Genomic DNA, 115,343 nt, shown 5'->3' with positions numbered 1-115,343 from the left:
GCGCCGACCAGTCGGCCGCTGCCTTTGAGGGTGTGGAACACGCGCCGGATCGGACGCAGGCTTTCCATGTGATTCGGCGACGCGCGCCATGCCGGCAGCAGGGTGCCGAGGTTGACCAGTTCCTCGTCGAACTCCTCGAGGAACACCTCGCGGATGTCGGCGTCGATCTCGCCACCGTCGTCCACGAAGCCGCCATCGATGGCGACCGGCGCGGGCGCCTCGGGCGGCGCGACCGCATCGGTCGGCGCTGGCGCGTGGTCGGCGGCGGTCTCGGTCGCGCCGGCGGACTCGCTAGCGGCGGGCGCGGCGACATCGAACTGTGCGGCAGCGGCGTCGAGTTCGGCGAGGAATGCGGCCGACGCGGCGTCCAGTTCGATCGGCTGGATGCTGGCCTTGTGCACGCCGGGCGCCGGCGCTTCCGGCTCCGGGGTCGGCTCCGGCCACGCCAGGTCGACGAACGGACTCTGTTCGGCGCCTGCATCGGCGTCGGTATGCTCGGTCTCGCCGGCATCCGCGTGCGGGGCTGTGTCGCTCTCGGCCTCGGCCACGAACACGGTATCGCTCGACGAAAGGTCGATAGTCGGCGTGGCGGGCTCGGCGACAGCGTCGCTGTCGTCGTCGGCCAGGGTCGCCGGCGTCTCGTTCCACGCGATGCTGTGGACCTCGTCGGACGCGGCGTCGGCGAAGGCCGGCGCATCCTCCAGTTCGATCACCAGCACATCGTCGTGGACGTTGTCGGTGGGCGCGGCCACCGGGGCATCGACGACGACCAGGGCCGGATCGTCGTGCTCGGCAGCGGCTTCGAGTTCGGCGTATTCGGCGGCCACCGGGTCGAAACCGTAGTTGGCCGGCGCTTCGTCGGTCGCGGGCGTGCCCTCGCCAGGCGCGACGGCCTGCTCGGCCGACGCCTCGGCGCTTTCCCAACGCAAGGCATCGCCTTCCAACGCCAGCGTGTCGGTGCTGATCTGCAGCGGCTCGACGGCGGCCGACCATTCTTCCTGTTCGGCGGCGACCGGATCGAAGCTGATCGGCGACGAGGCGACGACGGACGCATCTTCGTTGCCTGCAGCGTCGGCCGCCGCGACGGACGGCTCGGCATCGATGCGCTCGGCAGCCTCGGCGTTCGCAACGGCGTCGGTATCTTCGTGCAGCGTCCACTGCGGCGCCTGCGGCGTCTCGCCCGGCAGCGGCGGCGGCACGCTCGCGGCCATCGGCACGTCAGCGACCGGCGCCAGATCCCAGGACGGCACCGGCGGCGGCGCGGACACCGTCCTCGGCACATCGGCCACGTCGTCGGCCGACGCGATATCCAGCTCCGCCAAGGGCGCGAGCGACGGCGCATCGGCCGCCTGCGGCACCACGCCCTGCGGCGCCGGCACCTCGCTGGGCAACGGCCAGTAGCGCAGCGTTTCCAGGCTGGTGCGGGTGATATCGAGGATTTCCTCGCGGCCCGGGCGGCGCTCGCGCAGCGCTTCCAGGTAGTACTCCAGGCTGGCCATCGCATCGGCCAGCGTGTCCAGCTGGCGCCCGCTGGGCACGCGGCGCTTGCCGATCAGTTCGGTGGCCACGTAGCGGCGCACGCCTTCCAGGTAATCGGCCGGTTGCGGCAGTTCCAGCATGCGCAGCGCACCGGCGACCTCGCCGAGCAGGCGCGGCACTTCGGTCAGGCGCTCGTGTTCCCAGTTGGTCTCGATGAAGGCGACGAAATGCTCGCGCGCGGCGGCGAAATTGGCGATCGCCTCGTGCGCCAGCACTTCCACCGTGCGCCGCGCCTCGGCGGCGCTGGCATCGTCGTGGATGCCGGCGCTGGCGCCGAGATAGGCGACCTGGTCGTCGAGCGAGGCATCCACGTACAGCAGCGCGCCGGCGATATCCAGCAACAGGCCTTCGTCGGCCTGGCGCTCGCCTTCGACGATGCTGCGCAGCGCATCGCGCTGCTGCACCACCACGCCGCGGGCCACGCCCAGGCCCATCACCCCGAGGGTGTCGGCGACGCTGCCCAGTTCGTCCACCTGGGTCTGCAGCGCGGCGACGTCGCCGCCGGTGCGCAGGTGCAGGTCGAGTGCGTCCTTGACCCGCAGCAGTTCTTCCTTGATCGCGGTACCGACGGTGTCCAGCAGTTCGCGGTTGCGGCCGCTGAGGCTGCCGCGGGCATGGTCCAGCTCGGCCTCGGTGGCGGCGCTGGCGTCGGGCGACAGCGCGAACAGCGCGCCTTCGCTGAGCCCGGGCTCGCCGCGCGAGGCGCGGATCTCGTTGAGCAGCGGCAGCAGCACGATCGGGATGTCGCGATGGCCGTCCTGCAGACGCTCCAGATAATCGGGCAGCAGCACGGTGCCGCGCATCAGCGTGGCGCAGGCCTCGTCGCGGTCGGGCACCTGGCCGTTCTGCACGGCGATGGCCAGCAGTTCCAGTTCCTCGGCGACCATCGCCGGCGCGTACAGCTCGACCATGCGCAAGGTGCCCTGCACCTGGTGCAGGTAGCCGGCGCAGAAGCGCATGCGGCTGGTGTCGGCCGGGTCTTCGACGAAGTATTCGATCTCCCCGCGCACCTGGCGCAGGGTCTCGTCCAGCTCCGGCTTGACCCAGCCCAGGGCGGCATGGCTCATCGCATCGCGCAGCGCGCTCATCGCGGCGCTCCCGCGGACGGCCACGCGCCGCGCGTCGCCAGCGCGGCGGCGGTGAGCAGGGAGTGTTCACGGTACGTCATGTGCGCTTTCCTTCCACCCTGTTCCGATCCGCTCACGCCGGCAGCTTGAAGTCGGCGACCGAGCGCCGCAGATCCGCCGCCAGCTGCGCCAGCCGTCCGATCGATTCGGCGGTCTGGCCGGCACCTTGCGAGGTCTGTCCGGTGATGCGGCGGATCACGTCCATCGTCTGGGTGATGTCGGTCGCCGCGGCGGACTGCTGGTGCGCGGCGATGGAGATGTTCTTGATCAGGTTGTTGAGCGCGTTGGAGACGCGCTCGATCTCGGTCAGCGCGGTGCCGGCGTCTTCGGCCAGGCGCGCGCCGGACACCACTTCGGAGGTGGTCTGCTCCATCGAGCTGACCGCTTCGTTGGTATCGGCCTGAATCGTCTGCACCAGGCCTTCGATCCGGCGCGTGGCGCCGGAGGTGCGTTCGGCCAGGCGCTGCACTTCGTCGGCGACCAGCGCGAAGCCGCGACCGGCCTCGCCTGCCGAGGCGGCCTGCACCGCGGCGTTGAGCGCCAGGATGTTGGTCTGCTCGGAAATGTCGTTGATCAGTTCGACGATCGAGCCGATTTCCTGGGTCGATTCGCCCAGGCGCTTGATGCGCTTGGAGGTTTCCTGGATCTGGTCGCGGATCTGGTCCATGCCCTGGATGGTCTCGCGGACCACGCCGGCGCCCTCGGCGGCGATCACCACCGAACGCTGCGCCACTTCGGCCGACTCGCTGGAGTTGCGCGAGACCTGTTCGATGCTGGCGGCGATTTCGTTGATGCGCTCGGACGCCGAACCGATCTGCTCGGCCTGGTGGCCGGCGGCCTCGGCCAGCTGCAGCGCGGTGGCCTGGGTTTCCTCGGTGGAGATGGCGACCTTGGCCGAGGTGTCGTTGATCGTGGTGACCAGGTGGCGCAGCTCGTCGACCGCGTAGTTGATCGCGTCGGCGATGGCGCCGGTCATGTCCTCGGTGACCGAGGCCTTGACGGTCAGGTCGCCTTCGCCGAGCGAACTGATTTCGTCGAGCAGGCGCATGATCGCCTGCTGGTTGCGGCTGTTGTATTCGACCTGGGTCTGGTAGCGGATTTCCTGGTCGCGGGTGCGGCTGCGCACCGAGGTCCAGACGAAGCCGATGATCGACAGCAGCGCCAGCAGGCCGGATACCACGCCCAACCAGAAGTTCGGGAACAGGCGGGTGTCGCGGGTGGAGCCGAACGCGGAGAATGCGTCGAACAGCTTCTTGCTGTCGTCGAGCATCTTGTCCGAGCCGGCGGTCAACGCCGCGGCCGAGGACTGCGCGGCGAACAGGCTGCGCGAACTGGCCAGCAACGCGTCCAGGTCCTTCTTCATTTCCGCCCACTGCGCCTGCGACTGCTCCAGCGCGGCCAGCGCGGCGGCGTTGCGCACCGGCGCGATGCCCAGTTCCTCGTTGCCGTTGCGCAGGCCCTCGAGCATCTGCCCGAACACCACCGAGTCGCGCGCCAGCGCATCGCCGGCGCTGGCCGCGCCACTGCCGCCCGCCCGCATCTCGGTGACGCGGCGGGCCATGGTGCCGGCCACCACCACCTGTTGCAGGGTGTTGTAGATCTGCGCGGCGGGCGCGCCACCGACGGTCATCGCGCGCACCACCTCGTTCAACTGCGCCTGCAGCTGCGGCACGCCGCCGACGAAGCGCTCGGCGTTGCCGGCCAGCGCCAGCACCGCCGGCTCGCTGTCCACCACCTGCTGCGCGTTCTTGCCCAGCGGGGTCCAGGTGCGGTTGAGTTCCTCCAGCGGGCCGGCGATGCCGGTCTCGTTGGCATAGCGCGCGTTGAGCGCGGCGACGGTGCTCTCCACCCGCGCCTTGGTCTGCTTGAATTGCTTGTAGGTGGCCGCGTTGCCGGAGACCGCATCGCGGCCCTGGTTGGCCAGCTGCTGCGACAGCACCTGCAGGTCGGCCGCGCCGGTGCTGGCGCCGGCCAGGCGGTTGCCCTGCCAGGTGGCCACGCCGGTATTGGCGCCGAACACGATCAGCGACAGCGCCAACAGGCCCAGCCAGAAACTCGTCCCCATGCTGCCAAGCTTGCTGGCCTTGGGGGCGTCCGGTGCAGTACTCATGATTCGACCTCGATCTTCGATGCGAAGGCAGGCCGCGCGCTCAGGCGGCGGCTTGACGGAATTCGGGTGTACGCGACAGCAGCGACAGCGAGAACACGCCCCAGTCGTGGGTGTCGCCGCGGAACGCGCGGTCGACGAAGTGCGCGTAGCGGCCCTGCGCCAGCTCGCCGGGTTCCACCGCCTGCGATTCGGCGAAGCTGCGCTGGCCGAACAGCTCGTCGATGGTCAGCGCCACGTCGCCGCCGCTCTGGCGCATGATCAGCACGCGCTGGCCTTCCAGCAGCGAAGTGCGCTGGCCTTCCATGAACTGCTTCAAATCGACTACCGGAAACAGGTTGCCGCGCAGGTTGCCCACGCCCAGCAGCCACGGCTGCGCGCCCGGCACCGGGATGATCGGCGGCATGCGCACGATTTCCACCACCTCGCGGAAGTCGGACACCAGATGGCGGTTGCCGACGCGGAAGCCGACCCCGCGCCAGATGTCCTCGTCGAATTCGCGCTCGGGCATCTGCACCGCGTGCGCCAGGCTGCGCTGCTCGTAGGCCTCGAGGATGTCGAAGGGCGAACGCACGTCAGCCGACCAGCTGGTTGATGCGGGCGATCAGCTCGTCTTCGCGCGGCGGCTTGACGATGTAGTCGGTGGCGCCCTGGCGCATGCCCCAGACCTTGTCGGTCTCCATGCTCTTGGTGCTGATGATCAGCACCGGGATGTGCCGGGTGGCTTCGTCGCGCGACAGCGCGCGGGTGGCCTGGAAGCCGCTCATCCCCGGCAGCACCACGTCCATCAGCACCAGGCTCGGCGCCTGCTCGCGGACGATTTTCAGCCCGTCCTCGGCGTTGTCGGTGGCGAGCACCTCGTGCCCGGCTTTTTCCAGCCACTGCGTAAACACCGCCCGGTCGGTCGGTGAGTCCTCGATCAACAAGATTCGAGCCATGGTGCCTTTCCCCCTGGTCAGGCGTTGACGTATGTACGGATCGCGCCCAGCAGTTCTTCGCGTGTGAAGGGTTTGGTGAGGTACTGCTCGGAACCGACGATGCGCCCGCGCGCCTTGTCGAACAGGCCGTCCTTGGAGGACAGCATGATCACCGGCGTCGCCTTGAACAGCTGGTTGCCCTTGATCAGCGCGCAGGTCTGATAGCCGTCCAGCCGCGGCATCATGATGTCCACGAAGATGATCTGCGGTTGCTGATCGGCGATCTTGGCCAGGGCCTCGAAGCCGTCGGTGGCGGTGACCACCTCGCATCCCTCGCGCTTCAACAGCGTTTCGGCAGTACGGCGGATCGTCTTCGAGTCATCGATCACCATGACCCTCAGTCCTGCGAGTTCCCCACCCGCAGTCGTGTTTTCACTCATTTACTTGCCCCCAGGCGCGCGACGCTTCATCGGTTCCGACGTCGCTGCGAAACGACATGTATCCCAAGACCCACTCGGACTGTCAAGGCCGCCGCCACGGCTCTGCTTTGTGTCACTTTCCAGCGCTAACTATGTCACAGTTTGATTGCCGCCGCAGGTCACCGCACGGCCCCGTGCCGCAGCCCTTGCGCACCCCCGCCGCCGACCCGCTACCATCCTCCGCTCAGTCCCCCGGGTAACGCCATGTCGTTCGATGTCATCGTGGTGATGGATCCCATCGCCAGCATCAAGATTGCCAAAGACACTACCTTCGCGATGTTGCTGGAAGCGCAGCGCCGCGGGCACCGCTTGCACTACGTGCGCCCCGGCGGGCTGTCGCTGCGCGAAGGCCGCGCACTGGCCCAGGCCGCGCCGCTGCAGGTGCGCGACGACAAGAGCGGCTGGTTCGAACTGGGCGCGTTCGCCGAGCTGGCGTTCGGTACCGGGCAGGTGGTGCTGATGCGCAAGGACCCGCCGTTCGATTCGGAATTCCTGTACGACACCCACGTGCTGAGCGTGGCCCAGCGCGCCGGCGCGCAGGTGGTCAACGACCCGCAGGGCCTGCGCGACTTCAACGAGAAGCTGGCTGCGCAGCTGTTCCCGCAATGCTGCCCGCCGACCCTGGTCAGCCGCGACGCGGCCGCGCTGAAGGCGTTCGTGCTCGAACACGGCCAGGCGGTGCTGAAGCCGCTGGACGGCATGGGCGGGCGTTCGATCTTCCGCAGCGGCACCGGCGACCCCAACCTCAACGTGATCCTGGAGACGCTGACCGACGGCGGCCGCACGCTGGCCCTGGCGCAGCGCTTCATTCCCGACATCAGCGCCGGCGACAAGCGCATCCTGCTGGTGGATGGGGTGCCGGTGGACTACTGCCTGGCGCGGATCCCGCAGGGCGACGAATTCCGCGGCAACCTGGCCGCCGGCGGCCGCGGCGAAGGCCGCCCGCTGAGCGAGCGCGACCGCTGGATCGCCGCCCAGGTCGGCCCGGAGATGAAACGGCGCGGCATGCGCTTCGTCGGCCTGGACGTGATCGGCGATTTCCTGACCGAGGTCAACGTCACCAGCCCGACCTGCGTGCGCGAACTGGACGCGCAGTTCGGGCTGAACATCGCCGGGCTGCTGTTCGACGCGATCGAGGCCTACCCGGCGCGATGAGCGCGGCCGCCGCGACGCCCGCGCCGCGCATCGGCGAGCGCGACAGGCTCAGCGCCACCCTGGTGCTGTCGCTGATCGTGCACGGCCTGCTGATCCTGGGGGTGGGCTTCGCGATCGACGACGACGCGCCGCTGGTGCCGACCCTGGACGTGATCTTCAGCCAGACCAGCACCCCGCTGACGCCGAAGCAGGCCGATTTCCTGGCCCAGGCCAACCAGCAGGGCGGCGGCGACCACGACAAGGCGCAGCGCCCGCGCGACAGCCAGCCCGGCATCGTGCCGCAGCAGCACGACGGCCTGGCGCCGCAGGCGCTGCGCGCGCAGACCGCGGCGGCGGCGCCGGAGCCGACCCCGCGCGTGGTCAGCAGCGCGCGCGGCGAGCAGCCGCAGCCGGCTCCGCAGACCCAGCCGCGCACCGACGCCCCGACCCAGCCGGTGGATGCGCAGCGCGAGCAGCGCGATGCGGAGATGGCGCGCCTGGCCGCCGAAGTGCACCTGCGGTCGGAGCAGTACGCCAAGCGCCCGAACCGCAAGTTCGTCTCCGCCAGCACCCGCGAATACGCCTACGCCAATTATTTGCGCGCCTGGGTGGACCGCGCCGAACGCGTCGGCAACCTCAACTATCCCGACGAGGCGCGCCGGCAGCGGCTGGGCGGCCAGGTGGTGATCAGCGTCGGCGTGCGCCGCGACGGCAGCGTCGAGAGCAGCCGCATCCTGCGCTCCAGCGGGGTGCCGATGCTCGACGCCGCGGCGATGCGGGTGGTGCAACTGGCGCAACCGTTCCCGCCGCTGCCGCATACCGAAGACAACATCGACATCCTGCAGGTGACCCGCACCTGGGTGTTCCTGCCCGGCGGCACGCTGCGCGACGACCGCTGAGCGCGCGCAGCGACAAGCCCCTCTCCCATCGGGAGAGGGGTTGGGGTGAGGGTACGGCCGCCACGGATCGCCTGAGGGCGCCGAACATTTCGAGGCTTCGCCCGTACCCTCATCCGCCCCTTCGGGGCACCTTCTCCCGACGGGAGAAGGAACAAATCGAGCCCCTCTCCCACCGGCGACCGAAGGGAGTCCCCGTGGGAGAGAGGGGTTGGGGTGAGGGTACGGCCGCCATGGATCGCCTGGCGGCACTGAACATTTCGAGGCTTCGCCCATACCCTCATCCGCCCCTACGGGGCACCTTCTCCCGACGGGAGAAGGGAGTTGCCTCACGTGGCGCCGCATGCGCGCCCACGGCAACGATCGAGATAACCATTCGTGCCACTGACATAACGACGCGGCATTTCTGAATAGGCGTCACATTAAGGTTAATGGTGGCGGGGAACGTTACCGCGCACACCGTATCGCCAAGGACGAGTGACTCGGAAGCCGGCGCGACGCATCTCCGCCCCCACCACCCGAGCCGCCTCCTCCATGAAAAAGCACCCCCTCCTTCGCAGGCCCGCCCTGCTCGCGCTGGCGCTGAGCGTCGCCCTCGCTGCGCCGGCCGCCATGGCCCAGTCCACCACCGGCACCGTCGCCGGCCAGGCGCCGGCCAACGCGCAACGCGTGCAGGTGCGCAGCGACAGCGGCCTCAGCCGCGAAGTCGCGGTCGATGCGCGCGGCCGCTACAGCATCGGCCAGCTGCCGCTGGGCACCTACAGCGTCGTCGCCAAGGGCGCCGACGACGCCGTGCTCGGCAGCCGCGAGGGCGTGGGCCTGACCGTCGGCGCGGTCACCGACGTCTCCTTCGCCGCGGTCACCAGCCTGACCGGGGTCACCGTCAGCGCCGACCGCGCCGCCGCCGCGATCGACGTCAGCAGCGTCGACTCGCGCACGGTGATCAACGCCGAACAGTTGCAGCGGCTGCCGCTTGGACGCTCGGCCGAGGCGATCGCGCAGCTGGCGCCCGGCGTGGCCGGCAACAGCGGCAGCGGCACCTATACCGGTCCGACCGGCGCGCAACTGCTCAGCTTCGGCGGCTCCTCGGCCGCGGAGAACGCCTATTACATCAACGGCTTCAACACCACCGACCCGCTGCGCGGACTGGGCGGGCTGACCCTGCCCTACGGCAGCATCGACCAGTTGGAGGTCTACACCGGCGGCTACAGCGCCAAGTACGGGCGTTCCGACGGCGGCGTGATCAACGCGGTCGGCAAGCGCGGCAGCAACGAATGGCATTTCGGCGGCCAGGCCACCTGGGAACCGGACGGCCTGCGCTCCTCGCAGCAGGACGTCTACGCGCCCGGCGACGGCAGCCTGTACCGGCCGGACAGCAAGAGCAGTTCCACGCTCAGCACGCAGAGCCTGTACGCGGGCGGCCCGCTGATCCAGGACAAGCTGTTCTTCTTCGGCTCCTACGAGTTGCAGCGCCAGGACGGCGACAGGTTCTACGGGACGCGCGAGACCAACACGGGCTACTACGATTACCACTACCGCCGGCCGAGCTGGTACGCCAAGCTCGACTGGAACATCAGCGACAACCAGTTGCTGGAAATCACCGGCGCCTCCAGCCGCTACATCACCCGCGGCAGCTACTACGACTACAGCGGTTATGACATCGGCGCGCGCCGCGGCAGCGCCGACACCACCAAGACCGGCGGCGACCTGTGGACCGCCAAGTACACCGGCTACCTCACCGACCGCCTAACCTTCAGCGCCCAGTACGGCAAGCAGCGCACCGACGACTACACCGGCAACCCCAACTACAACGGCGCGCTGACCTACGTCGACGACGCCTCGTTCCAGAACCCGGCCTACACCGGCGGCACCCCGATCACCAACGCCCAGACCACCGCGCTGCTGGTCGACCCCGACCGCGGCAACCGCACCGACAACCTGCGGCTGGACCTGAACTACGTCATCGGCGAGCACAGCATCACCGTCGGCATCGACAACCAGAACGCGCGCGCTCAACCGCGGCTCGGTGGCCTCGGGCGATGGCTACCAGTGGATCTACGGCCAGTCCAATCCGGGCATACCGATCAATACCGGACTCGGCGTGCCGGCCACCGGCGGCTACGCCAACGGCGAGGACGGCTACTACGTGCGCCAATACGTCTATAGCGCCCTGGCCTCGGTGCGCGCGGTGCAGCGCGCGCAATACATCGAGGACAACTGGCAGGTCAGCGATCGCTTGCTGCTCAGCCTCGGCCTGCGCCTGGACCAGTTCACCAACTACAACCGCGACGGCGACGCCTACATCAAGCAGACCAGCGGGCAGTGGGCGCCGCGCCTGGGCTTCAGCTGGGACGTCGACGGCGACGCGCGCTTCAAGGTCTACGGCAACGCCGGCCGCTACTACCTGGCGCTGCCGCTGAATCCGGCATTCAATGCCGCCGGCGCGACCCTGGCGACCTCGACCTACTACACCTACGGCGGCATCGACGGCAACGGCTACCCCACCGACCTGACCCAGATCTCCGGCGCGGTCTCCTCCAACAACAACTACGGCATCCTGCCCGATGCCAAGACCGTGGCCACGCAGGGCATCAAGCCCTCGTTCCAGGACGAGTTCATTCTCGGCTTCACCAAGGCCTGGGGCGACAGCTGGGTCTACGGCGCCAAGGGCACCTACCGCGTGTTGCGCAGCGGCGTGGACGACTACTGCGACAGCGACACGGTGTTCGCCGCGGCGGCCGCGCAAGGGCATTCGGTGACCCTGGACAGCAATCCGGTCAGCTGCTGGCTGATCAATCCGGGCAAGTCCAACACCTTCACCCTGGTGGATACCTCGGGCAACTACGTCAGTGTGCCGCTGAGCAATGCCGAACTCGGCTTTCCCAAGTTCAAGCGCAACTACTACGGGCTCAACCTGTCGCTGGAACACCCGTTCGACCAGCGCTGGTACGGGCGCTTCGACTACACCTGGTCGCGCAGCTACGGCACCACCGAAGGCCAGCTGCTGTCGGGCATCGGTCAGACCGCGGTGTCCACCACCCAGGCCTGGGACTACGCGCAGTTGATGGAACACACCAACGGCCCGCAGAGCAACGACCACACCCATCAGTTCAAGTTCTACGGCTATTACCAGTTCACTCCGGAATGGCTGGTATCGGCCAATCTCAAGCTGGTGTCCGGCACGCCGTTCAGTGCGCTGGGTTCGTACGGGGCCGACCAGAGCGACCCGTCCGGCTACGGCATCGCCTACCACTACTACCAGGGCCAAGCGGCGCCCCCGGGCAGCCAGGGCCGCCTGCCGTGGCTGAAGCAGCTCGATCTCGGGGTGTCGTGGCGGCCGGCCTACGCCGACCACAAGCTGGCCTTCAACCTGGACGTGTTCAACGCCTTCAACGGTCAGGCCACGCTGTGGAAGTATCCGTATTCGGAAACGGATCCGGGCAACAGCGATCCGGTGTACGGCGCGGCGCTGCTGCGCCAGGCACCGCGCTCGCTGCGGTTGAGCGTCAGCTACGACTACTGACCGCGACTGCGCGGTCGCAACGCGGGGAGGCCGGCGCGCCATCGCCGGCCTCCCCGCATGCGTTCATCCCGCCACGCTGGCCTGGTGCAGGCGATCGGCCAGCGCCACGATCTCCGCCGCGTCCTGCACGCGCGCGCGCCAGGCGGCGGGGATGCCGTCGATGCCGTAGAAGGCGCCGGCCAGCTGGCCGCAGATCGCCGCGGTGGTGTCGGCGTCGTCGCCGAGGTTGGCCGCGCGCAATACCGCATCGGCGAAGCAATCGGTCGTTGCGAAACACCACAGCGCCGCCGACAGCGCATCGACCACGTAGCCGGTACCGCGGATCTGCGTTGCCGGCACCGCGGCATGATCGCGCATGGCCAGCGCACGCAGCGCCGGCGTGTCCAGCGCCACATCCGGCGCCTGCAGCACCTGCGCGCGCTCGCCGCCGAGCATGGCCGCGCGCAACTGCAACGCGAACAGCCGGCAGGCATCCAGCGCCTCGGCGGCGGCGTGGGTGGTGCGCGAACTGTCCGCCGCGCGGTCGGCCAGCACGGCGGGGCGATGCGCGTAGTACATCGCCACCGGCGCCAGCCGCATCAGCGAGCCGTTGCCGGCCGCGCGCGGGTCGTCGCTGCCGCTGAACGCCGGGCCGCCGTCCAGGTAACGCTCCAGCGCTTGGCGCACGGTGTTGCCGATGTCGAAACACGCGCCGGTACTGCTCAGGTAGCCATGGCGGTACCAGTTGCAATAGCGGTTCATCTGGTCGGCGGCGTCGAAGCCTTCGCGGTACAGCAGGCTGTGCGCCAGGCACAGCGCCATCGAGGTGTCGTCGGTCCACTGCCCGGGCTGCAGCTCGAACGGACCACCGCCCACCATGTCGTCGATCGGCGCGAAGCTGCCGGGCGCCTTGAATTCCAGCGTGGTCCCCACTGCATCGCCGACCGCCAGGCCCAGCAGGCAGCCGCGAAACCGCGTGCGCTCGCTCTCGGCCGCGCTCATCGTGCGGCCCGCTGCGCCTGCTGTTCGGCCAGGGTCAGCGCGACGTTGTCGCGCAGATAGGCCGGCTCGGCGCGCTCCGGCGCGATCGCTTCGCCGCGCGCATGGGCGGCCAGCGCCAGGGTCAGCACGTCGGCGGCATGCGGCAAGGCCTGCGCATCGACGCTGCGCAACTGCGCGTGCAGGCGCCGCTGCAGCGTCGCGTCGATGGCGGCGAAACCGGTGCCGACGCCGTGCCAGGGCGCGTCCGTCTGCGGCAGCACGAACGCGTCCGGGATCAGCACCTGCTCGGGCGTCAGCGCGCGCAGGCCATCGGCATCGCGCACGAACGCCGCCGCATAGATCTCGCCCATGCGCGCGTCGATCGCGGCCAGCACCTGCGGCGCGTCGGCCGGCGCGCGCAAGGCCAGCGCATGCAAGGTGGACACCGGCAACACTGGCAGGTCCAGCGCCAGCGCGATGCCCTGCGCCAGCGCGATCGCCAGGCGCACGCCGGTGAACGCGCCGGGGCCGCGGCCGAAGGCGATCGCATCGAGCTGGCTGCGGGCGATGCCGGCCTCGGCCAGCAACTGCTCGGCCCACGGCAGCGCCAGTTCGGCATGCCGGCGCGGCGCGAGTTCGAAGCGCTCCAGGACCGTGCCATCGACATGTACGGCGACGGAGAGGGCTTCTGTGGCGGTTTCGAAGGCGAGGATTTTCATTGGAGGCCGGGATTGGGGATTCGGGATTGGGGATTCGAAAAGCGAAGCGAGGGCGAAAAAGCGGATGCCGTGCGCTGGCTAGTCGAACGGCGGCGACGCGACGTGTTCGTGATTATCCACCGGCGCCGCGGCGCCGGCGCCGAAGAACTGGCGCACGTCCTCGACATCGCGGGTGCGCGCGAACGGCGGCAGCGATTCCAGGAAAGTGCGGCCGTAGGATTTGGACAGCAGGCGCGGATCGCACAGCACCAGCACGCCGCGGTCGGTCTCGCTGCGGATCAGCCGGCCCACGCCCTGCTTCAGCGCGATCACCGCCTGCGGCAGCTGTTCGTCGCGGAACGGGTTGCCGCCGTCGCGGCGGATCGCGTCCAGCCGCGCCTCGAACACCGGATCGTCCGGCGCGGCGAACGGCAGCTTGTCGATCACCACCACGCTCAGCGCATCGCCGACCACGTCCACGCCTTCGCGGAAGCTGGCCGAGCCGAGCAGCACGCCGTTGCCGGACTCGCGAAAACGCTGCAGCAGGCTCGCGCGCGGCGCCTCGCCCTGCACGAACAGCGGCCATGGCCCGTCGCGCAATGCCTCGGCGGCTTCGCGCAAGGCGCGGTGCGAGGCGAACAGCAGGAAGGCGCGGCCCTGCGAGGCCTGCAGCACCGGATGCAGCGCGGCGATCAAGGCGGTGCCGAAACCGCGCGCGTTCGGATCCGGCAGCGCCGGCAGATAGCACAGCGCCTGCCGCGCCCAATCGAACGGGCTGGGCTGCAGCAGGGTCATCGGATCGCTCAGGCCCAGGCGGGTGGCGATGTGCTCGAAATCGCCCTTCACCGCCAGCGTCGCCGAGGTGAACACCCACGCCGCGTGCGACTTCTCGCGATGCAGGCGCAACGGGCCGGACACGTCCAGCGGCGTGCGCTGGCAGCGGAAGCCGCGCGCGCTGAGTTCGTACCACAGCACATCGTTGGACGGCGGTTCCGGCTCGGCGTCGAAATCGGCGATCGGCGCGTCGTCGCCGAGCCAATGGCCCAGGCGCGCGCGCATCTCCTGCGCACGCGCAGCGCAGGCGTCGAAACCAGGCGAGGCCTCGCGCAGCGCCGCCAGGCTCTCCTGCAGCCGCGCCAGTTCCGCCAGCAGCGCATCGAAACCGTCGCGCACCTGCGGCTTGGCCAGCAGCCGCCATTGCGTGCCGCGGGTGGGCAAGCCTTCCATCGCCGCGCGCAGTTCGCGCAAGGCCTGCTCCAGCGCCTGCACCGGCGCCTGCAGGCTGGCCAGCGCGCCGGCGACGTGGCGGCTCTCGGCCAGGCAGTCGCGCGCCAGCTCCTGCAGCGGGCGCATGCCGAAGCTTTCGCCGAAGAAGTTCGCCGCCAGTTCCGGCAATTGATGCGCCTCGTCGATGACGAAGACCTGCGCGCCGGGCAGAATCTCGCCGAAGCCTTCCTGCTTCAGCGCCAGGTCGGCCAGCAGCAGGTGATGGTTGACCACCACCACGTCGGCGGCCTGCGCGCGCTGCCGCGCCTGCACCACGAAGCACTCGCCCCAGAACGGGCATTCGGTGCCCAGGCAGTTGTCCATGGTCGAAGTGACCATCGGCAGCAGCGGCGAATCGTCGGGCAGCGCCTCCAGCTCGGCGATGTCGCCGAAGCGAGTGCGCCCGCCCCAGGCGACGATGCGCTGGAACTGCGCGATCTGCTCGCGCGAGGTGAAGCGCGGCTCGCCCTTGGCCTGCTCCAGCCGGTACTTGCACAGATAGTTGGCGCGGCCCTTCAGCAACGCACTGTTCAAGCCCACGCCCAGCGCCGCGCGCACCCGCGGCAGATCGCGGTGGTAGAGCTGGTCCTGCAGCGCGCGGGTGCCGGTGGAGACGATGGTCTTCAGCCCCGACAGCAGCGCCGGCACCAGGTACGCATAGGTCTTGCCGGTGCCGGTGCCGGCCTCGGCGAGCAGCACATCGCGCTGCTCGAACGCCTCGGCGATCGCCGCGGTCAGCCGCAGCTGCGCCGCACGCGGCACGAACGCATCCAGCTGGCGGGCGAGCGCACCGCCTTCGCTGAGCGCTTCGGTGCTGGCATGGCTGAGGGACATTGGGGGCCGGGATTGGGGATTCGGGATTGGGGATTCGTTAGAGCGGCACGTCGGTTTCGCTATTTAGTGCGCCCACCGAAGTGGCGATATCTGCCTGCCACAAACAACCGAACCGCCGTCGCTTCTACCAATCCCGAATCCCCAATCCCCAATCCCAGCTCTCAATCAATACCGCTTGATCCCCGCCACCGTGCAGCCCTCGATATGCGCATGCGCGGACGCCGCGTTCTCCTTCTGCCCGCGGGCCAGGCGCGACTGCTCGATGGTGGCCCAGTGGCGCCGGCACAGCGGACCGGTCTGCGAGCCCAGGTCCACGGCGCGCTTGGCGAAGACCTCGGCGCCCGCGTCGTCCTTCAGCAGCAAGGCCAGTTCGGCGCGGTCCTGCAGCAGCGCCGGATCTTCCGGCACCAGTTGCAGGGCCTGGTCCAGCGCCGCCGCCGCGCCGGCCAGGTCGCCGGCCGCGCGCTTGCGCTTGGCGCTGTCGCGCAGGTCCTCGACCTGCGGATCGCGCAACGGCTGCACGCTCAGTTCGGTGTCGTCGGCACCGCCGCTGGCGTCGATCACGGCCACGCGCTGCGCCGGGGTAGTGGTGTCCACCGGCGGCGGGGGCGGCGGCGGCGGCGCGCTGACGCAGGAGGCCAGCAGCAGGCTGAGCGCGGCGATGGCGACGGTAGGGGCGTATCGGGTCATGGCAGGCATCCGTGGATCATTGCGCCGGAGGGGTGGACGCCGCGTCGGCGGGCGGCGTTTCTTTCTTCTTGTCCAGGCCGAACCAGCTGCGCCAGCCGCCGCCACGGCTCTGCTCGCCCTCGGCGGCGGGCTGGCCTTCTTCGGGCAGCGCCTGCGGCGGCGCGCATGGCGCAAACGCCGGGGCGAAGCCGACCACGAACGGGAACTGGCGCGCGCCGGGGCAGCTGGGATCGGTGCTGTTGCTGCCGGCCGGGTCCATCCATTGCCAGTCGATGCCCTTGCCCTGCACCTTCAACGGCGAACTCGGCAGCCGCGCGAAGATGCCCGACCATACCCGCATCGCGCCGGTGGCGCCGTACAGGCCGGTCTGCTTGTTCTGGTCGTTGCCGATCCAGATCACCGCCAGATGATCGCCGGTGTAGCCGGCGTACCAGCTGTCCACGCCATCGTTGCTGGTGCCGGTCTTGCCGGCCGGGGTCAGCTTGCCCAGGCCGTCGCCGAGCAGCTGCCGCGCGGTGCCGTTGCTGACCACCTGCTGCAGCGCCAGCCCGACCAGGTTGGCGGCGACCGAATCGCCTTCCTGCGCCGGCGCCGGAGCCTTGTCGTAGCGCTTGAGCAGCTTGCCCTGCGGATCGAGCACGCCGCGCACCGCGTGCAGCGGCTGGATCTCGCCGCCGGAGGCGAGGAACTGGTACAGCTGGGTCATCGCGTACGGGCTCTGGTCGGTCGCGCCCAGGATCAGCGACGGATTGTTCTCGGCCTCGAGCCCGGCCAGCACCTTGATCAGCTGCGCCACCCGCTCCGGCCCGACCTGCATGCCGATCCGCACCGTGGCCTGGTTGTACGAATGCGCCAGCGCATCGACCACCCGCACCGTGCCGTGGCTGCGGTTGTCGGAATTGCCCGGGGTCCAGCGCTTGCCGCGGCTGAGCTGCACCGTCACCGGCGAATCGTCGACCCAACTGGCCAGCGAGTAGTGGTCCGGCTGCGCCAGCGCCAGCAGATACACGAACGGCTTGAGCAGCGAGCCGACCTGACGCTGCGCCTCGATCGCGCGGTTGAAGCCAGGCTGCGACACGTCGCGGCTGCCGACCACCGCCAGCACGTCGCCGTTGTGGGTGTCGGTCAGCACCAGCCCGGCCTGCAGCGGCGGGCGCTTCTTGTTGGTTTCCAGCGCGGTGAGGGTGCGGGTCACCGCGCCTTCGGCATAGGCCTGCGCCGACGGCGACATGCCGGTCAGCACGCTCAGCCCGGCGCCCTGCAGCGCGCTTTCCGGGTAGTCGCGCGCCAGCTGGCGGCGCACCAGGTCCACGTAGGCCGGGAAGCGGTTGGCCGCGACCAGTCCCGGATTGGCCGGCACGCCCAACGGCGCGGCCAGCGCCTTGCGGTAGGTGGGTTCGTCGATCAGCTCGCTCTCGCGCAGCTTGCCGAGCACGAAATTGCGCCGGTCCATCGCGCGCTCGGGGAAGCGCCGCGGGTCGTAGTACGACGGCCCCTTGACCAGGCCGATCAGCAACGCCACCTGCTCCGGCGGCAGCGAATCCAGTTCGCGCCCGAACCAGAATTCCGCGCCCGAAGCCACGCCGTGGATCGCCTGGCTGCCGCGCTGGCCCAGGTAGACCTGGTTCAGATAGGCCTCGAGGATGGTGCGCTTGTCGTAGCGCGCTTCCATGATCAGCGCGTACAGGATCTCGTTGAACTTGCGGGTGAGCGTCTGCTCCTTGCCGATGCCGAGCAGGCCGCTGCGCGCCAGCTGCTGGGTCAAGGTGCTGGCACCCTGCCGGCTCTTGCCGCCGGAGCGCACCATCACCCACGCCGCGCGCACCATGCCGCTGAGGTCGATGCCGTGGTGGTAGTTGAAGTCGCGGTCTTCCACCGCCTGCAGGCCGGTGACCAGCAGCTCGGGCACTTCGTCCACCCGCACCAGCCGCCGCTCTTCCTGTTTCTGCCCGTACAAGGTGGCGATGCGCGCCGGATCCAGCCGCGCGGCGGTCAGCGACTTGCGCGTCTGCGCATCGCGCAGCGCCGCCACGCGGCCGCCGGACAGGCTCACTTCCACGCGCCTGGGCGCGACCCGGCCGTCCACGTCGATATAGCCGCGGCTGGCGATGACGAAGCGGCTGCCGTCCTGCTGGTAGGTGCCGGGACGCTGCGCGCCGGCGTCCTCGCGGTAGCTGGCCGCGTCCAGTTCGGTCTTCAGCGTCTGCGCATCCATCGCCGTGTCCGGCGCCAGCCCCAGCGGGCGGGCGTAGACCCGGGTCGGAATCTGCCAGCGCAGTTCGCCGAAGCGCTGCGTCACCTGCTTGTTCAGATAGACCGTGTACGGGATCAGGAAGCCCAGGCCCAGCGCGGTGGCCGCCAGGCCCCAGGTGAGCAGGCGCCGGCGCCAGGGCGAGGCGCCGCTGTCGAGATCGTCGGTGTCCTGATCGTCGGTGTCGTTGTCGTCGTAGCGTCGTGGCACGGGGATGCGAGAATGTAAATTCCGGCGAGTCTAGCGCAGGCCAGCAGGCAGCGCGGCGCGGGGTCCCATTTGTTTAAGCTGGAGTTGCAACGGATGTCGATGTCCTGGGCGAACCTGCGCTACGCCCTGAACCGTTTTGCCGGCCTGTTGCGGCGCGGCCTGGCCAGCCTGCGCGCGCGCGGCTGGCGCAGCACCTGGCAGCGGCTGCGGGTGCATGCGCAGCCGTTGCCGCCGCCGCGGCGCACGCTGTTCGCGGTCGCGCCGCAGCCGTTCGCCGCCTTCGCGGTGCCGGCCAGCGACGCGCCGCTGGTCAGCATCGTGATCCCGGTCTACAACCACGTCGCGCATACCCTCGCCTGCCTGCGCGCGCTGGCCGCGCACCCGCCGGCGGCGGCCTGCGAGATCCTGGTGATCGACGACGGCAGCAGCGACGAGACCATTCACTGGCTGCCGCAACTCCAGGGCCTGCACTACCACGTACGCAGCCAGAACGGCGGCTTCATCGCCACCTGCAACGACGGCGCGGCGCGCGCGCGCGGACGCTACTTGGTGTTCCTCAACAACGACACGGTGCCGCAGCCGGGCTGGCTGGACGCGCTGCTGGACACCTTCGCGCAGGTGCCGCAGGCCGGCCTGGTCACCGCGCAGCTGCTGTACCCGGACGGACGCCTGCAGGAAGCCGGCGGCGTGGTCTTCGCCGACGGCAGCGCCTGGAGCTACGGCCGCTTCGAATCGCCGGACGATCCGCGCTACGCCTACCTGCGCGACATCGATTACGGCGCTGGCGCGGCGCTGGCGATCGAGCGCCAACGCTTCCTGGCGCTGGGCGGCTTCGACACGCGCTACATGCCGGCCTACTACGAAGACACCGACCTCGCCTTCGCCGTGCGCAAGGCCGGACTGCGCACCCTGCTGCAGCCAGCGAGCCAAGTGGTGCACGACGAGGGCACCAGCAACGGCACCGATACCGGCAGCGGCATCAAGGCCTATCAGGTGCGCAACCGCGGCGTGTTCGCGGCCAAATGGGTCGATGTGCTGGCGCAGCAGCTGCTGCCAGGCACCACGCCAACCCCGGCGCAACTGCACCGGCAGCAGCGCCAGGTGCTGATCCTCGACGAGGCGGTGCCGCAGCCGGACCGCGACTCGGCCTCGCTGCGCCAGCTCAACCTGATCCGCCTGCTGCTGCAGGAAGGCGCGCACGTGGTGTTCGTGCCCAGCGGCCGCGAGTACGCCAGCCGCCACAGCGAGGCGCTGCAGCGGCTCGGCGTGGAGGTGTGGTACGCGCCGTACCTGAAGAGCGTGAGCGGGTTCCTGCAGCAGCACGGCGCGCGCTTCCATGCGGTACTGCTGGTACGCCACCATGTCGCCCACGCCTGCCTGCCGCTGCTGCGCCGCTTCGCGCCGCAGGCGCGGCGACTGTTCGATACCGTCGACCTGCACTACCTGCGCGAGCGCCGCGGCGCCGAGCTGGCCGGCGACGCACGGCTGCTGCGCGAGGCCGAACGCACCCGCACGCGCGAGCTGGAGGTGATGGCCCAGGTCGATGTCACCGTGCTGGTCAGCGGGGTCGAGCGCGAACAGCTGCAACGCGAGGCGCCGCAGGTGCGCACCGCGCTGATCTCCAACCTGCACGAGGTGGCCGGACCGGGCCTGCCGTGGGCGCAGCGCCGCGATCTGGTGTTCGTCGGCGGCTTCCGCCATGCGCCCAACGTGGATGCGGTGCGCTGGTTCCTGCACGAGGTATTCCCGCCGCTGCGCGCGCTGCTGCCGGAGCTGCACTTCCACTGCATCGGCGCCGACATGCCCGACGACATCCGCCGTCTCGGCGCGGCCACACCCGGGGTGGAATTGCACGGCTACGTACCGGACATCGCCGCCTACATGGACGAGATCCGCATCGCGGTGGCGCCGCTGCGCTTCGGCGCCGGGGTCAAGGGCAAGGTCAACCTGAGCATGGCGCACGGGCAACCGGTGGTGGCCACGCCCTGCGCGGTGGAAGGCATGCACCTGCGCCACGGCGAGGACGTGCTGATCGCCGACAGCGCGCCGCAGTTCGTCGCCGCACTGGCGCAGCTGTACACCGACGAGGCGCTGTGGAACACGCTCGCCGGCAACGGCCTGCGCAACATCGCCACTCACTTCTCGCTGGACGCGGCGCGCGCCACGGTGCGGCAGGTGTTTCTGGACTAGGAGTGCTGCGATTCGTTGACGCCCGACAGAACCGGACAGAAGCGGCGCTGGCTGGAGTCGGGCCATCGACCGGATGCGCTACCGGTAAGGCGTCGCGGCTGAAGCCGCTCCTACAGAAGCTTGCAGCGAACTTGCTGGGTGCACTGTAGGAGCGGCTTCAGCCGCGACAAACGAAGCGGTGGATCCAACGGTTTCGGATTGCGTCCGAAGAAGCGCAAGCAGTATGCCGGCCAGCTTCTGCAGGAGCGGTTGCGGCGTCCTCGGGTAATCAACCGCGACAGAAACAGCAAGCTTTGGCGTCGCTGGCACTGGAGCCTCCTGCAAGGTCGGGCGCGACACAAAACCGCTCAACCCCCAGGCGACAAACTCCGCAAGCGGCGCTCGAACGCGGCGAGTTCCGGTGTGCCCGGATCGATCGCGCGGGCGCGGCGCAGGGCTTCGCGCGCGAAGTCGGCATCGCCGGCGCTCAGGCGCTCGTCGCCGACCGCGAGCCAGCGCTGCGCCAGGCGCCGGCGTGCCGCGGCTACGCCGTTGCCGCCCGGCGCCAGCGCACGCCAGGCGTCGTAGCACGCGCTCGCCGCCAGCACCCGATTGCCCCGCAACTCGTCGTCGAAGCAGCGCCGCAGCGCCGCCAGCACACGCTGCTCGGCACTGCGCACGCGCACATCGCGCGGCGCCAGCACCTGCGCCGCCTGCAGCGCGTCGTAGGCGCTGCTGCCTGGCGGGGTCAGCCAGTCGCCGCGCGCCTCGGCCGCCTGCAGCTGCGTCAGCACTGTCTGCAGCCGGCGCGCGCGCGCGGCGGGCGACAGCGGCGAATGCAGCGTGGCCTGGCTTTGCCGCGCACGCGTCAGCGCCTGCCGCGCGTCGGCCAGCGCACGGTTGTCGGGCGCTATCGCCTGCCCCTTCTGCAGCGCGCGCTCGGCCTCGGCGAAACGGAAATCGGCCGCGGCGCGCGTGGCCTGCGCCGCATACGCCGCGGCCACGCGTTCCTCGCCATCGCGCACGCCGGCCGCATCGGGGGCCGCGGCACGCAGCTTGGCCAGGGCGCGCGCCGCGGCGTCCGGCCGCTGCCGGCGCAGCGCGGCATCGGCTTCGCGCTGCAAGGCTTCCAGCGCGCGATTCAGCGCCGCCTGCGCCGCCGGCAGGTCGACGTGTCCGGGATCGTAGTCGCGGGCGCTGTCCACCAGCGCCGCGGCCGCCGCCACGTCGCCGCGCGCCAGCGCCGCCTGCGCGCGCTGCAGCAATTCCGACAAGGCATCCTCGCGACCTTCCAGTGCCTCGGTCCGTTCCGGTGCGAACTCCAGCACCTGCCGGTACAGCGGCAGCGCCGCGTCGGGCGTGCCGTCCAGGCGGCCCTCGCGCTGGGCCTGCGCCGCCTTTTGCAGCAGTTGGTCGAGCCCGGCATGCGCCGCCTCGCGCTGGCGCAAGGCGGCGTCGATGCGATCGGCGTCGGCGCGCGGCACCTGCAGCGCGCGCGCCAGCGCCAACGCCGAGCGCACCTGCGCATAGCGCCCGGCGGCCAGCGCCGCACGCGCCTGGCCGAGCGCGGCGCGGCCGGTCGCGGCCAGCCCGGCCCGCGCCTGCGAGCGGTCGCCGTCCAGCGCCAGCGCCGCCTCGTAGCGCTCGCGCGCGCCGCTGCCGTCGGCCGCGCTGAGGCGGCCGGCGCGCAATGCGGCGTTGCCCTGATCGAGCAGTTGCTGGATACGCGTTTCCGGCCACAGCAGATCGGCCAGCGGGCGGCGGAACACCACCAGGGTCATCGCCACCAGCAGCAAGGCCGCCAGCACGCAACGCCAGACACGGCGATCGCGCCACAGCGGCACCGACCGTTGCGGGCGCCGGCGTTCGTCCTTGATCTGATCTGGCGGCTTGCTCACCGCGCAAGCTTAGCGTGCGTGCATGGCAAGACCATGCATGCGCACGCAGCGCGCGGCCCGGGTCAGCCCAGACGCCGCGCCTCGTCCACCCCGGGCAGCGCGTCGAGCTTGCCGAGCAAGGTGGACAGCTGACCGTAGTCGCCGACCTTCAGCCGCAGCCGCAGCTGGGTACGGCCGCTGTCGCGCACGTTGTCGCTGTTGATCTCCAGCACGTGCGCGTCCTCCTGTGCGATCAGGTTGGTGATGTCCTTGAGCAGCCAGCGCCGGTCCATCGCCCGCACCAGCACGTCCACCTCGTAGCCGCCGCCGGCCTGGCCCCACTCCACCGGCAGCACCCGTTGCGGGTTGCTGGCGGCGAGCCGGGCGAAGGACGCGCAATCGACGCGGTGCACGGTGACGCCGCGGGTGCGGGTCAGGTAGCCGGCGATCGGCTCGCCGGCCACCGGCTGGCAGCAGCGCGCCAGTTGCACCAGCAGGTTGCCCACGCCCTGCACGGTGAACTTGGACTTGGCCAAGCCGCTGCGGCGCGCGGTCGGCCGCGGCAGCGCCGGCGCGGCTGGCTGCGCCGCAGCGCGTTCGGCCTCGTGCAAGGCGCGGCCGACCTGGCTGGGGCCGACGTCGCCCAGCGCGACCTGGATGTACAGCTCCTCGATGCCGTCGGCATGGAACTTCTTCGCCGCCGGCAGCAGATCGGCATGCTGCAGGCCCAGGCGCTTGAGTTCGCGCTCGAGCAGGTCCTTGCCGGCCTGCACGTTGCGCGCGCGATCGAGCTTGTGGAACCAGGCGCGCACCTTGTCGCGCGAACGACCGCTGGCCAGGTAGCCGTTGGCCGGCAGCAGCCAGTCGCGGCGCGGCTCGGCCTCCTTGCCGGTCAGGATCTCGACGCGGTCGCCGCTGCGCAGCTTGTGGGTCAGCGGCACGATGCGGTTGTTGACCTTGGCGCCGCGGCAGCGATGCCCGACCATGGTGTGCACGTGGTAGGCGAAATCCAGCGGTGTGGCGCCCTGCGGCAAGTCGATCACCTCGCCCATCGGGGTCAGCGCATACACCCGGTCCTCGACCAGTTCGGCATCCAGCGCGCCGGCCAGCCCGCCCTGCTCGCCGTCCTGCGACTGCTCCAGCAGTTGCCGCATCCAGGTGATCTTGCGGTCGAACGCCTTCTCCGCGCCCTTGCCGCCTTCCTTGTACTTCCAGTGCGCGGCCACGCCCAGCTCGGCCTGCGCGTGCATCTCGTGGGTACGGATCTGCACCTCGATCGTGCGCCCTTCCGGGCCGACCACGGCGGTGTGCAGCGAGCGGTAGTCGTTGGCCTTGGGCCGGGCGATGTAATCGTCGAACTCGCTGGGCACCGGCGCCCACAGCGCGTGCACCACGCCCAGCGCGGCGTAGCAGGCGGCGACATCGTCGACCATCACCCGCACCGCGCGCAGGTCGTACAGCTGGTCGAAGGCCAGCCGCTTCTTCTGCATCTTCCGCCAGATGCTGTAGATGTGCTTGGGCCGGCCGCTGATCTCCGCCTGCAGGCCCTGCTCGCCCAGCGCCTTGGACAGCAGCTTCTTGACCGCTTCGATGTAGCGCTCGCGCGCCACCCGGCTCTCGTCCACTTCGCGCGCGATGCGCCGGTAGGTGTCCGGCTCCAGGTGGCGGAACGCCAGATCCTCCAGTTCCCATTTCAGCTGCCAGATGCCCAGCCGGTTCGCCAGCGGCGCGTGGATGTCGCGGGTCAGCTGCGCCAGCGCGCGACGCTGCGCCTCGGGCAGCTTGTCGGCCACGCGCATCTTCGCCAGCTGCCGCGCCAGCAGGATCGGCACCACACGCAGGTCCTGCACGATCGACAGCAGCAGCCGGCGCAGGCCCTCGCTGTTGCGCCCGGCCTCGCGCCCGGCGTGCAGCGCCCAGACCTGGTCGGCCGCGTCCTGGCCGTCGAGCAGGCCGACCACCGCCTGCGCCCGCGCCGGCGGCGCGACCGGCAACTGCGCCAGCTGCGCACGCAAGCCGGGCAGGTCGAACAGCAGTGCGGCCAGCAGCGCCGCTTCGTCGGCGGACAGCAGCGCCAGCGCGTCCAGCGTATCGGCCAGCACCGGCCATGGCGCGCGCGCGGTCTGTTCCGGCTGCGCCTGCCAGGTCTGCAGCAGTGCCTCGCGCAGCGCGGGCGCCAGCGCAGCGGCGGCCGGACGCTGCAGCAGCGCCTCCAGGCCGGGATGGGGAGAGTGATTCAAGGACGGATGGTCGTGACGAAGCGGTGCTGCCTACACTAGCGCGCTTGCGCGCCTGGCCACAATTGCGCGCCGCGCGGACCGCCGCGACCGCATACGCACCGGAAGCTCATTGTGACCGGCTTGCGACTTGGCCGGCCTTACCGGAAATTTCACACCACCCGTAAGGGGCAAGCCTATTCTCGAAACCGACGCCGCGCTCCGCTGAAACCGATGTCGTCGTCGTCGCCCTGTGATCCCACCCGAAGAGGAACGCCCATGAAGAAGTGGAACAAGCCTGTGATCCGCGAAATCTGCGTCGGTGCGGAAATCAACTGTTACGCCTCCGGCGAGCTTTGATCGCGTGACAGCCCCGTTCCCGAGACGATGCGTGACCGGCCAGGCGCCGTAGACGGAGGCCGGATGCACCTCATCGTATTGGGATCGGCGGCCGGCGGCGGGCACCCGCAATGGAACTGCCACACACCCGCGAGCCTGCGGGCATGGCAACAGCTTGCGGGTGCCCAACGTCGTACTCAGGCCAGCATCGCGGTCAGCGCCGACAACCAGCGCTGGCTGTTGATCAACGCCTCGCCCGATTTCCGCCAGCAACTGCTGGCGACCCCGGCGCTGTGGCCGCAACGCGACCTGCGCCATTCCCCGATCGAAGCCGTGCTGCTGACCAGCGGCGAGATCGACCATATCGCCGGCCTGCTGTCGATGCGCGAAAGCCAGCGCTTCGACCTGCATGCCAGCGGCCGCGTGCTGGACCTGCTGGCGCAGAATCCGATCTTCGACGCGCTGCACCCGGCCTACGTGCAGCGCCATGCCTTCGCCCTGGACACGCCGCTGTCGCTGCTCGGCCTGCAGGTGACCCCGTTCGCGGTGCCGGGCAAGGTGCCGCTGTTCATGGAAAGCCGCCACAGCGGCGACCTGGCCGGCTCCGACGAGGAGACCTTGGGGCTGACCATCGACGATGGCCACCATCGCTTCCACTACATTCCGGGCTGCGCGGCCATGACCGACGCGCTGCGGGCACGCCTGCGCGGCGCCGAACTGGTGTTCTTCGACGGCACCCTGTGGCGCGACGACGAACTGGTGCAGCTCGGGGTCAGCGCCAAGACCGGCCAGCGCATGGGCCATCTCAGCATCGATGGCGAGGCCGGCACCCTGAGTACGTTCGCCGACCTGGACGTGGCACGCAAGGTCTTCATCCACATCAACACCACCAACCCGATCCTCGACGCCGGCTCGGCCGAGCGCGCGGCAGTGGCCGCGCACGGCTGGGACGTCGCCCACGACGGCATGGCCATCACCCTGTGAACACTCCCCCTGCGAGCATCCGCCCGTGAACGCATTGCTGAGCCCCGAGCAGTTGGAAGCGGAACTGCGCGCGATCGGCGCGCGCCTGTACCACGACCAGCATCCGTTCCACGCGCTGCTGCACAGCGGCCGGCTCGAACGCGGCCAGGTCCAGGCCTGGGCGCTGAACCGCTACGAATACCAGCGCTGCATCCCGTTGAAGGACGCGGCGATCCTGGCGCGGATGGACGATCCGGCGCTGCGCCGGATCTGGCGCCAGCGCATCGTCGACCACGACGGCAGCGCCGAGGGCGAAGGCGGCATCGCGCGCTGGCTGCACCTGACCGACGCGCTGGGCCTGGACCGCGAGCTGGTGCAATCCGGCCGTGCGCTGCTGCCCGGCACCCGCTTTGCGGTGCAGGCCTACCTGCACTTCGTGCGCGAGAAGAGCCTGCTGGAGGCGATCGCCTCGTCGCTGACCGAGCTGTTCGCGCCCGGCATCATCGGCCGCCGGGTCGCCGGCATGCTGCAGCACTACGATTTCGTCTCGCGCGAGGCGCTGGCGTATTTCGAACACCGCCTGCACGAGGCGCCGCGCGATTCGGACTTCGCCCTGGACTACGTCAAGCGCCACGCCGACACGGTGGAAAAGCAGCAACTGGTGCAGGACGCGCTGCGCTTCAAGTGCGGCGTGCTGTGGTCGCAGCTCGACGCACTGCACTTCGCCTACGTGCAACCCGGCGTGGCCTGGCCGGAGGCATTCGTCGCCGCACCGGCGCAGGCGGCGGCATGAGCGCCTTGGCGCCCGACAGCTGCCCGCGACTGGCGGTCGGCGTGCGCCTGCAGCACGACCGCACCCGCGCGCAATGGGTGCTGCTGGCGCCGGAACGAGTGGTCGAACTGGACGAGATCGCGCATGCGATCGTCTCGCGCTGCGACGGTGTGCGCTCGCTGGCGGCGATCGCCGCGGAACTGGCCACGGAGTTCGACGCCGATCCGGCCGAGGTCGAGCGCGACGTGCTCGAACTGGCCGCGGACCTGCACCGCAAGCGCCTGCTGCGCGCATGAACGCGACCGTGCCGCCGCCGCTGTCGCTGCTGCTCGAGCTGACCCACCGCTGCCCGCTGGCCTGCCCGTACTGCTCCAACCCGATCGCCCTGGCCGCCCTGCGCGAGGAGATGGACACCGCCGGCTGGCGCTCGGCGCTGGACCAGGCCGCGGCGATGGGTGTGCTGCAGGCGCATTTCTCCGGCGGCGAACCGATGCTGCGCAAGGACCTGCCGGAGCTGGTCGCGCATGCGCGCGGGCTGGGCCTGTACAGCAATCTGATCACCTCCGGCGTGGCCGGCGGCGCGCCGATGCTGGCGCAACTGGCGGCCGCCGGGCTGGAACACGTGCAACTGAGCGTGCAGGACGCCGACGCCGCCAGCGCCGACTTCATCGCCGGCTACCGCGACAGCCTGGCCAAGAAGCGCGCCTTCGCCGCCGCGGTCACCGCGCTCGGCCTGCCGCTGACGATCAACGCGGTGATCCACCGCCACAACGCCGAACGGGTGCCGGCGATGATCGAGCTGGCGCTGGAACTGGGCGCCGAACGCCTGGAAGTGGCCCACACCCAGTACTACGGCTGGGGCCTGCGCAACCGCGCCGCGCTGATGCCCAGTCGCGCGCAGATCGACGCCACCGTGGTCGCGGTGACCGCGGCGCGCGAACGGCTGCGCGAGCGGCTGACCATCGACTTCGTCACCCCCGATTACTACGCGCACCGGCCCAAGGCCTGCATGGGCGGCTGGGGCCAGCGCTTCGTCAACATTTCCCCGCGCGGCGACGTGCTGCCCTGCCACGCCGCCGAAACCCTGCCGGACATGGTGTTCGAAAACCTGCGCGAGCGGCCGCTGGCGGCGATCTGGCAGGACGGCGAGGCGTTCGCCCGCTACCGCGGCACGGCGTGGATGCCGGAGGTGTGCCAGGGCTGTCCGAAACGCGAGATCGACTGGGGCGGCTGCCGCTGCCAGGCGCTGGCGCTGAGCGGCGACGCGGCCACGCTGGACCCGGTCTGCGAGCGCGCGCCGGAGCATGCCGACCTGCAGGCGCTGGCCCAGCGCGAGGCGGCCGGCGCGGCGCCGGAATTCGTGTACCGGCGTCCGGCGCGGCCGCACGCCGCCACCGAGCCAGGCACCGGCTGAGCGTCGGATCGCCCTGTCCGCCTGCGCCAGCGGCGCTCGGCGGCGGCGTGGATGGCGCGCAACCCGGCATGACGGCGCGCCGCCACGCACCCGGCACCGGCGGTGCGGCTTGCGACTACACTAGCTCGCATCCCACTGCCCGGATCCCGCCATGCTGCTTGCGCGCCTCACTCCCCTGGTCCTGTGCGCGGCGCTCGCCGTGTCCGCCGCTCCCGCCGCCGCCCAGCGCACTGTCGCCGGCGACCTGCAGACGCAGATGTCGGCGCAGGAGTTCAAGGCCGCCGGGCTGGACAAGCTGTCGCCGCAGGAACTGACCGCACTGAACGACTGGCTGCAGGGCAAGGTCGCCAAGGAGACCGCGGTGGCGCTGGAGAAAGCCAAGGAAGAAGGCCGCCAGGAAGTGATCGTGAAGAACCGCGGCTTCTTCGACTTCGGCAGCCAGGAGCCGATCGAAAGCACCCTGGTCGGCGAGTTCACCGGCTTCTCCAAGGGCCGCCGCTACGTGCTGGCCAACGGCCAGGAATGGGAGCAGACCGAGTCCGCCAGCCTGAGCAGCGTGCGCCGCAGCGCGCCCAAGGTGCGGATCAAGCCGGGCATCGCCGGCGTGTGGTACATGCAGGTCGATAACTACAACACCCAGGCCAAGGTGCGCCGCGTCAAGTAAGGCGCATGCCGTGAACGTGCGCCAGCAACCTCGGCTGGGCCTGGCCGACGCCTCGCACAGCCTCGCCGACGCGCTGCGCCGGCGCTTCCGCGCCAGCGATGTCTGGTTCATCGCGCTGGCCCTGCTGGTCGGCCTGGTCGCCGGCCTGCTGACCCTGCTGCAGAGCGGCCTGGCGCACGGCGCGCAGGCCTGGCTGTACGGCCTGGACGTGGATGCCCGGCTCAGCGCGATGCCCGAACTGAGCCTGGGCCAGTTGCTGGTGCTGCCGCTGGGCGGGCTGCTGGTCGGCCTGCTCGGCATGGCCGCACGCGCGCGCAAGCGCCAGTTGATCGATGCGGTCGAAGCCAATGCGCTGTACGGCGGGCGCATGTCGATGCGCGACAACCTGATCGTGTCCGCGCAGACCCTGCTGTCCAACGGCTGCGGCGCCTCGGTCGGGCTGGAGGCGGCGTACACGCAGATGGGCGCGGGCAGCGGCTCGCATCTGGGACGGATCCTGCGCCTGCGCCGCGCCGACATCCGCACCCTGGTCGGCGCCGGCGCCGGCGCGGCCATCGCCGCCGCGTTCGGCGCGCCGCTGGCCGGCGCGTTCTACGCATTCGAGATCGTGATCGGCGCGTATTCGCCATCGGCGCTGGCGCCGGTGGCGGTGGCCTCGCTGGGCGCGGTGTTCGTGGCCCAGGCCGCCGGCGTGCAGCCGTACCTGCTGCCGGCCTCGGCGGCGTCCGCGCTGGAAGCGCGCGACTACGTGCTGTATGCGTTGCTCGGCGTGATCTGCGCGCTGCTGGCGGTGGCGGTGATGCGCCTGGTCACCGCGATCGAGCAGGCGGTCAACCGCAGCCCGCTGCCGCGCTGGGCGCGGCCGGTGGCCGGCGGCCTGATGCTGATCCCGCTGGCGCTGATCACCCCGCAGGTGCTCTCCTCCGGGCACGGCGCGCTGCACCTGGACCTGACCAGCCCGACCTCGCTGCGCTGGCTGGGCGTGCTGTTGCTGCTCAAGTGCCTGGCCTCTGGCATTTCCCTGGGTTTCGGCTTCCGCGGCGGCCTGTTCTTCGCCTCGCTGTTCATGGGCTCGCTGGTCGGCGGCCTGTTCGCCGGGCTGTTGAACCTGGGTACCGGCATGGCCCTGGTCGACGGCACCGCCGCCTCGCTGGCGGGCATGGCCGCGCTGGCCGCGGCGGTGGTCGGCGCGCCGATGACGATGGCGATGCTGGTGCTCGAGGGCACCCACGATTTCGTGCTGGCCAGCGCGGTGATGGTGGCGGTGCTGGTGGCCAACACCATCGTGCGCCAGGTATTCGGCTATTCGTTCTCGACCTGGCGCCTGCACCTGCGCGGCGAGACCATCAAGAGCGCGCGCGACGTAGGCTGGGTCAAGCACCTGAGCGCCGGGCGGATGATGCGCCAGGACGTGCACCCGCTCGCCGCCGGCACCTCGGTGGCCGAGTTCCGCCGCCGTTTCCCGCTCGGCTCGGGCGTGCGCGTGGTGCTGGAAGACGAACACGGCCACTACGCCGGGCTGGTGACGCTGGCCGCGGCCTACGCCGATGGCGTGAACGCCGACGCGGCCATTGCCGACTACGCCGGCAACCGCGACGTGGCGCTACGCGCCGAGACCGACGTGGTCACCGCGATGCGCCAGTTCGACCTGACCCAGAGCGACGAACTGGCGGTGGTCGACGCCGACGGCAAGGTGCTCGGCGTGCTGACCGAGAGCTTCGTGCGCAAGCGCTACGCCGAGGAGCTGGACAAGCGACAGCGCGAGCTGATGGGCGAGCGGGTGGATGATTGATCGGAGACTCGGGACTCGGGATTTTCGCAAGTGCGCCGCATGTTTGCTTTTCTGTAGGAGCGGCTTCAGCCGCGACGCTTTACCGATAACGCGTCGCGGCTGAAGCCGCTCCTACAGAAAAGCGAATGATCCACAGCTAGAAAAGTCGCTTTTTCTTCAAAGAAAGCGGCACTTTTTTCATCAAATCGCTTGACAGCGATTTGCGCAGGAACATCATCCTGTCGTCCCGAGTCCCGAGTCCCGAGTCCCGAGTCTCACCTCAACGCCGTAACTCTCTGCGCCAGCTTCTTCGCCGAGATCCCCGGCTTGGCGCCCAGTTCCTGCGCGAACAGCGACACGCGCAATTCCTCCAGGTCCCAGCGCAGTGCCTGCCACTGCGGATCGGCGCTGCGCCCGGCCGCGGCGGCAGCGGCCAGCGCATCCACGAACGGCTTCAGCTCCAGCATCCGCGCCTGGTCGCGCGCCGGATCGCGCTTGGCGCGTTCGGCGCGCAGGATCATCGCGCGCAGGTAGCGCGGGAACTGCGCCAGCGCGGTCGCCGGCGTTTCGCGCAGGAAGCCCGGATGCACCAGCGCCGCCAGCTGCGCGCGCAGGTCGTCGAGGTTGCCGCTGGCCCAGCCCATCAGCGGCGATTCCAGCTGCGGTTTCAGTTCCGCCGCCGCGCCCATGATCGCCTCGGCCAGCTTCAGCCGCTCCATCGCCTCGCCGAACAACTGCTTGCCGGCGGCATCGCGGCGCTGGGCGAAGCTGCCCGGGTCGCGGATCGCGTCCAGGCCATCTTCGAGCAAGGCATTCAACGCCGCATCGACCAGATCGCCGCGCAGCCGCTCCTGCGACTCGATCGCCGCATACAGCAGTCCGGTCTTCGGCGACACCGGCAGCTGCTTGCGCGCCTGCTTGACCTTGTCGGCCAGCGCGATCTCCAGCAGCCGGCGCACGCCGCGCGGATGCGCCGCCTCGGCCTGCGCACGGTCGGCGAAGATGCGCAGCGCCGCCGCCTCGCCTTCGTCCACCAGCGCCGGATACGCCGGCACCCCGGCTTCGCCCGGTACCTGCAGCGGGATCGGCGCGGACGGGAACTCGCGCAGTCCGTCCGCGGCCATCTCGCGCCCGGCGCGTGCGGCGAACGCCTGCCCGGCGCGGTCGCCGAAGCGCGCGCGCAACGCGTCCAGGTCGCGCGATTCGGCCAGCACCTTGCCGGCATCGTCGCGCAATCGCAGGTTCATGCGCAGGTGCGGTTCCAGCGCGCTTTCGTCGAAGTCCAGCGCGCTCAGCGCCGCGCCGGTGGCGCGTTGCAGGAAGCGCGCCAGCTCGCCGCGCATGTCGTCGGCGCTGGGCTGCGGGAACGCCTCGTAGAAGGCGCGGGCGAAGTCCGGCGCCGGCACGTAGTTGCGGCGCAGCGCCTTGGGCAGGCTGCGGATCAGCGCCGCGGCTTTGTCGGCGACGAAGCCCGGCGCCAGCCACGACAGCCGCGCCGCATCCAGCGCATTGAGCAGGTGCAGCGGCACCTCCAGAGTCACACCGTCGTCGGCCGCACCGGGTTCGAACTTGTAGTGCAGCGCCAGCCGCGCATCGCCCAGCGCGAAATACTTCGGATAGCGGTCGGCCTCGCTGCCTTCGCCCGGCAGCAGATCGGTCAGCGACCAGTGCAGCGCGCGCCGCTGCTCCGGCGGCAGCGCCTTCCACCACGCGTCCAGGCCGGCGGCCGAGTGGATTTCGCCGGGAATCCGGTCCAGGTACCAGCGCGCCTGCCAGTCCTCGTCGGCGACGATGCCGGCGCGGCGCAGCTTGGCTTCTTCCTCGTGCGCCTGCGCCAACACTTTCTGGTTGTCGGCGACGAAACTGGCACGGGTGTTGATCTCGCCCGGCACCAGGCCCTGGCGCACGAACAGCTCGTGCGCGCCGGGCGGGTCGATGCGGCCGTAATGCACCGGCTTCTTCGGCGCCAGCACCAGCCCGAACAGACTGATCTGCTCCGACGCCAGCACCTGCCCCTGCGCGCGCGACCAATGCGGATCGAAATGCTTGCGCGCCAGCAGGTGCGGCAGCTCGGCGATGACCCAGTCCGGCTCGACCGCGGCGTTGGTCATGCCCCACACCTTCTGCGTGTCCAGCAGCGTGGCCGGCAGCACCCACGGCGGCGGCTTGCGGGCAAGCGTGGAGCCGGGGAACAGCAGGAAGCGGCGCTGCCGCGGCGCCAGGAAATCGCCCTTCTCGGTGCGATGGCCGACCTGCGTCGGCAGGCCGGCGAGCAGCGCGCGGTGCAGCGCCTGGTAGGCGGCGGCGCGTTCGCGCTCGCTGGCACGTGGTGCGTCGTCGGTTTCGTTGGCGGGCGGCGCGGGCGTGGCAGCGGCCGGCGCGACCGCTGCCGGCTCGCTGCGCCCTTCGCGCGCCAGCCGCGCCGCGCGATGCAGCTGCCCACGCGTGGCGCGCGCGTTGGTCTCGGCATCGCGCGCGGGCGGCGGCGACGCGGCGCCGGCCAGCAACGGCAGCAGCGAGGCCGCCGCCGGCTCCTCGCTCCAGCCCAGCTCCTCGCACAGCAGGTGCAGTTGGCGATGCAGTTCGCGCCATTCGCGCATGCGCAGGAAACCGAGGAAGTTGCGCCCGCACCAGTCGCGCAGCTTGGACTGGGTCAGCTCCTCGTGCGCCTGCCGGTAGCCGTCCCACAGGCGCAGGATGCCGACGAATTCCGAGCGCGCATCGGCGAACCTGGCGTGCGCGTTGTCGGCCGCCTCGCGCGCTTCCGGCGGGCGCTCGCGCGGGTCCTGGATGCCCAGGAACGCGGCGATCACCAGCATCGGCCGCAGGCAACTATGCTGCTGCGCCGCCACAAGCATCCGCGCCAGCTTCACGTCCACCGGCAGCCGCGCCATCTTGCGGCCGATCTCGGTGAGCTTGCGCAGGCCATGGCGGTCGGGTTCGCCGACCGCGCCCAGTTCCACCAGCTGCTGCCAGCCGTCGGCCACCGCGCGCTCGTCCGGCGGCTCCAGGAACGGGAAATCCTCGATCCGCCCCAGCCCCAGCTGCAGCATGCGCAGGATCACCCCGGCCAGGCTGGAGCGGCGGATCTCCGGATCGGTGAATTCCGGCCGCGCCTGGAAATCGGCCTCGGCGTACAGCCGGTAGCAGATGCCCTCGGCCACGCGTCCGCAGCGGCCCTTGCGCTGGTTGGCGCTGGCCTGCGAGATCGGTTCGATGTGCAGCCGGTCCAGCTTCTGCCGCGGGCTGTAGCGCTTGACCCGCGCATAGCCGGGATCGACCACGTAGCGGATCCGCGGCACCGTCAGCGATGTCTCGGCGACGTTGGTGGCCAGCACCAGGCGCCGCCGCGGGCCGGGATTGAACACCCGGTCCTGATCGCTGTTGGACAGCCGCGCGTACAGCGGCAGCACTTCGGTCTCGCGGTACTTGCGCCGCTCCAGCGCCTGGTGCGCATCGCGGATCTCGCGCTCGCCGGGCAGGAACAGCAACACGTCGCCGCGCGGGTCGAGCCGGGTGATCTCGTCCACCGCCGCCACGATCGCATCGTTGACGGTGAGGCCGGGATTGGGGATTCGGGAGTCGGGATTCGCAACCGCAACGGCCGTTCGCGGCGAACGTTGGCCTTCTCGCGCTTCTGCCAATCCCGAATCCCCACTCTCCAATCCCGGCTCTTCCAGCGGCCGGTAGCGCACTTCCACCGGGAAGGTGCGGCCCTCGACGCTGATCACCGGCGCGCCGTCGAAATGCTCGGCGAAGCGCGCGGTGTCGATCGTCGCCGAGGTCACGATCACCTTCAGCTCCGGGCGCTTGCGCAGCAGCTGCTTGATGTAACCGAGCAGGAAATCGATGTTGAGGCTGCGCTCGTGCGCCTCGTCGACGATGATCGTGTCGTAGCTGGACAGCCAGCGGTCGCTGGCGATCTCGGCCAGCAGGATGCCGTCGGTCATGAACTTGATCCGGGTCTCCTCGCCGACCCGGTCGTTGAAGCGCACCTGGAAGCCCACCGCGCCGCCCACAGGCGTGCGCAGTTCCTCGGCCACGCGCGCGGCCACCGCGCGCGCGGCGATGCGCCGCGGCTGGGTGCAGCCGATCATGCCGGCGGCGCCGCGGCCTGCGGCCAGGCACAGCTTGGGCAGCTGCGTGGTCTTGCCCGAGCCGGTCTCGCCGGCGATGACCACCACCTGGTGCGCGCGGATCAGCGCCACGATGCGTTCGGCCTCGCGCGCGATCGGCAACTGCTCGTCCAGGGTGATCGCCGGCGCCGCCGCCGCACGCGCCTCGCAGCGCGCCCGCGATTGGCCCAGCGCCTGCTCGAACGCTGCCTCCAATGCGGGATTGCCGGGCGCGGCCTGCCAGCGCGACCATAGGCCGAACAGGCGGCCGCGGTCGCGGGTCAGCGCCCCGTCGATCGCGTCGCGGCGCTCGCGCAGGCGGGTGGACAGGTGTTTTTCGATAGTGCTCATCAATCGGGTGCCGTTGAACTTTGAATAACAGCGCATGCTTTAGTCTGTCTATTGTGACGCCATATCGTTCCCAACCCCTCAAGAGGATTCCCTGATGGCCAAGAGCAAGACCCCCGGCAAGACCAAGAGCCCCGCCAAGCAGGCCGCGTCCACCACGCCGCTGGCGGCGCTGGCGCCGTCCGCGCCCAACATCGATATCGGGATCAGCGGCGGCGACCGCAAGAAGATCGCCGACGGCCTGTCGCACTTCATGGCCGACGCGTTCACCCTGTACCTGAAGACCCACAACTTCCACTGGAACGTGACCGGGTCGATGTTCAACTCGCTGCACCTGATGTTCGAGACCCAGTACACCGAGCAGTGGGCGGCGCTGGACGACGTCGCCGAGCGCATCCGCGCGCTGGGCTTCAACGCGCCGGGTTCGTACAAGGAATTCGCCGCGCTGACCTCGATCCCGGAAGAGCCGGGCCTGAGCGACAGCGCCGACTGGCGCGAGATGGTGCGCCAGCTGGTGGTCGGCAACGAGGCGCTGTGTCGCACCGCGCGCAAGGCGCTCAAGACCGCCGACGATGCCGGCGACGACCCGTCGGTGGACATGCTGACCCAGCGCCTGCAGACCCACGAGAAGTACGCGTGGATGCTGCGGTCGCTGCTGCAATAAGCCCTGGGGCTTCGCCCCCTGGCGGGCTTACCCAAAGTTTCGCCGATGGCGAAACTTTGGGCCCCTGCTCACTCGCCTGCCACAACCCCGCGCCTGTCGGCGCGCCCCCTTGACTCAAGGGGGGCTTGCACGCTGGAAGCCTCTGCGCAAGAGGCCTCCTGCCTCACGTACATCCTGCATACTGACGCACCAGGGTCGCGGCCCGCCCACATGGACGTTCGATGAGTGCTGCGTATCCCTCGCTGCGTCGCCCGCTGCTGGCCATCGTGCTGGGATGCGTCGTCGCTATCGCGGCTGGCTTGTCCGCCGGCTTTTATGCGTTGTGGCAGCTCGGCGACTCGGGCGTGCCCACCAATGGCGGACATGGCCTGGTCACGTTGTTGCTCGCCGTGCTCACCGCGATCGGCTACAGCATCAGTTTTCTCGTCCCCGCGCTGAACTGGTTCGCCGGGGTATGGGCCGCGTGCGTCGCCCTGGCCCTGGCAGTGGACTGCTGCCAGCCGCAGCAGCGCAGCGTGCCGAAGATGACCGCACTGGCGCTGCTGGTGCTGCTGAGCGGCCTGGGCCTGGTGGCAATGGCGGTGCGGGCGCGCGGATACGACGCCGACGATACCGCGCAAGTGCTGGCGATGATCGCGCCGGTGCTGGCCTGCTCGGTGGCGCTGCTGGTCGCGTTGCCGGTGCTGCTGATAGGCCACTTCGTCGGCAGGCGCCGCGCGCGTCGGTCGATGCCTACGCACGCGACCGCTGGCGCCTGACATCGCGCTGCGTGGCAGCAGCGCACTGCCGCGCTTGACCTACGCGGTATCCTAGGCGCATGCAATCTTCCGCCCATTCCGTACTCGGCCGCGTGTTCGGCTACGACCAGTTCCGCGGTCCGCAGCAGGACATCGTCGAACACGTCGCCGCCGGCCAGGACGCGCTGGTGCTGATGCCCACCGGCGGCGGCAAGTCGCTGTGCTACCAGATCCCCTCGCTGCTGCGCGACGGCACCGGCATCGTCATCTCGCCGCTGATCGCGCTGATGCAGGACCAGGTCGAAGCGCTGCGCCAACTCGGCGTGCGCGCCGAATACCTCAATTCCACGCTGGACGGCGAGACCGCGCAGCGGGTCGAGCGCGAACTGCTGGCCGGCGAGCTGGACCTGCTGTACGTCGCCCCGGAACGCCTGCTGACCCCGCGCTTCCTGTCCCTGCTCGAACGCAGCCGCATCGCCCTGTTCGCGATCGACGAAGCGCACTGCGTGTCGCAATGGGGCCACGATTTCCGCCCCGAGTACCGGCAGCTCACCGTGCTGCACGAGCGCTGGCCGCAGATCCCGCGCATCGCCCTGACCGCCACCGCCGATCCGCCGACCCAGCGCGAGATCGCCGAACGCCTGGACCTGACCCAGGCCCGACACTTTGTCAGCTCCTTCGACCGTCCCAACATCCGCTACACCGTGGTGCAGAAGGACAACAGCAAGCGCCAGTTGCTGGATTTCCTGCGCGTGCACCGCGGCAGCGCCGGCATCGTCTACTGCATGTCGCGGCGCAAGGTCGAGGAGACCGCCGAGTTCCTGGCCAAGGAAGGACTCAACGCCCTGCCCTACCACGCCGGCCTGCCGGCCGAGGTGCGTGCCGCCAACCAGCGCCGCTTCCTGCGCGAGGACGGCATCGTGATGTGCGCCACCATCGCCTTCGGCATGGGCATCGACAAGCCGGACGTGCGCTTCGTCGCGCATACCGACCTGCCCAAGTCGCTGGAAGGCTACTACCAGGAAACCGGCCGCGCCGGGCGCGACGGCGAAGCCGCCGAGGCCTGGCTGTGCTACGGCCTGGGCGACGTGGTGCTGCTCAAGCAGATGATCGAAAAGGGCGAAGCCGGCGAAGACCGCAAGCGGGTGGAGCGGCGCAAGCTCGACCAACTGCTGGGCTATTGCGAATCGATGCAATGCCGGCGCCAGGTGCTGCTGGCCGGCTTCGGCGAGACCTATCCGCAGCCCTGCGGCAACTGCGACAACTGCCTGACCCCGGCCGCGGCCTGGGACGCCACCGTGGCCGTGCAGAAGGCGCTGAGCTGCGTCTACCGCAGCGGCCAGCGCTTCGGCGTCGGCCACCTGATCGACATCCTGCGCGGCAGCGACGGCGAGAAGATCAAGCAGTTCGGCCACGACCAGCTCAGCACCTACGGCATCGGCAAGGACCTGGACGCGCGCGCCTGGCGCGGCGTGTTCCGGCAGTTGGTCGCCACCGGGCTGCTGGAAGTGGACAGCGACGCCTACGGTGGGCTGCGCCTGACCGACGCCAGCCGCCAGGTGCTCAAGGGCGAACGCCAGATCATGATGCGCCGCGAGGCGCCCAGCCGCGGCCGCGAACGCGGCGACCGCAGCGGCAGCCCGCGTACCGGCGTCCCGGTGCAGCCGCAGGACCTGAGCCTGTTCAACGCACTGCGCGACCTGCGCGCCGGCCTGGCCAAGGAGCAGAACGTGCCGGCGTTCGTGATCTTCCACGACAGCACCCTGCGCAATATCGCCGAACAGCGCCCGACCAGCCTGGACGAGCTGGCCCATGTGGGCGGTATCGGCGGTACCAAACTGGCCCGCTACGGCCAGCAGTTGGTCGATATCGTGCTGCAGCAAGGCTAGCGGCAGTAGGCGGAAGACGGCGCTTGCCGCCGCATCGCGAAAGATGGCCGGCGCCGGCAAGAAAATTCCCCGGCGCCGACAGGCCGGGTTCAACGTGATATTGATAGCGTCGGCTCATGGTGGCGCGCAGCGGCGCTGCCGCCATCCAGTCCCTCTTTCCTTGGCGTACGTCCGATGAAACGATCCCTCCTGCTCGCCTGCGCCCTGCTCGCCGGCCCGGCAATGGCGCAAACCTCCGCCGACGGCGGTTCCGGCAGCAGCGACAGCGAAGCGGCCAAGCGCGCGCTGGACCTGAGCGTGCCGCAGCAGCCGATCACCTACGGCACCGACCCTGTGTACAAGGCCGATCCGCCCGGCGCCTACTACGGCGACACCAGCGGCACCTCGGCCTCGGCGCAGAAAGCCGCGGCCACCCAGGCCCTGGCCGAGGCCGAGCAGGCGCGCGCCGACCGCTGCAAGGGCGACGTGCACGGCAGCGTCGCCACCGGCTTCGGCTATTCCTCGCGCGGCGGCAACAGCAACTATCAGGCCGCCAACCTCAACCTGTGCAAGACCTACTACAACGACGACGGCAAGCCGCGCGAAGTCGGCATCAGCATCAGCGTGGGCCAGAGCGAAGGCCACGGCGGCTATTACGGCCGCGGCGGCTATGGCTATCCCTACGGCGGCTGGTAGCGGCTAGCCAGCCACGCAGGAGGGACTGCGTGCTTGCGCCAGCATCGCGCGCGCATGCACCCGTCGCACCGAGGTCTAGGCAACCAACGTTTCGGCATGCGCGCCAGCCAGCGCATGCGCCAAGCCAAGCTCCGCGCCGCGCCGCGCAGGAGAATTCGCCGTGACGGGATCAGCAGGCGAAACGTCCACTTCCGCCGCCTCCCCGCATCCGTCGCCAGACCAAAGCACGTCGCGACGTGCGCGCGGCAACACACGAACCCGTGCATTCCACGCCTGCGCCGTGCAGCAGCCGCCACTCAGATCAGAAATCCAGGCTGTAGCCCACCGTCAGCGTGCGCCCGCGCCCGGCGAAGTAGCGGTCCGGTTCGACCAGCGCGCTCTGCGAGTAGTAGGTGATGTACTGGCGATCGAGCAGGTTGGCCACGGCCAGGCGCAGTTCGCCCTGGCGCAGCCGGTAGTTCAGCGCCGCATCGACCAACGCGTAGCCGCTGAAGCGCTTTTGCGGATCGTCGAAGCTGCGGCTGAACGCGTATTGCGCCTGTACGAAGCTGGACAGCCGCGGCGTCCATTGCGACGACCAGCTGCCGATGACGCGATTGGGCGCGATGTTCAGCCCGTCCAGATGCGCGTCCAGGCTGCCATTGCCGTCGCTGTCGTAGCGCCCGCGCGTGTACGCATAGGCCAGGCCGAGGCGCTGCCGCTCATTGAGCCGGTACTTGGCGCTGGCGTCCACGCCCTCGATGCGGGTCTTCTCCCGCGCCATCTGGAACGCGCCGTCCACCGCGATCACCCGGGTGCCGTAGTCCGAGCGCGACTGGAACACGCCGACATCGACATCCCACGCCGCGCCGCGCAGGCGCGTGCCCAGTTCGACATTGCGGGTCAGCACCGGCTGCAGCGCACTCAGGCTGGCGACGCTGGTGCCGGGCGTGTTGATCGAGCGCAGCACGCGGCCCACGTCGGGCATGCCGAAGCCTTCGGAATAGCTGGCGAAGACGTTGAAGCGCTCGCTCGGCGCCAGCACCGCGCCGGCGTTGTACAGCGTCTCGGCGAAGGACAGGCTGCCGCCCTGCACCTGCACCCGGTTGTAGCGGGCCAGGGTCTGGTAGCTGTCGATGCTCAGCTTCGCGTCTTCGTGGCGCACGCCGCCATGCACGGTCAGCTGCGGCAGCAGCCGGTATTCGCCCTGCACGAACGCGGCCAGGTCGCGGTACTCCGACTCGGGCACATAGGTGCGGCCGGTGCCGTACAGGTCCTGCTTGCCGCTGTCCCATAGGGTGTCGAAGCCGCCGGTGAGCTTGAGCCGGCCATCGAGCAGATCGTCCTTGCCGAGGCTGGTCTTGGACCCCCACTTGGACGCGACCGAACGCGACTGGTCGTACAGCGTGCCATTGGGCGCGATACGCGGATCCTGGAAGGTCGCCGAGTTGTCGGCGCCGAACAGGCCTTCGAATTCCTGATTGAACACCATCGCCTTCAGTTCCATGCCCGCCAGGTCGTGATGGGCATAGGACAGGCCGGTGGTCCACACGTCGTTCCATGGCGGCGTGCCTTCGGGCCGGCCGCGCACCGACGTAGTCGGGATGCCGAGATCGCGGTCGCCGGCCACGCCGAGGTACTCGGCCTTGGACTTGATCCGGTAGCGGTTGGAACTGAACTGCAGCTCCTGCCGGTCGTCGATCCAGTAGCCCAGCTTGGCGTGCACGTCGTAGGCGCGCGTGGCCATCAGATCGCCCTGAGTCACGTCGGTGCCGATCGCGCGCCCGTCGCCGTCCAGGTACAAGCCCTGGTCCTCGTAGCCGACCGCGAGCAGGTAGTCGAGCTTGTCGCGGCGCCCGTCGATGCGGTAGCTGGTCCTGTAGCCCGTGGTCTCGGCATCGACGTCGGTGGTAGGCACGGTAGCCTGCACCTCGACATGCTGGTTGAGCGCGCCCGGCTGCGGGCGGCGCGTGACCAGGTTGATGGTGCCGCCGGTGGCGCCCAGGCCGTTCATCGCGTTGGCGCCCTGGATCACCTCGATGCGCTCGACCATCGCATAGTCGATGGTGTGCGCTTCGCGCCCGGTCGGGCGCAGCGGATTGGACTGCGGGATGCCGTCGACCAGGATCAGCGGCGTGCGTCCGCGCAAGGTCTCGCCGCTGCCGTTCATCTTGCCGCGGCTGGGCGTATACGACGGCAGCAGGCTGGACAGCAGATCCGACGAATTGCTGCTGATGCTGAGCTGCTGGGCGATCTCCTGCTGGTCGATCACCACCACGGTCTGCGGCGCCGTATCAGCGGGTTGGTCGGTACGCGATGCGCTGACGACCACGGCGTCCAGCGTTTGCGTGGAGGGCGACTGCGCCCGGGCATCGGGAATGGCGGCCGTCGCCGGCAACATCGCGGCGAACAGGGAAAGCGGCAAACGCATCAACGGGTCCTTGGGGACGAGACGGCACCATCCAGGCGCCGCCGACTAACGAGAATGATTATTATACGCGAAGACATGATTCGGCCGCCGTCGTCCCCGTATCGCAACTCCGCACTCGCGCTGGTCCGGCATGGCGCCAACGGCACAACCGCGTCACCATGTACTTTCCCGTCCAGGATCGATCTCCATGTCCAACCTCGTTGACCTGCGCAGCGTCAGGGAACGCGAGCAACGCCGCTACGACGCCGCGTTGGACGCGGCCGAACAGTGCATCGCCGACAAGGGTGTCGGCGCGACCACCTTCGAACTGATCGCCGAGACCAGCGACGTCTCCTGCAGCGCATTGCGCCGGCGCTTCGGCGACAGGCGCGGATTGGTGCGGGCGCTGATGGAGCGCAGTTACGAGAGGTCGCTGCGCGCGATGTGGACGACCGAACGGCCGCCGCACCTGGACGCGACCGACTTCATCGCCGGTACGCTGGAAGAATGGCTGCTGTCCGAGGTCGACGAGCGGCGGTTGAGGTTCAACCTGGAAATGGACCTGGCCGCCGCGCGCGACCCCGAGCTGACCGCGTATGCGCGGCGTCTGGCCGTCTCCCTGGTCGAACATCTCGGCAACATGCTCAAGCGTCTGTTGCGCGAACACGGCAGCTGGAACGGCAGCGAGCAGGAATTCCAGGCGCGCGTCTACGCGGTCGCGGCGATGTGCGCTGGTCTGCAACTGATGATGATGGGCGTGGAACTCAAGCGCATGCACCTGCAATTGATCCTCAGCGAAAGCCTGGCCGGGATGCTCAGGAGCGCGCCCGCCTCCGCGTAGCGGCCACGCGGGGCCGGCGCTTCGCTTGCAGCTGCTTGCCGCTGGCGTAACCGCACCCGGCGCGTGCCGTTGCAGTACTTCGCATTGCGGCCGAGCGCGTCAGCCGAGCGGTCGCAGCAGCAGCAATAGGCAGAGCACCAGCATGAACACCGCGATGCAGGCGTCCAACACCCGCCATGCGCCGGGCTTGCGGAACAGCGGCTGCAGCAATCGCGCGCCATAGCCCAGGCTGCAGAACCAGGCCACGCTCGCCAGGCAGGCGCCGCACGCGAACGCCCAGCGCAGCGCGCCCGGATAGCGGGTGGACAGGCTGCCGAGCAGGACCATCGTGTCGAGGTACACGTGCGGATTGAGAAAGGTAAAAGCCAGGCAGGTCAGCAACACACGGCGCCAGCTCGCCGGCACCTCGCCCTGCGCCTTCAATGCACCGGCACCGCGCCAGGCGCGTCGCGCCGCCTTCAGGCCGTAGACGCCGAGGAAGGCCGCGCCTGCGTAGCGCAGCAGCTGCAGCAGTGCGGGCCATTGCTGCACCAGCGCACCGATGCCGGCGACCCCAAGCACGATCAAGGCGATATCCCCGAAGGCGCAGACCGCCACCACCATGCCCACATGCTGCCGCTGCAAGCCCTGGCGCAGCACGAACGCGTTCTGCGCGCCGATCGCGACGATCAAGCCGGCACCGGCGATGAAGCCGGCAAGCGATGCTTCGAGAATCATGAGGATGGCCAGGACTGCGGGAAGCGCATGCTGGCCTGGGCAGGGTGATTAGCCAAACTAAATATTCTGTAGGCTATGAAGAAATTCTAACCGGCTGGATGCATGGACCTGCTTCATCCGCAATTGTCTGCCTTCGCCGCCGTGCTCGACGAAGGCAGCTTCGAGGCGGCCGCGCGCCGGCTGTCGCTGACGCCGTCGGCGGTCTCGCAACGGATCAAGGCGCTCGAGGACCGCCTCGGGCAGGTGCTTGTGGTGCGCCAGTCACCCTGCCGGCCGACGCCCGCAGGCGAAGCGCTGCTGCGCCGGGTGCGGCCGATGCAGGCGCTGGAGGCCGAGGCGATGGCCGATTTCCGGCCGAGTGCGGCCGACGCCGGACCCGCGCGCAGCATCGCGATCGCGGTCAACGACGACTCGCTGCAGACCTGGTTTCTCGCCGCGCTGTCGGCCCTGCACGACGCGCACGGTTTCCTGTTCGACGTGCACGTGGACGACCAGGACCACACGCTGGAGCTGCTGCGCAACGGCACCGTGCTCGGCGCGGTCACCTCCGCGAGCAAGCCGCTGCAGGGCTGCAACGTGCATGCCCTGGGCAGCATGCGCTACCACGCGATCGCCTCGCCGGCGTTCGTCGCGCGCCACTTCGCCGCAGGATTCACAGCGGCGGCGCTGGCACAGGCACCGATGATGGTGTTCAACCGCAAGGATGCGCTGCAGGCCCGCTTCGTGCGGCGCATCACCCGCACCCGCCTGAGCCCGCCCATCCACTACCTGCCGACCTCGACCGGCTTCGTCGAAGCCGCCGCGCGCGGCCTCGGATGGTGCCTCGCTCCCGAGCAGATGCTCACGTCCGGATTACGCGAGAAGCGGATCGTCGTCATCGATCCGCAGCGCTGGCTCGACGTGCCGCTGTATTGGCAGCACGCGGCGGTGCGCTCAAGCGTGCTGCAGCACATCGGACAGGCGCTGCGCACGGCGGCGCGCGGCATGCAGGGTGGCCGGCAACGCGTTTGAACCGAGCGTGCTCAGTTGCTGCGCTTGTCGCGACCGAAGCACTTCGCACAGTGACTTGCGGTCAGGCACCCAGGTTCACGGCAAAGAAGCTTCGACTACGAAAGCTGCCTGCGGATTCATTCGACGTATCACGGCGCCGCACTCACTGCGGCAACCAAAGTTCCGCGTTCCCGTTCACTGCGAGCGTTCTCAGGCGTGATTCAGGAGGCTGTGGCGAAACCAGCGAAGACGATGCTTGAATCGCTGATCGAATTGGTGGGCCGTGATGGATTCGAACCATCGACCAAAAGATTAAAAGTCTTCTGCTCTACCGACTGAGCTAACGGCCCAAAACAATGCCCCGGCCTTGCGCCGGGGTGCGTATTCTACCCCAGCCCCGCGTCAACGCGAAATCAGGCGTAGCGGGTCGGGTCGGCCACGCCGGCATCGGCGAAGCCGGCGGCGCGCAGGCGGCAGGCGTCGCAGTGGCCGCAGGCGCGGCCGTCGGCATCGGCGCGGTAGCAGGACACGGTGAGGCCGAAATCCACGCCCAGGCGTTCGCCTTCGCGCACGATGTCGGCCTTGCTCATGCGCTGCAGCGGCGCGTGCACGCGCAGCCCGGCACCTTCCACGCCGGCCTTGGTCGCCAGGTTGGCCAGGGTCTGGAACGCGTCGATGAACTCGGGACGGCAGTCGGGGTAACCGGAATAGTCCACCGCGTTGACGCCGCAGAAGATGTCCGCCGCGCCCAGCACCTCGGCCCAGCCCAGCGCCACCGACAGCATGATGGTGTTGCGCGCCGGCACGTAGGTGATCGGGATGCCCTCGCCGCCCGCGTCCGGCACATCGATGTCGTCGGTCAACGCGGAGCCGCCGATGCTGCGCAGGTCGACGTTGACGGTCTTGTGCGCCACCGCACCGAGCGCGGCGGCCACGCGCGTGGCCGCGTCCAGTTCGGAGGTATGCCGCTGCCCATAGCTGACGCTCAGCGCATGCACGGCATAGCCCTGCTCGCGGGCGATGGCGACGACGACGGCGGAATCCATGCCACCTGAGAGTAGGACGACGGCGTTTTTCATTGGAGGGCCGGGATTTGGGATTGGAGATTGGGGATTTGCAAAAGCTACAGCACGCGATCGGACGTCGGCGAGGGCTTCTGCGAATCCCCAATCCCGAATGCCCAATCCCGGCTTCTTACCGGCCCGGCTCGTCGTTCCACAGCAGCTTGTGCAGCTGCATCTGGAAGCGCACCGGCAGGCGGTCGGCGACGATCCAGTCGGCCAGGTCGCGCGGCGCCAGTTCGCTCTTGCTCGGCGAGAACCACACGGTGCAGCGTTCGTGCAGGCGGTGTTCGGCGACGATCGCGCGCGCCCAGTCGTAGTCGGCGCGGCCGCACAGCACGAACTTGATCTGGTCGTGGGCGGTCAGCAGCGGCAGGTTCTCCCAGCGGTTGCGATGCGCTTCCTGCGAGGCCGGGGTCTTGATGTCGAGCACCCGCGATACGCGCGGGTCCACTTCGGCGATGTCCAGCGCGCCGGATGTTTCCAACGATACGTCGTAGCCGGCGTCGCACAGTTGCTCGAGCAGGCGCAGGCAGCGCTTCTGCGCCAGCGGCTCGCCGCCGGTCACGCAAACATGGCGCACGCCATGGCGCGCCACTTCGGCCAGGATCGCGTCGATGTCCCACCACTGCCCGCCGTGGAAGGCGTAGGCCGTGTCGCAATAACTGCAGCGCAGCGGGCAGCCGGTCAGGCGCACGAACACGGTCGGCCAGCCGGCGCTCTCGGCCTCGCCCTGCAGCGACAGGAAGATCTCCGTCAGCTTCAGGCGCGGCAGCGGGCTTTGTACGATATCGCTGGGAACGGCGGCCATGGCGGGAAAGTATGCCCCCGCGACGATGGCGGCAGCGTTCGGGGGCTCAGCGCAACTGCTGGCCGATGCGGATCGACTGCAGGCGGTCCTGCGCGGTGCGCGCGGCATCCGATCCCGGATACTGGCTGATCACCTGCTGCAGGGTCTGCTCGGCATCCTGGGCGCGGCCTTCGCCGTACTGGGACAGGCCCAGCTTGAGCAGGGCGCCGGAGGCCTTGTCGTGGGTCGGGTAGCGGCCGATCAGGTCGCGGAACTGCGCCTCGGCCAGCGGGAAATTCTTGGTGGCGTAATAACTCTCGCCCAGCCAGTACAAGGCATTGGGGGCGTAGACGCCGTTCGGGTACAGCTCGAGAAAGCTCTGGAACAGATTCGCCGAGTCGGCGTACTTGCCGGCCTTCAGCGCATCGAAGGCGACGTTGTAGCTGGTGCGCTCGTCGCCGCTGGCGGCGAGCGTGCCGGCGTCGCCATGCACCGACGGCGGCCGTTCGGAAACGGCGGCAGCCGGCTTGGCAGCGGGTGCGGAAGCGGCGGGTGCGGCAGCCCCAGCCGGCGGCAACGGCGGCGTCGCGCCACCCTCGATCCGGTTCAGGCGACCGTCCAGGTCCAGGTACTGGTCCTTGGCGCGCTGCTTGAGTTGTTCGTTATCGTGCTGCAACTGCTCGATCGTGGCTTCCAGCGACTGCACCTGCGTCCGCAGCTGGTTGAGCTGGTTCAGCATGTCGGTGTTGCCCTGGGTGTTCATTGCCTGCTGCTCGAGCGCGGAGACGCGATCGGCAAGACTTGCGCGCTGCGCATGAGCCGGCGCGGCGGCCACCAGGGCCGCCGCGACGATCATCGATGTGAGGACACCGATACGCATCTATTACTGAGCCGTGTACACGATCTCGACGCGGCGGTTCTGCGACCAGCAGGACTCGCCCGACTCGGTGCACACCGGACGCTCTTCGCCGTAGCTGACCACGGTCAGCTGCGCAGCCGAACCGCCGGCAGCCTGCAGCGCCGAAGACACGGCGTTGCCACGACGCTCGCCCAGGCCCATGTTGTACTCGCGCGAACCGCGCTCGTCGGCATTGCCCTGCAGGGTGATGCGCGAGGACGGACGGTCACGCAGGTACTTCGCGTGGCAGGCCATGATCGCCTGGAACTCCGGCTTCAGCGAGTCCTGGTCCAGATCGAAGTAGACCACGCGCTGGCGCAGGCAAGCATCGGTATCCAGATCGCCCGGGCCGTACAGGCCGGAGGTCGACGGGCCGGTCGGGGTGGTGGAACCGGTGGTGCCGGTGGTGTCGGTCTGGGGAACTTCCTTGACCTTCTTGGAGCAGCCGGCCAGAGCTGCAACGGACAACAGCGAAACAAGCAGTACGCGGGTGGTCTTGTTCATGGGGATACCTATATGGCTCCTGAGCCGAAAGGGGGTTCAACGCAGCGAAATATTAACATCAAACTTACGTGTCAACGCGCAGTCCGATACGGCGACCACGACGGCTCGCGCACATCGCCGTCGGCCAGGACCAGGCGCTGGCGCACGCGGGCATCGGCCGAGACCGCGTAAAGCACCCCTCGCCCGCCTTCGCGGGCGGCGTACAGGACCATGCTGGCGTTCGGGGCGAAGCTCGGCGATTCGTCCAGCGACCCCGTAGACAATGTGCTCCAGCGCGGCGAACCCAGGCTGCGGTCCATCATCGCGATCTTGTAGGTGTTGCCGCTGCCCTGGGCGACGGCGATCTTGTTGCCGTCGAAGGACACGCTGGCGGTGGCGTTGTAGTTGCCCTGGAAGGTCACGCGGTTGGCGCTGCCGCCGGTCGCCGCTACCTGGTAGATCTGCGGCCGGCCGCCGCGATCGGAGGTGAAGTAGATGCTGCTGCCGTCCGGCGCCCAGGTCGGCTCGGTGTCGATGCCGAAGTGGTTGGTCAGCTGGGTCAGCTGCTTGCTGCCCAGGTCCATCACGTAGATCTCCGGGTTGCCGCTGCGCGACAGCGCCAGGGCCAGCTTGCGGCCGTCCGGCGAGAACGAGGGCGCGCCGTTGATGCCACGGAAGCTGGACACCAACTGGCGGGCGCCGGTGGAGATGTCCTGCAGGTAGATCGAGGAGTTGCCGCGCTCGAAGCTCACGTAGGCCAGCTTCTTGCCGTCCGGGCTCCAGTTCGGCGACAGCAGCGGTTCGGCCGAGCGCACGATGGTCTGCGGGTTGTAGCCGTCGGAGTCGGCGACCATCAGCGCATAGCGCATGGCGCCGCCCTTGCCGCTGGCGGTGACGTAGGCGATGCGGGTCCAGAACGCGCCGCGCACGCCGGTGATCTTCTCGTAGATCGCATCGGCCATCTGGTGCGCCACGTCGCGCATCGCGCTGGCGCGCGCGGTCATCGCCAGGCCGAGCATGCGCTCGCCCTTGGCCACGTTGAACAGTTCGTACTCGACCCGGTAGGTGCCCTCGCCGGCATCCATCACCCGGCCGGCGACCAGGTAATCCTGCTTCAGCGCGCGCCAGGTGGCGTACTGCACTTCGCTGCCGCGGGTCGGGCGCTCGACGATCTGCGCCTCGGGCAGGTTGCGGAACTGGCCGGAACGGTCCAGGTCGGCGCGGACCACCGCGGACACGTCGGTGGACGGTGCGGCGGCCGAACCCTGGTAGGGCATCGGCACGACGGTGATCGGGGTCGCCGACGCGTTGCCGCCGACGATGTCGATTTCCAGGCCCTTGTCCTGCGCGGACGCGGCCAAGGGGAGCAACAGGGCAGTCAGGACGGCAAGCCAGCGCGGCAGTTTCTTCATGGGTCGCTCAGCGGTACTCGGGAAGGCGCAAGAGATAGCAATGCGCGGGTGAACGTATTCGCAATCATGAACCATCGAGATGTGAAGCCGATGGCAGGAAGCGCGGATTATCGCCTATCGCACCGCCGCCCGGGGAGTTCCCGGGCCTCGCCAGGCCCGGACGCGGGCTTTTTGGACCCGGGACAGGGGGCGTACGCATCCCGAATCCCCAATCCCGAATCCCTAATCCCGGCTTCTCAGCGATCCTGCGCAGTGAAGTTGAAGGTCAGGTCGCGCGCGAACACCGATTCGAAGCCCCGGTACGGCAGCGGCTGCGCTCGCAGCACCGCGGCCTCGATCGAGCGTCGGCCCGCTTCGTCGTAGGGACAGTCGGGGCTGACCTTGGCCTCGATCACCTGCCCGCCGACGATCTGCTTGATCGCGATCTTGCACTTCTGCCCCAGCGGCACCGAATCCGGGCGCACCCACTGGCTCAGCACGGCCTGCTGGATCGCCGCGGCGTACTTGGCCGACAGATCGGTATTGGTCCCGTTCTGACCGGGCGCGGCCTGCGGCGTGGACGCGGCGGTGGCCGAGGCCTGCTTGGCGCGCACGTCGGCCAGCTGGCGCAGCTTCTGCTCGGCCAGCTTGGCTTCGCGGTCGGCCTGCTCGCGCTGCTTGCGGATGTCGGCGATCTTCTTCTGCCGCTCCTCTTCCTGCTGCGCGGCCAGGCGCTGCTTCTGCTCGGCCTCCTGCTGGCGCTTCTGCTCGGTCAGGTCGATCTGCTCCTGGCGGCGCTTGGCTTCCTGCTCCTGCTTCTCCTTTTCCTGCGAGATCGCGGTGCGGCTGGCGCGGTCCTGGTCGACCTTGTCCGGCACCGGGATGAAGTCCTGCGCTTTCTGCTGCTGCTCGGTCGGCGCCTGCTGCGGCTTGGGCACGGGCACCGGTTGCGGCGGCGGCACGGTGTCGTCCTCGGCGACGTCCTTGACCGGTTCGGGCAGCGGCTCGGGCAAGGGCTTGGGCGCGTCCTGCACCGCCTTCTGCGCCGAACGCACGTCGGCGGCCGAGACCACAAGCGAGGCCTCGACCATCGGCGACCCGGCCGCCGGCTCCACCTCGCGCACCGGCGACCACCACCAGGCAAGGAAGAACAGCAGCCCGAGCAGCACGTGCACGGCCAGCGCGAGGAGCACGCCGACGATCAGGCCCTGGTCGCTGTCCTGTTCGCGGGGCGGTCGGGAATCGGCTTCAGCGTGCATTGGTACCGGGCTGGCTCATCAGGCCCACCTTGGGAACGCCGGCCTGCTGCAGCATGACCATGGTGTCCATGACCAGCTGGTAGTTGGAATTGCCGGGCGCGGCGACGAACACCGGCACATCCTTGTTCTGGCCGACGAAGGCCTGCATCTTCGCCTTCAGTTCCGGCGCGCCGATCTTCTCCGGCTTGCCGTCCTGCAGGGTCAGCGTGTAGCGGCCCTCGGCGTCGACGCTGACGATCACCGGGTCCTTCTTGCTTTCCACCGAACGCGCGGTGGAATCGGGCAGGTCCACGTCCACGCTCAGGCTGAGCAGCGGCGCGGTGACCATGAAGATGATCAGCAGCACCAGCATGACGTCGATGTACGGCACGACGTTGATCTCGGACTTGAGCTTGCGGCGCTTGCGGCGGGAAATGGCGGCAGTCATGCGGGAATCCTGGGGTCGTGGGCGGAGCGCGCGGCGGCGCTCAGTCGCCGCTGGCCTGGCGCTGCAGGATGGAGCTGAACTCTTCGGAGAAGGTCTCGAAGCGCACCGCCATCCGCTCGACCCGGGTAGTGAAGCGGTTGTACGCCCACACTGCCGGGATCGCCACGAACAGGCCGATGGCGGTGGCGAACAGCGCCTCGGAAATGCCCGGCGCGACCGCGGCGATGCCCGCCTGCTGGCCGCTGTTGAGCATGTCGTGCATGGTCACCATGATGCCGAACACGGTGCCGACCAGGCCGACGTACGGCGCGGTGGAACCGATGTTGGCGAGCAGTTCCAGGTTGCGCTCCAGGCGGTCCACTTCGCGCGCATAGGTGGCGCGCATCGCCCGCTGCGCGCCTTCCAGCTGGATGCGCGCGTCGAGCTTGCGCTTGTCGCGCAGGCGGGTGAATTCGCGGAAACCGGCCTCGAAGATCGCCTCAAGTCCGCCGACCACGCGGTTGCGGTCGGCCGCCCCGGCGTAGAGCTTGGTCAGGTCGGTGCCGGACCAGAAGCGGTTCTCGAAGTCGTCCGCGTCGCGGTTGGCCTGCTTGAACACCCGCGCCTTGCGGAAAATGATCACCCAGCTGATCAGCGAGCCGAGCAGCAGCAACAGCACGATCACCTTGACCGGCAGGCTGGCCTTGATCAGCAGATCCAGGTAGTTGATGCCGCCATGGGCGGCGGTGCTGGCGACGGCCTGCGCGGCGGTCTGGGTCACGTCCTGCGGTAGCGCCTCCGCCACCGTGTCCTGCAGGGCCAGGAGCAATGCGATCATCCGTCGTTCCTCAGTAATGCTGCTTCAGTGATTTCGAGAGCTTTCAAAATGTCGTACAACGCGTCGTCCATGCCGCGCGGGCGGAAATTGCCGGCGCCCAGCGCCGCCACCTTCACCTGCGCGCGCAACAGCAGCTCGCCGTCGCGATGGATCGACTGCGCGAACAGCAGGCTGGCGCGCTTGCACTGGGTCAGCGCGACGCCGACCTGCAGCGTATCGTCCAGGTGGGCCGGGCGCAGGAAGTCGAGCTGCATCGCGCGCACCGCGAACACCAGATCGTGCTGCAGGCGCAGGCGTTCCTGTCCGTAGCCCAGCGCGCGTAGCCACTCCGTGCGCGCCCGCTCCAGAAAGGCGACGTAGCGTGCATGGTAGACCACGCCACCGGCGTCGGTATCTTCCCAGTAGATGCGTGTCGGCCAACTGAATAGCTGCCGGGATTCGGGATTCGGGATTCGGGATTCGCCGAGCAAAGGCGTGTCCTGGCGGCTATCAGTCAAAACAGCCCTCCCGAATCCCCAATCCCCAATCCCGAATCCCGCTTGGGCGGCAAGCCCAAGTGCAGATACGCCTTGTTGGTCGCCATGCGCCCGCGTGCGGTGCGGATCAGGTAGCCCTGCTGGATCAGGTAGGGCTCGATCACGTCTTCCAGGGTGCCGCGTTCTTCCGACAGCGAGGCGGCCAGCGACTCGACCCCGACCGGTCCGCCGTCGAAGTAGTCGATGATGGTGCGCAGCAGGCGCCGATCCAGGTCGTCGAAGCCTTCCGGGTCGACCCCGAGCATCTGCATCGCCGCCTGCGCGACGGCCAGGTCGATCAGCCCGCCGGCGCGGACCTGGGCGAAATCGCGGACCCGCCGCAGCAGCCGGTTGGCGATGCGCGGGGTGCCGCGCGCGCGCCGCGCGATCTCCGCGCAGCCGTCGGCGTCGCAGGCGATGCCGAGGATGGCGGCGGAACGGCGCACGATCTTGCCCAGTTCTTCCGGGGTATAGAACGCCAGGCGCTGCACGATGCCGAAGCGGTCGCGCAGCGGCGCGGTCAGCAGGCCGGCGCGGGTGGTGGCGCCGATCAGGGTGAACGGCGGCAGGTCGATCTTGATCGAGCGCGCGGCCGGACCCTCGCCGATCATGATGTCGATCTGGAAGTCTTCCATCGCCGGATACAGCACTTCCTCGACCACCGGCGACAGGCGGTGGATCTCGTCCACGAACAGCACGTCGTGCGGCTGCAGGTTGGTCAGCAGCGCCGCCAGGTCGCCGGCCTTCTCGATCACCGGGCCGGAGGTCGCGCGCAGATTGACCCCCAGCTCGTTGGCGATGACATGGCTGAGCGTGGTCTTGCCCAGGCCCGGCGGCCCGAAGATCAGCACATGGTCCATCGCCTCGCCGCGCGCCTTGGCCGCTTCGATGTAGATCGACAGCTGCTCGCGCACCGGCTGCTGGCCGAGATAGTCGGCCAGCCGCTTGGGACGGATGCTGGCCTCGACCGCGTCGTCTTCGCGGGTGGCGCTGCTGGCGATGATGCGGTCCATTTAGAGCCGGGATTGGGGAATCGAGATTCGGGATTGGTAGCGCAATAGTATCGACTGCAGGACGGCTTCGGCGCTATGGCCTTGACCAATCCCGAATCTCCAATCCCCAATCCCGGCCGCCGCAGGCGGCTTCAGATCTCCACCTGCGCCCCCAGCTCCACCAGCCGGTTGCCGGGGATGCGGAAGAAGCCGGTGGCCGGGGCGGCGTTGCGGTGCATGACCGCGAACAGCTTGTCGCGCCAGATCGGCATGCCGCGGTTGGCGCTGGCGACGATGGTCTCGCGGCTGGCGAAATAGGTGGTGTCCATCGGGTCGAAGTAGATGCCGCCCTGGTCGCAGGAGCGCATCAGCGCCAGCGGCACGTCGGGGGTTTCCATGAAGCCGAAGCGCACGATCACCCGGTAGAACTCGTCGCCGATGGCGTCCATCTTCAGCCGCTGCTTGGCCGAGGCGTACGGCACCGGCAGGGTCTCCACGGTCAGGAACACGTTGCGCTCGTGCAGCACCTTGTTGTGCTTGAGGTTGTGCATCAGCGCATGCGGCACCACGGTCGCGTCGGCGGTCAGGAACACCGCGGTGCCCGGCACGCGCACCGGCGGCGCCAGCATCAGCCCGGGCAGGAAGCTGTCGATCTGGATGCCGTCCTTGCGGATCTCCTCGCGCAGCAGCTCGCGGCCGCGGCGCCAGGTGCGCATCATGGTGAACATCACGATGCCCAGCGCCACCGGGAACCAGGCGCCCTGCAGCAGCTTGGCGCCGTTGGCGATCAGGAACGCGGCGTCGATGACGAAGAACACCACGCACAGCGGCAACACCCAGTTGCGCCAGCGCGGCCACAGCGCGCGCGCCACCAGCGCCAGCAGCAGGGTGTCGATCAGCATCGTCGCCGACACCGAAATGCCGTAGGCCACCGCCAGGTTGGTGGAACTGCGGAAGATCAGCACCAGCGCGATCACCATCACCATCAGCAGCCAGTTGATGCCGGGGATGTAGATCTGGCCGATGGTGTCGTGCGAGGTGTGCTTGATCAGCATGCGCGGGATGTAGCCCAGCTGCATGGCCTGGCGCGCGATCGAGAACGCGCCGGTGATCACCGCCTGCGAGGCGATCACCGCCGCCAGCGTGGCCAGCACGATCATCGGGTACAGCGCCCAGCCGGGCACCGCTTCGAAGAACGGGTTCTTCAGCGCCGCCGGATGCTTGAGCACCAGCGCGCCCTGCCCCAGGTAGTTCAGCACCAGGCACGGCAGCACGAAGAAGTACCAGGCGTGGCGGATCGGGCGCGCGCCGAAGTGGCCCATGTCCGCGTACAGCGCCTCGCCGCCGGTCACCGCCAGCACCACCGCGCCGAGGATCCACACCCCGTGCCAGCCGTGGTCGAGGAAGAAGCGGATCGCCCACCACGGGTTGAACGCCTTCAGCACTTCCGGCGCGTCGACGATGTTCCAGATGCCGATCGCCGCCAGCGACAGGAACCACAGGCAGGTGATCGGGCCGAATACCTTGCCGACCTTCTCGGTGCCGAAGCGCTGGCCCAGGAACAGGATCACCAGCACCACCACGGTGATCGGCACGATGAACGCATGCAGCCCCGGCGCGGCCACCTCCAGGCCTTCGACCGCGCCCAGCACCGAGATCGCCGGGGTGATCACCCCGTCGCCGAAGAACAGCGAGGCGCCGAAGATGCCGAGAATGCCGACCACGTAGGCCGAGCGCGAGCCCTTGCGCATGGTGCGCTGGGTCAGCGCCATCAGCGCCATGATGCCGCCCTCGCCTTCGTTGTCGGCGCGCATGATGATGGTGACGTACTTCAGCGTGACCACGATCATCAGCGACCAGAACGCCAGCGACAGCACGCCGAGCACGGTGTCGTGGTCGCTGCTCAGGCCGTAGTGCGGCGAGAACGCTTCCTTGAGCGTGTACAGCGGGCTGGTGCCGATGTCGCCGAACACCACGCCGATGGCGCCGATGATCAGCGCAAAGCCGGCTTTTCCATGCGAGGCATCGGCCGAATGGCCGGAGCCGGGGGACGGAGCGGGAGTGGTGGACATGTGGGGATCAGGTTAGCGCCGCGAGGCGTGAAGAAGGAGGTACGGCGCGCGGTCAGCGCAACGCGGCCTGCAAGGCCTTGCGGATCACGCTGGCGACCTCGTCGCCGTCGGCGGCGGCATCGCGCGCCATCTTCGCCGCTTCGGCCGGCTTGTAACCGAGCTGCTGCAGCGCCACGGTGGCCTCGGACACCGCATCGGTGCCGAGCTGCCCGGTGACCGGCGCGCCGCCGCTGAAGTCCGCGGCGCGGTCGCGCAGTTCCACCACCATGCGCTCGGCGGTCTTCTTGCCAATGCCGGGAATGCGGGTCAGCGCAGTGACGTCGGCGCTGGTGACCATGCGCGCGAACTCGTCCACGCTGACCCCGGACAGCACCGCCAGCGCGATCTTGGCGCCGATCCCGGTGACCCGCTGCACGTCGCGGAACAGGCGCCGCTCGCCCTCGCGCAGGAAGCCGTACAGCGAGACGCTGTCTTCCTTCTGCGCGTAGTGGGTGAACAGGATCACGTCGCGGCCGACGTCGGGCAGGTCGTAGAAGGTGCTCATCGGCGCCTCCAGCTCATAGCCGACCCCGCCCACGTCGATCACCAGCCACGGCGGCTGCTTGTAGGCGAGGATGCCGCGCAGACGGCCGATCATTGGGCGCCTCGTGCGAGGCGCCGGGATTGGGGATTCGGGATTGGGGATTGGGTACAGCCGCGCGCAGGCACAGGCACCCCGCTCTTACGAATCCCGAATCCCGAATCCCGAATCCCTGCTCCACTCATTTCCTGCTCCAAGCCTGTTGCGTACTGACACCCAGGCGCTGCGCGGTGGCGCGCACGTGGGCATGGGTGATGGCCACCGCCAGCGCGTCGGCGGCGTCGGCCTGCAGTTTTCCGGTCAGACTCAGCATCAGACCGACCATATGTTGTACCTGCTGCTTCTCGGCCGCACCTTTGCCGACGATGGCCAGCTTGATCTCCTTGGCCGCGTACTCGTGCACCGGCAGATCGCGCAGCACCACCGCGCAGATCGCCGCGCCGCGCGCGTGGCCGAGCTTCAGCGCCGCGTCGGCGCTCTTGCCCATGAACACCCGCTCGATCGCCACTTCCTGCGGCTGGTACTCCTCGATCAGCGCGCCCAGCCCGTGCAGCAGGCGCTTCAGCCGCTGCGAGAAGTCGCCCTCGCCGAGCAACAGCAGCGGCGCGTGGTGGACATGGGTGGTGCGGCCGCTGCCGTCGATGTCGATGATGCCCACGCCGGTGCGCTGCGAGCCCGGATCGATGCCGAGGATGCGGACCTTGGCGGGACTCGGGACTCGGGACTCGGGACTCGAAGGCGCTGCAGCGCGGCCGGGGCTAACGGCTGCGGCAGGCTGCGCCGACGATCCGTCAGGTCCTGGCACCTCGCTGTTCCGAGTCCCGAGTCCCGGGTCCCGAGTCCCGGCAGCGTCCCGAGTCCCGGCCGTCGCCATCTCAGCCGCCACTCAACGCGGACTGATCGGCATTGGAATAGACCGCCTGCACATCGTCCAGGTCTTCCAGCATGTCCAGCAGCTTGCGCACCTGCAGCGCGGTATCGCCTTCCACCGCGATGTCGTTGTCGGCACGGAAGCTGAGCTCGGCGTGGTCGGCGGCCAGGCCGGCGGCCTGCATCGCGTCCTTGACCGCGTGGAACGCGTCCGCCGAGGTCAGCACGTCAATCGCGCCGTCCTCCGGATACACCACGATGTCGTCGGCACCGGCCTCGATCGCCGCTTCGGTGATGGCTTCCTCGTCGGCACCGGCGGCGAAGCTGAGCACGCCCAGGCGCTTGAACATGAACGCCACCGAGCCTTCGGTACCCATGTTGCCGCCGCACTTGCTGAAGGCGTGGCGCACGTCGGCCACGGTACGCACGCGGTTGTCGGTCAGGCAATCGACGATCACCGCGACCCCGCCCGGCGCGTAGCCCTCGTAGCGGATCTCCTCGTACTCCACCCCTTCCAGCTCGCCGGTGGCTTTCTTGATCGCGCGCTCGATCACGTCCTTGGACATGTTCGAGGCCAGGCCCTTGTCCATCGCCACGCGCAGGCGCGGATTGTTGGACGGGTCGCCGCCGCCGGCGCGCGCGGCGACGCCGATCTCGCGGATGATCTTGGTGAAAATCTTGCCGCGCTTCGCATCGGATGCGTTCTTGCGGGCTTCGATCGAGGGGCCTCTACCCATGGGGCGTTCCGGACATCAGTAAGGACAAGCGGCGGATTTTACTCGATTGCGCCGCCGCGCCCGCATCGGCGACGCGCCCCGCTCAGGCGGCGAAGCGGCCTTGGCGCAGGAACGCGGCGGCCTGGCGCGCGGCCAGCGGCGAGAACAGCAGGCCGCTATGGCTGGCGCGCACCAGGCAATGGTCGTGCAGGCCCGGCACGCGGGTCTCGGCCAGGGCCACGGTGCCGTCCGATTCCGGCCCCAGCGCGGCGATGCGGTTGCCCAGCCCCAACGCGACGCTGCCGGCCACCATGCCGACCGCGGCGCGACCGTCCCAGTGTCCGAGACCCTGCTGCAGCAAGGCCGCGCTGCGCCCGAGAGCCACGCCGAGGCCGCGTCGCAGCAGCGTCTGCGCCACCGCGCTGCCGGCCAACGGCGCGCCCAGGCACACCACCCGGGTCACCGGCAACTGCGGCGCCTGGCGCAAGGCCTGCAGCGCGATCAGCCCGCCCAGGCTGTGCCCGACCAGCGCCACCGGCCCCTGCTGCGCCAGGCGCTGGATCCGCTGCTGCAGCCGCGGCAGCGCCGCCTCGGCACCGCCGAACGCGGTCGAATAGCCGAAGCTGGCGACCCGGAAGCCATCGCGGCGCATGCGCCAGGCCAGCGGCCCGAGCCAGATGCGGCCGTTCCAGATTCCATGCAGCAACAGGACCTGCGGCAAGGGGTCGACCGCGGCGTCCGCGGCAAGCGTGCGCCCGGCCTCAGCCACAGGTGATGCGGACGATGGCATTGGACGCATCCACGAACACGTTGAGCCGGTCCGGGCGCAGGTCGCGTGTCGTCGCCTGGCCGGGGGCGATCGGCCGCAGCTGGCCGGCGCCGCTCTCCTGGCGGACCCGCGCCAGGGTCGCCTCGGTCGCGACCTGACCGACCACCCACGCCACCGGCTCGGCCTGACAGCGGCCATCGCCCTGCACCGCCGGCCCACTACTCGCCGATTGCAATGAAGCGGTTGGCGCGCACGCGGCCAGCAGCGGCAGCAAGGCGGCGGCGCATTTCATCAGTCGCGACATGGCGATCTCCTGTCAGGGACGGAGGAGTGGCCAGTTTACTGCGTCCCGCCACCAGCCCTGCCCGTTCGGCCATGCACTCGGCACGCCACGTGGACTACGCCGTCTGCGGCACGCGACGCAGGATGAACTCCAGATCGCGGGTCTGCCCGACCGGGAATTCGTAGGTGCCGACCTTCTCGAAGCCGTAGCGCGCGTAGAAGCGTTGCGCGCCGAAGTTTTCCGACCACACGCCGATCCACAGCGTGCGTGGGCCTTCGCGTTCCAGCCAGGCCAGCGCGATTTCGAACAGGCGGCTGCCCCAGCCGCTGTTCTGGTGCGAGCGCAGCAGGTACAGCCGCTTCAGCTCGCCGTCGCCGGGCTGCACCTCGGCATGCGGCAGGCCGCAGGGGCCCGCCGCGGCATGGCCCACCGCCACGCCGTCGTCCTCCAGCAGCCAGATCGCGTAGTCGGGATGCTGCAGGATCGTGCGCTGCCGCGCCGCGGTGTAGTGCTCGTCGAGAAACCCGTGCAGGTCTTCCGGCGAATACAGGTGGCCGAACGTTTCCGTAAAGGTGGCCGCGGCCAGCGCCGCCAGCGTGGCGGCGTCGTCCGGCGTGGCTTGGCGGATCGCCAATGCCATCGCTCAGCCCTGCACCGGCTTGGCGCGCACCTGCACGTGCACTTCGGCCAGCTGCGCATCGGCGATCGGCGACGGCGCGTCGGTCATCAGGTCCTGCGCGCCGGTGGTCTTGGGGAACGGGATCACATCGCGGATCGATTCGGTGCCGGCCATCAGCGCGGCGATGCGGTCGATGCCGAAGGCGATGCCGCCGTGCGGCGGCGCGCCGTAGTTCAGCGCGTCGAGCAGGAAGCCGAACTTGGCGCGCGCTTCCTCGGCGCCGATGCCGAGCAGTTCGAACACCGCACTCTGCATTTCCGGGCGGTGGATACGGATCGAGCCGCCGCCGATCTCGTTGCCGTTGAGCACCATGTCGTAGCCGCGCGACACCGCGGTCCTGGCGTGCGTGCGCAGCTGCGCGATGTCGTCCACCGCCGGCGCGGTGAAGGGGTGATGCAGGGCGACGTAGCGCTGCGCTTCATCGTCCCATTCGAACATCGGGAAATCGGTGACCCACAGCGGCGCCCAGCCCTGCGCGACCAGGCCGAAGTCCTTGCCGGCCTTCAAGCGCAGCGCGCCCATGAAGTCGGAGACCTTGTTGTAGCCGCCGGCGCCGAAGAACACGATGTCGCCGTTGCCGGCGCCGACGTGCGCGACCAATGCGGCGAAGGCTTCTTCGGAAAAGAACTTGGCGATCGGCGAGCTGATTTCGCCGGTCTCCGACAACTTGATGTAGGCCAGGCCCTTGGCACCGTACTTGGCCGCGTGCGCGGCGTAGTCGTCGATCTGCTTGCGCGACAGCGTGGCGCCGCCGGGAATGCGCAGCGCGGCGACGCGGCCGTCGACATCGTTGGCAGCAGCGGTGAACACCGGGAACTCGCTGGACTTGACCAGCTCGGCCACGTCGACCAGTTCCAGGCCGATACGCAGGTCCGGCTTGTCCGAGCCGAAGCGGCGCATCGCCTCGGCCCAGGTCATGCGCGGGAATTCGGCGGCCAGCTCCACGTCCACCACTTCCTTGAAGATGTGGCGGATCATCTGCTCCACCGCATCTTGCACATCGCGCTCGCGCACGAACGCGAACTCCATGTCGAGCTGGGTGAACTCGAGCTGGCGGTCGGCGCGCAGCGCCTCGTCGCGGAAGCAGCGCGCGATCTGGTAGTAGCGGTCGAAGCCGGCCACCATCAGGATCTGCTTGAACAGCTGCGGGCTCTGCGGCAAGGCGTAGAACTCGCCCGGATGCATGCGCGCCGGCACCAGGAAGTCGCGCGCGCCTTCCGGGGTGGCCTTGGTCAGGATCGGGGTTTCGATGTCCTGGAAGCCGCGCTCGTCCAGGTAGCGGCGCAGCCCCTGCACCAGCTTGATGCGGGTGCGCTGCATGCGCTGCATCTCCGGGCGGCGCAGGTCCAGGTAGCGGTACTTCAGGCGGGTTTCCTCGCCCGGGTTCTCGTGCGCATGGAACGGCAGCGGCGCGGCCTTGTTGAGGATGGTGATGCGGGTGGCGATCACCTCGACCTTGCCGCTGCGCAGCTTGTCGTTGACCGCATGCCGCGCGCGCACCACGCCTTCCACCTGCAGCACGTCCTCGTAGCCCAGCGAGGCGGCGACCGCGAACACCTCCGCGCTCTCCGGCTCCACCGTCACCTGCACGATGCCCTCGTGGTCGCGCAGGTCGATGAAGCAGACCCCGCCGAGATTGCGGGCGACATCGGTCCAGCCGGCCAGGGTGACGGTTTGGCCGATCAGGGTCTCGTCGACCAGGCCGCAGAAGTGGGTACGCATCGCAAACTCCAAGGTGGGGCCGCCGGCGCAGAACGCGCCGGCAAGCCGGATATTCTGCGGCGCGGCGCCGGCCCGGGCAAATCCGGCCGCAACTCACCTGGCCTTAAGTTTCCGTGAGGCTATAGTCCGCCCACAGTCACGGGCGTCGGAGGGGACCCATGTTGAAGCAGCTGAGCGGTTGGTTGTTGGTGGCCGGTCTGGCCTTGGCCAGCGGGCCGGTGGCCGCGCAGAGCGCGCGCGCCTATGCGCCGGAGGACCTGCGGCAGCTGTCGGTGCCGAGCCGGGTGCGGGTGATCGAGCGCGAATACGCCGACCAGACCCGCGGCCGGCAGATCCCCGACGACCAGTTGGAGTTCTACCTGGACCAGGTCGACCGCGGCTGGGGCTTCGGCCGCATCCAGCAGGACATCTCCACCTCGCTGCGTGGCAGCAGCGGCCAGTGGCGACCGGAACCCGGCTTCAATGCGCAGACCATCGCCTGCTCCAGCAACGACCGCAAGCGCCGCCAGTGCGCGACGCCGTTCCGCGGCCGCGCGCGGCTGGTCGGCGCGCTGTCGGATTCGCCGTGCATCGAGGGCCAGACCTGGGGCTCGGGCCCCGGCGTGGTGTGGGTGGACCGCGGCTGCCGCGGCCGCTTCGCCGAAGGCCGCGGCGGCTGGGGCGACGGCGGCGGTCCGGGGCCGGGTCCGGGTCCTGGCCCAGGTCCCGGCCCGGGCGGCACCATCCGCTGTGAGAGCCAGGACCAGCGCCAGCGCGTCTGCAACACCGGCTGGCGCAATGCGGTGCTGGTCCGGCAGCTGTCCGACACCCGCTGCATCGAAGGCCGCAGCTGGGGCCAGCGCGACGGCGCGGTGTGGGTGGACGATGGTTGCCGCGGCGAGTTCGCCGAAGGCCGGGGCGGTGGCGGGGCGGCTGGGGTCCGGGGCGCCCGCCGTCCGGCAGCGATTACTCGGTGACCTGCAGCAGCGACGACAAGCGCCTGCGCAGTTGCGCCTGGGACCGCCGCCAGGGCCGACCGGCGGTGATCCAGCAGCTGTCCGGCACCACCTGCGTCGAAGGCCGCAACTGGGGCTACGAGGGCAATGCGGTGTGGGTCAAGGAAGGCTGCCGGGCCCGCTTCGGCGCCCGCTAAGATCTCAGGCAGAAACGCGAACGGCCCGGAGGCGCCTCCGGGCCGTTCGCATTTTCGGGACGCTACGCTCCGCGACGCCGCGCTCAGGTGGCAGCGGGCTTGGCGGCCGGTGCCGGCGTGGCCGCAGGTGCCGCGGCAGGCTTGGCCGCGCTGTCGGTGGAGGCGGCCGCGGCGGCTGGCTTGGCCTCGCCGGCGCTGCCGCTGCCGGATTCGGCCAGGTTGCGCTTCTTGTCGCCGTCCTTCTTGAAGTCGGTCTCGTACCAGCCGCTGCCGGACAGGCGGAACGACGGCGCGGTCAGCTGGCGCTTGATCGCGGGCGCGCCGCACGACGGACAGGCCTCGGGATCGGGATCGGACAGTTTCTGCAGGCGGTCGAAGCTGTGACCGCACTCGGCGCATTGGAAGGCATAGATCGGCATGGCGGCAAAAACGCGAAAGGAACGGAGGCAGCCAGTATGGGGCCCGGGCGCCGGCTTTCAAGCGATACCGGCGCGTGGCGCCCGGGCATGCATTCTCCAGCCGGCCGCGACGCCGCCGCGCGGGTTCGGGAACCGCGGGCCGCTCAAACGGCCGCTTGCGGCAGCGGCGGCCGCGGCGGATCGACTGGGGGTGCCGCCGGATCTTCCGCAGCCGGCGCCTCGAGCAGGCCCTGGGCCGGTGCCGCCGGCAGCGGCGCGGCCTCGACCGGGTCCACGTCGAACGGCATGCGCAACAGCAGCGACGGCAGCAGCGTGCTCAGCGCCGCATACAGCAGCAGCGCGCCGAACAGCGCATCGGCGATGGCGAAGCGCTCGCGCAGGATCGCGGCCAGCACCAGGGTGAAGATCAGGGTCGGCGCCAGCGCCAGCGACACCCGCAGGCTGCTGCGCGCGTCCTCGCCGAACAGCAGCCGCCGCTGCAGCCAGACGATACCGATCCGCAACGGCAGCACGCACGCGGTCAGCGCCAGGCCCAGTCCCATCGCCTGCAGGCTCAACGCCCCGCTCGGCACCTTGGTGCCGGCATTGAAGAAGTAGAACGGCACGAAGAACGAGGCGAACAGGCGCACCGCGTGCAGGTTCTCGTCGGAGGCCAGCAGCGGCATGCGCTGGCGCAGCAGGCGCGCGACCAGCCCGGCGATGAACGCGCCGACCAGGTAGTACACCCCCAGCGAATAGGTGATGTAGGCGGCGATCAGCCCGACCATCACCAGCAGCGAGAACTCCGACCCGGGCGCCTGCGGCGCCACCCAGCGTCCCAGCGCCACGAACAGCAGCGGCAGGCCGACCAGCATCGCCAGCAAGGCCAGGCTGGACAGGCCCATCCGCCAGGGATCGCCGGCCTGCAGGATCACGAACAACGCCGCCAGCGCCAGCAATTCGCCGGCGATGGCCTTGCTGGTGACCCAGAAGCGCTCCTCCTCGCTGAGCCCGAGCCGGCCCAGCGAATCGATGATGAAGCCGGTGGACGGGGTCAGCAGGGCAAGCGCCAGCAATCCGGCCGCCTGCCACGGCAGCGCGGCGTAGCGCCAGGCCAGCCAGCCGACCCCGACCAAGGTGCCGCCGCGCACCAGCAGATGCAGCAGCAGCGGCCACAGCCCGCGGCGCAGCGCCTTCGGGTCCACCTCCAGCCCGGCGAACAGGAACAGCGAGGAGATGCCGAGCGTGGCCAGCAGCGCGATCACCGCATCGTGCGCGCGCTCGCCCATCGCCAGCATCGCGACGATGCCGAACAGCAGGCAGGTCAGCGGCGCCGGCAGCTTGAAGCGCTGCAGCGCGCGCGGGATCACCAGCAGGGCGAAGATCAGCAGCAGGTAGATCAGTTCGTGGCTCATCGGGCAGTGCGTCCATCGAGGGGGGCCACCGGCGGCAGCGGCGCCAATGATGCCGCGCGGCGTGCGCGAGCGCCGTTACGGCGCACCGGCGCTCGCCCCGGCGCCAGCACCGGCACCGGCACCTGCCCCGACCTGCCGTGCACGCAGGCGGCAAGGCCCGCATGGCGCCGGCTGCATCGGCAGCGACGATGCGTGCCCGCTCCCCTCGCCACGAGTACGCACACCGCTAATGCCGTCTTTCGGATACGCGCACCAAGTGGCGCCTGCCGCAAACAGGCAGTCACACACACGCAACCATGTGTCGACACCATCACAGCCCCCACACAAGCGTTCACCCTTGATGAATTTTCCGAAAAGTTTCCGTGCTCCGCGGCGCACGACACTTGCCCTGCTGCTGTCGGCGATGGTCGCCCACGCCCAGGCCGCCAGCGACGCCAGCACTCCCGCCGCCGACGCCGATGCGCAGGTCTCCACCCTGGACCAGGTGCAGGTCGTCGGCCAGGCCACCACCTACGCCAAGACCAGCGTCAGCAAGGAAATGCTGGACCGCCAGTTCGCGATGGGCAGCGTCAACGACGTGCTCAACGAACTGCCCGGGGTGATCGTGACCGAGGCCGATGCGTTCGGCTCCTCCGACTGGGGCACGCAGATCAGCATGCGCGGCTTCGTCAGCAACCGCGATACGCAGCAGATCGGCACCACCATCGACGGCCTGCCCAATGGCGGCTCGGCCTATGGCGGCGGCTCCAAGGCCAACCGCTTCATCGACACGCTCGACCTGGAGACGGTCGAAGTCAGCCAGGGTACGGCCGACATCGCATCGCGCTCCAACGAAGCGCTGGGCGGCACGCTCAACTACCTGACCGGCGAACCGCTCGACGCGCAGCGCGTGCGCATGGCGGTGGGCATCGGCGACAACGATGCGCGCAAGTACTACGCGCGCTACGACACCGGCCTGATCGGCAGCAGCAAGGCCTGGATCAGCGCCTCGCACAGCAGCAACACCGACTGGATCGACGGCAGCGGCCACACCACCCGCGACCACCTGGCCGGCAAGTTCGACAGCGACCTGGGCGCGTGGAAGCTCAGCGGCTACCTGTCCTACAACGACGCCGACGAATCCGAGTACAGCAGCGTCACCCCCGAACAGTTCGCGCGCGATCCTGAGCACGACCTGCTGACCGGTACCCTCACCGGCATTCCGTATCTGGACCAGAACTACCGCTCCGGCTCGCGCGCGCTGCGCAAGAACACCTTCGGCTACCTGCGCGGCGCGTTCGACGGCGGCAATGGCTTCAAGGCCACCCTCGCCGGCTACGCGCACCGCATGCAAGGCCGCGGCGACTGGATCCCGCCGTACCTGGTGGACGTGACCGACGACGGCAGCGGCAAGCCCGAATCCGAATACACAGGCGGACGCACCGTCTACGGCGGCAGCGACCTGGGCAAGATCTACTTCGTCACCCCCACCGGCGCGGCGGCGACGATGCTGGCCGGCTGCAGCGGCAGCGCGACGGTGCCGGCCGAGTCGAATCCGGCCTGCTACCCGGCCGGCTCGCAGGCGGTGCAGTCCTACCGTCACAGCCACTACGACAACGACCGCGCCGGCTTCACCGCCGATGCCGAATGGCGCACCGACCTGGGCGCGATCGACAACACCGTGCGCAGCGGCGTGTGGCTGGAAAAATACCGGCGCAGCGTCACCCGCGACTGGCACCGGTTGCTCGATGTCGGCACCAACATCGCCTTCGACCACGTGCCGTACTGGGTGCAGTTCAAGGACAACTACGACACCGACGAGCGCATGTACTACGTGGAAGACGTGATGCGCTACGGCAACTTCGCCTGGCGCGTGGGCGTCAAGCAGTTCTTCGTCGACCAGACCCGCGACCGCCGCATCGGCGACAGCGAACACGTCGAATCGGACTCGCATTCCGATCCGCTGTTCTCCGCCGGCCTGACCTGGACCACGCCGGTGAAGGGCCTGGAAGCCTTCGCCGGCTACTCGCAGAACTTCGCCGCGATTCCCTCCGGCGTGCTCGGCGAGACCGACCCGGTGGCGCTGAGCCGGGTCAAGCCGGAAACCGCCGACAACATCGAACTGGGCCTACGCATGAGCCGCTGGCCGCTGACCGGCAGCGTCACCGTGTACGACATCCGCTTCGACAACCGCATCGTCTACGTGCCGGCCAACTTCGTCAGCGGCATCGATTATCTCGGCGAGACCGACGGCGTCTATGAGAACTTCGGCGGCGTGCATGCGCGCGGCGTGGAAGCGGCGTTGGGCTACGGCTGGGACAACGGCTGGCGGGTCAACGGCGCCTACACCTTCAACAAGGCGACCTACCTGGGCAGCGGCGACGCCGCGCGCGACACGGCATTGGAGATCACCCCCGGCTCGCAGGTGATCGGCCAGCCACGCAACACCTTGGTGGCCTCGGCCGACTGGCAGGGCCAGGCCTGGGCGTTCGGCATCTCCGGGCGCTACCTCGGCAAGCGCTACCTGGATGCGTCCAATAGCAACAGCCTGGACGGCGTCACCACCTTCGACGCGCACCTGGGCCTGAGCCTGTCGCAGCTGTCGGCGCAGCTGCAGGGCGTGAAGCTGGACCTCAACGTCAGCAACCTCGCCGACAAGCGCTATCTGGAAGGCGTGGACGGCAGCGACAGCGCGTTCATCGCCGCACCGCGCACGGTCGGCCTGACCCTGACGCTGGATCTGTAATCGCGCAGCCGCCATGCTGCGTCCTCGCCGGCGGCCTGGCGCCGCCGGCGAGTCCTCTTTTCATGTCCTGCCGGTGCCCGCGCCATGACCGATCTTCCCCGCCGCCGCCTGCTCCAGGCCGGCGTCGCCGGCGCCGCCGCCGCGCTGTTGCCGCCCAGTATCGCCCGCGCCGCCGCGATCGCCCCGGACGTGCGCAGCGGCACCCTGCAGGACCTGCAGCACGTGGTGATCCTGATGCAGGAGAACCGCGCCTTCGACCATTACTTCGGCAGCTTCGCCGGCGCGCGCGGCTTCGGCGACCGCTTCCCGATCCCGGCGCCGCCGTTGCCCGGCATCGCCCCGCGCAACGTGTGGCTGCAACCCAGCGAAGACGGCAGCCGGTTGCTGACGCCGTTCCCGCTGCACACCGCACGCGACTTCCGCAGCATGCGCGTGCAGGGCACCCCGCACACCTGGCCGAACGCGCAGCAGGCCTGGGACCATGGCCGCATGGGCCGCTGGGCCGCCGCCAAGCACGACCACGCGCTGGCGCACTTCGAACGCGACGACCTGCCGTTCCAGTTCGCGCTGGCCGAGGCCTTCACCCTGTGCGACGCCTACCACTGCGCGATCCAGGCCGGCACCAATCCCAACCGCGTGTTCCTGTGGACCGGACAGAACGATGCGCAGGCGCGCGCCGGCGGGCCGGTGATCGCCAACTCGCACGACAACTTTCCCGAACTGGGCGGGTACGCGGACGACTACAACTGGCCCAGCTACGTGGAAGCACTGCAGCAGGCCGGCGTGTCCTGGCAGATCTACCAGGACATGGCCGACAACTTCACCGACAACCCACTGGCCGGCTTCGCCCCGTTTCGCGCCGCCTGGCGCGGCGCGCCCGGGCACGATCCGCAACTGCGCGAACGCGGTGTCGGCACGCGCACGCTGGCGCAGCTGCGCGAGGACGTGCTCGGCGCGCAGCTGCCAGCGGTGAGCTTCATCATCGCCGACGCCGCCGGCAGCGAGCATCCCGATCCGTCCAGTCCGGCGCAGGGCGCGGCCTACACCGCGCGCGTGCTGGATGCGCTCACCGCCGACCCGAAGGTCTGGTCGCGCACCGCGCTGCTGCTGATGTTCGACGAGAACGACGGCTTCTTCGACCACGTGCCGCCGCCGGCGCCGCCCTCGCCCGATCCCGCAGCGGCCGGCGGCTGGGCCGGCGCGTCGACGGTGAGCACCGACGGCGAATACCACCTGCACCCTGCGCCGGGCGACGAAAAGGCCGATCTGCCCGAGCTGCGCGGCCGGCCCTACGGACTGGGCCCGCGGGTGCCGATGTACGTGATCTCGCCGTGGAGCCGCGGCGGCTGGATCGATTCGCAGGTCTACGACCACACCTCGGTGTTGCGCCTGCTGGAACGCCGCTTCGGCGTCGCCGCTAGCGGGCTGACGCCGTGGCGCCGCGCGGTCTGCGGCGACCTGGTCGATGCCTTCGATTTCCGCCAGGCCGATACGCGCCCGTTCTTCGCCACGCTGCCCGACGTCAGCGCCGCCGCCGCACGCGCGGCCGCCCTGCACGAACACGCGCTGCCACCGCTGCCGGACACCGTGCAGGCGCCGCAGCAGCCGTTCGGCGTGCGCCGCTCCCGCGCGTTGCCGTATCGGCCGACGGTGCAGTTGCAGCACGTGGACGCACGCGGCGAAGTGCTGTTGCGCATGGGCAATGCCGGCGCGGCCGCGGTGCTGCACGTCTACGACCGCTACGACCTGGCCGCGATTCCGCGGCGCTACACGCTGGGCGCCGGCGCCACGCTGGACGCCACCTGGACCACCTACGACGGCCGCTACGACCTGTGGCTGCTCGGCCCCAACGGCTTCCACCGCCATTACCGCGGCGACCTTGGCACGCCGCCGCTGCAGGCCGAGATCGCCCAGGACGCGGGCGATCCGCACGCCTTGTGCCTGCTGCTGCGCAACCCCGGCAACAGCACGCTGCGCGTGGAACTGCAGCCCGGCGCCTATGCGCAGGCGCAACCGCACGACAGCGTGACGCTGGCGCCCGGCACCGAACAGCGACGCAGTTGGAGTGCGGCGCCGAGCGGCGGCTGGTATGACCTGTGGTTGATCCAGAACGGCGCGCGCCAGCGTCTGGCCGGGCGCGTGGAAACCGGCAAGCCCGGCGTCACCGATCCGGCGATGGGCGGGCCGGCGCGGCTGTATCAGGACGACCCGGTCGAGATCGGCGCGCTCGGCTGAGCGCTGCGCCTTACGCAGCGCAATGGCGGCGCGCAAGGCGGGATTCTGCGTGTGGAGCATGCCCCGCCAGCAATGCAGCGGCGCTCAGTGCGTCGCAACCGCGTCCAGCACGCCGATGGTCCCCAGCCACGTCTCCACCAACCTTGGCCATTGCGCGATCGGCAACGTGCTCGGTCGCAGTCCGAACGCGTGGCCGCCCTGCGCGTACAGATGCATTTCCGTCGGCACACCGGCCTGCTTGAGCGCGACGTAGTAGGCCAACGACTGCGTCACCCCATCCACCTCGTCGTCCTCGGCCTGCAGCAGGAAGGTCGGCGGCGTGTCGGCGGTCACGGTGATGTCCGGCCGCAGCTCCAGATGGGTCGGATCGCGCTCGGCACGATCCTCGTCCTCGTGCGCCCACAGGTGGCCGGGATAGGCGGCGATGGCGAAGTCCGGGCGGCAACTCTCCGCATCCGCGGCGTCCACCGCCGCATACGTGCGCTTTGCGAAATGCGTGCTGGCCGCGGCGACCAGGTGCCCGCCCGCGGAAAACCCGATCACGCCGACCTTGTGCGGATCGATCCCCCACTCCGCCGCATGCAGGCGCACCAGGCCGAGCGTGCGCTGCGCGTCCTGCAGCGCGGTCTGCACTTTCGGGTAGTAGCGGCTGCCGTTGACCCAGGTCGGCCCCGAATTCGGCACGCGGTACTTCAGCAGCACGCAGGTGATGCCACGCGATGTCAGCCAATCGCAGATCTCCGTGCCTTCCAGATCCATCGCCAGGACCTGATAGCCGCCGCCGGGAAACACCACCACCGCCGCACCGGTGTTGCGGCCCGTGGGCGCATACACCGTCATCGTCGGCTGGCTGACATCGTTGGCCCTGGCCCACCACGTGTGCCCTTCGCCGGGACCGACCGATTCCGGTTTCGGATGCGGCAACGCATTGGGAACCTTGCCAGGCCAGATCGGCACCTGCACATGGCCCGGCGCCGGTTGCCAGATCTCCGCCTGCGCCGGTGTGTGAGCGAGCACAAGTGCGGCGGCTGCGACTGCAAAAAGAAGCGGATTACGCATTGGCAGTGATCCAGTGGATGGCGAGGATGGGAGAGGAGTGGATGCGATGCGTGGAAAACGCGATGCGTCCGATTGCAGGCCTGGCAACGCATGCGCCTGGATGTCGTGCTCTGCAATGCGTGCGCGGCTGCCGCGCCTAGCTGGGAATGCGCGATGCCGCCAGCCAGCGGCGGACATCCGCTGGGCCACGACAGTTATCGAGCGCGCGATGGATACGCCGCGAAGGCGTGCGGCATAGCGGCGCCGCAACGCTCAACCCGCGAGCGTCTCTCGCACCACAACCGCCACCGCCTTCAGTGCCGCGTCGCGTGCGGCGTCGTCGACCTTGGCGCCATTGAGATAGGCGGTCAGCAGCAATGGCGTGCGCCGGCCCGGCGGCCACACGATGGCGATGTCGTTGCGGGTATCGGTGCCGTTGCTGCCGGTCTTGTCGCCGATCTTCCAGCCAGGCGGCAGGCCGGCGCGCAGGCAGTCGTCGCCGGTGCGGTTGTCGATCAGCCACGCGGTCAGCTGCTTGCGCGAAGCCGGCCGCAACGCGTCGCCGAGCAACAGCGTGCGCAGGGTCGCGGCCATCGCCGCAGGCGTGGTGGTATCGCGCGGGTCGTCGGCGGCGAACCGGTTCATCTCCGGCTCGTGGCGGTCGCTGCGGGTCTGCGGATCGCCGAGCCCGCGCAGGAAACGGGTCAGCCCGGGCGGGTCGCCGACCAGCGGGAACAGCAGGTTGGCCGCCGGGTTGTCGCTGAAGATCATCGTCGCCCGGCACAGTTCGGCCACGCTCAGCGCGCCGCCGACATGGCGCTCGGTGACCGGCGCGTGCGCCAGCATGTCCGCGGCGCGGATCTGCACCGGTTGCTGCAGGCTCAGTTCGCCGCGGTCTACCCGCTGCAGCACCGCGGCCGTCAATACAAATTTGAAGGTGCTGCACATCGGGAAACGCTCGTCCTGGCGCTGCCCGCCGAGCACTGCGCCGCTGCCGTCGAGCAGCGTCACGCCGAGCCGCCCGCCCGTGCCGCGCTCGATTGCGGCCAGCCGCTGCGCCAACGTCTGCGCCTGGTTTTTCTGCACTTTCGCGTCCACCGCCGCAACCGCCAGCGCGGCCGCCGCCAGCCCCATGCCCTGCAGGAATCGTCGTCTCGCCAGCATCGTCCACCTCCGTCGGAAGCGTCGATCATGCGCAGCTTGACCGCGGCCCACCAGCGAGGTTATTCAATCGCAATCATGAAAATAACTAATGGCGCACGATGATCCGCCCGCAGCTGCCGCTGAACGCCCTGCGTGCCTTCGAAGCCGCCGCGCGCCACCAGAACCTGACCCGCGCCGCCGCCGAGCTGTGCGTGACTCAGGCCGCGCTCAGCCACCAGATCAAGCAACTGGAAGCGCGCCTGGGCGTGGTGCTGTTCCAGCGCCTGCCGCGCGGCGTGGCCCTGACCGACGAAGGCCAGCGCCTGCACCCGGTACTGACCGAGGCCTTCGACCGCATCGCCGCCACCCTGCAGCGCTTCTCCGGCGGCCACTACCGCGAGACGCTGAGCATCGGCGTGGTCGGCACCTTCGCGGTGGGCTGGCTGCTGCCGCGGCTGGACGCCTTCCACGCCGCGCATGCGGACATCGAACTGCGCGTGCACACCCACAACAACCGGGTCGATCTGGCCGGCGAAGGCCTGGACCTGGCGATCCGCTTCGGCGACGGCGACTGGCAGGGGCAGTGCGCCACGCCGATCCTGGACGCGCCGTTCGCGCCGGTGTGCGCGCCGGCGCTGGCGCGATCGTTGCGCATGCCGGCCGACCTGGGCGGCGTGCCGCTGCTGCGCTCCTACCGGCTGGACGAATGGGCGCACTGGCTGCAGGCGGCCGGCGCGCCGGAAGTGGTCGCCAGCGGACCGATCTGCGATTCGTCGCTGACCCTGGCCAGCGCCGCGGCGGCGGGCGCCGGCGTGGCCTTGCTGCCGCTGCGCCTGTTCGCCCAGGACCTGGACGCCGGACGCCTGCTGGCGCCGTTCCCGACCCGCATCGACGCCGGCCGCTACTGGCTCACCCGGCTGCGCTCGCGCGCGGAAAGCGAGGCCGGCCGCCGCCTGCGCGAATGGCTGCTGGCCGAGCGACAGCACGCGGCGAGCTGAGCGGAGCGCGCACGGAAAGCTCGGCCGTCGCCACGCTGCCAGCGCACGACGGCCCGCACAGGGTCGCTGTCGCACGCGCCGCAGGCTCATCGGCAAGCGTCGCCCTTGGCGAATTCCATGCCGACCAGGCCGCGGATGAAATAGGCGAACTTGGGATCCCAGATCGCGTTGTGCTCCTGGATCAGCGCCTTGTCCACGCGCACGTTCAACAGCGGCACCCACGGTTGCGGCGCTTGCGCCGCGCTGGACGCCAATTCGATCCCGCCCAGTGCGAATGCGCCGGTGCCGGCCCTGAAGCCGCCCCAGGTCCGCGCCGCCGCGGTGAATGCCGCCGGGGTCAGCGCGGTCTGCACTGTCGCTCCCGGCAGCACGCGTAGCCGATAGCGCGAGAACGGCGGATACAAACCGTACGCGGTGGTGATCAGTGCGGCCTGGTCCGCGCTCGCCGCCGCCAGCCGCTGCGGGTAGAACAGACGCATGCCGCGCGGGAATTCGCCGGACAGCGCGGTATCGGCCTCGGAGGTGAAGCTGGCCATCGCCAGCGGCTCGCACGCGCGGAACGTCGTCTGCGCGACAGCCTGGTGCAGCGCGACGAACTGTTCGGCCTCGATCGCTGGATTGAGCAGGATCACCAGATCGCCATACGCCGTCTGCCGACGCGCCTGCGGATCGCCGACGGTGGCGACGATGCGGTCCTTGACCGCGGCGAACAACACGCCGCCGCCGAAACTATGCCCGATCAGCACCAGGCGGCTCTCCGGCGCGGCACGGCGCAACTCGGCCAGGCGCGCCAGCACGCCGCGCACGCCCTCCACGCCGGTGGTCAGCCCCAACTCCTTCTTGTCCCGATACGAGAGCAGTTCGAGCAGGCTGTTATCCGAGGCCTTGGCCTGCCACCCCAGGTAGACGCCGACCACCGCACGCCGCTTGCCCACCGCCAGCACCTGTTCCTGCGCCTGCAACTGGCGCAGGAAGGCCTTGAAGGCGATGACGTTGCCGTCGCTCTGCGCCGCGTTGTGGTTCCAGCCATGGATGAACACGACCAGCAGCAGGCCTTGCGGCGGCTGCGCGGCGCTCGCGGCGATCTTGTCGATGACGTCGTCGATCGACGCTGGATCGTATGGCACGCCCTTCTGGTCGAACTCGACGAAGGCCAGCGCCGGCGCCGGCGCCGTGCCATCCCCATCCAGCACGATGAATTCCGCCGCCTTGCACTCGCTGGCCAGGGGCGAGACCTCTCGGCAGCTCGCCCGCTGCGTCCGTTGCTGGCCGTAACTGGCGCAGCCGGCCAGCAACGCGAACAGCAGTGCCGTTGCCATGACTCGGTTCATGCCGTGCTCCTTGAGTCGCCTCCAGAGGCCGCCGCCAGTGCAGCGCATCCACCGGCACCGTCCCCACGTCCACATCCCATGATTCAACGCATACCGGAGCCGGTTCCGGCCATCGCACAAGTCTTCAGCACCGCCGCCGCACCTGGTAGACGCCGCACCGGCATGGAGACCGGGAGGCGCACGGCACACAGGCCAAGAGATGTGAAGAATTTGTGCACTGCCGCTTGGCGACCATCCAGAAGCAGAACTATGATCAGAGTCGCAGTCGTAATGTGTGCCTGGGGAAGGCAATCCTGTTTCTTGGGGGGAACACGCAATGAACCGTTTCGTCATGGCCGCTCGTCCGGCCCTGGTTTCGCGCGACATCGTCCTGGCCGCCGTGCTGGCCTGCCTGTGCGTATTGCACTTGACCTATTTCCTGCGCAGCGGCGCGAGCGAATGGCATTGGGCGCTGAGCGCGGCCGGCTTGGCCTTGATGGGGATCAAGGCCGGCTTGCGGCCGACGCCGACGGCACGCCCGTCGCTGCGCGGCCTGCGCTCGCGTACGCCGCTGGACTGGGCCGCCATCGCTGGCGGACTGCTGGTGGTGGCCAGCGCCGCCGCCTGAGCCAGGACGGGCACGCCGGCACCATGCCGGCAAGCGCGAAGTGGGCGCTCGGTTTCTTAGCCAGTCGCTCTGGTCATGCCATAGACGGTCGTCATGCACCAGCCACGCGGCATCGCCGTTCGCGTCCGCCCAGGCGCATGCGTAGCGGTCGCTACACCGCGCGCGCAGCGCCGTTTCTCACCCGCGACGCCAACCGCTGAAACGCTTCGCGCTGGGCGTCATCGACGAACCAGGAGGTAGGCACCATGTCGAACAACATGTCGTTGTGGTACAGCAGCAGCACCCGCGGACTTTCGCGATAGCGGATGAAATCGGTCCAGGAACGGCGCGCCCGTCCACCCGACCACGACACCTCCAAGCCATCCTCGTCCCAGGCATAGGTAATGCTATGCCGCAGGGTGGCCTGCTGCGCATGCAGGCGCCGCACCTTGCGCGGTATTTTCCACTTGTACAGCAAGGGAAAGCCGATCAGACCGCCGCCGCCCATGCCGACCAGCAGGCCGCCGATCAGACTTCGGATGGAATCGGGGCTACCGAATAGCAAGAGCGGCATCCCGACAAGCAGCAGCACCGCCATCAGCGTCAGCGCACGCCGGAACAAGCGCCCGTGGTGCAAGCGTTGCGCGGCAAGATAGTCGTCCACGCTGATGATGCCGCTGATCATGGTTGGCTGGCCCCGTTCGCTGTCATCGGCACAAGCTTATCGGCGTCGGCATGAACGCGCTTGGGCGCACAGCACCGCAACGGACTGCGCCTGCGAGCGCAACGCAGGCGCGGCGCGCTATGCGCCTTCGATCAATTCCATCCACGCCTGCTCGGCCTGCGCCAGCAGTTGCGCGGTGGCTTCGCGATCGCGGCCGAGCACCGCCATCTTCTCCGCATCGGCGTAATGCTTGGGATCGGCCAGCTGGCGGTCGAGTTCGGCCAGCGCCGCTTCCAGCTCGCCGACGCGCTTTTCGGCGGCAGCCAGCTTGTGCGGGTTCGGCGGTTTCTTCGCCGGCAGCGGCTTGACCGGCGGCGGCGGAGTCGGCGCGACCTCGGCCATCTTCTGCTTGGTGCCCTGCGCGGCCGGGCGGCTGCGCAGCCACGCCGCGTATTCGTCCAGGTCGCCGGCAAACGGCTCGACCACGCCGTCGGCCACGCGCCAGAAGGTGTCGCAGACCAGGCCGATCAGGTGGCGATCGTGCGAGACCATCACGATCGCGCCCTCGAAATCGCTCAAGGCCTCGGCCAGCGCCTCGCGCATCTCCAGGTCCAGGTGGTTGGTCGGCTCGTCGAGCAGCAGCACGTTCGGCTGCTGCCAGGCGATCAGCGACAGCGCCAGGCGCGCGCGCTCGCCGCCGGAGAAGCCGTCCACCACTTCGAACGCGCGGTCGCCGGGGAAATTCCACTTGCCGAGGAAGTCGCGGAACGCCTGGATCGACGCGTCCGGCGAGATCTCGCGGAAATGGTCGATCGGCGATTGCCCTTCGTGCAGCGACTCCACCGTGTGCTGGGCGAAGTAGCCGATGCGCAGGTCCGGATGCGCGCTGCGCTCGCCGCTGAGCAGCGGGATTTCGCCGACCAGGCTCTTGACCAGGGTCGACTTGCCGGCGCCGTTGGGACCGAGCAGGCCGATGCGGTCGCCCGCTTCCAGGCCGAACCCGGCCTGGCGCAGGATCACCTCGCTGCCGTAGCCGCAGTCGGCATGGTTGAGCCGGATCAGCGAATGCGGCAGGCGGTTGGGCTGGGCGAACTCGATGCGGAACTCGCGCTCGGCGCGCACCGCTTCGGTGCCGGCCATCTTCGCCAGCCGCTTCATCCGGCTTTGCGCCTGGCTGGCCTTGCTGGCCTGGGCCTTGAAGCGGTCGATGAAGCTCTGCAGGTGGGCGCGCTCGGCCTGTTCCTTTTCGTGCGCGATCTGCTGCTGGCGCAGCTGTTCGATGCGCTGGCGCTCGAAATCGGTATAGCCGCCGACGTACAGCTTGGCGCCGCCGCCGTGCAGATGCAGGGTGTGGGTGGCGACGTTGTCGAGGAATTCGCGGTCGTGGCTGATCAGCAGCAGCGTGCCCGGGTACTTCAGCAGCCACTGCTCCAGCCACAGCACCGCGTCCATGTCCAGATGGTTGGTCGGCTCGTCGAGCAGCAGCAGGTCCGAGGGCATCATCAGCGCCCGCGCCAGGTTCAGCCGCACCCGCCAGCCGCCGGAAAAGTCCTTGACCGGGCGCGAATGCGTCGCCGCCGGGAAGCCCAGGCCGTGCAGCAGCTTGCCGGCGCGCGCGGTGCCGTCGTAGCCGCCGACCTCTTCCAGGCGCACGTGCGCGGCGGCGACCGCCTCCCAATCCTCGGCGGCCAGCGCGTCGGCCTCGGCCTGCAGCGCCGCGGCCACCTCGGTGTCGCCGCCGAGCACGAAGTCCAGTGCCGGATCGGGCAGCGACGGGGTTTCCTGGGCGACGCTGGCGGTGCGCAGCCTGCCGGGCAGTTCCACATCGCCCTTGTCCGCCTCCAGCTCGCCGCGGATCGCCGCGAACAGGCTGGACTTGCCGGTGCCGTTGCGCCCGACCACGCCAACGCGGTAGCCGGCATGCAGGGTCAGATCCACGTTGGACAACAGCAGCCGCTCGCCGCGGCGCATGGCGAAGTTTCTAAGGGAAATCACGGGATGGGGGGCACTCGACGTTCGAGGCGGCAGTGTATCCGCTTCGTCCCGGATGGCCCACCCCGGGTCCGGGCCATGGCCGGCGTCGGCGCCCAGCGGCCGGGCCGTGGATCGGGACTGCCCGGCGACCGGCAACACGACCCAATACCGTTTTTGTATACGCGCTTTGGTTAAAAAAATATTTCAATCGGGAGGATTTATCGCTGCACTGCAGCACGCCGCACTGCCTCCGGGCACTCAGACCCACGCCATCCCCCCAGCCACTGGAGTCTCCGTACGATGAAGCACCGCCCGCTCCCCCTGGCCAGCGCCATCCTGCTCGCCCTCGCCTCCGGCACCGGCTTCGCCCAGCAAGACCAGGCGCCCAAGACCCTGGACAACGTCATCGTCACCGGCACCCGCATCGCCGACCGCACGGTGGCCGAGTCGCAATCGCCGATCGACATCATCGGCCCCGAATCGCTGCAGGCGACCGGCGCCAGCGACCTGGGCAGCGCCCTGGGCAAGCTGCTGCCGTCGCTGAACTTCCCGCGCCCGGCGATCAACGACGGCAACGACGCGCTGCGCCCGGCCACCCTGCGCGGCCTGTCCCCCGACGCGGTGCTGGTGCTGGTGGACGGCAAGCGCTACCACACCACCTCGCTGGTCAACTACAACCCGTCGGTCGGCCGCGGCTCGGCGCCGGCCGATCTCAATTCGATCCCGATGTCGGCGATCGCGCGCATCGAGGTGCTGCGCGACGGCGCCTCCGCGCAGTACGGCTCCGATGCGATCGCCGGGGTGATCAACATCGTGCTCAAGCACGGCGCCAAGCCCGGCAGCAACAGCGTCTCGGTCAACGGCGGCATCATGGACCAGGGCGACGGCGCGCAGAACGGCGTGGACGGCTCCTACGGACTGGCCTTCGGCGGCGCGAACGACGGCGAAGCGCCCGGTTGGGTGAGGCTGTCCTGGAACTACCAGAACGCGATGAACACCAACCGCGCCGAGAACGCCGACAAGGCCACCACCGTGGCCGGCGCCGACAACCCCAGCGGCATTCCGTACCAGCGCTATGGCGACCCCGCGGTCAAGACCTACCAGGGCCTGCTCAGCTTCGGCTATGCGCTGACCCCGCGCATCGACCTGTACGGCTACGCCAACTTCAGCCGCCGCGAGGTGGTATCCAACGGCTACTACCGCGCCTGGGACAACAGCGACCGCAACGTGCAGGCGATCTACCCCAACGGCTTCCTGCCGCAGATCTATAACCCGTCCAACGACCGCGCCGCGGTGCTCGGCCTCAAGGGCAGCACCGACAGCGACTGGACCTGGGACGTCTCCGCCGACTACGGCGAGAACGACGTTACCTTCAACCTGCTCAACACCATCAACACCAATCTGTACTGGACCACCGGCGCCTCGCCCACCCGCTTCAATGCCGGCGGTTTCCGCAACCGGCAGGGCGTGCTCAATGCGGACTTCAGCAAGTCCTTCGACTGGGGCCTGGCCTATCCGGTCAACCTGGCCTTCGGCGCCGAATACCGGCAGGACAAGTACGCGGTAAGCGCCGGCTCGCCGGACTCGTACTTCTTCGACCCGACCACGATCAACCCCGATACCGGCAGCGCCTATCCGGGCGGCTCGCAGGTATTCCCGGGCCTGTCGCCGGCGGTGGCCGGCGACTTCGAGCGGCACAGCAAGGCGGTCTATGCCGACCTGGAGGCCGACCTGACCGAGAAACTCTCCGGCGGCCTGGCCGCGCGCTACGAGGACTACAGCGACGCCGGCTCCACCCGCTCCGGCAAGCTGTCGGCGCGCTACCAGCTCAGCGACGCCTTCGCCCTGCGCGGCACCGTCTCCAACGGCTTCCGCGCGCCCTCGCTGGCGCAGCAGAACTACGCCTCGGTGGTGACCCTGCTGCAGAACGGGCAACTGACCCAGATCGGCACCTACCGCACCTCCGACCCGGTGGCCATCGCGCTCGGCGCCAAGCCGCTGACCCCGGAAAAATCCAGCAACTACAGCGTCGGCGCGGTGTGGCAGGCCGGCACCGCCTTCAGCTCCACCCTGGACCTGTACCAGATCCGCATCTGGGACCAGATCCTGTATTCGGACCAGCTGTCGCTGGACGTACCGATCGGGCAGGTCACCGCTGTGCAGTTCTTCGTCAACGGCGCCACCACCCGTACCCGCGGCGTCGACTGGGTGAACAACTATCTGCTCGATCTGGAGCAGGCCGGCAAGCTCAACCTGAGCCTCAGCGCCAACTACAACAAGACCGAGATCCTGGAGGTCTCCGATCCCAACTTCCGGCGCGCCAGCCAGGGCTTGCTGACCGATGCCACCCCGCGCACCAAGTACGTGCTCAGTGCCGAATGGAACCGCGCCGGCTGGAGCGTGCGCGGCGACGCCACCCGCTATGGCGCGGTCACCCGCCGCGGCGACAACGCCGACGGCAGCCAGGACCAGAGCTTCGCCGCACGCTGGCTGTTGAACGTATCCACCAGCTACACCTGGCGCGACCTCACCTTCAGCGTGGGCGCGGACAACCTCAGCAACCAGTACCCGACCCGGTCGGCGCCGAACAACATCTACGAGGATCGCCCCAGCGGCCTGCAGTACTCGTCGCTGTCCCCGTTCGGCTTCAACGGCCGCTACTGGTTCGGCCGGGTGAGCTACCGCTTCTAGGCAACCTCCAGGCCAGCCGCACTGCCGCACCCGGCACAGGCCGCTCCGCCGCAGGGCGTGGGCGGCCTGTGCCATTGGGGCGAGCCGCCATTCCACTTAGAACTGAAAGGCATAAGAACATGCAGAGGCATGCTGCACTGCCGCGCGATTGTTAAATAATAATAACGACCCCTGGGGCAGGCCCGCATGGCCGGCGTCGCACAGCGACCGCCCCCCTTTGCCGTTTCGGCATCTGTTGGAGTTTTCCATGAACCGTCCGTTGTCCCTGTTGGCGAGCGCCGTGCTCGCCGCCCTCGCCGCCCCTTCGGTCCTGGCCCAGACCAGCACCGACACCCCGAGCACGCTCGACACCGTCATCGTCACCGGCACCCGGGTCAGCGACCGCACCGTGGCAGAGTCGCAGTCGCCGATCGACATCATCAGCACCGAAGCGCTGCAGTCCACCGGCACCTCCGAGCTGGCCACCGCGCTGTCGCGCGTGCTGCCCTCGCTGAACTTCCCGCGCCCGGCACTGACCGACGGCACCAGCGGCATCCGCCCGGCGCAGCTGCGCGGGCTGTCGCCGGACCAGGTACTGGTGCTGGTCAACGGCAAGCGCCGCCACACGTCCGCGCAGATCAACGTCAACGGCAGCATCGGCCGCGGCGCCTCGGCGGTGGACATCAACGCGATCCCGATCGCGGCGATCGAGCGCGTGGAAGTGCTGCGCGACGGCGCCTCGGCGCAGTACGGCTCCGACGCCATCGCCGGGGTGATCAACATCGTGCTGAAGGGTTCGAGCGAAGGCGGCAGCCTGGCGATCGACCACGGCCAGTACTCGGCCGGCGACGGCGCCAAGTCGCAACTCTCCGGCGATACCGGGATCGGCTTCGGCGACGGCCGCGGCAGCCTGCATGTGGCCGGCCAGATCAGCCAGCAGGACGAAACCAACCGCGCCGGCCCGTACCAGGGCACCGCGCCGAACACCGGCAACTACCCGGGCATCGGCGAGACCACCTTCGTCTACGGCGATCCGCAGGTCGACGCGACCGCGGTCTCGGCCAACGGCGAGTTCCGCTTCAGCGACCGCGTCACCGGCTACGCCACCGCCATCGCCAGCAACCGCGACATCACCTCGTTCGCGTTCTACCGCTCGCGCAACCACAACGGGCAGAGCGCGCTGCTGGCGCAGACCTATCCCGACGGTTACGTGCCGGAGATTGCGCAGTACTCCAAGGACCGCTCGCTGGTGGCCGGGCTCAAGGGCAGCACCGAAGGCGGCTTCGGCTGGGACGTGAGCTACAACTACGGCTACAACAAGATCGACTTCAACACCCGCAACAGCATCAACTACAGTCTCGGCAGCGACAGCCCGAGCAGCTTCTACGACGGCGCGCTGGAGTACACCCAGAACATCGTCAACGCCGATTTCACCCAGCCGCTGGAATGGGGTCTGGCCTATCCGGTGACGCTGTCCTTCGGCGCCGAATACCGCCAGGAGAAGTGGAACCAGTCGCCGGGCGAACTGGCCTCCTACACCGGCACCACCGGCGGCGCGCAGGGCTTCGCCGGCTTCTCGCCGGCCAACGCCGTGCATTCGGACCGCCATAACTACGCGGTCTACGCCGGGCTGGAAGCCGACTTCACCGACAAGTTCTCCGCCGGCCTCACCGGCCGCTACGAGGACTACTCGGACTTCGGCAGCAAGAGCTCGGGCAAGCTGTCGGCGCGCTACGCGTTCACCGACAAGGTCGCGCTGCGCGGCACCGTGGCCAGCGGCTTCCGCGCGCCGTCGCTGGCGCAGCAGCAGTACCAGGCGGTGACCAGCAGCTACATCAACGGCAGCTTCTTCGAATCGGGCACCTTCCCGGTGGACAGCGCCGTGGCCCAGGCGCTGGGCGCCGCGCCGCTGAAGGCGGAGACCTCGCTGTCCTACAGCCTGGGCCTGGTGCTGCAGCCGGTGGAACGCCTGTACGTGACCCTGGACGCGTACCAGATCAAGATCGACGACCGCATCCTGCTGTCCTCCAACCTCAACGACGCCGCCGTGCTGGCGCAGTTGCAGAGCCTGGGCTATTCCAACGTCACCAGCGTGCGCTACTTCAGCAATGCGGCCGACACCCGCACCCGCGGCGTCGACCTGGTCGGCACCTACACGATCCCGTTCGCGGCCAGCTCGCTGGATCTCACCGCCAGCTACGGCTACAGCAAGACCGAGATCACCCATGCGGTGGAGCAGCCGCAGGCGCTGGTGGACATCGGCTCGACCCAGACCACTCTGGGCCGCGACGAGATCGGGCGCCTGGAGGACAGCTTCCCGAAGGACAAGATCATCCTCAGCGGCACCTGGAAGCTGCAGCGTTGGGACCTCAACCTGGCCGCCACCCGCTACGGCGATTTCACCGTGCGCAACTCGGCCAGCGCCGCGCGCGACCAGACCTACGACGCGAGCTGGGTGGTGGACGCCTCGGCCAGCTTCAAGCCCAGCGACAACTGGACGCTGACCCTGGGCGCCGACAACCTGCTCGACCAGTACCCGGACAAGACCACCAATCTGGTCAACTCCACCTACGGCATGCTGCCCTACAGCAACTACTCGCCGTACGGTTTCAACGGCGCCTACGTATATGGGCGGATCAACTACCGCTGGTGATCGCGGGGGTCGCGTCGCTGCATGCGGCGCGATCCGTGAACTGGACCACACCCAAAAGGCCCCGCAACGCGGGGCCTTCGTTTTTGTCTACGACCTCGATAAAAGGCGGCATCGATTCTGCCGCAAGTGCCGCAGCGGTCGTTGCAAATGCAACCACGCGCACGGGTTTAACAGAACATTGACACACCCGACATATGCCGGTAACCCATGGCCGCAGCCGCAACATTCGCCATACGCGCAACACCCGGGAGGGGGTGATGGCGAATGCGGCGGCGCCGACTCTTCCCCCATCCGGAGCCGTCCCGCCAATGACCCGCACGTTCAGCCCTCTCGCCACTGCCGTCGCCCTCGCCCTGGCCACATCCGCAGCGCCTGCGCTCGCACAGAGTTCCTCTTCCAGCGCACAGACGCTGGATACCGTGATCGTCACCGGCACCCGCGTGGCCGACCGCACCGTCGCCGAATCGGCCTCACCGATCGACATCATCTCGCCGGAAATGTTGCAGTCCACCGGTACCACCGAACTGGCCACCGCGCTGTCGCGCGCGGTGCCGTCGCTGAACTTCCCGCGCCCGGCGATCACCGACGGCTCCGACGCGGTGCGCCCGGCGCAGCTGCGCGGACTTTCGCCCGACCAGGTGCTGGTGCTGGTCAACGGCAAGCGCTACCACACCACCGCGCTGGTCAACCTCAATGGTGCGCAGGGCCGCGGCTCGTCGCCGGCCGACCTCAACACCATTCCGATCGCCGCGGTCGAACGCATCGAAGTGCTGCGCGACGGCGCCTCGGCGCAATACGGCTCCGACGCCATCGCCGGGGTCATCAATATCGTGCTCAAGGGCAGCGGCGAAGGCGGCAGCATCACCGCGCGCTACGGCAAGTACAGCGCCGGCGACGGCGAGCAGTACCAGCTGTCCGGCGACGCCGGGGTCAAGTTCGGCGAGAACGGCAGCGTGCATTTCGCCGCGCAGGCCGGCCACCAGGACCAGACCGACCGCGCCAAGCCGTACCAGGGCGAAGTGCAGCAGCGCTACGGCGACCCGGACATCGACCAGGGCGCGTTCTCCTACAACGGCCAGTACAGCCCGGCCGAATACCTGACCTTCTATTCCTACGGCATGCTCAGCCGCCGCGAAGTGCTGTCCAACGGCTACTTCCGCTGGTCCGGCGACAACCGCAACCGTCCGGAGATCTATCCGAACGGCTTCCTGCCGCAGATCTACAACGTCAGCAAGGACGTGTCCTGGGTCGGCGGCTTCAAGGCCAGCACCGAGGGCGGGCTGGGCATCGACATCAGCTACAACTACGGCCGCAACAACCTCAGCTTCGAGGTCAAGAACAGCCTCAACAACAGCCTGGGCACCACCAGTCCGACCGATTTCTATGCCGGCACCTTGGAAGTCACCCAGAACCTGCTCAACGCCGACTTCACCAAGTCGCTGGAGGTTGGCCTGGCCTATCCGGTCACGCTGGCCTTCGGCGGCGAGTGGCGCGGCGAGAAGTTCAACGAATCGCCGGGCGATGCGGCCTCCTACGTCAACGGCGGCGTGCCGTCGGCCAACGGCAGCCTGCTGCCGGGCGCGCAGGTGTTCGCCGGCTTCAAGCCCAGCGATTCCGGCCACTACGACCGCAACAGCTACTCGGCCTACGTGGATCTGGAAGGCGACATCACCGACAAGTTCTCCGCCGGCCTGGCCGGGCGCTACGAGAACTACAGCGATTTCGGCGATACCAGCACCGGCAAGCTGTCGCTGCGCTACGCGTTCACCGACAAGATCGCGCTGCGCGCCACCGCCTCCACCGGGTTCCGCGCGCCGTCGCTGCAACAGCAGTATTTCCAGTCCATCGCCACCAACTTCATCAACGTCACCCAGCCCGACGGCAGCATTACCGCCACGCCGTTCGAGATCGGCACCTTTCGCACCGACAATCCGGCCGCGGTCGCGCTCGGCGCCGAACCGCTGAAGGCGGAGAAGTCGAAGAACTACGGCCTGGGCCTGGTACTGCAGCCGGTCGATGCGCTGTACGTCACCGTCGACGCCTACCGCATCGACATCGACGACCGCATCGTGCTGTCGGAAAACCTGACCTCCACCGCGGTGCGCAACTACCTGCAGGCCAACGGTTATGCCGGCATCGGCGGCGGCCGCTACTTCACCAACGCGATCGACACCAAGACCCAGGGCATCGACGCGGTCGGCACCTACAAGATCGCATTGAGCAACAGCAATCTGGACCTGACCGCCGGCTACAACTACAACAAGACCGAGATCGAGAAGATCGCCGAAAACCCGGCGGTGCTGGAGGCGATCGACCCGACCGCGGTGCGCATCGGCCGCGCCGAGATCGGCCGCATCACCAAGGGCGCGCCGCGCGACAAGTTCTTCCTGAGCAGCGTCTGGGCGCCGGGCAACTGGGCGTTCACCGCCACCGCCACGCGCTGGGGCGAGTTCACCGACTTCGGCACCACCGCTGCGGCCGACCAGACCTATGCGGCGAAGTGGACGCTGGATCTGGCCGCCAGCTACAAGCTCGGCAACTGGGACTTCACCATCGGCGGCGACAACGTACTCAACGAATATCCCGACCAGTCGCGTGCCGGCGCCGGTACCCGCACCTACCTGCCTTACAGCACGTCCTCGCCGTTCGGGTTCAACGGCGCACTCGCCTACGCCAACGTCAACTACAAATGGTGATGTACGCGCGGCGCTGACCGATGCGAAAAAGCCCCGGTTCGCCGGGGCTTTTTTATATGGTGCGCCACCCGCAGGCGATCGCCAGTTAATCGGCGCACAACGGCTATCGATTAACGTTAGCGAATAGCACAAATCAAGAACTGCAGGAAGTTACTTCTGTAGACAATCGTGCAATCCCTAAACTATCAACGGCATATCGCTGCACGCCGTGTATCTACCGCATATTTGTCAACAGCTGGCCTCTGCGACTCGCGTAAGGTGGAACCGCCTGAACGGCAGGCGATAGACCCTTAGCAGGGGAAGGAAAAGCTATGGAATGGAATATGTCGAAAATCGCGGCGCTGGCGTCGGGCATCTTGCTGTGCTCAGCGTTTGCAACAGCCGCTCATGCGCAGAGCTGCTGCCCCACTGGGGGCGGTAGCCAGATCGCCAGGCAAGGCTTCGGCGAAAGTGCACCGGCCGCAACAGATCTGTCGGCCAACGCGACCGTGAGCATCTACCAGTTCGAGCGCAGCGGGGTGACCTACCTGCAGATCAACGACGCGAATGGGCAGGTGCGTGGCGCGATCGGACGCATCGAAAACACCGCCTGGGTGACGCCGATGGGCAAGGACGTGGATCGGGTCAGCATCGTCGAAGCACTGGACCAGAGTCGCGGCACCGTGGTCTACGATGCGCGCTACTTCACCGTGCAACGAGCCAGCACCACCAGCGGCGACGCGTGGACCGTCACCATCAAGAAGTGACGGGACGCCGCTCCGACGGTTCGGAGACAAGGAAGCTGATCTTCAGCTCATGGCGGCGCCGACAGGTGCCGTCGTGGGCTTTCAGCCGGCTCGCCAACTCCCACTCGATCTCTTCCACGCGCTTGTCCGCTGCGTTCCTGGCGACCAGCAGCTGCGGATCGGCGGCGATCGTCACTACCAGACCGCGCCGGCCACGCGCTTTCCACACCCGCGCCGCGATCCGATGGCGGCTGCCGCTGGGCAGCACCTCCATCGCATTGAGCACGCAGCGGTATGCCGCCAACTGCAGGCCGATCGACACCTGCCGCGATTCGCCGCGCAACCGCGTCTCCACCTCGGTGTCGCAGGCATTGGCGAAGGCGATGGAACTCAGGGCGCCGTATAACCCGTGGGTTTCGATGTCCAGCGGATACAGCGCGGCGACGTAGTCGTCCATCAGCTGCGCCTGGATCACCCCGGTGCGGTTCATTTCCATGGCCGCAGCGTAATGGCCGCGCTCTTTCAGCGAGGAAGCGATGTCGCGGCGCAGCTTGTTGAGGTGGGTATGGATATCGGTGTACTCGATCACCCGGTTGCGCAGCGTGCGCTCGGCCGACATGTAGCTGGCCTGCGCCACCTGCAGCGCCTGCTGCTCGGCATAGCCGAAGTGCCGCGCCTGGCGGAAGGCGCTGGAAATCTTCACCCCCAGCACGAACAGCAGGGTCGCCGCGAACGCGATCAGCATCTGCACGTCGAACGTCTGCTGGTCGTAGGCACCCGCATAGTTCGAGCGCGGCAGCGACATCGCGACCGCCAGATTGGCCAGCACCACGCCGACCGCCGATCCACGCCAGCCATACGACAGCGTGAGCCAGGCGCCCGGTACCAACAACATGAGCAGGATGAACTGGTGCAGCAACCCCGGTGTCCGCATCGCCAGCGCAAAGATGCCGGCCACGGCGAGGACCGCGATCGCCGAGTCGCGCAGCAATTTTCTGGACAAGGATTTGTCGGCCTTGCGATGCAGCCACAGCAAGGTCGGCAGGAAGAACATCAGGATGCCCAGATAGCTACCGATCCAGTACCTGACGCTGGTTTCCAGGGTGAGGAAGGCGGCAGGCCCGTCCAACATCGCGTTGACCGCCTTGTTGACCAGCAAGCCCCACAGTCCCAAGCCCAGCGCGAGCAACGGCAACCAGCGCTGCACCGCCGACGAAGCGGGAAAACGGTTGCGAAAAGCCCATGGCAGCAACGCGAACAACGGCGCCGCCAGGAACGGACTCAGGTACGCCCATAGCTCGCTGACCCCGTTGTGGTTGGCCATCGGCAAGCGCATCGTCAACAACGCGGCGGCATCGCCCAGGAACACATAGGGCCAGAACCGGTACGGCAGGAACAGCAATGCCGCCGCGCGCACGCCAGCCGGAAGGAACCATTGGTCCATCGACCAGTGCCAGACGAACACGTAGAGCGCGCAATAGACCGCGCTCAGAAGGATGCCGCCAGCGAATTTTTTCAGTGTAGCCATGCCACCTTGATCCTTGGCAGGGGGTGCCCAATTGGCGCAAACATACAGCACGGCGCAAGCGCGCACAGTAGACAGTTTGCGCGGTGCAATACGGCGGCAACGCCTTGCGCGGCGGGGGTTTGCGGGGATTTCGGAGATGCTGGGACCGGCATCTCATTCGACGCGACCCCAGACCCGCGCAATTTTGCCGGTTTCGCGTATCACGCGGGCGTGAGAGTGCCGCCACCATTGGGCTTGCAGCGTATGACGCGAGCGCCCGCATTGTCGCGGTGGCGCGATGTCGGTGTTTTGTCGGAGCGGCGCGGCTTGACTAGAATCAGACGGAGCGGCCGACTCTCGGCAGAGGTGGCGGAACGCGGGAAATGGGAACGCGACGCATGTCTTGCCGAAGCGCCCGACCCGGCCCTGCCCTGGCACGCTCTGCATCGCCCTCGTGCGCGCAGATCGTGCTGGCTACCGCCCCCCCAGGCACAGTCGTGCGACATCGTCGCTCGACAACTCAGGAGCGGCCCTCCGATGCGCAAATCGGCGTTGCATGACGCGAATCCGGTCACCGCGTCATGAAGCGCCCGACAAGCATCGCCCCCGCATGAAGCCAACACCCTGATTTGCCGATAAAAGCCGCATCGGCCACACTCCTTGCAATCTTGTTCCGCGAATCTGCATGCATCACGACACCAGTCTCATCGACATCATCGCGGTCGGGCTCGCCCTCGCCTTCGTGCTCGGCGCCCTCGCCCACCGCATCAAGCTCTCGCCGCTGGTCGGCTATCTGGTAGCCGGCATCTGCGTCGGTCCGTTCACTCCCGGCTTCGTCGCCGACCAGGCGTTGGCCAATCAGTTGTCGGAACTGGGGGTGATGCTGCTGATGTTCGGCGTGGGCCTGCATTTCTCGCTCGAAGATCTGATGGAAGTGAAGTGGATCGCGATCCCCGGCGCGCTGGCGCAGATCGCGGTCGCCACCCTGCTCGGCTGGGGGCTGGCCTGGAGCATGGGCTGGCCGACCCTGCACGGGCTCGTGTTCGGCCTGGCGCTGTCGGTGGCCAGCACCGTGGTGCTGCTGCGCGCGATGGAGGAACGGCGCCTGCTGGAAACCCTGCGCGGGCGCATCGCGGTAGGCTGGCTGATCGTCGAGGATCTGGTGATGGTGCTGGCGCTGGTGCTGCTGCCGGCGTTGGCCGACGCGCTCGGCGGCAAGGGCGCCGGCACCGGCGCGATCCTTGGTGCGCTGGGCATCACCCTGCTGAAGATGGCCGCGTTCGTGGTGGTGATGCTGGTGGTCGGGCGCCGCGCGATCCCGTGGGTGTTGGAGAAGGTCGCCGCGACCGGCTCGCGCGAGCTGTTCACGCTGTCGGTGCTGGCGATCGCGCTGGGCGTGGCGTTCGGCTCGGCGACCCTGTTCGGGGTGTCGTTCGCGCTGGGCGCGTTCTTCGCCGGCATGCTGCTGAAGGAATCGGAGCTCAGCCACAAGGCAGCCAGCGATTCGCTGCCGCTGCGCGATGCGTTCGCGGTGCTGTTCTTCGTCTCGGTCGGCATGCTGTTCGATCCGCACATCCTGCTCGAGCATCCGTGGCAGGTGCTGGCCACGTTCCTGACCATCACCGTCGGCAAGTCGCTGGCCGCGTTCGTGATCGTGCGCGCGTTCGGCCATCCCACCGGCATCGCCCTGACCATCTCCACCAGCCTGGCGCAGATCGGCGAGTTCTCCTTCATCCTGGCCGGACTCGGGGTGAGCCTGGCGATCCTGCCCGAGACCGGGCGCGACCTGATCCTGGCCGGCGCGCTGCTGTCGATCATCGCCAACCCGCTGCTGTTCACCTGGCTGGACCGCTGGCAGGCCCGACAGGCGGTGGAAGCGCCGGTGACGCTGGAGGTGGAACTGCCGCCGGGGCCGTCGCTGGATCTGGTCGACCACGCCATCGTGATCGGCTACGGCCGGGTCGGCAGCACCCTGGCCGCGGTGCTGCGCGAACGCGGCGTGCCGGTGCTGGTGATCGACGACAACCGCGAGCACGTGGAACGCGCGCATGCCGACGGCATCCCCGGCATCCGCGGCAGCGCCGCCGCCGACCGGGTGCTGGCCGAGGCGCATCCGGAAAAGGCCAAGATCGCGATCCTGGCGATCCCGCAGCCGCTGGAGGCCGGCGAGGCGCTGGCCAAGCTGCGCGCGCTGAATCCGGGGCTGACCCTGCTGGCGCGCGCGCACAGCGATGCCGAGGTCAAGCATCTGCTCGAACACGGCGCCGACGGCACGGTGATGGCCGAGCGCGAGCTGGCCTATTCGCTGGCCGAGATGGTGATGGCGACGCCGCCGTACCGCGCCATGCGCACCGCGCCGGGCTGAAACGCGCACGCCGTTCGTTTGCGAAGACCCGCGCGGCATCCGCGCGGCGCGGCGCGGCGTGCCGCACGCATGCCGGCGCGCACAAAAAACGTCTACACGAATGCAGCGGCAGCGGCACAAGACCTACTTGATAATCATTATCGTTTAAGCCAGGATTGCAGCCCCTTCCCCAGCCCCGCTCGCCCCCCCATGGCTTGCAAGATCGGGTTGCTCAATTCGGTGCCCAGCCCGTTGCTGTGCGAGATGTTCGGCCACCTCGGCTACGACTTCGCGGTGCTCGACCTGGAGCACGTGCTGCGCTCGCCGGCGGAGCTGGAACACGCGATCCGCGCCTGCGAGCTGGGCGGCTGCGAAGCCTGGGTGCGCGTGCCCGAGGTCGACGCCAAGCTGATCGGCCGGGTGCTCGACGCCGGCGCGCGCGGCGTGGTGCTGGCCGGGCTGGACAGCGCGGAGCAGGCCGAGCGCGCGGTCGCTGCCGCGCATTTTCCGCCGCACGGCCGGCGCGGTATCTGCGGCGGCCGTGTCACCGGCTTCGGCAGCCTCGCGCTGGCCGACTACATCGAACGCACCCGGCACACGCTGCGGGTGGTGCCGATGATCGAAAGCGCCGCCGGCGTGCGCGCCCTGCCGCAGATCCTGCAGGTACCGGGGGTGTCGCTGGTGATGGAGGGCGCGCTCGATCTGGCGCTGGACCTGGGCGTCGGCCCGCAACCGACCCATCCGCAGGTGTGGGCGCAGCTGCTGGCGATCGCCGCGGCCTGCCGCGACGCCGGCATCCCGTTCTGCCCCAATCCGCGCGACGCGGCACAACGCCGGCACTGGCTGGCGCAGGCGGACCTGCAGTGGCTGTTCGCCGGCGAAGACCGCGCGCTGCTGCAATCCGCGCTGCGCCAGCACGCCGCCGAACTGCGCGCGCCTTGATCTTTCGTTCTCCGGAGTCTTCGCCTTGATCGTTTCGCTTTCCCCCTCGTTGCTGACCCTCGCCGTCGGCCTCGCCCTGCTCGCGCCGTCCGCGGCCATCGCCCAGCAAGCGCAGGACCCGCATGACGCGGCGGCGCGGATCCGCCAGCTGGATACCGTGCAGGTGCAGGGCAGCCTGCTCGGCCGCTCCACCGTGCAGGACGTGCAGCATTACGCCGGCAGCCGCCAGGTGATCGACAGCGTGCAGCTGCGCAACGGCGCCAACCGCTCGCTGGACGACGCGCTGCAGCGCGTGCCCGGGATCAAGGTGTTCGACGAGACCGGCACCGGCGCGCTGCCGCAGATCATGCTGCGCGGCCTGTACGAAAGCCGCAGCGGCCGCGTGCAGGTGCTCGAGGACGGCATTCCGCTGGCCCTGGCGCCCTACGGGCAGACCAGCCTGTCGCTGTTCCCGGTCGGCCTGAACCAGGTCGACCGCATCGACATCGTGCGCGGCGGCGCGGCGGTGCAGTACGGTCCCAACAACGTCGGAGGCGTGATCAACCTGATCAGTCCGGACATCCCTACGACCTGGACCACCACCCTGGGACAAAAAGTCACTGCCGGCGGCGCCGGGCACTACCTGGGCGACACCGCAATCAGCACCGGCGGCTACGCCAGCGATACCTTCGGCCTGCAACTGGACGCGAACTGGACCAAGGGCGAGTACTGGCGCGAGCACAGCGACACCGACATCAAGAACCTGCGCCTGCGCGCCGAATGGTGGCTGGCGCCGGACAAGCTGCTCAAGGCCAGCGTGCAGCGCTACGTGGCCGACATGGACATGGCCGGCGCCTTGTCGACCGCCGACTATCTGCGCGACCCGCGCCAGTCGACACGGCCGCTGGACGCATTCACCGGCCGCACCACGCGCGCCTCGCTGGTCTACCAACAGGACTTCGGCGACCTGGGGCTCTTCCAGGACCTGCGCCTGGACTGGAGCAACTTCAGCGCGCGCAGCAGCCGCAACTTCGTCGTCGGCATGCGCTCGGCGTCCAGCGAGACCTGGCGTGCGGATCTGCCGCCGCAATTGCGACAGAGCGCGCCGCGCGATTTCAAGGTCTACGGCAGCGAGCCGCGGCTGAGCTGGAAGATGGACTCCGGTGCGGTGAGCCAGCAGTGGACCGTCGGCGCGCGCGCGATCAGCGAGGACATCGACTTTCTGGTCGGCAACACCCGGCTGAGCGACGGGCTGTACACCCTGGTGCGCGACTGGCGCTTCAAGGACCGCGGCGCCGCCGCCTACGTCAGCGATGCGATCGGGCTGGCCGACGACCGCATCACCATCACCCCCGGGCTGCGCTACGAGCGGGTGGATGCGCGTTATTACAACCTCGCCAGCGGCGCCAGCACGCGCAACAAGACCAGCGACGTCCTGCCCGGCCTGACCCTCGGTTTCCAGGCCACGCCGCAGTGGTACCTGTACGCCGACGGGCAGCGCTCGCTGCGCGCGCCGCAGGTCACCCAGATCATCTTCGGCGACAATCTCGACGCCGAACTGGCCTGGAACTACGAGGCCGGCGCGCGCTACCAGCCCAACGATCGCACCCGCGTGCAGTTCGGCGGCTACCTGATCGATTTCGACCAGCAGATCCAGCTCGACAACACCACCCGCACCTACCGCAACCTCGGCAAGACCCGCCACCAGGGCGGCGAGGTGGAACTGCAATGGAGTCCGGCGCAGCTGCGTGCGCTGACCCTCAACGCCGGTTACGCCTATTTGGATGCACGCCAGGAATCGGGCGCCTACGACGGCAAGCTGGTGCCCTACACCTCGCGTAACCAGCTCACGCTCGGCGCGTCCTACCAGCCCGGTCACACCACGGTCGCAGTGTCCAGCTATTACTTCAGCCGCGCCTTCAGCGATGCCGCCAACAGCGTGCAGGAAAATGCGATCGGCTCGGTCGGCGAATTGCCGGCGTACTGGGTCTGGAACGCGCAGCTGAGCCAGGTGCTCAGCGAGCGCGACAGCGGCAAGCTCAGCGCCTCGTTGGCAGTGAACAACCTGTTCGACCGCAAGTACTGGTACCGCGGCATCGACACCAGTCCGTGGGGCCGGCAGCCGGCGCCGGGCCGCAGCGTCACCCTCGGCCTGGAATACCGCTTCTGATCGCCGCTGCCGTCGAACGACGACGGTAGCGTTCGCAACACCGCGCGCCTCCTGGCGCGCCGCCGCCCGCGGGAGACGCGGGCCTTCGAGGCGAACGCGGCCGCGTTCGCCACGCACCCAGCGCGCGCCCGATGCGTGCGCCAGGCAGTCCCTCTAGCGCCGCAGCCGCGGCCTTGTGCTCCCCGTGTCCGCAGATCGTGGCCGCGCGCGCCGTCGCGTGCGTCCATCCCCGTCTTCCGAACGAGAACCGATCATGACCCCGCATGACGCTCCCCTGCTGATCCTGAGCCACGTCTGCCATCCGGCGGTGACCGATGGCTTCGTCCCCGCCGCACAGCGCCTGGACGTGCCGGTGCTGCTGCTGACCGACCACCGCCACGACCATCTGGCGCACTTCCGCCTGCATCCGCCCACGGTGCCGTTGCAGATCCTGGAGTGCGACGTGTTCAATCCGCTCGGCGTGCTCGACCTGCTCAGCACCCTGCAAGTGCAACCACGCGCGGTGTTCAGCAACAGCGATCATCTGCAGACCAGCGCCGCGCTGGTCGCCGCCGCGCTGGACCTGCCGGGCAAGGACTGGCAAATCTGCTATGCGGCCAAAAACAAGGCCGCGATGCGCCAGCGGCTGCGCGCGCGCGGCCTGCCGGCGCCGTGGTTCTGCAGCCTGGCGCCGGGTGCTGCGATCCCGGCGCAGGCGCCGTGGCCGTTGATCGCCAAGCCGCGCGAAGGCGTGGCCAGCCTGGACGTACGCCACTGCGCCGACGCCGCCGCGCTGCAGGCCTATCTGGACGATTTCTGGCAGCGCCATCCGCAGCGCAGCGTGTTGCTGGAGAGCGTGCTGCAAGGGCCATTGTTCACCGTGGAAACGCTCGGCGACGGGCAGCGCCTGCAGGCGCTGGGCGGCTTCGACGTGCGCCTGTCGCCACCGCCGCACTTCGTCGAATGCGAAGCCAACTGGCGCGGCGATGCCGATACGCCGGCGCTGCGCCAGGCACTGGCGCAGTTGCAGGCGTTCGGCATCGGTTTCGGCGCCTGCCACAGCGAATTCATCCTCACCGCCGACGGGCCGGTGCTGGTCGAGATCAACTACCGCAGCATCGGCGACGGCCGCGAATTCCTGCTCGACCGCATGTTCGGCGGACGCTGGTTCGACAGCGTGCTCGGCCTGCACCTGGGACAGCCGCTGCCGACCCTGCGCGCGCAACGCGCACACGCGCTGGTGCGCTACTACGTCGCCGACGCCGAAGGCACCCTGGCCATGGCCAGCGACGACCAGGCCTGCGACGACATGCGCTGGGAAGCGCGCTACCGACGCCTGCGGCAACCCGGCGACAGCATCCGCCTGAGCCACTCCAACAAGGACTACCTGGGCGCGCTGGATGTGCTCGCCGACGCCGCATCCGACCTGCCGCTCGCGCTGGCCGCGGCCGAGGCGCCGCTGCAGTGGCGGATCGAGAGCAGCGCAGGAGCCCAGCCATGAATCGCGACGACGACCGCCGCTACGTCGAGCTGCGCATCATCGACGCCTGCCTGCGCGAGGACCTGCGCGGCATCGTCAGCCGTGGCGCCGCGGCCATGCCATCGCCTGCGCTGCTGGCGGCCTGGCCGGCGCCGCTGCCGAACGCGCTGTGGTGGCGTATCGCGCACCTGCCCGACGGCGAACTGTGGCTGCCGCTGCAACGCCGCGGCTACCTGCAGGAGCTCAGCGCCTGCAGCGTCGGCTGGCTGCTGCGCGACGGCGAGCGCATCGCCTTCGAATCCGGTGCCGCCACCTGGCTGGAGCGGATGAGCGCGGGGCTGGACGCGGACACGCAGCGCCTGCATCGCGCCTATGCCGACGAAGCGGACTGCGCCGTGCGCCAGCGTGCGCTGGCGCGACAGGCCTACGCGCAACAGCGCCCGCTCCTGGCCTCCGCGCTGGACGCAGCCGATGCGCACGAACGCGCCTACCGCTGCGAACAGCTGGCCAGCCATCGCGACCATCCGTTCTATCCGACCGCACGCGCCAAGGTCGGACTGGACGACGCGCAACTACCGCACCATGCGCCCGAGTTCGCACCGTGCTTCGCGCTGCGCTGGCTGGCGCTGCCGGCGGCCGCGGTGGCGCAGACCACGCCGCCGCCGGCGTTCTGGCCGCGTCCGAGCCAGCTTGGCCTGGCGCCGGCGCTGGACGCCAGCCATATCGCCTGGCCGCTGCACCCGCTGACCTTCGCGCGCCTGGGCGAAGCCGACTTCGCGCTGCCCGACGGCGCCATCGCCGCACCGCAGCCATGGCTGCAGGTGCGCGCGTCGCTGTCGGTACGCACCATCATCCCGCTGGACTATCCGGACCACCACCTCAAGCTGCCATTGCCGATGCGCAGCCTGGGCGCGCTCAACCTGCGCCTGATCAAGCCGTCCACGCTGTACGACGGGCACTGGTTCGAACGCGTGCTGCGCGCCATCGCCGCGCACGATCCGGCCCTGGACGAACGTTACCTGCACGTGGACGAATCCCACGCCGGCCAGGTCGGCGAGGCGCGCCACCTGGCCTATCTGCTGCGCCGCTATCCGCCCTTGCCGGAAGCGACGCTGGTGCCGGTCGCCGGCCTGTGCGCGCCGCTGCCGGACGGCCGCCCGCTGGCCCTGCACCTGGCCGAACGCTTCCATGGCGGCGACCTGCACGCGTGGTGGGACGCCTACCTCGCGCTGATGTGTCAGGTGCACCTGCGGCTGTGGCTGCGCTACGGCATCGCGCTGGAAGCCAACCAGCAGAACAGCGTGCTGATCTACGCCCACGGCCGCGCGCCGCGGCTGCTGCTGAAGGACAACGACGCGGCGCGGGTGAAACTGTCGCGGCTGTATGCGCAACGTCCGGAACTGGCGCAGTTGGGACCGCCGCGCGACCTGCGCATCGCGGTGGAAGACGAGGCCGCGCTGGCGCGCATGTTCTGCACCATCATCCTGCAACTGGACCTGCAGGCGGTGCTGGAGGGCCTGGCCGAAGCACAGCCCGCGTTGCGCGCGCCGCTGTACGCGCAGCTGCGCACGCGCCTGCACGGCACGCTGCGCGAGCTGCAGGCCGAAGGCATCGATATCGCGCCGGCGAAGGCGCTGCTGGCGGCGCCGCGGCTGCCGGTGAAGTACCTGCTCAGCGCCGGCAGCCTGCTCGGCAAGCAGATCACCGGCGCCTCCGACATCAACAAGTTCTACGGCGACAGCGCGCCGAATCTGTTGCGCGAGGAGATCGACGCGGTAACAGCGCCTGCTGTCGCGGTGCCAGCACAGGCGGCGTTCGCGCACGGAGCGTCGCGATGAAGCGCGTGCTCGGCCCGGTGCTGGCCGCGCACTACCTGGCCGCATTCACCGCGCTGGGCATGCCGCTGTTCCTGCCGCAGGTGCTGCACCAGCTGGCGCCGGGCGCGGCGATCGGCTGGAGCGGCGTGCTGTACGTGCTGCCGACGCTGTGCACCGCGCTCACCGCCAGCGCCTGGGGCCGGCTGGCCGACCGCTACGGACGCAAGCGCTCGTTGCTGCGCGCGCAGTTGGGCCTGGCGCTGGGCTTCGCGATGGCCGGCTTCGCGCCGGATCTTGGCTGGCTGGTGGCCGGGCTGGTGGTGCAAGGCGCCTGCGGCGGTTCGCTGGCCGCGACCAATGCCTATCTGACCACGCAGGCACGGACCGGGCCGCTGGCGCGCGCGCTGGACTGGACCCAGTTCTCGGCGCGGCTGGCGATGGTCACCGCGCCGGCGCTGCTCGGCCTGGCCAGCGCGCTGGGTCCGGCGCAATCGCTGTATCGCTATCTGGCGCTGCTGCCGCTGCTCGCCTTCGCGCTGAGCTGGCGACTGCCCGCCGATCCGCCGCGGCCACGCCATGCCGCGGCGGCAACGGCCAGCGATGCGCACGACGACGCCAGCCGCCGCCAGCGCTGGGCGCTGTGGAGCACGCAATTCCTGTTCTGCTTCGCGATGGTGGTGACGTTTCCGTATTTCCTGCCCTACGCGCAGGCGCAGGGCATCGGCAACGCGGCCGCGGCGGGCCTGCTGTACAGCCTGCCGCACCTGGTCTACCTGGTGCTGTTGCCGTGCTGGCGCGGCAGCGAACACCGTGCCTCGCCGCTGCCGGCCGGGCTGGCGCTGTTCGCGCTGGCCTGCCTGCTGCAAGCGCTGCTGCATGCGCCGGCATGGCTGATCGCCGCGCGCCTGCTGTTCGGCGTGGGCATGTGGATGGCGCTGCGCGGACTCAACCGCAGCCTGGCCGACATCGCCAGCGCGCACGCCGCCGGGCAGTTGTTCGGCCGCTTCGACGCATTCGGCAAATACGCCGGCGTGGCCGGCGGCGCGCTCGCCGGCGTCCTGGTGCAAGGCCACGGCCTGGCCGTGCCGTTCCTCGCCGCGACCGCCGCGGCCCTGCTGGCGCTGGCGCCGGCCTTATCGCTCACTTCCGTCCGGAGAACCGCGCATGTCCCCGCTCGCGACGCATGAACCGCTGCACGACCCGTGGTACGACAGCCTGGCGCAAGCGCAGGCGATCACCTGCTGGCTCAATTGCTACCTGCGCGAAGTGGCGATCGGCCGCGGCCAGGCCGACTTCGATTACCGCGGCCTGGACCGCCCCGGCATCGCCAGCGCCGGCGAGCGCTGGCTGCGCCTGCACCTGCCTTCCGGCGCGGTGTTGTGCATCCGCCTGGCCCAGGCCGACACGCTTGGCCGCTGTCGTTTCGACTCGGCGCCGTACCTGAAAGCCAACGGACAGCCATGGCACTGCCTGGACGCGACGGCGCTGGTGCGCCTGTTGCTGCAGGAACTGGCCGACGGCGAAGCGTTCAACGCCGAACTGCTCGCGCAGAGCGACAACAGCATCGCGGTGACCGCACAGCTGCTGCGCTGCGCCGACGCCGCCGCACCCAGCGGCGAGGCGATGATCGATGCCGAGCAATCGATGCTGTGGGGACACGCGCTGCATCCCACGCCGAAGAGCCGCGAAGGCGTGCCATTGGCGCAGGTGCTGGCCTGCGCGCCGGAAGCGCGCAGCCGCTTCCCGCTGTTCTGGTTCCGCATCGACCCGCGCCTGTACCGCGCGCAGGGCCAGGACGTGCGCGCCACCCTTGCGCAGGCCGGCGGTGCAGCGGATCTGTATCCGTGCCACCCGTGGGAAGCCGAGCGCGTGCTCGCGCATCCGCTGCTGCGCCAGGCGCAGGCGCGCGGCTGGATCGAACCGCTGGGCGAACGCGGCCTGGCGCTGCGCCCGACCTCGTCGGTGCGCACGCTCTACCACGCCGAGCTGGATTACTTCCTCAAGCTGTCGGTGCATGTGCGCCTGACCAACTGCGTGCGCAAGAACGCCTGGTACGAACTGGAAAGCGCGGTCGCGCTGACCCGCCTGCTGGCGCCGGCCTGGCGCGACCTGGCGCAGCGCGTGCCGGGCTTCCAGGTGTTGCTGGAACCGGCCGCCACCGACCTGGACTTCTCGGCGCTGGGCGGCGATGCGCACGCCTGCCGCGACCTCGGCGAAAGCTTCGGCATGCTCTACCGGCAGGCCATCCCCGCGCCGCAACGGCTGCGCTTCCAACCGCAGGTGGCCGGCGCGCTGTTCACCCGCGACGCGCGCGGCGATGCCGCCTGCGCCGCGCCGCTGCAGGCGCTGGCACGACGCTACGGCAGCCTGGATGCGGCCACCGCGGCCTGGTTCCAGGCCTATGCGCGGCTGCTGCTGGACGGCGTCTGGAGCGCGTGGTTCGACTACGGCATCGTGCTCGAGCCGCACCTGCAGAACACCGTGATCGGCTGCGCGGACGGCCTGCCGGCGCGGGTCTGGATCCGCGACCTGGAAGGCACCAAGCTGCTGCCGGCGCGTTGGCCGGCCGCGCGCCTGCGCGGCATGTCCGAAACCGCGCGGCAGTCGCTGTACTACAGCGCCGAACAGGGCTGGAACCGGATCGCCTACTGCGCGCTGGTCAACAACCTGGCCGAGGCGATCTTCCATCTGGCCGACGGCCACGACCGCCGCGAGCGGCAGCTGTGGCGCATCGTCGGCGACATCGCCCAGGCCTGGCAGCAGCGCCACGGCGCGCAACCGGCACTGCAGGCGCTGCTCGACGGCGCGCCGCTGCCGGCCAAGAACAACCTGCGCCTGCGCCTGTTGCAACGCGCCGACCGCCACGCCGACTACACCCTGCTGCCAAACCCGATCGTCATGCCGGCGCAACGGCAGGCCGCGGCATGAGCCTGCACATCGATCCGACACCGCTGGCGGCCGCGCTCGCGCAGCTGCGCGAGCGCGGCGACGGACCAGTGTGCGCCTACGTCTACGACCTGGCGGCGCTGCGCCGCCACGCCGCGGCGATGCGCACGCAGTTGCCCGCCGAGTGCGAGCTGTACTACGCGGCCAAGGCCAATGCCGAGCCACCGCTGTTGCGCACGCTGGCGCCATCGGTGGACGGCTTCGAGGCGGCGTCCGGCGGCGAACTGCAGTGGCTGCAAGAACACCAGCCGGGGCGGTCGCTGCTGTTCGGCGGCCCCGGCAAGCTCGACGCCGAACTGCAGTTGGCAGTGTCATTGCCCGAGTGCACGCTGCACGTGGAGAGCCTGGGCGAACTGCAGCGGCTGGCGCGCATCGCCGCGCACGCCGGGCGCCGCGTGGCGGTGTTCCTGCGCATGAACATCGCCGTGCCCGGCATGCAGGACACGCGCCTGGTGATGGGCGGGCGGCCCTCGCCGTTCGGGCTGGACGCGCTCGACCTGGAAGCGGCGATGCGGCTGCTGCACGACGCCCCGGCTCTGCAGCTGGCCGGCTTCCACTTCCACCTGATGTCGCATCAGTGCGACGCGCAGGCGCAGCTGCGCCTGGTCGCCGGCTACCTGCAGACCGTGCAGGGCTGGCGCCAGGCCTACGCGCTGGGTCCGCTGACGGTGAACGCCGGCGGCGGCTTCGGCGTGAACTACGCCGATGCGGCGGCCTCGTTCGACTGGACCGGGTTCTGCGCCGGCCTGCCGGCGCTGCTGCGCACGCACGGCGATGGCCTGCGCCTGCGCCTGGAGCCGGGCCGCTACGTCAGCGCGAGCTGCGGCTGGTACCTGATGGAAGTGCTCGACATCAAGCGCAGCCATGGCGAGTATTTCGCCATCGGCCGCGGCGGCACCCATCACTTCCGCACCCCGGCCGCGCAAGCCCACGACCATCCGTTCCTGGTGCTGCGCGGCACGCAGCCACCGGTGCTGCGCGACACGCGGGTGACCTTGGTCGGCCAGCTGTGCACGCCCAAGGACGTGCTGGCGCGCGCGCAACCGGTCGCGGCCCTGGCGCCCGGCGACTGCCTGGCGTTCCCGCTGGCCGGCGCCTACGCCTGGAACATCTCGCACCAGCAGTTCCTGATGCATCCGCCGCCGCAGATGCTGTTCGTGGACGCGGCGGGCTAGCTGGCGTCGCGCTGCACCGGCACGCAGATGTCGGCGCGCAGTTCGGCTTCGGCCACCGCTTCCGGATCGTCCAGATACAGATAGTGCAGCGGCGCATCGCGCAACGCATAGCCGCTGTCCGGCAGCCAGTCGGCCAATACCCGATCCAGCGCGTCCTCCAGCTGCGCGTAGCTGCCGACCTGGCGCAGCAGCGCGTAGTCGCTGCCGCCCAGCGTGCGCCGCGCGAACGGCGCCGGCGGCGACACCGCGGCGTCGAAACCCATCGCGCACTCGAACAGGTGCTCGCGCGCGGGCACATCGCGATGGTCGCTGAGCGGAATGCCGACCAGCGCCTGCAGCCGCTCAGCCACGCCGGCGCGCTGCGCCCAGGCGAACAGGCGGCCGAAGCCGGCATCCAGCGCGTCGAAGGCGCCACGCCGGCGCAGCACCACCACCTCGAACGGCGCCAGGGTCTGCACCGCGATCTGCAACGGTGCCGGCAACGCGACCGCGGCCTGCCGCGGCGGCTGCGCCAACGCCTGCGTTCGCGCGGCCAGCGCCGCCGGATCGGCGCGCAGCTGGCTGGGGCTGGCGTCGAGCGCAGTGCGGAAACTGCGGGCCAGCGCCTGCGGCGTCTCGTAGCCCACGGCCAGCGCGATCTCGGTGATCGAGTCGGTGCCGGCGAGCAACCGCAAGGCATGCAGCAGGCGCAGCCGGGTCACGGTGCGGCCGACGGTTTCGCCGGTCATGGCCCGATAGACGCGATGGAAGTGGAACGGCGACTGGTGCGCCACCGCCGCCAGCTCGGCCAGGCCGGGCAAGGCCGCGCGCGCCTGCACGCGCTGCTGCAGGTGTGCGAGCGCGCGTTCGATGCCGCGCTGCTGGGAAGACATCCGGGTCTGTTGCATGGCCGCTCTCCGCAAGGTCGGGCCAGTGTGCCGCGCCATGCGGTGCCGCGCGTTCCCGATCTTGCGCCGATCGTGCGGCCCGGTGCCCCGCCGCGGGCTGTGCCTAGGGCGCCTGCGCCGGCAGCGGACGCCGGCTCGGCAGCAGCGCCGCGACGATGCCCAGCAGCGGCAGATAGGACATCGCCTGGTACACGAACACGATGCCCTCGCGGTCGGCGAGCAGGCCGAGTACCGCCGCGCCCAGCCCGCCCATGCCGAAGGCGAAGCCGAAGAACAGCCCGGAGATGGTGCCGATGCGGCCGGGCATCATTTCCTGCGCGTACACCAGGATCGCCGAGAACGCCGAGGACAGCACGAAGCCGATCAGTACGGTCAACGCGGTCGCCGCGTGCAAGCCGACGTACGGCAGCGCCAGCGCGAACGGCGCCACGCCCAGGATCGACACCCAGATCACCGGCTTGCGCCCGATCCGGTCGCCGACCGGGCCGCCGATCAGCGTGCCCAGCGCCGAGGCCAGCAGGAACGCGAACAGGTGCAGCTGCGCGCTCTGCACCGACACGCCGAAGCGCTGGATCAGGTAGAACGTGTAGTAGCTGCTCAGCCCGGCGATGTAGAAATACTTGGAGAAGATCAGCAGCAGCAGGATCGCCACGATCCGCAGCACGGTCTTGCGCGGCAACGCCGGCGCCGTGGCGACCGGCCGCGGCGCGGCGCGTACCGCCTGCAGGTGCAGCGCATGCCAGCGGCCGACATAGGACAGCAGGGCGATGCCGAGCAGCGCCGCGGCGCCGAACCAGGCCACGGCGTGGCGGCCGTTGGGCACGATCACCGCCGCGGCGATCAGCGGCCCCAGCGCGGTGCCGGTATTGCCGCCGACCTGGAACACCGATTGCGCCAACCCGTGGCGCCCGCCCGAGGCCAGCCGCGCGATGCGCGAGGATTCCGGATGGAAGATCGCCGAGCCGATCCCGACCAGCGCCGCGGCCGCCAACACCATCGCAAAGCTCGGCGCATACGCCAGCAGCAACAGGCCGCACAGGGTCGAGGTCATGCCCAGCGGCAGCGAGTACGGCGCCGGGCGGCGATCGGTGCGCAAGCCGATCAGCGGCTGGAACAGCGAGGCGGTGAGCTGGTAGGTCAGCGTGATCAACCCGACCTGGGCGAAGCTGAGCTGGAACTGGCCTTTCAGCACCGGGTACAGCGCCAGAATCAGCGACTGCATCATGTCGTTGATCAGGTGCGAGGAAGTAATCGCGGCGAGGACGCCGGCCACCACCGGGCGGGGCGCGGCGGCGACAGGAACGGAGGCAGTGGCAGGACGCAAACTCGACATGGCGGACCGGACAGTGGGGGCACGGCGCGCATGGTAGGCTGGCCCGCTTCGACCTTCCTGCGCAACATGCCCACCACTCGTCGAGAAAAGGACATGGCCAGCGCCGGCGCCGCGCCGCCGCCCGCGCGGAGCATCGATGATGCGCCCGCCGACGTGGTGTGCAAGGCCACCGACTATCCCAGCGAGACCGCCATCGCCCCGCACAAGCATGCGCGCCACCAGCTGGTCTATGCGCTGCACGGGCTGATGGTGGTGCGTTCCGGCCAGGGTCACTGGGTGGTGCCGAGCACCCGCGCGCTGTGGATGCCGGCCGGCACCGTGCACAGCGTGCGCTGCGTCGGCACGCTCGCGATGCGCAGCCTGTACATCCGCCCCGGCGCGATCGCCGACATGCCCACGCAGCCCACGGTCATGGCGGTGGAACCGCTGCTGGAAGCGCTGATCCGCAGCGCCGCCAGCGTGCCCTGGGACCATGCCGCCGAATCGCGCGACGGGCGCCTGATGCGGCTGATCCTGGACGAGCTGCATGCCCTGCCGGCGCTGCCGCTGCACCTGCCGCAAGCGCACGATGCGCGCCTGCTGCGCATCGCTGCCACGCTCGATGCCGACCCCGCCGATACCACCACCCTGCACGCCTGGGCGACGCGGCTGGGCGTGGACGTCAAGACCATCCAGCGCCTGTGCCGGCGCGAGCTGCAGATGAGCTTCGGCCAGTGGCGGCAGCAGCTGCGTCTGCTGCGCGGGCTGGAACGGCTGGCCGCCGGCGACCGCATCATCGACGTGGCGGTCGAACTCGGCTACGACAGTCCCAGTGCGTTCACCGCGATGTTCAAGCGCCAGTTCGGCCAGCCGCCGAGCCAGTTCTTCCGCTAGCGGCGCCGCTGGCGAGAGCGAAGCCGCGGCGCATCGACGCCGCACGCGCTGTCGGGCCGGCCGACGCCACCGCCCTGCGCGGCTGGTCCGCAGGATCAGGCAGCGGATTGGGCTTTGGAAGGGGCGGATGCGCGGCGTTGGCTGAGACGTTCGACCGTCTGCATGTGTTCGGTGCCCCACACGCACAGACCTGCCATCGCTTCCGCCAGGGATTGCCCGAACGGCGTCAGCGAATACTCGACCTTGGGCGGGATTTCCTGGAAGTCGATGCGCGCAACCACTTCGTCGCGCTCCAGCTCCTTGAGTTGCTGGATCAGCACCTTGTCGGTCACGCCGCCGATGGCACGGCGCAATTCGCCGTAGCGGTGCACGTTCTTCGCCAGATTGTAGAGAACCAGCGGCTTCCACTTGCCACCGATCACGGAAAGGGCAGCCTCGAGACCGCAATTGAACGTGCTGTTGGCCATGATCCGATCGCTCCGAAGGTACTTACCTAATGGTGCATACTATTCAAAAGAATAGCCCAGATCTACAGTTGCGCCTCGACATTCTCTGGAGCGCATCATGGGCAGGCTCAACAGCAAGATTGCAGTGGTCACCGGCGGCAACAGCGGCATCGGTCTGGCAAGCGCGGTGCGCTTTGCGGCCGAAGGCGCACAGGTCGTCATCGTGGGACGCCGGCAGGAAGAACTGGACAAGGCACTGCGCCTGATCGGTGCCGACGCCATCGCCATTCAAGGCGACATTTCGAAGCTGGACGATCTGGACCGCGTCTTCGCCCAGGTCGAAGCCGCCAAGGGCCGCATCGACGTGCTGTTCGCCAATGCGGGGCTGGGCGACTTCCAGCCGCTCGGCTCGATCACCGAAGACTCCTTCGATCGCACCTTCGGCATCAACGTCAAAGGCACGCTGTTCACCGTGCAAAAGGCGTTGCCGCTGATGCGCGCCGGCGGTTCGGTGATCCTGACCGGCTCGACCACCGGCACCATGGGCACCCCGGCATTCAGCGTGTACAGCGCCACCAAGGCCGCGCTGCGCAATTTCGCCAGGAGCTGGGCGTTGGATCTGAAAGGCACCGGCATTCGCGTCAACGTGCTGTCGCCCGGGCCGATCTCCACGCCGGGCCTGGATCTGGCGCTGTCCGGCACCGGCCAGCAGCAGGCGATCGTCGACGGCATGATCGCGCAGCTGCCGTTGGGCCGGATTGGCCGGGCGGAGGAAGTCGCGGCGACCGCGTTGTTCCTGGCATCGGACGAGAGCAGCTTCATGACGGGTAGCGAAGTGTTCGTGGATGGCGGGTTCGCGCAGGTCTGATTGCGACTTGGCGGCAGCGGCGCTGCGGCCGATGAGCGCAGCGCCTCTGCCGCAGGCTGGAACGGCTGGCTGCCTCATCGACGTGGCGGGCGCGCTCGGCTACGACGGTTCGAGCGCCAGTTCGGGCCGCCCCCAGCCAGCCCGTGAGCCGTGTCACGGTTCGGTCAGCGCCGCAGGCGCAGGATGCGCGCACCACCCGACCGGAACACCGCCATGACCCGTTCCATTTCCCTCGCCATGTGCCTGCTGCTGAGCGTGAGCGCCATGCCGCTGCTGGCCGACGCCGCGGCCAGGCCGCAGACCGCGCAGCAATCGCTGATGGCCCAGTGTTCGGCGCAGAACAAGGGCAAGAAAGGCGACGACTACAAGACCGCGCAGAAAGCCTGCCTCAGCGGCGGCAGTGCGGCGCCGGCATCGGGCAACGCCTCGCAGCAGCGGATGAAGGACTGCAATGCCAAGGCGGCCACACAGAAACTGCAGGGCGACGCGCGCAAGACCTTCATGAGCGGCTGTCTGAAGAAATCGTGATCGGCCGGCGCACGCGCCGTGGATGCGGCCTGCGCACAGGCCGCGTCCAGCGTCTGCCAATGCTAAGCCGCAGGATCGGCGACGCGGCCCGCTGACGCGATGCGATCGATCTGCACCGTCTCATGATCGACCCTGGCATGCTCGACCGGAACGTTCTCGACCTGAACATGCTCGACCGGGATCGGCACGTAGTCCTCGCTGAAGGCGACCTCGCCCGGCCGCCATCCGGCACGCCGGCGCACCGCGCCCCAGAACCGCTTCAACCCCTCCAGTTGCAGCGCGACCAGGCCCAGCTCGTTGTCGCGGTCCACCATCGGATCGCCGACCCCGGTGGGACGCAATGGCTCGCCGTACAACGCGGTGCCGAACAGCACGTCCCAGAATGCGAACACCTGGCCGAAATTGCAGCTGTGCAGGTTCGGCCGCTGCGGATCCACGCGCATGTGGTGCAGGCGATGGAAGCGCGGATCGACCAGGAGCTTGTCCAGCACCGGCCCGAATCCGAAGCGCACGTTGGCGTGCGACAGGTTCTGCACCAGTTCGCCGAGCAGCATCAGCCAGGCGAACTCGTCGGCGGCGATGCCGAACGCCACGCCCACCGCGGCCAGCACGAACGATTGCAGCGCGCCGTCCAGGTAGTTGCTGCGATCGTTGGCCCAGCAACTGAGCTGGCGCTGGCTGTGGTGCATGCTGTGCATCGCCCACCACCACGGCAGCCAGTGCTGGATCCGGTGCATCCAGTAGTAGGTGAAGTCGTAGGCCAGGTAGTACAGCGCGAACAAGGCCAGCGGATGCCGGTCCAGCCACGGCCAGGCGTGGCGCAGGCCGGAGGCAGGCGCCGACGCGGCGCTCGCGTCGGCACCGCCCAGCGCATTGGCCAGCGGGGTCAGGATCAGCAACGAGAACAGCGGGAACACCCCGACCAGCATCAGCCAGGTGTAGTGGAAATCGATCCTGGCCAGGCGCCGATGCTCCCAGCGCTCGGCCGGCCATAGGCTTTCCAGCGGGCGGAATAGCAGGCCGATGATGCACAGCTGCAAGGCCGCGATCAGCAACGAAGCGGCGATCTCGCGCGGATCGTCGCTGAGCCCGGTCAGGTGCAACGCCGCCAGCAGCGGCGCCACCGCATGCTCGGCCACCGCGGCGACGAGGACAGACCAGGCATGCGCGATGGACAACATGACGACGGCTCCTGGCCTGCGGACACGACGACGCCGGCGCGGTTGCCGGGCATCTGGGCGTGTCGTCCATCCCCGCGCAGAGCGCGCCGACAGCGAAGCTGCGGGTTGGATCTGACAGGTGGTCCGCCGGTGGCGCGTGGCGCGACCCGACCGCCCAGTCTGGCGCTACAGCACGCACCGCCCGCCTGCGGCCTGCCAACCCCGACCCGACCTGCTCGAGGATGGATGACACGCCTTAGCGTGGCAGCCGATCCTTTCGCCTGGCTGTCAGTTCGCGGGGGCTTGCTGCCGCGATCCTCCAGGCGGCGGCGTCCACGTCGCCGCTGCCGCCACGGAGCGGGCCGGGATCAGGCCTGTGCCAGCGCCTGCCGCAGGTCGGCCAGCAGATCGTCGATGTGTTCGATGCCGACCGACAGCCGCACCGTGTCCTCGCTGACCCCGCTACGTTCCAGTTCCTCTGCCGATAGCTGCCGGTGCGTAGTCGAGGCCGGATGCGTGGCCAACGATTTCGCATCGCCGATGTTCACCAGCCGGGTGAACAGCTGCAGCGCGTCGAGGAAGCGCGCACCGGCGGCGCGGCCGCCGCGCAGGCCGAAGGTGAGCACGCCCGAGCCGTGTCCGCGCAGGTATTTCTGCGCCAGCGCATGCTCCGGATGCCCGGGCAGGCCGACATAGTTCACCCACTCCACCTTGGCCTCGCTCTGCAGATGCCGGGCCACCGCCAGCGTGTTCTGGTTGATCCGGTCCATGCGCAGCGGCAGCGTCTCGATGCCCTGCAGGATCTGGAACGCGTTGAACGGCGACAGCGCCGCGCCGGTGTTGCGCAACGGCACCACCCGCGCGCGGCCGATGTAGGCCGCCTCGCCCAGCGCCTCGGTGTAGACCACGCCGTGGTAGCTGACGTCCGGCTCGTTGAGGCGGCGGAAGCGCTGCGCATGCGCCGCCCACGGGAACTTGCCCGAGTCCACGATCGCCCCGCCCAGGCTGGTGCCGTGCCCGCCCAGGTATTTGGTCAGCGAGTGCACCACGATGTCGGCGCCGAAGTCGATCGGCCGCAGCAGGTACGGCGTGGGCACCGTGTTGTCGACGATCAGCGGCACGCCGTGCGCATGCGCGATCGCGGCGACCGCTTCCAGGTCGGTGACGTTGCCGCGCGGATTGCCGATCGACTCGACGAAGATCGCCTTGGTGCGGTCGTCGATCAGCCCGGCGAACGCGCCGGGATCGCGATAGTCGGCGAAGCGGGTTTCGATGCCCGACAGCGGCAAGGTATGCGCGAACAGGTTGTAGGTGCCGCCGTACAGCGCGCTGGAGGAAACGATGTTGTCGCCGGCCTCGGCGATGGTCTGGATCGCATAGGTCACCGCGGCCTGTCCGGAGGCCACCGCCAGCGCGCCGATGCCGCCTTCCAGCGCGGCGATGCGTTGCTCCAGCACATCGGTGGTGGGATTCATGATGCGGCTGTAGATGTTGCCCTGCACCTTCAGGTCGAACAGGTCGGCGCCGTGCTGGGTGTCGTCGAAGGCATAGGCCACGGTCTGGTAGATCGGCACCGCCACCGCGCGCGTAGTCGGATCGGGGCGGTAGCCGCCATGCACGGCGATGGTTTCCAGCTTCCAGTTCGGGTCGGACATGGGCGGGTCTCGGCAAGAGGAGCCGAGACGATAGCGCCCTGCGCGGCGCGGAATGCAAACCTGCGGTTATGAGGCCATGCCGCGGGGTTGTCAGCGCGTTCGACCCAGGTGCTTGACGACTGAGCAGTCGCGCCGATGCGGCGGTGTGCAGGCGCCTCGTATCATTGGCTGGTCCGCACGCAGGAAGCTCTCCGATGAAACACGCCGCCATCCGCTCGTTCTCGCTGCTGCTCCTGGCCCTGCCGGCGTTCGCGCGGGCTGCGCCGCCGTCCTACGTCATGGAGCAATGGAGCCAGCCAGGCAATTGCGAGATGCCGCAGCGGCGGCATGCTGCCGAGCGCGCGTCCGGCGCCGGCGTTTCCGCGCAGGTCCTGACCCAACGCTATCTCGGCGTGCTCGACGAGGTGATCGCCGGCGACGAGGCGGCCTTGAAGTTCGCCCATCTGTGCGATCGCTTCGACGTCGATTTCTTTCCTGGCGTGCTGCCGCCCGCACGCGCCGAGCCGTGGAATCCCTCGCCGCCGCAACCGGTAGGCAGCGTCTTCTTCGCATCCGTGGACGCGCCGGGCTCGACGTTTCAGCAAAGGCTCGAAGCGACATACACGCCAGAACAGGCGTCGCTCGCGCTGTCCATCAGTTCGCACGAGGACGCCCCGGTGTTTGCGGATGACGAGCCGGGATACCGCTATCGCGACATGGGCCAGGCGTGCCCGCTGCGGCTCGGCCAATTGGCGGAAAATCTCGCCGCTGCCGGATTCTCCAAACAGTACGACTCCCTGGAGCCGCCCAGCGGGCAGTTTGCGGAATCCGACTACGGCGTCAGCGCCAGCTTCCAGCACGGCAACGTTACCGTCGGGGCAACCCTGCAGGGACGGTTCGTCGAACAACGCGCCCATCCCGAGGCGGCGTGCGTGGCGGAAATCACGCTGTCCCTGGAAAAATAGGCACCACGTACCGCTACCTGCAGCAAGCCGACGCCGGCATGATGGCCGGCGTCGACTTCGGACCTGACGACGAGGAAGCGAAACAGCGCTCCGCCGCGCCTCAGCTCTTCTCGAACGTCAGGCGCCCGCCTTCGGCGCCAACGTTGATGGTGTCGCCGCTGAGGAACTGCCCGGACAGGATCTGCTGCGCCAACGGGTTCTCCAGCTGCGACTGGATCGCGCGCTTCAGCGGCCGCGCGCCGTACACCGGATCGAAGCCGACGTTGCCGAGCAGTTCCAGCGCGCGGTCGCTGAGTTCGATCTTCAGCCCGCGCTCGGCCAGGCGCTTGTCCAGGCCGCCCAGCTGGATGCGCGCGATCGACTTGATCTGCGCCTTGTCCAGCGGGTGGAACACCACGATGTCGTCCAGGCGGTTGATGAACTCCGGGCGGAAATGCGCCTGCACCACACCCATCACCGCCGCCTTCATCTGCGTGTAGGCCTCGGCCGAGCCGTCGCCGCTCAGTTCCTGGATCTGGTGCGAGCCCAGGTTCGAGGTCATCACGATGACGGTGTTGCGGAAGTCCACGGTGCGGCCCTGGCCGTCGGTGAGGCGGCCGTCGTCGAGCACCTGCAGCAGGATGTTGAACACGTCGCTGTGCGCCTTCTCCACCTCGTCGAGCAGGATCAGCGAATACGGCCGGCGCCGCACCGCCTCGGTCAGATAGCCGCCTTCCTCGTAGCCGACATAGCCCGGAGGCGCACCGATCAGCCGCGCCACCGAATGCTTCTCCATGAACTCGCTCATGTCGATGCGGATCATCGCCTCGCTGCTGTCGAACAGGAACTCGGCCAGCGCCTTGCACAACTCGGTCTTGCCGACGCCGGTCGGGCCCAGGAACAGGAACGAGCCGCTGGGCCGGTTCGGATCGGACAGGCCGGCGCGCGAGCGCCGCACCGCGTCGGACACCACCTTGATCGCCTCTTCCTGGCCGACCACGCGCCGGTGCAATTCGTCTTCCATGCGCAGCAGCTTGTCGCGCTCGCCCTCGAGCATGCGGTTGACCGGAATGCCGGTCCAGCGCGACACCACCTCGGCGATCTCCTCGGCGGTGACGCGGTCCTGCACCAGCTTGAAATCGTGATGCTCGGCATCGCCGGCCGCGGCCAGCTGCTTCTCCAGGTTCGGCAGCAGGCCGTACTGGATCTCGCTCATCTTGGCGTAGTCCTGCCGGCGCTGCGCCGCCTCCAACTCGACCCGCGCCTGCTCGATCTGCTCCTTGATCCTGGTCGCGCCCTGCAAGGTGGCCTTCTCCGAGCGCCACACTTCGTCGAGGTCGGAGAACTCGCGCTCGAGCTTGTCGATGTCGCTTTCCAGGTCGGCCAGGCGCTGCCGCGAGGCCTCGTCCTTTTCCTTCTTCAGCATCTCGCGCTGGATCTTGAGCTGGATCAGGCGCCGTTCCAGGCGGTCCAGTTCTTCCGGCTTGGAGTCGATCTCCATGCGGATGCGGCTGGCGGCCTCGTCCATCAGGTCGATGGCCTTGTCCGGCAGCTGGCGGTCGGCAATGTAGCGGTTGGACAGCGTGGCCGCGGCGACGATCGCCGGGTCGGTGATCTCCACGCCGTGGTGCACCGCGTAGCGCTCCTTCAGTCCGCGCAGGATCGCGATGGTGTCCTCCACCGTCGGCTCGCCGACGAACACCTTCTGAAAGCGCCGCTCCAGCGCCGCGTCCTTTTCGATGTACTTGCGATACTCGTCCAGCGTAGTGGCGCCGATGCAGTGCAGCTCGCCGCGCGCCAGCGCCGGCTTGAGCATGTTGCCCGCGTCCATCGCGCCGTCGGCCTTGCCGGCGCCGACCATGGTGTGCAGTTCGTCGATGAACAGGATGACCTGGCCCTCGGTCTTGGACAGGTCGTTGAGCACGCCCTTCAGCCGCTCCTCGAACTCGCCGCGGAACTTGGCGCCGGCGATCAGCGCGCCCATGTCCAGCGACAGCACGCGGCGGCCGCGCAGGCCCTCCGGCACCTCGCCGTTGACGATGCGCTGGGCCAGGCCCTCGACGATGGCGGTCTTGCCGACGCCGGGCTCGCCGATCAGCACCGGGTTGTTCTTGGTGCGCCGCTGCAGCACCTGGATGGTGCGGCGGATTTCCTCGTCGCGGCCGATCACCGGATCGAGCTTGCCGCTCTCGGCGCGTGCGGTGAGGTCGATGGTGTATTTCTCCAGCGCCTGGCGCTGGTCCTCGGCGCTTTCCGACTGCACCGTCTCGCCGCCGCGCAGCTTGTCGATGGCCGCTTCGAGCTTCTTCTTGTCGGCGCCGGCGGCACGCAGCGCCAGGCCCAGCGCGCCGGCATCGTCGGCCGCGGCCAGCACGAACCACTCGCTGGCGATGAACTGGTCGTTGTGCTGCTGCGCCAGCTTGTCGGTCTGGTTGAGCAGCCGGCTCAGGTCGTTGCCGATCGACAGGTTGCCGGGCTGGCCGCTGACCTTGGGCAGCTTGTCCAGCGCCTCGCCCAGCCGCTCGCGCAGCACCGGCACGTTGACGCCGGCCTGCGACAGCAGCGGCCGGGTGCTGCCGCCGGACTGGTCGAGCAGCGCGGTGAAGACGTGCACCGGCTCGACGATGGTGTGGTCGCGGCCCACGGCCAGCGACTGGGCGTCGGCCAGCGCCTGCTGGAAACGCGACGTGAGCTTGTCCATCCGCATCGGAAGTTCCTCTGGAAGGGGGGGGCCGGCCGCGCCGGCATGCTAGTCAAATGCGGTTGGCGCGGCATGTTTCAAGGCTGCGGGGATGTCTGTATACACCTGCGCCGCCCGACGAAGGGTTCCACGCCAGGCGCTGCGACGGCCGCGATGCGCGCGCCCTGCCGGGCCGCTGTCCGCACAGCGCCTTGCAGCGCACGGTTCCCTGCGCCAGTCGCCGCACGGTCACACGCCGCTACCGCTACAGCCCCTACCCTCGGCGTTCGAACCTTCCCGCACAGGAGCCGCAATGCACTACGACCTCTACTACTGGACCGGCATCCAGGGCCGCGGCGAGTTCGTGCGACTGGCGCTGGAGGATGCCGGCGCGGCCTACCGCGACGTCGCCCGCGAGGAAGGCGACGCAGTCCTGCAGCCCTTTCTCGACGGCGAGCAGCCGGGCGCGCGGCCGTTCGCGCCGCCGTTTCTGAAGGCCGGGCGGCTGGTGATCGCGCAGGTCGCCAACATCCTGCACTACCTGGGTCCCTCGCTGGGGCTGGTGCCGGACAGCGAGTCGCGACGCATGCAGGCGCTGCAATTGCAGCTGACCATCGCCGACCTGGTGACCGAGATCCACGACAGCCACCATCCCATCGGCAGCGCGCTGTACTACGAAGACCAGAAGCCGGAGGCGCGGCGCCGCGCAGAGGACCTGCGCAGGCAGCGACTGCCCAAGTTCCTCGGCTATTTCGAACAGGTCATGAGCCAGGGCGGCGGGCGCCATGCATTGCGCGAGCATTCCTACGTGGACCTGTCGCTGTTCCAGCTGATGAGCGGACTGGACTACGCGTTCCCCAGCGCGATGAAGAAGCTCTCGCCGAAGCTGCCGCAACTGCGCGCGCTGCAGCAGCGCGTGTCCGAGCGTCCGGCCATCGCCGCGTATCTGGCGTCGGAGCGGCGCCTGCCGTTCAACGACAACGGGATTTTCCGGCGTTATCCGGAGTTGGATGGCTGATGATTTGCTGCTGCAGGCGTGCCTAGCGGATCAGGGAATCTGCATTCGGGCCGAGCACCAGCATGATGTCTGTTGTGGGAGCGACTTCAATCGCGACGGGCGTTACCGGTAAAGCCCATCGCGACTGAAGTCGCTCCCACATGATTCCTGCGGCAATCCACAACGACGACACCGAAACCCGCCAGGATGGCCCTCAGGTCCGCACCAACGCCGCGCGAATCGCCTGCAGTTGCTTGCGCACCGCCTCGGCCTGCGTCGGCCCCAGGCGCAGCAGCGCCTTCTGTCCGACCGACAGCGACTCCAGCGCCGGATTGACGAAACGGTACTTGCCGGTGCGCGCATCGGCGATCACCGCCGGCGGCGCCGCCGGCACCGGCGCCTGCAGCAGATGGTCGATCACCTGCACCAGGCGGTCGTTGAAATAGCCCTTGGGATAGCCCAGCTCCACATACGCCTGCTGGAACAAGGGATAGAAGCGCCGGTACGCGGCCACCATCGCGCCGGCATCGGCTTGGGTGAAGGCCTGCACGTACGGGACGTAGCGTTGCGCGTTGGCCTCGGCGATGGCGCTGGTGCCGGCGGCATCGGTGCTGATCTGCAGTTGCCCAGGCACCGGCTTCAGCGCCAGGGTCCGCGCAGCGACGCGGCGCTGCGGCAGGTTGTCGATCATCGTCACCGCGCGCTGGATCAGATGGTCGCGGATCAACAGCGCCAGCGGTGCGTCGCTGCCGGCCAGCGTCACCAACTCGGCCCACGCCGCCGCGTCGCTGTCGGCCAGCGCCGGGATCGCCGCATCGGCCGCGAGGGCGGGATCGATCGGATGCTGGATCGGCGGCGGCGATGCTGCCGGTGCCGCCAACGGCGCGGGCGGCGCCGCGCTTGGTGCAGGAGCCGGCGCCGTGGCCGTGGCCGATGGCGCTGAAGGCGGGATCAGGCCGCGCAGATTGTCGCGGAACAGCCACGCCGCGGCGGCCAGCACCGCGAACGCCACCAGCACCCATGGCCAGCGCGATTGTTGGGTTTGCATCGGCATCCAGGTCTCGTCGGGAACACAGGGCTGTGACCCGCCGCAGCCGCCGAGGTTCCGCAGCGAGTGCGGCTGCGTTAAGCCAGGCCCGGCGCAGCGACGTCAGCGGCGCCGTGTCGGCCGACCGCTGCGCACACACCCGTCGCTGCCTGCACGCTACTGCTCCTGCGTACTTTCGTCGATGAATGCCAGCCGCGAGCCGGCCCAGTCGGCGACGATCGCTGCGGCGACGGCATCGGCTTGTTTGGGCGGCAGCCCCTTGTGCTGCCGCAGCCACGCCGCGGTCGCGGCGCGCGCGGCCGGCAATGCCGCCAGTGCGGCCTTGCGCGCAGCGGACGGCCACAGCTTGTCGTCGTGGATGGCGCCGATGGCCGGCGCCGGATCGGCCGCCAACGGCACCTTCGAGGCCTGCAGGAAATCCAGCGGCGACAGCGTCGCACGCAGCTCCTGCACGCTCCACGCCGCATAGCTGGCGAAGCGAATGGTGCCGGCGTTCTGCGAGGCATTGCCGATCGCCGGCTCGAACGCCGCCTGCAACTGCTTCCAGGCCGGCAGATCGAACAGGCCGCCCTGTGGCGCGCACAGCGGCGCGCTGCCGTCGCGGGTGGAGCCGTACAACGGCCCCATCGCCGCGTAAGCCAGTTCGCCCTGGCGTACGAATACGAAGCAATGCACGTACGGCCGCGACAGCCCGTCGTAGCCGCTGAGTTCGATCCAGTTGCGCAGCAGAATCAACTCGGCCTTGCCCGCCGGTTCCTTGGGATCCTTGCGGATATCGTCCAGCAGCGATGCGGCAAAATCGTCCTGTGCGCGCAACGCGGCGGCGGCACTGGCATAGCGTTTGCGCGCTTCATCGGCACTCACACCGGCGCCGGGCTCGAAGCGCTGCAGGTACACCAGCCATGCCGAGGCCAGCCCGCCGTCGTAGTCGCGCAGCTGCGCGGCGGCGGCCCCCGGTGCGGCCGGGATACCGGCGACGATGCGGTCCAGGCGTGCCGCCTGTGCGGCGGTCTGTGTGTCGAACTGCTGCATCCGCACTTGCAGGGCGCGCTGCACACAGGCCGCCGGCCGCGCCTGCTGCAGGCACGCGTTGCGCTGCGTGAGCCAGGCGCGCTGCGCGCTGCGCAGCGATGCGACCTCGGCGCGCGGCGCGCTCTCCAGCAGCGCGGCGTAGCCGTTGGCCAGCTGCTCGTCCTGGTGGCCCAGGGTCGCATCGCTGCACAGCAGACGCTCGATCGGACTGGCCGCCTTGGCGCAATCGAACGAGGCGGCCGACGCGGCCGGCACCAGCAGCAGGGTCGCCAGGGCAAGGCCAACCAGGGAATGGAATCGTGGGGTCATGGGCGACGTCCTTGTTGCGTTTGGGTGGACGAGCATGCCGGTCGCGGAACGCTCAGTCCACCAGCACCGCGCGCGGCTTCTGCAGCGACAGCAGGCCGAGCAGTGCGGCCAGCGCCACGTAGCCGCCGACGAACTGCCAGGCGATCAGCTTGGGCAGGCCGCTCAGCGTCCACGGCAGGTAGATGCCGCCGCGCGGATCCACCGAATGGATCAGCCCGAACAACGTCAGCGCGGCCGCCACCAGCAGGAACACCGCCGCGCGGCGCAGGCGCCCATCGACCATCGCCGCCACCGCCGCGGTCCACAGCATCGCGGTGATGATGAAGCCGTTGCCCAGGGTGAAGATCACCGCCAGTTCCGGCAGCCCATGGCCGTCGAGCGTGGTGGTCAGCGCGGCCAGCTTGTCCGCCGGGATCCAGCCCGGCGCCTTGATCGCCAGCAGATAGGCCACCGACGGCAGGAAGCCCAGCACCATCGCCCCGGCATGGCGCTTGGGCGTGGCCTGGAACGCCTGGGTGGTGATGTCGATGGCCACGTACACGATGATCGGCGCCAGCACCGCCAGCGGCAGCCACTGCACCAGCCCGGCGACCAGCCCGAGCATGCCGCCCAGGCCGATGAACAGCCCGGTCAGCAGCGTGTAGCCGCTGCGCGCGCCCATGTGCTTGTACGCCGGCTGGCCGATGTAGGGCGTGGTCTGGGCGACGCCGCCGCAGACGCCGGCGACGAGGGTCGAGCAGGCTTCGACCAGCAGGATGTCGCGGGTGCGGTAGTCGTCGCCGGCGGCACGCGCGCTTTCGCTGACGTTGATGCCGCCCACCACCATCAGCAGTCCGAACGGCAGCAACAGCGGCAGCAACGGCACGGTATCGGCCAGGCCGGCGACGAACCCCAGGCTCGGCCACGGCAACACCAGTTGCGGCGCCACCCACTGCGGCGCTTGATAGCCGGGAATGCCGAAACCGGCCGCGTTCGACCAGTAGTACAGCGCGGTGCCCAGCACCAGCGCCAGCGGCACGCCCGGCAGGCCGTACGGCAGCCGGCCCTTGGCGATCAGCACGTACAGCAGCAGGCCCAGCACCACCAGCCCGACCAGTGGCGCGCGCAGCGTTTCCAGCAGCGGCAGGAAGCCCATCAGCACCAGCGCGATGCCGGCGATCGAGCCGAGCAGCGCCGCCCGCGGCAGCGCGCGGGTCACCGCGTCGCCGAAGAACGACAGCACGGTCTTCAGCAGGCCCATCACCACCAGCGCGGCCATGCCCAGATGCCAGGTGGCGAGCGCCGCGGCCTGCGGGTCCAGGCCCTGCTGCTTGTAGCGCACGAACGCCGGGCCGAGCACCAGCAGCGCCATGCCGATGCTGGTCGGCGCGTCCAGGC

Annotated in this window: 85 protein-coding genes, 1 tRNA gene and 3 pseudogenes (2 of these 89 only partly in view); 38 read left to right on the top strand and 51 right to left on the bottom strand. The window is 69.3% G+C overall.

The genetic code is table 11. The annotated features are described in order from the left end of the window. The 5 genes from HEP75_RS06030 to pilG all read right to left on the bottom strand — a co-directional run. Positions 1-2,627, bottom strand: partial view of an Hpt domain-containing protein gene (locus tag HEP75_RS06030; protein WP_185825792.1) — the 5' portion only. Its footprint begins 4,504 nt before the window's first position; 2,627 of the gene's 7,131 nt are visible here — the first part of the coding sequence; the start codon lies at positions 2,625-2,627; its stop codon lies off the left edge, out of view. Positions 2,628-2,739: 112 nt separating this feature from the next. Then, a complete protein-coding gene (locus HEP75_RS06025; RefSeq protein ID WP_185815604.1) occupies positions 2,740-4,776 on the bottom strand; it encodes a methyl-accepting chemotaxis protein in 2,037 nt (678 codons plus the stop codon). Positions 4,777-4,816: 40 nt separating this feature from the next. Then, positions 4,817-5,347, bottom strand: coding sequence for a chemotaxis protein CheW (locus HEP75_RS06020; RefSeq protein WP_185815603.1), 531 nt, complete (start codon positions 5,345-5,347; stop codon positions 4,817-4,819). Position 5,348: 1 nt separating this feature from the next. Next, entirely contained in the window at positions 5,349-5,711 is a 363-nt protein-coding gene (locus tag HEP75_RS06015; RefSeq protein ID WP_179566488.1) for a response regulator, read from the bottom strand. Between the two features lie 17 nt (positions 5,712-5,728). After that, positions 5,729-6,130, bottom strand: a complete 402-nt coding sequence (pilG, locus tag HEP75_RS06010; protein WP_003472648.1) for a twitching motility response regulator PilG — start codon at positions 6,128-6,130, stop codon at positions 5,729-5,731. Positions 6,131-6,373: 243 nt separating this feature from the next. Here pilG and gshB point away from each other — a divergent pair, with 243 nt between their 5' ends. The 3 genes and pseudogenes from gshB (at position 6,374) to HEP75_RS05995 (ending at position 11,722) form a co-directional block, all read left to right on the top strand. Beyond that, positions 6,374-7,324 (top strand): glutathione synthase, encoded by a 951-nt coding sequence (gshB, locus tag HEP75_RS06005; protein WP_185815602.1) that lies wholly within the window; start codon positions 6,374-6,376, stop codon positions 7,322-7,324. After that, positions 7,321-8,202: an energy transducer TonB gene (locus HEP75_RS06000; RefSeq protein ID WP_185825791.1), complete on the top strand. Its 882-nt coding sequence runs from the start codon at positions 7,321-7,323 to the stop codon at positions 8,200-8,202. The genes gshB and HEP75_RS06000 overlap by 4 nt, the downstream gene beginning before the upstream one ends. Before the next feature lie 531 nt (positions 8,203-8,733). Continuing rightward, positions 8,734-11,722, top strand: a pseudogene (locus tag HEP75_RS05995) (TonB-dependent receptor). A 63-nt stretch (positions 11,723-11,785) separates the two neighbouring features. Here the strand turns inward: HEP75_RS05995 and HEP75_RS05990 are convergent. The 5 genes from HEP75_RS05990 to mrcB all read right to left on the bottom strand — a co-directional run bounded on the left by HEP75_RS05990 (position 11,786) and on the right by mrcB (position 18,631). Continuing rightward, positions 11,786-12,703: an ADP-ribosylglycohydrolase family protein gene (locus HEP75_RS05990; protein ID WP_185825790.1), complete on the bottom strand. Its 918-nt coding sequence runs from the start codon at positions 12,701-12,703 to the stop codon at positions 11,786-11,788. Then, positions 12,700-13,401: a tRNA (adenosine(37)-N6)-threonylcarbamoyltransferase complex dimerization subunit type 1 TsaB gene (gene tsaB, locus HEP75_RS05985; RefSeq protein ID WP_185825789.1), complete on the bottom strand. Its 702-nt coding sequence runs from the start codon at positions 13,399-13,401 to the stop codon at positions 12,700-12,702. The genes HEP75_RS05990 and tsaB overlap by 4 nt, the downstream gene beginning before the upstream one ends. 78 nt (positions 13,402-13,479) lie before the next feature. Next, entirely contained in the window at positions 13,480-15,480 is a 2,001-nt protein-coding gene (locus HEP75_RS05980; protein ID WP_185825788.1) for an ATP-dependent DNA helicase, read from the bottom strand. A gap of 165 nt (positions 15,481-15,645) precedes the next feature. Continuing rightward, positions 15,646-16,170 carry a hypothetical protein gene (locus tag HEP75_RS05975; protein WP_185825787.1) on the bottom strand — a complete coding sequence of 175 codons (525 nt, stop codon included), beginning with the start codon at positions 16,168-16,170 and terminating at the stop codon, positions 15,646-15,648. Positions 16,171-16,186: 16 nt separating this feature from the next. Further along, positions 16,187-18,631, bottom strand: coding sequence for a penicillin-binding protein 1B (gene mrcB / locus HEP75_RS05970; protein WP_185825786.1), 2,445 nt, complete (start codon positions 18,629-18,631; stop codon positions 16,187-16,189). A gap of 93 nt (positions 18,632-18,724) precedes the next feature. Between mrcB and HEP75_RS05965 the strand changes: the two genes are divergently transcribed. Further along, positions 18,725-20,821: a glycosyltransferase gene (locus tag HEP75_RS05965; protein WP_185825785.1), complete on the top strand. Its 2,097-nt coding sequence runs from the start codon at positions 18,725-18,727 to the stop codon at positions 20,819-20,821. A 347-nt stretch (positions 20,822-21,168) separates the two neighbouring features. On the opposite strand, the gene HEP75_RS05960 is transcribed toward HEP75_RS05965, so the two are convergent. Then, a complete protein-coding gene (locus tag HEP75_RS05960; RefSeq protein ID WP_345776775.1) occupies positions 21,169-22,698 on the bottom strand; it encodes a hypothetical protein in 1,530 nt (509 codons plus the stop codon). 62 nt (positions 22,699-22,760) lie between these two features. Next, a complete protein-coding gene (locus HEP75_RS05955) occupies positions 22,761-24,917 on the bottom strand; it encodes a bifunctional (p)ppGpp synthetase/guanosine-3',5'-bis(diphosphate) 3'-pyrophosphohydrolase (protein ID WP_185822511.1) in 2,157 nt (718 codons plus the stop codon). Positions 24,918-25,316: 399 nt separating this feature from the next. Between HEP75_RS05955 and pqqB the strand changes: the two genes are divergently transcribed. The 6 genes from pqqB (at position 25,317) to HEP75_RS05920 (ending at position 30,837) form a co-directional block, all read left to right on the top strand. Then, a complete protein-coding gene (pqqB, locus tag HEP75_RS05945; protein ID WP_185825784.1) occupies positions 25,317-26,216 on the top strand; it encodes a pyrroloquinoline quinone biosynthesis protein PqqB in 900 nt (299 codons plus the stop codon). 25 nt (positions 26,217-26,241) lie between these two features. Continuing rightward, a complete protein-coding gene (pqqC, locus tag HEP75_RS05940) occupies positions 26,242-26,988 on the top strand; it encodes a pyrroloquinoline-quinone synthase PqqC (RefSeq protein WP_185825783.1) in 747 nt (248 codons plus the stop codon). Further along, complete coding sequence (gene pqqD, locus HEP75_RS05935; protein WP_185825782.1) at positions 26,985-27,263, top strand: pyrroloquinoline quinone biosynthesis peptide chaperone PqqD; 279 nt, start codon at positions 26,985-26,987, stop codon at positions 27,261-27,263. The genes pqqC and pqqD overlap by 4 nt, the downstream gene beginning before the upstream one ends. Next, positions 27,260-28,381, top strand: a complete 1,122-nt coding sequence (gene pqqE / locus HEP75_RS05930) for a pyrroloquinoline quinone biosynthesis protein PqqE (RefSeq protein WP_185825781.1) — start codon at positions 27,260-27,262, stop codon at positions 28,379-28,381. The genes pqqD and pqqE overlap by 4 nt, the downstream gene beginning before the upstream one ends. 151 nt (positions 28,382-28,532) lie before the next feature. Then, positions 28,533-29,045, top strand: coding sequence for a hypothetical protein (locus tag HEP75_RS05925; RefSeq protein WP_185815588.1), 513 nt, complete (start codon positions 28,533-28,535; stop codon positions 29,043-29,045). A gap of 10 nt (positions 29,046-29,055) precedes the next feature. Continuing rightward, positions 29,056-30,837: a chloride channel protein gene (locus tag HEP75_RS05920; RefSeq protein WP_185825780.1), complete on the top strand. Its 1,782-nt coding sequence runs from the start codon at positions 29,056-29,058 to the stop codon at positions 30,835-30,837. Between the two features lie 254 nt (positions 30,838-31,091). Here HEP75_RS05920 and hrpA read toward each other — a convergent pair whose 3' ends face one another. Beyond that, the gene (hrpA, locus tag HEP75_RS05915; protein WP_185825779.1) at positions 31,092-35,282 is read right to left on the bottom strand and encodes an ATP-dependent RNA helicase HrpA; all 4,191 of its coding nucleotides are present in this window, start codon (positions 35,280-35,282) and stop codon (positions 31,092-31,094) included. A 94-nt stretch (positions 35,283-35,376) separates the two neighbouring features. Between hrpA and HEP75_RS05910 the strand changes: the two genes are divergently transcribed. From HEP75_RS05910 to HEP75_RS05895, 4 genes are all read left to right on the top strand, one after another. Then, on the top strand, positions 35,377-35,943 hold the full coding sequence (locus tag HEP75_RS05910; protein WP_255423692.1) for a Dps family protein: 567 nt from the start codon (positions 35,377-35,379) through the stop codon (positions 35,941-35,943). Positions 35,944-36,164: 221 nt separating this feature from the next. Beyond that, positions 36,165-36,701, top strand: coding sequence for a hypothetical protein (locus tag HEP75_RS05905; protein WP_185825778.1), 537 nt, complete (start codon positions 36,165-36,167; stop codon positions 36,699-36,701). Between the two features lie 59 nt (positions 36,702-36,760). Continuing rightward, a complete protein-coding gene (gene recQ / locus HEP75_RS05900) occupies positions 36,761-38,569 on the top strand; it encodes a DNA helicase RecQ (protein ID WP_185815584.1) in 1,809 nt (602 codons plus the stop codon). A gap of 174 nt (positions 38,570-38,743) precedes the next feature. Continuing rightward, on the top strand, positions 38,744-39,244 hold the full coding sequence (locus tag HEP75_RS05895; RefSeq protein WP_185815583.1) for a hypothetical protein: 501 nt from the start codon (positions 38,744-38,746) through the stop codon (positions 39,242-39,244). A gap of 301 nt (positions 39,245-39,545) precedes the next feature. Here HEP75_RS05895 and HEP75_RS05890 read toward each other — a convergent pair whose 3' ends face one another. Then, a complete protein-coding gene (locus HEP75_RS05890; protein WP_185825777.1) occupies positions 39,546-41,654 on the bottom strand; it encodes a TonB-dependent receptor in 2,109 nt (702 codons plus the stop codon). Between the two features lie 187 nt (positions 41,655-41,841). On the opposite strand from HEP75_RS05890, the gene HEP75_RS05885 reads away from it, so the two are divergent. Then, positions 41,842-42,474 carry a TetR/AcrR family transcriptional regulator gene (locus HEP75_RS05885; protein WP_185825776.1) on the top strand — a complete coding sequence of 211 codons (633 nt, stop codon included), beginning with the start codon at positions 41,842-41,844 and terminating at the stop codon, positions 42,472-42,474. A gap of 99 nt (positions 42,475-42,573) precedes the next feature. Here HEP75_RS05885 and HEP75_RS05880 read toward each other — a convergent pair whose 3' ends face one another. Further along, positions 42,574-43,191 (bottom strand): LysE/ArgO family amino acid transporter, encoded by a 618-nt coding sequence (locus HEP75_RS05880; RefSeq protein WP_185825775.1) that lies wholly within the window; start codon positions 43,189-43,191, stop codon positions 42,574-42,576. A 102-nt stretch (positions 43,192-43,293) separates the two neighbouring features. On the opposite strand from HEP75_RS05880, the gene HEP75_RS05875 reads away from it, so the two are divergent. After that, complete coding sequence (locus HEP75_RS05875; RefSeq protein ID WP_185825774.1) at positions 43,294-44,202, top strand: LysR family transcriptional regulator ArgP; 909 nt, start codon at positions 43,294-43,296, stop codon at positions 44,200-44,202. A 253-nt stretch (positions 44,203-44,455) separates the two neighbouring features. Here HEP75_RS05875 and HEP75_RS05870 read toward each other — a convergent pair. The 19 genes from HEP75_RS05870 to aspS form a co-directional block, all read right to left on the bottom strand. Further along, positions 44,456-44,531, bottom strand: a tRNA-Lys gene (locus tag HEP75_RS05870). A gap of 63 nt (positions 44,532-44,594) precedes the next feature. Beyond that, on the bottom strand, positions 44,595-45,260 hold the full coding sequence (queC, locus tag HEP75_RS05865) for a 7-cyano-7-deazaguanine synthase QueC (protein WP_185825773.1): 666 nt from the start codon (positions 45,258-45,260) through the stop codon (positions 44,595-44,597). A gap of 115 nt (positions 45,261-45,375) precedes the next feature. Then, positions 45,376-46,053 (bottom strand): 7-carboxy-7-deazaguanine synthase QueE, encoded by a 678-nt coding sequence (gene queE / locus HEP75_RS05860; RefSeq protein WP_185825772.1) that lies wholly within the window; start codon positions 46,051-46,053, stop codon positions 45,376-45,378. A 46-nt stretch (positions 46,054-46,099) separates the two neighbouring features. Beyond that, the gene (gene ybgF / locus HEP75_RS05855) at positions 46,100-46,912 is read right to left on the bottom strand and encodes a tol-pal system protein YbgF (protein ID WP_185815576.1); all 813 of its coding nucleotides are present in this window, start codon (positions 46,910-46,912) and stop codon (positions 46,100-46,102) included. Between the two features lie 3 nt (positions 46,913-46,915). Then, complete coding sequence (gene pal / locus HEP75_RS05850; RefSeq protein WP_185822497.1) at positions 46,916-47,434, bottom strand: peptidoglycan-associated lipoprotein Pal; 519 nt, start codon at positions 47,432-47,434, stop codon at positions 46,916-46,918. Positions 47,435-47,505: 71 nt separating this feature from the next. Beyond that, a complete protein-coding gene (tolB, locus tag HEP75_RS05845) occupies positions 47,506-48,825 on the bottom strand; it encodes a Tol-Pal system beta propeller repeat protein TolB (protein WP_185815574.1) in 1,320 nt (439 codons plus the stop codon). 236 nt (positions 48,826-49,061) lie between these two features. Next, a complete protein-coding gene (gene tolA, locus HEP75_RS05840; protein ID WP_058362288.1) occupies positions 49,062-50,063 on the bottom strand; it encodes a cell envelope integrity protein TolA in 1,002 nt (333 codons plus the stop codon). Continuing rightward, positions 50,053-50,490 (bottom strand): protein TolR, encoded by a 438-nt coding sequence (tolR, locus tag HEP75_RS05835; protein ID WP_058362287.1) that lies wholly within the window; start codon positions 50,488-50,490, stop codon positions 50,053-50,055. The genes tolA and tolR overlap by 11 nt, the downstream gene beginning before the upstream one ends. 40 nt (positions 50,491-50,530) lie before the next feature. Continuing rightward, complete coding sequence (gene tolQ, locus HEP75_RS05830) at positions 50,531-51,307, bottom strand: protein TolQ (protein ID WP_003478956.1); 777 nt, start codon at positions 51,305-51,307, stop codon at positions 50,531-50,533. Beyond that, positions 51,304-51,777, bottom strand: coding sequence for a tol-pal system-associated acyl-CoA thioesterase (ybgC, locus tag HEP75_RS05825; protein ID WP_185825771.1), 474 nt, complete (start codon positions 51,775-51,777; stop codon positions 51,304-51,306). The genes tolQ and ybgC overlap by 4 nt, the downstream gene beginning before the upstream one ends. A gap of 23 nt (positions 51,778-51,800) precedes the next feature. After that, a complete protein-coding gene (gene ruvB / locus HEP75_RS05820) occupies positions 51,801-52,835 on the bottom strand; it encodes a Holliday junction branch migration DNA helicase RuvB (protein ID WP_185825770.1) in 1,035 nt (344 codons plus the stop codon). 131 nt (positions 52,836-52,966) lie between these two features. Continuing rightward, complete coding sequence (locus HEP75_RS05815; RefSeq protein ID WP_185825769.1) at positions 52,967-54,886, bottom strand: potassium transporter Kup; 1,920 nt, start codon at positions 54,884-54,886, stop codon at positions 52,967-52,969. A 52-nt stretch (positions 54,887-54,938) separates the two neighbouring features. After that, complete coding sequence (ruvA, locus tag HEP75_RS05810; protein ID WP_179566538.1) at positions 54,939-55,523, bottom strand: Holliday junction branch migration protein RuvA; 585 nt, start codon at positions 55,521-55,523, stop codon at positions 54,939-54,941. Between the two features lie 124 nt (positions 55,524-55,647). Next, on the bottom strand, positions 55,648-56,160 hold the full coding sequence (ruvC, locus tag HEP75_RS05805) for a crossover junction endodeoxyribonuclease RuvC (RefSeq protein WP_185816517.1): 513 nt from the start codon (positions 56,158-56,160) through the stop codon (positions 55,648-55,650). A gap of 181 nt (positions 56,161-56,341) precedes the next feature. Then, the gene (locus tag HEP75_RS05800) at positions 56,342-57,073 is read right to left on the bottom strand and encodes a YebC/PmpR family DNA-binding transcriptional regulator (protein WP_185825768.1); all 732 of its coding nucleotides are present in this window, start codon (positions 57,071-57,073) and stop codon (positions 56,342-56,344) included. An 82-nt stretch (positions 57,074-57,155) separates the two neighbouring features. Then, on the bottom strand, positions 57,156-57,821 hold the full coding sequence (locus HEP75_RS05795) for an alpha/beta fold hydrolase (RefSeq protein ID WP_255424012.1): 666 nt from the start codon (positions 57,819-57,821) through the stop codon (positions 57,156-57,158). Further along, positions 57,814-58,125 (bottom strand): I78 family peptidase inhibitor, encoded by a 312-nt coding sequence (locus HEP75_RS05790; RefSeq protein WP_185825766.1) that lies wholly within the window; start codon positions 58,123-58,125, stop codon positions 57,814-57,816. Before HEP75_RS05790 ends, HEP75_RS05795 begins: the two co-directional genes overlap by 8 nt. A gap of 94 nt (positions 58,126-58,219) precedes the next feature. After that, positions 58,220-58,744 carry a GNAT family N-acetyltransferase gene (locus HEP75_RS05785; RefSeq protein WP_185825765.1) on the bottom strand — a complete coding sequence of 175 codons (525 nt, stop codon included), beginning with the start codon at positions 58,742-58,744 and terminating at the stop codon, positions 58,220-58,222. A 3-nt stretch (positions 58,745-58,747) separates the two neighbouring features. Further along, positions 58,748-60,505: an aspartate--tRNA ligase gene (gene aspS, locus HEP75_RS05780; protein ID WP_185825764.1), complete on the bottom strand. Its 1,758-nt coding sequence runs from the start codon at positions 60,503-60,505 to the stop codon at positions 58,748-58,750. A 449-nt stretch (positions 60,506-60,954) separates the two neighbouring features. Between aspS and HEP75_RS05775 the strand changes: the two are divergent. Then, positions 60,955-61,637, top strand: a pseudogene (locus tag HEP75_RS05775) (DUF3011 domain-containing protein); the annotation flags it as partial. Positions 61,638-61,720: 83 nt separating this feature from the next. Here HEP75_RS05775 and HEP75_RS05770 read toward each other — a convergent pair. Both HEP75_RS05770 and HEP75_RS05765 read right to left on the bottom strand, forming a co-directional pair. Further along, complete coding sequence (locus HEP75_RS05770) at positions 61,721-62,056, bottom strand: zinc ribbon domain-containing protein (protein WP_185815566.1); 336 nt, start codon at positions 62,054-62,056, stop codon at positions 61,721-61,723. A gap of 143 nt (positions 62,057-62,199) precedes the next feature. Then, on the bottom strand, positions 62,200-63,450 hold the full coding sequence (locus HEP75_RS05765) for a cation:proton antiporter (protein ID WP_185825763.1): 1,251 nt from the start codon (positions 63,448-63,450) through the stop codon (positions 62,200-62,202). Between the two features lie 340 nt (positions 63,451-63,790). Here HEP75_RS05765 and HEP75_RS05760 point away from each other — a divergent pair, with 340 nt between their 5' ends. Continuing rightward, positions 63,791-66,175, top strand: coding sequence for a TonB-dependent receptor (locus tag HEP75_RS05760; protein WP_185825762.1), 2,385 nt, complete (start codon positions 63,791-63,793; stop codon positions 66,173-66,175). Between the two features lie 84 nt (positions 66,176-66,259). Further along, positions 66,260-68,410 (top strand): phospholipase C, phosphocholine-specific, encoded by a 2,151-nt coding sequence (locus HEP75_RS05755; protein ID WP_185825761.1) that lies wholly within the window; start codon positions 66,260-66,262, stop codon positions 68,408-68,410. A gap of 84 nt (positions 68,411-68,494) precedes the next feature. Here the strand turns inward: HEP75_RS05755 and HEP75_RS05750 are convergent, their stop codons facing one another. Beyond that, positions 68,495-69,469 carry an alpha/beta hydrolase gene (locus tag HEP75_RS05750; RefSeq protein WP_185826512.1) on the bottom strand — a complete coding sequence of 325 codons (975 nt, stop codon included), beginning with the start codon at positions 69,467-69,469 and terminating at the stop codon, positions 68,495-68,497. A 252-nt stretch (positions 69,470-69,721) separates the two neighbouring features. Continuing rightward, positions 69,722-70,501 (bottom strand): annotated as a pseudogene (bla, locus tag HEP75_RS05745) (class A beta-lactamase); the annotation flags it as partial. 209 nt (positions 70,502-70,710) lie between these two features. Here bla and ampR point away from each other — a divergent pair. Next, positions 70,711-71,589 (top strand): LysR family transcriptional regulator AmpR, encoded by an 879-nt coding sequence (gene ampR, locus HEP75_RS05740; RefSeq protein WP_185825759.1) that lies wholly within the window; start codon positions 70,711-70,713, stop codon positions 71,587-71,589. An 86-nt stretch (positions 71,590-71,675) separates the two neighbouring features. Here ampR and HEP75_RS05735 read toward each other — a convergent pair whose 3' ends face one another. Beyond that, positions 71,676-72,920, bottom strand: a complete 1,245-nt coding sequence (locus tag HEP75_RS05735) for an alpha/beta hydrolase (RefSeq protein ID WP_185825758.1) — start codon at positions 72,918-72,920, stop codon at positions 71,676-71,678. A 316-nt stretch (positions 72,921-73,236) separates the two neighbouring features. Between HEP75_RS05735 and HEP75_RS05730 the strand changes: the two genes are divergently transcribed. Continuing rightward, positions 73,237-73,527 (top strand): hypothetical protein, encoded by a 291-nt coding sequence (locus HEP75_RS05730; RefSeq protein ID WP_185825757.1) that lies wholly within the window; start codon positions 73,237-73,239, stop codon positions 73,525-73,527. 151 nt (positions 73,528-73,678) lie between these two features. Here HEP75_RS05730 and HEP75_RS05725 read toward each other — a convergent pair whose 3' ends face one another. Together HEP75_RS05725 and HEP75_RS05720 are read right to left on the bottom strand one after the other, a co-directional pair. Next, the gene (locus tag HEP75_RS05725; RefSeq protein ID WP_185825756.1) at positions 73,679-74,191 is read right to left on the bottom strand and encodes a YcxB family protein; all 513 of its coding nucleotides are present in this window, start codon (positions 74,189-74,191) and stop codon (positions 73,679-73,681) included. A gap of 117 nt (positions 74,192-74,308) precedes the next feature. Beyond that, on the bottom strand, positions 74,309-76,165 hold the full coding sequence (locus HEP75_RS05720; RefSeq protein WP_185825755.1) for an ABC-F family ATP-binding cassette domain-containing protein: 1,857 nt from the start codon (positions 76,163-76,165) through the stop codon (positions 74,309-74,311). 279 nt (positions 76,166-76,444) lie between these two features. Between HEP75_RS05720 and HEP75_RS05715 the strand changes: the two genes are divergently transcribed. The 4 genes from HEP75_RS05715 to HEP75_RS05700 all read left to right on the top strand — a co-directional run bounded on the left by HEP75_RS05715 (position 76,445) and on the right by HEP75_RS05700 (position 84,909). Next, positions 76,445-78,835 carry a TonB-dependent receptor gene (locus tag HEP75_RS05715; protein WP_185825754.1) on the top strand — a complete coding sequence of 797 codons (2,391 nt, stop codon included), beginning with the start codon at positions 76,445-76,447 and terminating at the stop codon, positions 78,833-78,835. A gap of 247 nt (positions 78,836-79,082) precedes the next feature. Beyond that, entirely contained in the window at positions 79,083-81,467 is a 2,385-nt protein-coding gene (locus tag HEP75_RS05710) for a TonB-dependent receptor (RefSeq protein ID WP_185825753.1), read from the top strand. 308 nt (positions 81,468-81,775) lie between these two features. After that, positions 81,776-84,163 (top strand): TonB-dependent receptor, encoded by a 2,388-nt coding sequence (locus tag HEP75_RS05705; RefSeq protein ID WP_185825752.1) that lies wholly within the window; start codon positions 81,776-81,778, stop codon positions 84,161-84,163. Between the two features lie 311 nt (positions 84,164-84,474). Continuing rightward, the gene (locus HEP75_RS05700; protein ID WP_185825751.1) at positions 84,475-84,909 is read left to right on the top strand and encodes a hypothetical protein; all 435 of its coding nucleotides are present in this window, start codon (positions 84,475-84,477) and stop codon (positions 84,907-84,909) included. On the opposite strand, the gene HEP75_RS05695 is transcribed toward HEP75_RS05700, so the two are convergent. Next, complete coding sequence (locus HEP75_RS05695) at positions 84,899-86,416, bottom strand: MASE1 domain-containing protein (protein WP_185825750.1); 1,518 nt, start codon at positions 86,414-86,416, stop codon at positions 84,899-84,901. The genes HEP75_RS05700 and HEP75_RS05695 overlap by 11 nt on opposite strands. A 664-nt stretch (positions 86,417-87,080) precedes the next feature. Here HEP75_RS05695 and ybaL point away from each other — a divergent pair. The 8 genes from ybaL to HEP75_RS05655 all read left to right on the top strand — a co-directional run bounded on the left by ybaL (position 87,081) and on the right by HEP75_RS05655 (position 99,227). Next, complete coding sequence (gene ybaL, locus HEP75_RS05690; RefSeq protein ID WP_185815551.1) at positions 87,081-88,760, top strand: YbaL family putative K(+) efflux transporter; 1,680 nt, start codon at positions 87,081-87,083, stop codon at positions 88,758-88,760. Positions 88,761-88,949: 189 nt separating this feature from the next. Continuing rightward, the gene (locus HEP75_RS05685) at positions 88,950-89,681 is read left to right on the top strand and encodes an aldolase/citrate lyase family protein (protein WP_185822469.1); all 732 of its coding nucleotides are present in this window, start codon (positions 88,950-88,952) and stop codon (positions 89,679-89,681) included. A 97-nt stretch (positions 89,682-89,778) separates the two neighbouring features. Further along, positions 89,779-91,830 (top strand): TonB-dependent siderophore receptor, encoded by a 2,052-nt coding sequence (locus HEP75_RS05680; RefSeq protein WP_255424081.1) that lies wholly within the window; start codon positions 89,779-89,781, stop codon positions 91,828-91,830. 253 nt (positions 91,831-92,083) lie between these two features. Further along, the gene (locus HEP75_RS05675) at positions 92,084-93,310 is read left to right on the top strand and encodes a siderophore biosynthesis protein PvsA (RefSeq protein WP_185825748.1); all 1,227 of its coding nucleotides are present in this window, start codon (positions 92,084-92,086) and stop codon (positions 93,308-93,310) included. Beyond that, a complete protein-coding gene (locus HEP75_RS05670; protein WP_185825747.1) occupies positions 93,307-95,127 on the top strand; it encodes an IucA/IucC family siderophore biosynthesis protein in 1,821 nt (606 codons plus the stop codon). Before HEP75_RS05675 ends, HEP75_RS05670 begins: the two co-directional genes overlap by 4 nt. Beyond that, the gene (locus HEP75_RS05665; protein ID WP_185825746.1) at positions 95,124-96,293 is read left to right on the top strand and encodes an MFS transporter; all 1,170 of its coding nucleotides are present in this window, start codon (positions 95,124-95,126) and stop codon (positions 96,291-96,293) included. The genes HEP75_RS05670 and HEP75_RS05665 overlap by 4 nt, the downstream gene beginning before the upstream one ends. Further along, positions 96,271-98,034 carry an IucA/IucC family protein gene (locus HEP75_RS05660; RefSeq protein WP_185825745.1) on the top strand — a complete coding sequence of 588 codons (1,764 nt, stop codon included), beginning with the start codon at positions 96,271-96,273 and terminating at the stop codon, positions 98,032-98,034. Before HEP75_RS05665 ends, HEP75_RS05660 begins: the two co-directional genes overlap by 23 nt. After that, entirely contained in the window at positions 98,031-99,227 is a 1,197-nt protein-coding gene (locus HEP75_RS05655; RefSeq protein WP_185825744.1) for a type III PLP-dependent enzyme, read from the top strand. The genes HEP75_RS05660 and HEP75_RS05655 overlap by 4 nt, the downstream gene beginning before the upstream one ends. Here the strand turns inward: HEP75_RS05655 and HEP75_RS05650 are convergent. Beyond that, complete coding sequence (locus HEP75_RS05650; protein ID WP_255424011.1) at positions 99,224-100,114, bottom strand: AraC family transcriptional regulator; 891 nt, start codon at positions 100,112-100,114, stop codon at positions 99,224-99,226. The genes HEP75_RS05655 and HEP75_RS05650 overlap by 4 nt on opposite strands. Positions 100,115-100,217: 103 nt before the next feature. Next, positions 100,218-101,447, bottom strand: coding sequence for an MFS transporter (locus tag HEP75_RS05645; RefSeq protein ID WP_185825742.1), 1,230 nt, complete (start codon positions 101,445-101,447; stop codon positions 100,218-100,220). Between the two features lie 66 nt (positions 101,448-101,513). Here HEP75_RS05645 and HEP75_RS05640 point away from each other — a divergent pair, with 66 nt between their 5' ends. Further along, a complete protein-coding gene (locus HEP75_RS05640) occupies positions 101,514-102,320 on the top strand; it encodes a helix-turn-helix transcriptional regulator (RefSeq protein ID WP_255424010.1) in 807 nt (268 codons plus the stop codon). A 95-nt stretch (positions 102,321-102,415) separates the two neighbouring features. Here HEP75_RS05640 and HEP75_RS05635 read toward each other — a convergent pair whose 3' ends face one another. Next, on the bottom strand, positions 102,416-102,787 hold the full coding sequence (locus HEP75_RS05635) for a helix-turn-helix domain-containing protein (protein WP_185825741.1): 372 nt from the start codon (positions 102,785-102,787) through the stop codon (positions 102,416-102,418). Between the two features lie 97 nt (positions 102,788-102,884). Here HEP75_RS05635 and HEP75_RS05630 point away from each other — a divergent pair, with 97 nt between their 5' ends. Together HEP75_RS05630 and HEP75_RS05625 are read left to right on the top strand one after the other, a co-directional pair. Further along, entirely contained in the window at positions 102,885-103,634 is a 750-nt protein-coding gene (locus tag HEP75_RS05630) for an SDR family oxidoreductase (RefSeq protein WP_185825740.1), read from the top strand. A 213-nt stretch (positions 103,635-103,847) separates the two neighbouring features. Then, complete coding sequence (locus HEP75_RS05625) at positions 103,848-104,162, top strand: PsiF family protein (protein WP_185825739.1); 315 nt, start codon at positions 103,848-103,850, stop codon at positions 104,160-104,162. A gap of 62 nt (positions 104,163-104,224) precedes the next feature. Here the strand turns inward: HEP75_RS05625 and HEP75_RS05620 are convergent, their stop codons facing one another. Beyond that, complete coding sequence (locus HEP75_RS05620) at positions 104,225-105,343, bottom strand: sterol desaturase family protein (RefSeq protein ID WP_185825738.1); 1,119 nt, start codon at positions 105,341-105,343, stop codon at positions 104,225-104,227. A gap of 347 nt (positions 105,344-105,690) precedes the next feature. Further along, a complete protein-coding gene (locus tag HEP75_RS05615) occupies positions 105,691-106,977 on the bottom strand; it encodes an O-acetylhomoserine aminocarboxypropyltransferase/cysteine synthase family protein (RefSeq protein WP_185825737.1) in 1,287 nt (428 codons plus the stop codon). A 194-nt stretch (positions 106,978-107,171) separates the two neighbouring features. Here HEP75_RS05615 and HEP75_RS05610 point away from each other — a divergent pair, with 194 nt between their 5' ends. Further along, positions 107,172-107,921: a hypothetical protein gene (locus HEP75_RS05610; RefSeq protein ID WP_185825736.1), complete on the top strand. Its 750-nt coding sequence runs from the start codon at positions 107,172-107,174 to the stop codon at positions 107,919-107,921. Between the two features lie 100 nt (positions 107,922-108,021). Here HEP75_RS05610 and clpB read toward each other — a convergent pair whose 3' ends face one another. Next, a complete protein-coding gene (gene clpB / locus HEP75_RS05605; RefSeq protein WP_185825735.1) occupies positions 108,022-110,607 on the bottom strand; it encodes an ATP-dependent chaperone ClpB in 2,586 nt (861 codons plus the stop codon). 286 nt (positions 110,608-110,893) lie between these two features. On the opposite strand from clpB, the gene HEP75_RS05600 reads away from it, so the two are divergent. Continuing rightward, positions 110,894-111,598, top strand: coding sequence for a glutathione S-transferase (locus HEP75_RS05600; RefSeq protein WP_185815534.1), 705 nt, complete (start codon positions 110,894-110,896; stop codon positions 111,596-111,598). Positions 111,599-111,791: 193 nt separating this feature from the next. Here HEP75_RS05600 and HEP75_RS05595 read toward each other — a convergent pair whose 3' ends face one another. From HEP75_RS05595 to HEP75_RS05585, 3 genes are all read right to left on the bottom strand, one after another. Beyond that, the gene (locus tag HEP75_RS05595) at positions 111,792-112,625 is read right to left on the bottom strand and encodes a DUF3014 domain-containing protein (protein ID WP_185825734.1); all 834 of its coding nucleotides are present in this window, start codon (positions 112,623-112,625) and stop codon (positions 111,792-111,794) included. A 156-nt stretch (positions 112,626-112,781) separates the two neighbouring features. After that, positions 112,782-113,966: a lysozyme inhibitor LprI family protein gene (locus HEP75_RS05590; protein ID WP_185825733.1), complete on the bottom strand. Its 1,185-nt coding sequence runs from the start codon at positions 113,964-113,966 to the stop codon at positions 112,782-112,784. A gap of 52 nt (positions 113,967-114,018) precedes the next feature. Continuing rightward, on the bottom strand, positions 114,019-115,343 hold the 3' portion of the coding sequence (locus tag HEP75_RS05585) for a hypothetical protein (protein WP_185825732.1). It continues 274 nt past the right edge of the window; the window shows 1,325 of its 1,599 coding nt (coding positions 275-1,599); the start codon falls outside the window, past its right edge; the stop codon is at positions 114,019-114,021.

Source organism: Xanthomonas sp. SI (genome assembly GCF_014236855.1).
GTDB lineage: Bacteria > Pseudomonadota > Gammaproteobacteria > Xanthomonadales > Xanthomonadaceae > Xanthomonas_A.
The sequence above is the reverse complement of the archived record's forward strand: the minus strand, read 5'-3'. Positions and strand labels throughout refer to the sequence as shown.

Coding starts and splice junctions, on each gene's coding strand:
- gshB (WP_185815602.1), top strand. CDS start 6,374: ATGTCGTTCGATGTCATCGTGGTGATGGATCCCATCGCCAGCATCAAG.
- tolA (WP_058362288.1), bottom strand. CDS start 50,063: ATGCACGCTGAAGCCGATTCCCGACCGCCCCGCGAACAGGACAGCGAC.
- ampR (WP_185825759.1), top strand. CDS start 70,711: ATGATCCGCCCGCAGCTGCCGCTGAACGCCCTGCGTGCCTTCGAAGCC.
- HEP75_RS05645 (WP_185825742.1), bottom strand. CDS start 101,447: ATGTCGAGTTTGCGTCCTGCCACTGCCTCCGTTCCTGTCGCCGCCGCG.
- HEP75_RS05905 (WP_185825778.1), top strand. CDS start 36,165: ATGAGTGCTGCGTATCCCTCGCTGCGTCGCCCGCTGCTGGCCATCGTG.
- HEP75_RS05735 (WP_185825758.1), bottom strand. CDS start 72,920: ATGAACCGAGTCATGGCAACGGCACTGCTGTTCGCGTTGCTGGCCGGC.
- HEP75_RS05615 (WP_185825737.1), bottom strand. CDS start 106,977: ATGTCCGACCCGAACTGGAAGCTGGAAACCATCGCCGTGCATGGCGGC.
- tolR (WP_058362287.1), bottom strand. CDS start 50,490: ATGACTGCCGCCATTTCCCGCCGCAAGCGCCGCAAGCTCAAGTCCGAG.
- HEP75_RS05590 (WP_185825733.1), bottom strand. CDS start 113,966: ATGACCCCACGATTCCATTCCCTGGTTGGCCTTGCCCTGGCGACCCTG.
- HEP75_RS05665 (WP_185825746.1), top strand. CDS start 95,124: ATGAAGCGCGTGCTCGGCCCGGTGCTGGCCGCGCACTACCTGGCCGCA.
- HEP75_RS05875 (WP_185825774.1), top strand. CDS start 43,294: ATGGACCTGCTTCATCCGCAATTGTCTGCCTTCGCCGCCGTGCTCGAC.
- HEP75_RS05725 (WP_185825756.1), bottom strand. CDS start 74,191: ATGATCAGCGGCATCATCAGCGTGGACGACTATCTTGCCGCGCAACGC.
- HEP75_RS05670 (WP_185825747.1), top strand. CDS start 93,307: ATGAATCGCGACGACGACCGCCGCTACGTCGAGCTGCGCATCATCGAC.
- HEP75_RS05695 (WP_185825750.1), bottom strand. CDS start 86,416: ATGGCTACACTGAAAAAATTCGCTGGCGGCATCCTTCTGAGCGCGGTC.
- HEP75_RS05650 (WP_255424011.1), bottom strand. CDS start 100,114: ATGCAACAGACCCGGATGTCTTCCCAGCAGCGCGGCATCGAACGCGCG.
- HEP75_RS05760 (WP_185825762.1), top strand. CDS start 63,791: ATGAATTTTCCGAAAAGTTTCCGTGCTCCGCGGCGCACGACACTTGCC.
- HEP75_RS05990 (WP_185825790.1), bottom strand. CDS start 12,703: ATGAGCGCGGCCGAGAGCGAGCGCACGCGGTTTCGCGGCTGCCTGCTG.
- HEP75_RS06015 (WP_179566488.1), bottom strand. CDS start 5,711: ATGGCTCGAATCTTGTTGATCGAGGACTCACCGACCGACCGGGCGGTG.
- HEP75_RS05635 (WP_185825741.1), bottom strand. CDS start 102,787: ATGGCCAACAGCACGTTCAATTGCGGTCTCGAGGCTGCCCTTTCCGTG.
- HEP75_RS05630 (WP_185825740.1), top strand. CDS start 102,885: ATGGGCAGGCTCAACAGCAAGATTGCAGTGGTCACCGGCGGCAACAGC.
- HEP75_RS05640 (WP_255424010.1), top strand. CDS start 101,514: ATGCCCACCACTCGTCGAGAAAAGGACATGGCCAGCGCCGGCGCCGCG.
- HEP75_RS05880 (WP_185825775.1), bottom strand. CDS start 43,191: ATGATTCTCGAAGCATCGCTTGCCGGCTTCATCGCCGGTGCCGGCTTG.
- HEP75_RS05975 (WP_185825787.1), bottom strand. CDS start 16,170: ATGACCCGATACGCCCCTACCGTCGCCATCGCCGCGCTCAGCCTGCTG.
- tolQ (WP_003478956.1), bottom strand. CDS start 51,307: ATGATCGCATTGCTCCTGGCCCTGCAGGACACGGTGGCGGAGGCGCTA.
- pqqE (WP_185825781.1), top strand. CDS start 27,260: ATGAACGCGACCGTGCCGCCGCCGCTGTCGCTGCTGCTCGAGCTGACC.
- HEP75_RS05620 (WP_185825738.1), bottom strand. CDS start 105,343: ATGTTGTCCATCGCGCATGCCTGGTCTGTCCTCGTCGCCGCGGTGGCC.
- ruvB (WP_185825770.1), bottom strand. CDS start 52,835: ATGGACCGCATCATCGCCAGCAGCGCCACCCGCGAAGACGACGCGGTC.
- ruvA (WP_179566538.1), bottom strand. CDS start 55,523: ATGATCGGCCGTCTGCGCGGCATCCTCGCCTACAAGCAGCCGCCGTGG.
- HEP75_RS05910 (WP_255423692.1), top strand. CDS start 35,377: ATGGCCAAGAGCAAGACCCCCGGCAAGACCAAGAGCCCCGCCAAGCAG.
- pilG (WP_003472648.1), bottom strand. CDS start 6,130: ATGAGTGAAAACACGACTGCGGGTGGGGAACTCGCAGGACTGAGGGTC.
- HEP75_RS06025 (WP_185815604.1), bottom strand. CDS start 4,776: ATGAGTACTGCACCGGACGCCCCCAAGGCCAGCAAGCTTGGCAGCATG.
- ybaL (WP_185815551.1), top strand. CDS start 87,081: ATGCATCACGACACCAGTCTCATCGACATCATCGCGGTCGGGCTCGCC.
- HEP75_RS05610 (WP_185825736.1), top strand. CDS start 107,172: ATGAAACACGCCGCCATCCGCTCGTTCTCGCTGCTGCTCCTGGCCCTG.
- HEP75_RS05675 (WP_185825748.1), top strand. CDS start 92,084: ATGACCCCGCATGACGCTCCCCTGCTGATCCTGAGCCACGTCTGCCAT.
- pal (WP_185822497.1), bottom strand. CDS start 47,434: ATGAACAAGACCACCCGCGTACTGCTTGTTTCGCTGTTGTCCGTTGCA.
- clpB (WP_185825735.1), bottom strand. CDS start 110,607: ATGCGGATGGACAAGCTCACGTCGCGTTTCCAGCAGGCGCTGGCCGAC.
- pqqB (WP_185825784.1), top strand. CDS start 25,317: ATGCACCTCATCGTATTGGGATCGGCGGCCGGCGGCGGGCACCCGCAA.
- HEP75_RS05885 (WP_185825776.1), top strand. CDS start 41,842: ATGTCCAACCTCGTTGACCTGCGCAGCGTCAGGGAACGCGAGCAACGC.
- HEP75_RS05730 (WP_185825757.1), top strand. CDS start 73,237: ATGAACCGTTTCGTCATGGCCGCTCGTCCGGCCCTGGTTTCGCGCGAC.
- aspS (WP_185825764.1), bottom strand. CDS start 60,505: ATGCGTACCCACTTCTGCGGCCTGGTCGACGAGACCCTGATCGGCCAA.
- HEP75_RS05980 (WP_185825788.1), bottom strand. CDS start 15,480: ATGTCCCTCAGCCATGCCAGCACCGAAGCGCTCAGCGAAGGCGGTGCG.
- queC (WP_185825773.1), bottom strand. CDS start 45,260: ATGAAAAACGCCGTCGTCCTACTCTCAGGTGGCATGGATTCCGCCGTC.
- HEP75_RS05965 (WP_185825785.1), top strand. CDS start 18,725: ATGTCGATGTCCTGGGCGAACCTGCGCTACGCCCTGAACCGTTTTGCC.
- HEP75_RS05925 (WP_185815588.1), top strand. CDS start 28,533: ATGCTGCTTGCGCGCCTCACTCCCCTGGTCCTGTGCGCGGCGCTCGCC.
- tolB (WP_185815574.1), bottom strand. CDS start 48,825: ATGAAGAAACTGCCGCGCTGGCTTGCCGTCCTGACTGCCCTGTTGCTC.
- HEP75_RS05700 (WP_185825751.1), top strand. CDS start 84,475: ATGGAATGGAATATGTCGAAAATCGCGGCGCTGGCGTCGGGCATCTTG.
- HEP75_RS05890 (WP_185825777.1), bottom strand. CDS start 41,654: ATGCGTTTGCCGCTTTCCCTGTTCGCCGCGATGTTGCCGGCGACGGCC.
- ybgF (WP_185815576.1), bottom strand. CDS start 46,912: ATGCGTATCGGTGTCCTCACATCGATGATCGTCGCGGCGGCCCTGGTG.
- HEP75_RS05655 (WP_185825744.1), top strand. CDS start 98,031: ATGAGCCTGCACATCGATCCGACACCGCTGGCGGCCGCGCTCGCGCAG.
- HEP75_RS05765 (WP_185825763.1), bottom strand. CDS start 63,450: ATGAGCCACGAACTGATCTACCTGCTGCTGATCTTCGCCCTGCTGGTG.
- HEP75_RS05750 (WP_185826512.1), bottom strand. CDS start 69,469: ATGCGTAATCCGCTTCTTTTTGCAGTCGCAGCCGCCGCACTTGTGCTC.
- pqqD (WP_185825782.1), top strand. CDS start 26,985: ATGAGCGCCTTGGCGCCCGACAGCTGCCCGCGACTGGCGGTCGGCGTG.
- HEP75_RS05625 (WP_185825739.1), top strand. CDS start 103,848: ATGACCCGTTCCATTTCCCTCGCCATGTGCCTGCTGCTGAGCGTGAGC.
- queE (WP_185825772.1), bottom strand. CDS start 46,053: ATGGCCGCCGTTCCCAGCGATATCGTACAAAGCCCGCTGCCGCGCCTG.
- HEP75_RS05715 (WP_185825754.1), top strand. CDS start 76,445: ATGAAGCACCGCCCGCTCCCCCTGGCCAGCGCCATCCTGCTCGCCCTC.
- recQ (WP_185815584.1), top strand. CDS start 36,761: ATGCAATCTTCCGCCCATTCCGTACTCGGCCGCGTGTTCGGCTACGAC.
- HEP75_RS06000 (WP_185825791.1), top strand. CDS start 7,321: ATGAGCGCGGCCGCCGCGACGCCCGCGCCGCGCATCGGCGAGCGCGAC.
- tsaB (WP_185825789.1), bottom strand. CDS start 13,401: ATGAAAATCCTCGCCTTCGAAACCGCCACAGAAGCCCTCTCCGTCGCC.
- HEP75_RS05790 (WP_185825766.1), bottom strand. CDS start 58,125: ATGTCGCGACTGATGAAATGCGCCGCCGCCTTGCTGCCGCTGCTGGCC.
- HEP75_RS05785 (WP_185825765.1), bottom strand. CDS start 58,744: ATGGCATTGGCGATCCGCCAAGCCACGCCGGACGACGCCGCCACGCTG.
- HEP75_RS05710 (WP_185825753.1), top strand. CDS start 79,083: ATGAACCGTCCGTTGTCCCTGTTGGCGAGCGCCGTGCTCGCCGCCCTC.
- HEP75_RS05685 (WP_185822469.1), top strand. CDS start 88,950: ATGGCTTGCAAGATCGGGTTGCTCAATTCGGTGCCCAGCCCGTTGCTG.
- HEP75_RS05800 (WP_185825768.1), bottom strand. CDS start 57,073: ATGGGTAGAGGCCCCTCGATCGAAGCCCGCAAGAACGCATCCGATGCG.
- HEP75_RS05770 (WP_185815566.1), bottom strand. CDS start 62,056: ATGCCGATCTATGCCTTCCAATGCGCCGAGTGCGGTCACAGCTTCGAC.
- hrpA (WP_185825779.1), bottom strand. CDS start 35,282: ATGAGCACTATCGAAAAACACCTGTCCACCCGCCTGCGCGAGCGCCGC.
- HEP75_RS05600 (WP_185815534.1), top strand. CDS start 110,894: ATGCACTACGACCTCTACTACTGGACCGGCATCCAGGGCCGCGGCGAG.
- HEP75_RS05895 (WP_185815583.1), top strand. CDS start 38,744: ATGAAACGATCCCTCCTGCTCGCCTGCGCCCTGCTCGCCGGCCCGGCA.
- HEP75_RS05660 (WP_185825745.1), top strand. CDS start 96,271: ATGTCCCCGCTCGCGACGCATGAACCGCTGCACGACCCGTGGTACGAC.
- HEP75_RS05595 (WP_185825734.1), bottom strand. CDS start 112,625: ATGCAAACCCAACAATCGCGCTGGCCATGGGTGCTGGTGGCGTTCGCG.
- HEP75_RS05815 (WP_185825769.1), bottom strand. CDS start 54,886: ATGTCCACCACTCCCGCTCCGTCCCCCGGCTCCGGCCATTCGGCCGAT.
- HEP75_RS05705 (WP_185825752.1), top strand. CDS start 81,776: ATGACCCGCACGTTCAGCCCTCTCGCCACTGCCGTCGCCCTCGCCCTG.
- HEP75_RS05755 (WP_185825761.1), top strand. CDS start 66,260: ATGACCGATCTTCCCCGCCGCCGCCTGCTCCAGGCCGGCGTCGCCGGC.